Here is a 115343-nt window from a genome sequence, read left to right as displayed (position 1 = left end):
GGTCTCGTCGTGACCGACGAGGATGATGATGCGATCTACCTGCGTACCTATGAGGAATTCATCCATCACAACTTGGTGCTGCGGAAAGGTGAGCCGGCTGCGGTGGCAGTGTTTGCCTACCGTGTGCGCAGCCCAGAAGATCTTGACCTGGCGGAGGAATTCTATAAAGCACGTGGCTGTGAGGTGCGACGAAACAAAGATGGATTCGTCAAAGGTATTGGTGATTCCGTGCGCGTCCAGGATCCGCTGGGCTTTCCCTATGAATTCTTTTACGAAGTAGAGCACCGCGAGCGTCTTGCCTGGAGCTACGATGCACACATCCCAGGTGCAATCGTACGCCTGGATCACTTCAATCAGATCACCCCGGATGTACCGAGCGCAGTGGGCTACATGGAAGATCTCGGGTTCCGCATCACCGAAGACATCCGGGATTCCGAAGGCACGGTCTACGCAGCCTGGATGCGCCGGAAGCCTACCGTGCACGATACCGCTATGACCGGTGGCGATGGCCCGCGTATGCACCACATCGCATTTGCGACACACGAAAAGCACAACATCATCGCTATCTGCGACAAGCTGGGTGCATTGCGTGAATCGGACCGCATTGAACGAGGCCCAGGCCGACACGGCGTTTCCAACGCGTACTACCTGTACCTGCGCGACCCAGATGGACACCGCGTCGAGATCTACACCCAGGATTACTACACCGGAGACCCAGACAACCCAGCCGTGACCTGGGATGTTCACGATAATCAACGCCGCGACTGGTGGGGTACGCCAGTCGTTCCGTCCTGGTATAGCGAGGGATCACTCGTTCTGGATTTGGATGGCAACCCGGTTCCGCTGACCTCGCGTACGGATGCCTCTGAGATGGAACAGACCATTGGTGCCGACGGTTTCTCGTACACCCGCCCGGACGACGATAAAGACAAGCTTCCAGATTGGAAGAAGGGCGAATACAAGCTGGGAAATCAGCTGTAAACCTAGGCTGGGATCCAGGGTAGGAACCAGGCTAAAAGGAGGAACGTCATGTTGAGCAAACAGCAGCAGATAGCCATTGCCGACGAACTTGCACAGGCGGAAAAAGACCACAAACCAGTGGAGCTTTTGACCAAGCGCTTTCCAGAGATGACCGTGGAGGATTCCTACGCGGTGCAGGCAGAATGGGTTCGTCGCGGGATCGCCGACGGCCGTACGCTCGTCGGCAGGAAAATCGGGTTGACCTCGAAAGTGATGCAGGAAGCAACCGGCATCACTGAACCAGATTACGGGGCGATTTTCGCAGACCAGATTTTTGAAAACGGTTCCGTGATCGACCATGACCGATTCTCCAGCGTGCGTATCGAGGTCGAGCTGGCATTTGTTCTGAAAGACGATCTACACGGCCCGTCGGCAAGCATTTTTGATGTCTTGCGCGCTACCGAATACGTCGTTCCTGCTCTGGAAATCTTGGATTCCCGGATTGAAATGCAAGGCCGGACTATCGTCGACACGATCTCGGATAATGCTGCCCTGGGCGCGATGATTTATGGGGGAAACCCCGTGGCACCGGATGCTGTGGACCTGCGGTGGGTATCCGCGTTGTTGTACCGCAACGAAGCGATCGAAGACACTGGGGTCGCGGCAGCGGTGCTGAATCACCCGGCCATGGGTGTGGCGTGGCTGGCTAATAAACTACATGCGCACGATGAGCACCTGCGCGCCGGGGATATTATTTTGGCAGGATCATTCACCAAACCAATGTGGGTACATCCAGGAGATACTGTCCACGCCGATTATGGAAAGCTAGGAACCATCACATGCCGATTCCAGTAAAACTGCCCCGCACGTTTGCCCAGCAGCTGCAACAAGAATCCGGCCCGCAGGTCGGTGCGTGGATTTCTTCGGGCTCGCCGGTCGCGGCAGAAATCGTTGCTTCCGCAGGCTTTGATTGGCTGCTTGTCGACGGCGAGCACTCGCCGTATAGTTTGGAAACCGTCACTGATCTATTGCGTGCCACTGATGCGTATGGTGCGACCCGCGTGGTGCGCGTGCCGGTGGGCGATACCGCTTTGATCAAGCAGTACCTGGATCTCGGTGCGCAGAATCTCATGGTGCCGATGGTGGATACCGCTGAGCAAGCCCGCGATGCGGTGGCCGCTATGCACTACCCGCCGCGGGGCGTGCGCGGGGTCGGTGCTGCGTTGGCACGTTCGTCGCGGTGGAATGCCGTGGAAGATTACCTGCAAAATGCATCTGACCTGGTGAGCCTGACTATCCAGCTGGAATCGGCGACTGCCGTGGACAACGCGGCAGAGATTGCCGCCGTTGATGGCGTGGATCAGTTGTTCATTGGGCCTTCTGATTTGGCTGCCTCGATGGGTGTACTGGGCCAGCAGACTCACCCAGATGTGCTGGATGCCGTCTCCCGTGCGATGAAGGCATGCCAGGATGCGGGCAAACCCGTTGGCGTGAATGCTTTTAATTTGGAGCAGGCGCAAGCTTATTTGGACGCCGGCGCGTCATTTGTCCTGGTCGGCGCTGACGTGCAGCTGCTTGCTGGTGCGGCCCGGGGCTTAGTGGATAAGTTCGTGAAATAGGCAAGCGGTTGTCTTAGCGCTGCTGCCGCGCGTCGTATTTGGCGACTTTTGCGCGCAGCTGTTCGTGATGCACTGGCGCCAGGCAGCCGATCTTGACGACGTGCCGGGCCAGTTCCATATCGCCCATTTTCGCGCGGAAGGCCATGCCCATGGTCACGTCGTGGTCTGGCTTGCCGACGAATTCCATGTTGTCACCTGCGGTGATTGTTCCGGGCGTGATGATGCGGAAGTATGCGCCGCAGTCTCCGTGGTCTGTGAAGGATTTGAGAAAACCTTGTTCGTTGATCCAGCCGGCGAACGTGGCGCAAGGGCTGCGGGGGATAGAAACTTCTAAAAATGCGTCGCCAATTTTTATTTGTTGATTGATCAGCAGTTCTGCCAGCTTGATTCCGCTGGTGGTGAGGTTTTCGCCGAAGAATCCGTCACGGAATTCACGGTGCAGTTCGGTTTCCCAGTAGTCGAGTTCTTCGCGTGCGAAGGCGTAGACGGCCTTGTCGGCGCCGCCGTGGTGTTGGTGGTCGCCGATGGAATCGCCATGGATACCCGAGCCATCGCCATAATTCGGTCCGGGTATCTCGAGCGCAATCGTGGGTTGTGGTTGCTTGTCGATGCCCGTGTACTCATGACGCCCACTCGGATCGGCACGACGGACGGCGACGTTGGTGGAAAGTACCTTCATGCCAACCCATTATGGCTGGTTTTCTGGTTAGTTTCTCAGCTCTGCAATGATTTTGCGTGCTGTCGTCATTCCGCGCTCCAAAGCGCCATCCACGCAGACTCCGCGCCAGCCGTAGGCATAGTCAGAACCTGCGAAGTAGAGCCTGGTGCCAAAGTCCTCGAATTGACCCCAACCTTGCGTGAATTGGCCTTTTCGCAGAGTTCCCCACGCTTGGCCTGCCCATTTATCGGCAACCCAATCGTGGCCGGTTGCATCTACTACCTCGAGGTCGTCGCGCCACTGATTGATGATGGCTTGCGCATCTTCGACCGAATTCAGGTCAACATTCGTGCTGTCATAGCCGAAACCAACCATGATCGTCGTATCATCGTCCATAAAATATTCTGAACGGACGATCGACATTTTGGCAGGCTTTGGGGCATAACCCAAGAAGCGGTGCTTGCCTTTTACCTTGATCCAAATCTTCGCGCCCTGTGAATTCCAGCGAGCATTCACCACCTTTTGTACCTGTTCAGGCAGTGGCGGATCGAACGAGACATTGCTCAGTGCTCCAACAGGTACGGTGCAAATAACAGCATCGGCGGTCAGCGTTTCCCCATCCGTGAGTTTGACGGCCACGCTCGTGTCCTTGTGTTCGATGCTGTCGACGGGGCTGTTGAGGCGAATCGGGCCCTGTAGATCATTGGCGATCCCCTCGTAGAGCGAGCGCATACCGTTTTTGAGTTTCCATTTCAGGGTGATATCTTCCATCACCCGGTAGCGGTTGTCAGACAATGCGCCCCACTGTTTGGCCATGAGGGCGGAACCAGTGTACGGATCTCCAATATAACCAGCGCACCAGAAGGCTTCGGTGATGTCTCGAGTTTCCTGGTCAAACCCGGCCTCGGTCAGTAACTCGATGGGGTTTTTCTGGTCGTCGGCAAGAAATTTTTCACGCAGTTCCGGCGTTCCGTCAAAGGCATCGGAGAGCACCCATAACGGATCATATGGATTCTGGAAATACTCGTCGTTGTCTGAAAAAGTCGCTTCCATTGCCGCAGAAATCTTTTCATCGAGAGCATCTTCGGTGCCCTCGACTACTTTTCCATCGGTGACCCAATAGGCATCGTTGCCATGAGGCGAGGTTTCGATTTCGGTGCGCTGACCATAGCGCATGATTTCTGTCCAAATGTGGGCTTGGAACCAGTGTACCCAGGTGGCGCCTAGTTCCAGCGGGCGACCCATGCGTTCTTCGGTCCATGCCCGGCCACCGATACGGTCTTTGGCCTCCACGATTTCGTAGTCGATTCCCGCAGTCTGCAGTTCGCGCGCAGCTACTAATCCTGCGAAACCGGCTCCGATAATGATGACTTTCTGTGCTCCCATGATTTTCTACCTTTCTAGGAGAGACTCTGAGGTTGTCGGCTTGCCACTCAAGATGTGAGAAGCTGTCGATTTTTGATTGATAAGGATCTGTCCCCGGATCAGCCCCACCGCACCTGCAGCGAGGATGATCAGGGGCATTATCCAAACGGTGATGGCGTTGTCGGAATCCATCATGATGTCGAAATTTACGAGAATGAGGATTGTTACCACGGTCATTCCGACGCCAGCAAGAACAGGCGCTAATGTTCGGACAAAAAAGCTGTACTCTTTATGTTCGCGGTTGGCCCACACGCACACCGCAACGCTGGTTACTGCGATCATGAAGGTTAAGCCGAATGCCGCAGCATTGGTGAACCAGGTAAACAGTGTCATGACTGGAAATAGTTCACCCAGCTCGGAGCTCTGGCCGACGATTGCGAAGACTGCAACAACGGCGACTGAGAGGGCCGACTGCACAAGGGAACCAGCGATCGGTGCCCCAGTCTTTCCTGTTTTCGCTAGAGCTTCTGGCAACACGGTGGAGCGGCCCAAGGAGAAGAAATAGCGTGCTGCTGCATTATGAAACGCGATTAGTGCTGCCAACAGGCTGACCACGAATAGGATATGTGCCGCATTTGCTGCAGCTGGGCTGACCTCTGCTAGCCATACAAATACGAGGTCTGGGCCGAATTCTTGCGATTGGTCAATGATCGAGCTCGGCCCGATACCAATCTGTAGGGACCAGGCAGATACCGCATAGAACACCGCGATTGCTGCAATAGCTATATACGTGGCGCGTGGGACAGTACGCTCGGGTTGTTTCGCCTCTTCCGAATAGATTGCTCCAGACTCAAAGCCCATGAATGCCGCCATACTGAATGCGAGCAGGACTCCAATGCCCGGGGTGAAGAAATCTTGTGGTTGCCAGCCATCACTCGTTATGCCCTCTGGTGCTTGTACCAGCGCATAGATCGCGGCCGCAGTAACCACAAGAAATTCTGTGAGTACTACGATCCCTAGGACTTTTGCGGAGAGATCGATGTTTCTTATGCCAAGTATTGCAACCAACACCCATGCTGCTCCTCCACACAGCCACCACGGAAGGTGTACATCAAGCGTGGCTGCGAGTGCATGAGCAGCAGAGAATCCGAATAGCCCGTATAACCCAATTTGCATGAGGTTATAGGACACGAGTGCTACGATTGCGCCCCCGATTCCTTGGCGGAGTCCGAGTCCGCGAGAAATATAGACATAGAATGCTCCGGCGTTGTGGATTTGGCTTGCCATACGGCCGTAGCCGACGGCAAAGAACGCGAGAATTACACCTAATGCAACGTATGCCAGTGGGACCCCCAGAAGCGAGGAGACTGCGTAGTTGGTAGGCGTTCCGCCCGCAAACACTGTCAACGGTGCTGATGCAGCGATGATCATAAACACAAGCGGAAGGGTAGAGAGCTGTCCCCTCGGCAGGGCTTCGCCTTTTATTTGAGACATGAAATACAATCCTTCCGTTTGTGTGAGATGCAACATGTTTTTCATGACAATACCAGTTTGTGTCTACAGCTGTAGAAATAAACTAGTGATCTTAATCACATTATATTATTCGGTGTACAACCTGGTTGGATGCTAAACACATACGCATGCCAAAAAAGGTTGACCATGGGAAACGCAGACAAGAGCTCATTGAAAGTACGTGGACGGTGATTGCACGTCGTGGACTTGCCAACACCACGATGCGAGAAATCGCGAAGCAAGCTGGGTACGCAAATGGTGCGCTTAAGCCTTATTTTCCCAACAAAGCGGATCTGCTGGAGGCGACATACAGCTATGTGTATGCCCAGACGGAAGCAAGAATTGACGAGGCCACTCAAGGCACAAAGGGTGTCGCCGCCCTTCGCTCACTATGTCTAGAGGTGTTACCAATCAGTGAGCTGTTACTCGATGAAGCCTATGTCGTGGTGGCGTTTTGGGATGCTGCATCGAGAAATAAGCAGCAGTCGCAATTAATTTCCGATTCCCTAGTACAGTGGCGCGGTCGTATTGAAAAACTGCTGTGTGAGGGGAAGCAGGTAGGTGCAGTAAGGGCTGATCTCGACATCCCTGCTTTTACTGGCGTTTTCTTGAGCTTTCTTCATGGTGCTCAGGTGACCGCCATCAATGATCCAGAAAGCTTCAGTCCAGCTCGAATGAAAGACCAATTAGAAAGCTTGCTTAAGCTGTTGAGTCCATAGCGCCGCGACTCTATGTGTGGCGACCGCGGCGACGAAAAGAGCCCCAGGCTTGGGAATATGAGCCTGGGCTCTAGGTTTACAGTTTCGGGTTACTTGTTGAGCCGGATTAGGTGCCCAGTGGGTTTAGGTGTTGATTGCTTGTGGGTACGCCAAACCCTTCAACCCCTCAGTACCAAACTCCACGCCGTAACCGGAGGATTTAATACCACCGAACGGCACCCGCGGATCCACCGCACCATGCTTATTAATCCACACCGTGCCAGCCTGCAAACGACCAGCCACCTCGCGGGCTTTCTGCGCATCCGCCGACCACACCGAAGCACCCAACCCCACATCCAAGCTGTTGGCCCACCCGATGGCCTGCTCCAACTCAGAATAACGAATCAACGGCACCGCCGGACCGAACTGCTCTTGCGCAACCAATGGGTTATCCGGATCAATATCAGCCACGATCGTTACCGGATAGAAAAACCCCGGCGCATCATAATCCGGGTCACCACCAACGAGCACGCGCCCACCACCATCTTTTGCGGCTTTGACCAAACCGTCGACAATGTCGAACTGCGCTTTATTCTGCAGCGGGCCTAGCACGTTGTTCTCATCCAGACCATTGCCCATCGGCATCCGCTTGGCCACAGCTACCAGTGCTTCTGCCACCTCATCATAGATCGCATCCGGAACGTAGATACGCTTGGCTGCAGCACAGGTTTGCCCGGTGTTGATAAACGCACCCCAGAACAAGTCTTCGGCAATCGCTTGCGGGTCGACGTCGTCAAGCACTACGGCAGCATCGTTACCGCCAAGCTCCAGGGTCAGGCGGGTGACGTTGTTGGCAGAAGCCTCAATGATTTTCTTTCCGGTTTCAGTCGAACCAGTAAACATGATCTTGTCGACGTCCGGGTGCGTGGTCAGTGCTGCACCAACCCCACCATCACCGGTAACGATGTGCAGAACGTCCTGCGGCAACACAGTATTGGCAATAGCGACCAGCGCACTGACCGATAGCGGGGTATAACCGGATGGTTTGACGACGACGGTGTTTCCCATGCGTAGTGCTGGGGCGATTTGCCAGATGGTGATCATCATCGGCCAGTTCCATGGACCAATCGCGCCGACAACACCCAGCGGCCGGTAGTGCACGGTAGCGGTGATGTCATCATCAACGGCGGTGTAATCCGGTGATTCAAATGAGGCGGTTGCGCGCAACCACGCGGCACATGCGCCTACCTCGAAGCGGGCGTTGGGTCCGTTGAGTGGCTTGCCTTGTTCTTGTGAGAGCAGTGTGGCCAGTGGTTCGGCGGCTTGCTCGATGGCATCAGCGAATTTGTTCAGCAGCTCGCAGCGAGCGTGATCGCCTTTCGCTTCCCAGTTTGGTTGCGCGGCGCGGGCGGCAGCAACGGCATCGTTGAGGTGGTTTTCGTCGTGGACCTGGTAGGTGCCGACGAGTTCGCCGGTGGCGGGGTTGTGGATCTTGGTGCCACCGCCGCCATCATTGGTGGTGATGGTGTCCATAATGGCGTCGTAGGTGCTGAGGGTGTGGGTTTCGGACACGGGGAACTCCTTAGTTTCCGGAAAAGAAGCACGACTTATGTGAGGTCAATCATATCTGATTATGTTCATTATCACCAGAGCGCAACGGTTTCGATTACCTTTGTTATCAACAAGGTGAATGGTGCGTAAGCAGGGCGTGCAGAAATGGCAACGACCTGCCTAAGACTTGAGCCTTCAAGTTTAATTTGATGGAATTGGTATTCCTTGAATGACAAACCAGAAAAGGAGAGAAAGATGACGCAGCGTCGCCCTCATGCGCCGAGGCATGACGCTGACCAGCTAACGAGCCGACAACGTGAATTAGAAAATATAGAACGCACGCTCGTCTTCATGTCCGATGATCCGGGGTTAGAGGGCCGCATTAAAGTTTTCGTAGGGGCTCGAGACGCCGATAAGACTATGTTTCTTCGAGGCGTGCAAAAATTGGCGGAGAAACGGAACTTCTCAACAATCTGGGTATCTGCTGTTCATGGGGCATTTTTAGATTCCTTATTGCGGGAGTGCGGACGTATTAGTGGCACTTGGACAGAATCGGCGCGTCAGACATTCTCGGAATTGCTGGAACGAACTTCTAAAAGTTTCTGTGATCGCGACGTGGAAGCTGCCGGTATCGCCGAATCCCCGGCGCCTCGTTTTCGAGCTAGTCTGTCTCGACAGTTACAAGAAGTGATTTCGTTCGTTGGCGAACAAGAGCGAGTAGTTAATAGCGGAGCTATTCTGTTAATTGATGACGTGCAGGATGCCGATGCAGAAACTCTACGTGCCTTAAGCTATGCCTGGCAACAGATGCAGTCGGAGTCGCCTGATTTACCGTTGATGACAATATGCGCGGGATCCGCCAATGCGCAGGACATCATTACTGATGCTGTGAGTATTGGCGAACGCTTTGAATATACCTACTTGGGAAATTAATCGAATTTTGTCGTGCTTGCGAAAAAGAAAAGCTGCACTAGAGCTTCCTTCTAGTGCAGCGTGAAAGTTTGTGCCATTTAGCTATTCACCGGAGTGCTTGAATAGCTGGGCAGCATTAGTGTGCGTGGAGATCGCGATCCTGGATGCCGTTTGGCACTGTGCGAACGGCGATCAAGGAGATTACACAAACCACCGCGATATAGACGCCGATAGAAATCGAGGTTCCGGTAGCGTTAAAGACCATTTCCGAAATCATTGGAGCGAATGCGCCACCGATGATTGATCCGAGTGCGTAGCCGATGGATACGCCTGAAAGACGAACGCTGACGGGGAACATTTCTGCATACATCGCGGATTGTGGAGCATACGATGGCCCGAGCAGAAGACCCATGACAATAATCGCGAAGGCGTAGAGGAATAGCGATCCTGTGTCGATAAGCATGAACGTAGGAACTGCCCATAAAGCCAGCAGGATATAACCGATGGTGAAAAGCTTTTTCCGGCCCACCTGGTCAGACAGGCCACCTGAGATGTACATGCCGACGAGCCATGCGATAGCACCAAGCAATGCAACGAATAATGCGGAGGTGCGGCTGTGTCCAATAACTCCAGTTGCATACGAGGTGAAATAAGCGATGATCAAGTAACCAGCGGCATTGTTACCGGCGAAAATTAATGCCGCTTTGATGACGGTTGGCGTGTGATTCTTGAAAAGTACGCGGACAGGGGCTGAGGAACGTTGCTTCAGCTTTTGCATTTCAGCGAATACCGGGGACTCCGCAACCAATGCGCGAATCCAAAATGCAATTACGATAAGGACGATCGAAGAAATGAATGGGATACGCCAACCCCATTCAAAAAACTGTTCTTGGCTGAGGATAGACGAAAGGATTAACATAAAGATCGTCGCCAAGAGCATTCCTGCAGGTACACCGAATTGCGGGAACGATCCAAAATATCCGCGTCGGCCTTGAGGTGCGTGTTCAACAGCGAGCATTGCTGCGCCTCCCCATTCACCGCCAGCGGATAATCCTTGGAGGATGCGCAGCAGAACCAGGATGATTGGGGCAGCCATTCCTATTGAGCTGTATGTCGGTAGGAAGCCAATGGCAACAGTTGCTCCTCCCATTCCTGCGAGAGTAAGAACCAAGACAATCTTTCTGCCGAATCGATCGCCAAGGTACCCAGCCAAAACCGCGCCTAATGGACGAAAGAGGAATGAGATTCCGAGTGAGGCCCAGGAAATAATCTGAGCCAAAGATGGGTTGTTGTTACCGACTGGATCGAAGTACAAGGTGGCAAAAACCAGTCCTGCCGCTTGTGCGTAGATAAAGAAGTCGAACCATTCGATAGTGGTACCAGCTACGGAACCGGCGAGCACTTTCTTATGCTCTTTCGTGAGCTTCTTTGATGAAGCTGGGGCTTGTGTTGTCATGATGGTGCCTCATGGGGTTCGGGCGCTAGGCGCGGTAAAACTGGATTTTTGACTTAGCGATTGTCGACGATGCGTTTAGCTTTTCCTTCGCCGCAGTCAACGTGATCACGAATGTCGATCTTGACGGAAACACCGATGCGGTCCTTGATCTTTTTGCCAAGCCGGTCTCGTGCTGTGGTGATCTCGGATTCAGAAACGTTGGGCGCATGCTCGATGAGCAGGGTGAGTGCATCCATTCGGCCCTGCTTTTCGAGTACGCATTGATAGCGAGGACGCAGTGTTTTATCTTCGACGATGAGTTCTTCGAATTGTGAAGGGAAGCAGTTCACGCCGCGTAAAATGATCATATCGTCGTTCCGTGCGGAAATTCGGTCGATCCTGCGCATTGAGCGTGCAGTACCAGGCAGAAGCCGGGTTAGGTCGCGAGTCCGGTAGCGAATAATAGGGAATGCTTCTTTGGTGAGCGGGGTGATCACGAGTTCTCCCACTTCACCGTCAGGTACTGGCTGTAAAGTTTTTGGATCGACAATTTCTGGGTAGAAATGATCTTCCCATACGGTTAAACCGTCCTTGGTTTCTACACATTCTTGTGCGACGCCTGGACCCATCACTTCGGATAATCCGTAGATATCTGTGGCGTCGATGCCAAAACCTTCTTCCAGGTCACGACGCATTCCTTCGCTCCAGGGCTCTGCACCGCAGATCGCAACCCGCAGGCTGGATTCGCGCGGGTCCAAGCCTTTTGCGCGCATCTGGTCGAGAACGTTGAGGAGGTATGACGGCGTGCCTAAGATGGCGTCCGGTTGAAAATCTTGCATAATTTGGATTTGGCGGTCGGTCTGACCACCAGAAGTGGGGATAGCCGTGCATCCCAGCTCTTCTACGCCGTAATGAGCTCCTAAACCACCGGTAAAAAGACCGTAGCCAAAAGTGATCTGCACTTTATCTCGTGCGGAGATCCCGCCGGCTCGGAGAGAACGCGCCACCAATGAGGCCCATACACGGATGTCATTTTCGGTGTAGCCAACCACGGTGGGGCGGCCGGTGGTGCCGGAAGACGCGTGGATACGCGCGATATTTCTTTGCTCTACAGCGAACATGCCGAAGGGATAGTTACTGCGCAGTGTTTCCTTTTCGGTGAAAGGGAATGCGGCGAGATCTGATAGTTCTTTAAAATCATCCGGGTGAACACCTTGCTCGTTGAAAGCTTGGCGATAATGAGGCACGTTGTAGTAAGCATGGCGCAAGGTATTTTTTGCGCGCGCAGTTTGTAGCGCGATGATTTCGTCACGCGAGGCATATTCGATGCCCATCTGCGGACCGTGATGATCTGAATAGATGTCACTTGGTGTAGCAACTGTCATGAGATTTCCTTCACGCTGGGGAATAGTGCGATGTGCTCCATACGCCGAGTGAACAGCGGGAGCAAGCCGCCAACTGCATTAACTGACCTATCAATCAGTAAATTGGCCTGTGAGTCAGCTTACACATTTTGTTTGTGATTACAAACACTGTCCGGAAAAAATTTGCTTAGTGAAGGAAAATTGCTGGCAGTGCCCGTCGCGCGAGACGGAGACTTATGTCTGTGGGTGGGGGTTGCTGGTGGAAATTCCTGAAAAGACCACCGACTCAATGGTCTTCGCTAATTCATTTGCCGAGAGGGATCCGTTCGGGGCATACCATTCGGTTATCGAGTTGATCATGCCGAAGATCAGGCGTCCTACTGTTGCGGGTTCTAAAGACGGTGCGACGTCTCCGTTGTCCTGCGCTTCGCGGAGCATTGTCACTAATGTCTGGGTATAATTTCTGCGGCGTTGCAGGGCCTGATTTTCTACCGGCGAATTACCGCGTAGCCGGAGTAAGAGAGTTACTTCCTCGGGGTTGGCGCACAGTACCTCTGTGGAATGTCGGATGATTTGTCGTAAATTTTCGACGGGGTTGGCGCTTTCTGTGCCTGCTTGAAATGCGCCGTCTAATCCGTTCAGTGCGACATCGATTGCGTATTCCAAGATCTCTTCCTTGGAATTCACGTGATGATAAATCGCTGACTTGGTTAGGCCTAACGCTTTAGCGAGCTTGCCCATGCTGGTTGCTTCGTAGCCGTGCTGATTAAATTCCCGAACTCCAGCTTTGAGGATGTCGTCTTTGGAATTTCCGGGGCGGCCGCGAGTTGGTTGGGAGTTCCGTGAAGATGGGGTGGCGGCGGTTGAATGATTGGTCATCGGGGCTACTCCGGAAGCAATGTATTGTATGTAATCCAATCATTTAGGTTAGACCACGAGGCGATTCTGTGCAGGATTGGGTTTTCTGTCATGAGGCCTGGCAGCGGGGTGCTGTAGTGAAATAGTGATGCAGATCGCAAATTGTGGTAGGTTCCATTCCATAAAAAATTTAGCTAGCAAAAAGAATGGACTGGACCTCATGACATCTGGAATTATCGTGCAGGGAGTTGCAGAAACTGAAGAATTTCGCAATGTGAGGGAAATGTTTGCGAAAGACGCATGCAGCGCGATGATGGGAATGAAGCTGACGGGGATTACGGCTGAAACAGCTGCGGGCGAGATGCTGATTCGACCGGACATGTGTAATGGATTTGGATCCGCGCAGGGTGGGATGCTTTTTACTTTTGCGGATTCCATTTTTGCGGCCATGGCAAACGCGGCAGGAAGAACCGCAGTGGCTGCTTTTTGCTCGATCCATTATGCGCGGCCTGCATTTCAAGGTGAGATCGTTACGGCGACGGCGAAGCTGCAGGAAGCGTATGGCAAAAATGGAATCGTTGATGTGACGGTGAAAAACCCTGCAGGCAAAACAGTGGCGGAGTTCCGGGGAACTTTCCGGCAGATCGATTCCCGATAGCTCGCGCAATGTTGAGCTACGATAACGGCACTCTTTAGGGGCGCCACAGGCCGTGGAATAGCAGCTGTCTGTTTAATTTTGATCCAGGAATAGCTGGTCAAGAGTTTGTTTTCAAAGTAGAAGCAAAACACTTGACGTAGATCACACCTATCGCATATACTGACCGAACGATCAGTTAATATCCCATCGGTTTAGGAGCGAAACCATGACTGCAACTGACATCAACACGGCTACCTCATCCACGTTGGATCAACAGGGGCAAGAGCGTTTCGAGCAGATCATCGCTGACGATTCACGCATTGAGCCAACGGACTGGATGCCGGAGAAATATCGCAAGACCTTGGTGCGGCAAATGTCGCAGCATGCACACTCAGAAATCATCGGTATGCAGCCGGAGGCCAACTGGATTACCCGCGCGCCGTCGTTGAAGCGCAAAGCAATTCTGATGGCGAAAGTACAGGACGAAGCAGGTCATGGGCTGTATTTGTATTCGGCAGCCGAAACCCTTGGAACTTCCAGGGACGAAATGGTCGAGGCACTACTCGACGGCAGTGCAAAGTACTCTTCAATCTTCAATTATCCAGCACGCACCTGGGCAGATATTGGAGCAATTGGTTGGCTTGTCGACGGTGCAGCGATTTGCAATCAAGTTCCGCTTTGCCGTGCATCGTATGCACCGTATGGGCGTGCGATGGTGCGAATCTGTAAAGAAGAATCCTTCCATCAACGCCAAGGCTGGGAAATTTTGTATGAGCTGTCGCACGGCACTCCAGAGCAAAAGCAGATGGCGCAAGAAGCAATTAACCGGTTCTACGGGCCTGCGTTGCAGATGTTTGGTCCTACCGACGATAACTCACCAAATTCGCAACAGTCCATGGCATGGAAGATCAAGCGGCACTCGAATGATGAATTGCGCCAGCGCTTCGTCGACATGATTGTGCCCCAAGCTGAAGCACTGGGGCTGCACTTTGAAGATCCAGACCTGAAATGGAATGAAGAGCGTGGTCATTACGACTTCGGAGAGTTGGACTGGGACGAATTCTTCACGACGATCAAAGGTTCTGGTCCGTGCAACACGCAGCGCATGCAACGTCGTAGGCAAGCTCACCGTGACGGAGCATGGGTCCGAGAAGCAGCCGCTGCTTATGCCGAAAAATATCAGCACGTCGATATGGCTTTGAGCGCGTAATCGGACGTAGCGATGAGCTACTAACGTCATCGCATGAATTCTAAGGAGAACGCAAAACTCATGACTGAAAATAATACGAAGAACCAATGGCCGCTGTGGGAAGTTTTTGTTCGTTCCGGCCGTGGACTATCCCATGTGCATGCCGGGTCTTTACATGCCCCCGATGCCACGATGGCCCTGCGTAATGGACGTGACCTGTATACGCGACGGAATGAAGGGACCTCTGTCTGGGTGGTGCCCGCAGAAGCAATTACCTCTTCTGACCCAGATTCCAAAGGTGGATTTTTCGAATCAGCCTCTGGCAAGAACTACCGCCATGCAACGTACTACGAAAAATCTGAAGGAGTGGCCCACCTATGAGTTTCGCTAATACTGAATCCGCTACGAAGCAAAATCAAGGCGAAGGGATTACGGCCGAGTTCATTCAGCAATCCGATGCGCGTGCCGACGAGACCACCGCTCGATATGCACTCATGCTTGGCGACGATGCGCTGATGCTCGGACAACGGCTTGGGTGGTGGATTTCTCGTGCGCCTGAAATGGAAGAAGATGTCGCTTTGGCAAACATCGCGTTGGATTTGATCGGGCATGCGCGTTTTTTTCTGAGCTATGCCGGTACTGCCTGGGATAAAACCGAAGATGACCTCGCATATTTTCGTAGTGAAGAACAATTCCGTTCGGCCCGGCTCGTAGAACAGGAAAATGGGGACTTTGGGCAAACTATTGCGCGACAATTCTTGTTTAGCTATTACCAATTGGGCTTGTATGCGCGTTTAGTTAATAGCAGTGACAAGACTATTGCTGCTATCGCTGCGAAAGCTTTGAAGGAAGCGCAATATCACGTGGATCATGCGAATCAGTGGATTCTTCGGCTTGGTCTTGGCACAGAAGAATCTAAGCAGCGCATTGAAGACGGTCTTTATTATATGTGGCCGTACGTTGATGAGCTGTTTGAAAATCTTCCAATTCACGAAGAGCTCTCGCCATCAGGGGTTGCAGTTTTGCCCTCCAGTTTGCGAGAAGAATGGGATGAGCGCGTGCAGTATGTGCTGCGTGAAGCTGGTCTGGAAGTTCCGACTTCGAAACCAGCGATGAGCGGGCAGCGGACTGGTCGTTTTTCTGAGCAACGCGGTTATATCTTGGCCGAAATGCAATCACTTGCCCGGCAACATCCGGGTGCAACTTGGTAAATAGTACTGCGGTGCGGGCAAGGAGTTGAAGTCTATGTCTAGAAAGAAAACTGCACATCCACTACGGCCGCAGGATCAGGCGGACGCGAAAATATGGGACGCAGCAGCGCAAGTGACTGACCCGGAGATTCCCGTCATTTCCATTGCTGATCTGGGAATTCTGCGAGACGCGCAATTGTCCAACGGTACAGCTGTCGCCACAATCACTCCCACGTATTCCGGCTGTCCGGCAATGGAAACAATTACAGATGATGTCGTAGCCGCGTTGCATAATGCAGGGTATGACCAGGCAGAGGTCAACGTCGTGCTGCAACCAGCCTGGACCACCGATTGGATCACTGAGCAGGGTCGCAAAGACTTACGTGACTACGGGATCGCTCCTCCTACCGGTAAATCAGCCACGGTAAACAGTGGTCCAATTCTTCTGCAAATTGGTATGCCCTCTCCGGTGGCGTGTCCACATTGTGGCTCTACCAAGACACAAAAAATCAGCCATTTTGGTTCAACATCCTGCAAAGCGCTGTATAACTGCCAAGCATGTTTTGAGCCATTCGATTATTTCAAGGTGCACTAGCAATGAGTTCCACGCCAACAAACAAGTCAAGCAAAAAGAAAAAGGCCACGTTCAATACGTTGCAGGTATCCCAGGTGCGGCCGCTGACCGACGATTCGGTTGAGGTAAGTTTTGCCGTCCCCGAAGATTTACGCGATGACTACGATTATGTGCCCGGCCAATATGTGGCACTGCGTGCGACGATTGATGGAAAAGAAGTGCGCCGCTCGTATTCCATCTGTGATTCGCCAGGCGGCGGAGTAATCAGGGTCGGAATTAAGCGTGATTTCGGCGGCGTGTTTTCGACGTGGGCAAATACCGAGCTACAAGTCGGTGACGAGATTGATGTAATGAACCCACAGGGGGCTTTTACATCGCAAGTGCACGTCACCGGCCTGAATAATCCGCAACAAATTAGCGACGAAATTGAACAGATCACGAGCCCCCATCTCGTGGCAGTGGCTGCGGGATCAGGAATCACTCCCATCATGGCTATTGCCCAGTCGGTACTGCAGCAATCAAGCGACGCTACCTTTGAGTTGATTTACGGTAATAAAGGCGGTGACAGCGTCATGTTCGCTGAAGAAATCGGCGACCTGAAAGATAAGTACCCCACTCGTTTCTCAGTTCACCACATCCTGTCGCGCCAGCAACGACCGAACCCCATGTTTTCCGGGCGCATTGATGAGGAAAAGCTAAACGATCTCCTCGATCACGTCGTCCAGACAGAAGATGTGTCCGAATGGTTCCTGTGTGGCCCGTATGAGCTGGTGCAATTGGTGCGCTGTGAACTCGAAGAGCGTGAGGTGGCAGATAAAGCTATTCGCTACGAGCTTTTCAGCACCGGTAAGCCTACAGATGGTCCGCGGCCTGATGCTGGAGCTTCTGTGAAAGAAGACCCAGAAGGAAACAACATCACGGTGAAATTCACTCTTGATGGATCTTCGGATTCTGTACAGTCACCTGAATCGGCAAAAGAAACCGTCCTTAATGCGGCGTTGCGGCAGCGCTCCGATGTGCCATTTGCATGCGCGGGAGGCGTTTGCGGCACCTGTCGAGCGAAGGTTCTTGAGGGTGAATACGAGATGGAAGAAAATTTTGCTTTGGAAAAAGATGAAGTTGAGCAGGGCTATGTCCTTACTTGCCAAACCCGGCCCACCGGAAATTCCATCACTGTTGACTACGACGCATAACTAGCCACCTCAAATACAGAAACGCCTAGATAGCGAACTGCCCATTTACAGAACTAAGGACCCAGTATGATTGATCTCCACCTCGATCACGATGCCAATTTGGCCGAGGTTGTTCTCAACATTCCCAAAGCAATGAATTCTTTACAAGAAGCGGACATTGCTGAATTAAGCCGCGCGTACTCAGATGCAGCGGATGCAGGAGTGCGAGCGCTAATTCTCCGGGGCGAAGGCAAAGGATTTTGCGCAGGACGAAACATCAAGGGCATTGAACCGGAAAATGATGATGCCTATGAATATTTGGAACGCCAGCTAACACCAGTCTTGAAACAAATGAGCGAATTTCCTGCTCCCACATTCGCGGCGGTGCACGGTCCATGCCTGGGCGTGGGGCTGGGACTCGCGATTGCGACAGACGTGGTTTATGTCGCAGAGAATGCCAAAATCGGATCTCCTTTTGCCAAACTCGGCGCGACCCTCGATTCCGGGGGGCACGCACTTTTTGTCGAGAGATTGGGCGCGCACCGGACGATGGACTTAATTATTTCCGGTGATCTCATAAGCGGGGAAGAAGCGGTCAAACTTGGTTTGTTCTCACGGGCGCTGCCAGAAGAAGAATTGTTGGAGTTTACACGTCGGCAAGCGAAAACCGCAGCACAAGGGGCTACCCATGCTTTTATGACATCGCGTGAGCTTGTGTCTGATATCCGTGACCGACGAACGGGTTTGTGGGACAGCCTGCATAAAGAAAACAAGCTGCAGGCTCAATTGTGCGCATCAGCGGACTATAAGGAAGGATTTGCGGCCTTCAACGAGAAGCGTGAACCGAAATTTACAGGTCAGTAAAACCCTGCGTAGGCAGGCAATGAACGCATGAATAGATGAATATACGAATAAAGGAGCACTAAAGCATGGCTACTAACGACGCTTTCTTGGTATCTGCGAAACGCACCCCGGTTGGGCGCTACGGCGGAGCATTATCTGCGGTGCGCCCGGATGATCTCGCCGCATTGACTATCAAAGCTGTACTTGAGGACACCGGGCTTGAGACGACGGCGGTGGATGAAGTGGTCTACGGCAATGCCAACGGTGCAGGAGAAGAAAACCGGAACGTGGCCCGAATGGCGTGGTTGCTTGCCGGTGGTGATGAATCTGTTCCGGGCATGACGATCAATCGGCTGTGCGCATCTGGCATGTCCGCAATTTCGGTTGCCAGCGCCATGGTGCAATCAGGACAAGCCGACGTTGTCATTGCAGGCGGAGTGGAATCGATGTCCCGTGCGCCCTGGGTGATGGAAAAGCCGACCAAAGGTTTCGCCAAACCAGGTGAAGTATTTGATACTGCGATTGGATGGCGATTTGTCAACGAAAAATTCGCTGCGAAGGACAAAATGACTTATTCCATGCCGGAAACGGCTGAAGAAGTCGCACGGCAGCGAAATATTTCCCGGGAAGATGCTGATGAATTCGCTGTAAAATCACACGAACGTGCTTTGCAAGCGATTGCTGCCGGAAAATTCGATCGGGAAATAGTGCCAGTTAGCGTTGTTGGACGCAAAGGTGCGGTGACGGTTGTTGATACAGACGAAGGACCACGGCCGGGTACGTCGGCCGAAGTCTTATCCCGGTTATCTCCGGTTGTGGCAGGCGGAGAAGTCACAACGGCAGGTAATGCATCGTCCTTGAATGATGGCGCATCAGCGGTGGTTGTGGCTTCACAAGCAGCAATTGATAAATATGGTCTGCGCCCGCGCGCTCGTATAGCAGGCTCCACTGCTGTTGGCGTAGCACCGGAAATTATGGGAATTGGACCGGTGCCAGCAACAAAGAAACTCTTGAATGTCACCGGGTGGGAACTATCTTCGGTTGATGCAATCGAACTCAATGAGGCCTTTGCCTCGCAATCCCTTGCCTGCATCCGGGAGTTGGGCCTTGCTGAGGCGAAAGTCAATGCCTGGGGCGGGGCAATTGCTCTTGGACACCCACTCGGATCCTCTGGGTCACGGCTTGTCACTACTTTGCTGCACAGGTTGGAAGATGCCCAGGAACAACGAGGTATTGCCACGTTGTGCGTCGGTGTTGGGCAAGGCTGTGCGATTGCTATTGAACGAGTCTGATCAGCCAAAGTTCTGACCAGTACAAGTAAGGAAAGAAAAGATATGACTTTTCCAGAATTCCGGACCCTCCGAATCCAGCAGCACGACGATTACGTAGTTGCGCAGCTTGACCGGCCACAGGTGCGTAACGCCATAGACCAGGTCATGGTCGACGAGTTGCATGAGTTATGCGGAATTGTGGAAAAAGACCCGCAGACTTTGGTCATCACTGGTTGTACCGTGGAGACTTCCCGTGGGAAAAAAGCCATTTTTGCCTCAGGTGCAGATATCGCTCAATTGCGTGAACGACGCCGTGACGACGCGCTGCGCGGTATCAATTCCACGATTTTCCAACGGATCGCGCAGCTACCTGCTCCCGTCATTGCTGCCGTTGATGGTATTGCACTGGGTGGCGGCCTGGAATTGGCATTAGCTGCTGATTTCCGGATTGCGACCCCGGAAGCAAAATTTGGTCAGCCAGAAGCACAGCTCGGAATCATCGCTGCTGCTGGTGGGACGTACCGATTGAAAAATTTGGTGGGTGAAGCCGTCGCAAAGGAGATCCTGCTCGCCGGGCGAATTCTGGATGGGACCGAAGCAAAAGAGACCCATCTGGTTAACGAATTGTATTCAGCAGACGAATTAGTGGCAGGAGCACACGATCTCGCGGCACGAATCGCGAAGCAGGATCCTTTAGCAGTACGCATCACCAAGCGAGTATTGGATATGCCTGAGGCCGCTCATCCGCAGGTCGATAACTTGGCACAAGCAATTTTATTTGAATCCGATGCCAAATTTGAACGTATGCAGGAATTTTTAGACCGCAAGAATAAGCGATAAAAACTGGAGTCAGGAGAAAATACAATGAGTGGAACCTCAGAGTCACCAACCACAGCGAAGAGCTTCCCAGATCGGGTCGGTGTCATGGGAGGCGGACGAATGGGTGCAGGGATTGCGCATGCATTTTTGTCCGCGGGCGCAACCGTGACCGTCGTCGACATTAATGATGATGCTTTAGAAGCTGCACGCAAGCGCATCACCAAATCTGTTACCGGATCGATCGACCGTGGTGCTCCAGGAACCACTGACGAATGGATGCAGCGTGTACAGCTCAGTGCGGATGCCGGCGATTTTGCTAACTGCAGTCTGGTGGTCGAAGCAGTACCCGAGTCGATGGAGCTGAAAACTAAAGCCTTCAACGCGATTTCACAAGCAGCGCCTGAAGCCATGATTGCTACTAACACGTCGTCGCTGTCAGTCACAGAACTTGCCGACGTGGTCACGAACGATGTGATTGGCCTCCACTTTTTCAATCCGGTACCAGCGTCAAAACTGGTTGAGGTCGTCGTCGCCAAGAGCACTCCTGACGAACTAGTGAGTGATGCTCAAGAATGGGTAGAAGCCCTCGGTAAAACACCAGTGGTGGTCAAAGATGCACCGGGGTTTGCGTCCTCGCGGCTTGGTGTTGCTATCGCGTTGGAAGCTATCCGCATGGTGGAACAGGGTGTTGCGAGCCCGAAAGACATTGATAACGCGATGGTGCTCGGCTACAAATTCCCAGTAGGCCCACTAGAACTGACCGACATCGTCGGTTTGGATGTCCGATTGGGGATTGCGGAATATTTGGAAGAAACCCTGGGCGAACGGTTCGTTCCACCGAAACTCATGCGGGAAATGGTGGAACGTGGTGAGCTCGGTCGAAAAGCGGGCAAGGGGTTCTACGATTACAGCAGTGATTCGCAATGCTAATTTCGGGGATCAACGATGGCATTGCTGATGCGCGCAGTGCACAATCGCTTGCCGACGTCGTCCGTGATGATGACTTCGTGGCTGCACATTGTTTTGCCCAGTTTGATTGCCGTTGCCGTTGCCGTTGCCCAACCATTTCTTCCCGACGAATGATGGGTGGCATTGATATCTACTCCAACGGCGACTTTGCCAAACCGCGAGGCGTGGATAACTGCGGCCCAAGAACCGACCGCTTCTGCTAAACACACCATGGCTCCGCCGTGTAACAGGCCTAAAGACTGGCGGTTGCCGTCAATCGGCATCCGCGCAACGACGGTTTCTGGGGATTCTTCCAGAACTTCTACGCCCATCTTTTCATCTAATTCGCCAAGAACAATTTTCCATGTGGAATTTTCAGCCATCATAGGCTCCTTCAAAAATTCATAACAACGGTGGATCGTTACAACCACTATAGGGCTCTCACTAGAGAACGTTCCCCAGAATAGAAAGGATTACAAAATGACTACGACAACAGCAAATACCTCCATGCCGGAAGAAACGGCTCAGGTCGTACCAAGCTATCTCCGCGGCCAGTGGGTAACACCAGAAGACGTTTCTGATGCAACGCAAGTGCGAGATGCCGCGACCGGTGAGGTGGTCTGCCGGTTTAGTGCCAAAGGCTTGGATATTGCTTCCGCGGTGGATTATGCACGCGAAGTAGGCGCAAGTAACCTGCAAAAATACACGTTGCATGAGCGTGCAATGATGATTAAAGAGATGGGGCTTTACCTGAAAAAGCACCGGGATGAGTTAAACGCGCTCGCACATAAAACCGGTGCGAATAAGCGGGACAATTTTGTTGACGTTGATGGCGGTATTACCACCGCGCTGGTTATTTCGTCCAAAGCACGGAAAGAATTACCCAATTCTCAGGTCATAGTTGATGCAGCAGAACCGGAAGTGCTTTCGGCCGACGGCTCATTTTTGGGTACTCATATTTTCGTTCCGCAGCAGGGAATTGCCGTTCAGATCAACGCGTTTAACTTTCCGGTATGGGGGATGTTGGAAAAATTTGCTCCTGCTTTTATCGCTGGAGTTCCCACTATCGTCAAGCCGGGTACTCCTTCTGGGTACGTCACCCAGGCGTGTGTGAAGTTCATGGTTGAGTCCGGCATTTTGCCAGATGGTGCGATTCAATTGATTTCGGGTTCGGCGCGCGATTTGCTGGATTATTTGGATTACCGGGATCAAGTGGCATTCACAGGGTCTGCAGCGACAGCGCAGAAATTACGTGCTCATCGCAATGTTGCCGAAAACGGTGTGCAGTTTAGTTCTGAGGCTGACTCGTTGAACGCGGCTATTTTGGGCGCGGATGTAGCTCCGGAAGACCCTGAGTTCGAGATCTTTATCAAGGCGGTATTCGCCGAAATGACTGCAAAAGCCGGGCAGAAATGTACCGCCATCCGTCGTGTACTGGTGCCAAACCACCTGAAGGGTGCTGTTGCGCAGGCACTTCGGGAACGGTTAGCTACGAAGGTGGTTGCCGGAGACCCACGTGACGAGAACGCGACGATGGGGCCGTTGGTTTCTGTGGACCAGCGCGCTGATGTCGCTGCGGCAGTGACTCGCTTGGTAGATGCTGGTGGGCAGTTGGTCTGCGGTGGACCGGATGAATTAGGCGGTGCATACTTTGCCCCTACGGTGCTCACCTTCGATGACGCGTATGCACCGGCCGTTCATGACGTTGAGGCTTTTGGTCCCGTCGTTTCTATCGTTGGATATTTGGACACCGTGGAAGCGATTGAATTGGCTGCGCTTGGTCGAGGATCTTTGGTTGCCTCTGTGGTTACTCACGACCCAGAAATTGCTGCTGAGTTTGCTCGCGGGATCGGGGCACACCATGGTCGATTGCATTTCCTTGACCGGGATGACGCGAAAACCTCGACTGGACATGGTTCTCCTCTGCCGAATTTGATTCACGGAGGGCCCGGTCGTGCTGGCGGTGGCGAAGAATTAGGTGGCGTGCGTTCCATCAAGCACCATATGCAGCGGGTTGCGATCCAAGGAACGCCTGATCATCTGACTGCCATTACCGGGATTTGGCATCGGGGGGCGAAGACGAACACTGTGTCGCGGGAAGACGTAGAATCTGGTCGAGGGGTACACCCATTCCGGAAATCGATTGCGGAGTTAGAAATTGGTGACCAGTTTGTTTCCGATTTCCGTGAAGTGCGGCTGGAAGACATTATCGCGTTTGCAGAATCCACTGGTGATCAGTTCTATGCTCATACAGATGCGAAAGCGGCCGCAGCGAATCCGTTTTTCCCGAGCCAAGTAGCGCATGGCTACTTGCTGGTTTCTTGGGCAGCTGGATTGTTCGTGGAACCCGCGCCGGGCCCGGTACTGGCTAATATTGGCTTGGAAAACCTGAAGTTTTTGACCCCGGTTCCTGCTGGTGATTCCATCCAGGTGGTGCTGACTTGTAAACAGATTAAGCCCCGGGAGAACGAAATTTATGGCGATGTTTATTGGGATGCGCAGTTGTTGAACCAGGATGGCGAGTTGTGTGCTTCCTATGATGTGCTTACTGGTGTGGAAAAGGAACACACTACTTTTGTGAATTGGTCCGACTAGTTCCGTGATTTTGCGCCTGGTTATCTAAAACGGCGGCTCGGTATAAGACTTTTGCTGGGCAGCCGCCACCCAGGGGTCGCCTGCAACGTCGGGCTGGGTGACTGTGCACTCGTCTGTGCGATCCCGGGATTCAGCCCCTGGGTCGAGGTTCCGTATCTCAGTAATTGCTTCTTGGATTTTGTTGATGTGTTTCCGGCAGGCGGCAATTGTGATCGCGCGGAAACTATCGTGATTCAGCATGCTTTGCAGCTTTAAGACATCGCTATACCAGAGCTGGTGCTCTTCCGTCATTGTTTCCGATGTTCTTGATGTTTTCGGGGGCTGCGACGGTGTTGGCATCCCCGGTGTATCTGCTTGGTTGTTTTCCGCGGCCAAACGCTGCATCTTCTGCGCTTCTTCGCGCTGGGCATTACGGTAGCACGCAATTTTCTGTGCCACGGTTTGTACCCAGCGTCGGTTCCGCTTAGCCAGTGGACCTTCGGCATCGGTGGATTGCCAGGTGCCGTCGGCGAATAGCCACACAACGGTTCCGCTGGCTGGTTCGAAAATGGGGCGGGTGCGTTTGTCGGTTTTGATGTTGTGGTGGTGTTGGCATAGTGCGATGAGGTTGGCCGGGGTGGTGGGTCCGCCGTCGTCGTATTCGATGACGTGGTCCATTTGGCACATGGTCGCGGGTGTTTGTGCAGCCTGGGTAGCGGCAGTGTCCATCGCGGCCGGTCACGGCAGCGCGCATGGTTGGTGTGGTGGCATAGCCTGTGACTTCGTGGTTGGCTACGGCGTCCATGTCGTGGTGTTTGGCGGCTTGGTTGGCGAGGGCGTCGGCGGCCGCACCGAACAGTGTTTGTTCGCCAGCGCCGGTCGTGGTGGAGACGAACAGCGGGGCGTCGTCGACGTCATTCGCACGGTAGCAATTCAGGGTCACGGAAGTTTGTGCATTTCCCAAAAGTAGGTCGATGGTGGCGTCGCGAAGCGAAACGCCGGTTTGTTGTGCATGTTCGCGGATGTGCGCATCAATGGTTACGGCGGTGGCGGCGTCGGTATCGAAGCGAATTTCATGCGTATCGGTATCGTTGCGCTCAAAATCGGGAATATCGTTGACACCGTAGGTCTTCCTGGGCGATTCCTTCTTTTTATCCTTGCGCACCGAAGAATCAAGGGCATCAATTTCGCGGGTGATCCGGTTTCTGATGGTTCTTCTCGACGCCATCTGCTGGTTCGGTTTCGTTGGAGTGAGAAGCTCTACGAGCAGCTCATCAACGGCGGCAAACAGGTGGGCATTGACGGCGCCTGCTTTGTCTAGGGCGCGATCAATGGTGATCCAGTGGTCGATATCTAGTTGCCACATGGAGGTTGCCAGTGTGCGCAACTTCGGAAGATCCGACATGCGGTAAAACGCGCTGGCGATGTCACCGGCCTTGTGGTTGCCAACACCGCTGGCTGCAGTGATATCACGCAGCATGAGATCGAAATCATCACTGGCGAGATCAGTAATCCGTTTCCATGCACAATACGCGTGACGACGCAGCTCCAGCATCGCCATGGCATTTTTATTGTGTGGATTGCAGTGGGTGAAATATGCCTCCGGGGAGCCCGAAGAATGCTCGACGCCGTGACGGTTTCTGTGGTTGCTGTTTTGTGTCATGACGCCCTCCCCGAACGTTATTACTAATTAAGATAATTTCAGTCTAGTGGGGGATGTTCAAAAAGCAACGGTGTTCGAATGATGTAGTGCCCTAAAAATTTGGGGCAGCGCGTTATGGAACCTCATGACGTCAAGAGCGGTCGGATATAAGTGCAACATAAGCGCTAATAATGATGGGATTTTGTGTCCTGGTTCTGTAAGGTGTGGGAATTAACTTACGCTGCAGTAAGCCCAAAGGTATGGAAGAGGTGTTCGGATTCCAGAAGCATTCCAGCCAAGATAAAATTAATGAAAAATTATGTATGTTCGAATCGCTTTCGCTTGGTTTTTACCGGAGAAGCGTCGAGAGCAGGGAAGCATCGAGAGGGGTAAAACACATATGGGTCGCACCACAAATGCACTAATTGTGAAAACAAAATCGACCGGTTCCGAGACAATGGAAGCGCAGGCGTAACTGTAAACAGCTACAAATAAACGAAAGGGAGCATGGGCGTGGTTATTGTTCACATTGCTATCGTGCTCGGCGCCATCTTCCTCGGTGCACGAATCGGTTCCATCGGTATCGGTATGGCCGGTGGTTTAGGCGTCGTTCTGCTGGGCCTTTCTGGAATTCCCGTCACCCGGGAAGATATTCCTTTCGATGTCATCGCCATCATCATGACGGTCATCGCCGCCATCGCAGCGATGCAACGCGCTGGCGGCATGGACTACCTCGTGCACATCGCCGAACGTTTCCTGCGCAAACACCCCAAGCGCATTACCTTCTACGCGCCTGTCGTCACCTGGCTGATGACGGTCCTCGCAGGTACTGGTCACACGGCCTTTTCGACGCTTCCTGTCATCGTGGAAGTTGCAAAAGAAGGCAAAGTCCGCCCATCACGCCCCCTGTCGGTGGCCGTTGTCGCTTCGCAAATGGCCATCTGCGCCTCCCCGATCTCCGCCGCCGTCGTTTTGCTGGCTGGCCTGCTGGAACCGATGGGCGTTGGCTATCTGCAGGTGCTCGCGGTCGTCATCCCAGCAACTTTTATTTCAATCTTCCCGGCCGCCTGGTTAGCCAATAAATTCGGCAAAGAACTTGTCGACGACCCCGTCTATCTGGAGCGCAAAGCACAAGGCTTGGTGGCAGAACCACTCGGGGCAAAAAACTACCAGCCGGAAGCCGGTGCCAAAGCCTCCGTTTTGATTTTCCTCGCCGCCATCGTCATCGTCATGGCCTGGGCAACCATCACCTCCGATCAGATCGGCCTCATCGCCGAGCCAACCTTGCCGCGAAATGAAGCCATCATGACGGTCATGCTGACGGCGGCGACGATCATCGTCATGCTCACCAAAGTCCCTGCTGGCGACGTTCTCAATACCCCGGTTTTCAAATCAGGCATGTCTGCCTGCGTGTGCGTGTTGGGTGTTGCCTGGCTCGGAACCACGCTGATCAACCACTACCTGGACGATATTCAAAACCTCGCCGGTGGTGTTCTGGAATCTTCGCCATGGTTGCTTGCGGTGGTCCTCTTCTTCGGCGCGGCACTGCTGTACTCGCAGGCAGCGACGACGAAAGCGCTCATGCCCGCTGCGCTCGCCCTCGGCGTCAACCCAGTTACTGCCGTTGCTGCGTTTCCGGCAGTATCCGCGCTGTTCATCTTACCGACCTACCCGACGCTGCTGGCGGCCGTCGAAATGGATGACACCGGCACCACCCGTATCGGCAAGGCGGTATTCAACCACCCATTCCTGGTCCCTGGAGTGGTCAGCATCGCTAGCTCGGTGCTGCTCGGTTATGCGTTTGGAGCAGTGATTATCTAGCGAGTGGTCAGCGCGAACTAGCTCATCATGCCTAGCAGCATGAGCCAGGCGGTGCCGACGACGCCAAAGATCACGATGTTGATCACCGAGGCGATGAACGAGACACGGAACCATTCGGCCGTCTTGATAAAACCAGAACCGTAAATCAGCCCTGCTGGGCCGGAAGCATAATGCGTCAACGCGCCGATCAAGTTGCTTGCAAAACCCAGCATGAGTGCAGCAAACAACGGTGGTGCGCCGGCGGCCACAGCTGCACCCAAAAATACCGAATACAGCGCAATGATCTGCGCAGTGTTCGAGGCAAACAAATAGTGCACGTAGAAATACACCAACGCCAAGATCACAAAGGCCACAACCCAGTGCATTCCGCCGATCAGGCCGGCAACGCCCTCGCCGATCCAGTCGACGACGCCCAATTCGTTGAGCTGGCTAGCCATGCCCACCAGCACGGAAAAGAAAATCAACGTCGACCACGCACCATTATTCGCGGCCATCGTCTTCCACGTCAGCACCTTCGTCACCAACAAAATGGCGATGCCCAAAAACGCCGCCGAGGTAGCCGACACCCCAAGCTGCGAACCGAACATCCACAGGCCGAGCAGCAGTACAAACGTTGTCAACATGATCCACTCGGCAGTGGTCATCGGGCCGAGTTCCCGCAGCTCATCGCGGGCGTGCCCTGGTGCATTTGGTGTCTTCTTCAGCGTCGGCGGATACACCTTCGACATTGCCCACGGCATCACGAGCAACGCCACCAAACCGGGAGCCAAGCCAGCCAGTGCCCACGTACCCCAGCTGATGTCAATACCTTGGTCAGCGGCTAGGTTTACCGCGACGGGGTTACCAGCCATCGCGGTAATAAACATTGCCGAGGTGATCGTGTTGACCTGCAGTGCAGTCAACGACAGATAAGAACCTAGCCGTTTGCGGGATTCATCAGTATCCGGCCGGGAATCATTGACGTGCGCCAGCGATTTAATGATCGGGTAGACCACGCCACCAGCACGCGCGGTATTCGACGGCGTCGCCGGAGCCAACACCAAATCCGTCAAGGCCATGCCATAAGACAACCCGAGCGAACTCCGCCCCAGTGCAGACACAAACAACAGCGCGATGCGTCGGCCAAAACCGGTGATCAAAAACCCATCAGCGATGAAAAACGCGGCCACGATCAGCCAGATCGTGGAATTACCGAACCCTTGCAGTGCCTCTTCCTTGGCATCCATCGTGCCGGTGATCATGGCGACGGCCAGACCAATGAGGGCGACAGAAGCCGTCGGCAAGGGCTGCAAGATCAGCCCCAAAATTGTGCCGACGAAAATTCCCGCCATGTGCATGCCACGCGGGTCGACGCCCTCGGGCGCGGGCAGGAAATAAATGATCGCGGTGACAGCGATGATCACTGCGACTTGCAGAGTAGCTTTTGTGGAAAATTTCGAGCCGGTGGATTCTTGCGTCGGCTCGCCGGAGTTTGCTCCAGAGGTTGTTCCGGAATTTACTCCAGAGTTTGCGCTAGAGGTTGCTCCAGGATCTGATTCTGTGGTTGTGCTCATGCTGATCTTTCCGCGGTAATGAATGCGGGAATGCGACGGCGGTGCGCATGACCTTCGGGCCGGTGCGCGGTGCCGTCGTCTGGTGGACACAGTTATGGTACGTCTGCAGACCAGCGTCGTACAGGGGTTTTATTAGGAGTTGTCTCACTTTTCGGGCCACGGGCAGCAGCAAAACCGCAGGGTGATGCTTTCCCCTTACCGACGTTTATTCCGGGTGCCGCGGATTCAACAGCTCAGAGCCCTCGGGTGCGTGCGCCGGATCGCTACCGGCTTCGAGCTGCCTATTGTGCTCGTCGACGAAGATGACGCGCGAGCGATAATCCTGCAATTCCTCGTTGCTGTATTGCGCGTAGGCGATGATGATCACCAGGTCGCCGGGGTTTATCAGGCGCGCGGCTGCCCCGTTTATTCCGATGACGCCGGTGCCGCGTTCGCCGGTGATCGCGTAGGTGGTCAGGCGGTTGCCGTTGTTGATATCGACGATGTCGATCTGCTCACCCTCGAGGATATCTGCGGCTTCCATCAGGTCCGCGTCGATGGTGCACGAGCCTACATAGTGCAGGTCCGCCTGGGTGACGGTGGCGCGATGAATCTTGGATTTCAGCATGGTGCGTAACACGGCACATACCTTAGTCGGTGCGGTGGTGTGGTGATAAACGGTCGGTTGAAGGAATGATAAACGGCGTGCTAATGAGGTGTTAAATGGTCGGTTAGAACGGTGATAAATAGACTAGTAACTAAGTGATTAACGGTCGGTCAGGAAAGCGATAAACGGTCTATTTCAGTGCTAATATTGAGGTCATGGCTCTTAGTGGGTATCAATCAGATGGCCAGGAAAAATCAGGCAGCAATGCACAATCAAGTAACAAAGCAGAATTAAGCAGTAACGCGAAGAATTACCTGTGGCGCTACATCGATGACGAACTGGAAGCGCTGGATGGTCTCACAGCGATCGCGATCGATGGGGCAAAAGGCGTCGGCAAGTCCGAAACCAGCATCCGTCGGGCAGATGAAACCTGGTATCTAGACCGGGATAACGAGCGCGAATTGCTCTACGCGCAGATGGATAAAATCTTGCAGGGCCCGGGCACAATTTGTCTTGATGAGTGGCAACATGTCCCGCAGGTGTGGGATGCGGTGCGGCGCAACGTCGATAAGCACGTGGCTACCAGGTATTTGCTGACTGGTAGCGCTACCCCCACAAGTGGCGTCGACACGCACTCCGGTGCAGGTCGGATTCTGTCATTGCGCATGCGCCCGCTATCGGTGGCAGAACGTGACAACACGCAGCCTAGTGTCCGGATAGCGGAACTATTCGAGCAGAAAAATGATTCCCGCGTAGAAAATCCCTGCGTAGAAATTAGTGGTGCAACCGATTGGCAGTTGGCCGATTATGCCGAAGCAATTTGCTCGACCGGGCTGCCAGGCATCCGCACGCTGCCGCCGCGCGCCCGCAGGCAGCACGTAGCGTCTTATATCCATCGGGTTATTGACCGCGATATTCCGGAGCAAGGACTGTTGGTGCGCAAACCGGAATCCTTGCGCGCCTGGTGGCGTGCCTACGCTGAAGCATCGTCGACGCCGACGGCATACAACAAAATACTGGATGCGGCGACGGCAGGAGACAGCAACAAAACTGCCAAAGAAACAGCCCAGGGCTACCGTGATATGCTGCAAAAACTTTGGTTGCTTGATCCCGTCCCGGCGTGGCACCCGAACCGCACGCCGTTGAAACGCCTGACCACCGGGCCCAAACATCAGATTTTTGATCCGGGAATTGCAGCAGCCTTGCTGGGCGTCACGGCAGAAATGTTGGTCTCCCGTGATCCGGGCAGCTGGGAGCTGTTCGGTCAGCTGTTTGAATCTTTGGTTACCCTGACGGTGCGCGCAGCCGGCCAGGCAGCCGAGGCAGAGACAGCACATCTGCGGTTGCAAGGTGGAAGCAGAGAAGTCGATCTGATTCTGGAGCGTTACGACGGCAAGGTCATTGCTTTTGAGGTTAAACTCAACCCGGTTCCCACAGACCGCGACGTGCGGCATCTGAATTGGCTGGGAGAACAACTTGGCTCCCGGCTTGTCGACAAAATCGTGGTCACCACGGGAAGCCATGCGTATCGGCGTGCCGACGGATGCGCAGTTGTTCCTCTCGCATTATTGGGCTAGTACACGAGAGCCCCAGAAACCAGAACCTGCAGCTCGCGCTATGCTTCCCGACGCGCACCCGCCCCCGGAAGTGCCACCGCAAACTCGGGTTCGGCGAAACCGGCCTCGGCAAACGCCTGCGCGATCGCGGCCGCGGTCTCTTCAACCTTCTCAGCGGGCAGCAACGCGATCGACGAACCACCAAAACCACCGCCGGTCATGCGCGCACCGAGTGCGCCGTGCTCCATCGCGACGTCGACCGAAACGTCCAACTGCGCCACGCTCACCTCATAATCATCACGCAGCGAAGCGTGGCTGGCTTGCATGGATTCGCCGAACGCTGCCAGATCACCCGCCTGCAGCTGCTCGATTGCAGTCGCCGTCCGGGAGATCTCACTGACGATATGCCGCACCCGCTTGGCGACGGTTGCCTGCCACTCCGTGGCATCCACACCCTCGGGCGTGTTTGCCGCTGCCCAGCGCGCGGATGCAGCTTCCGCATCGTCGGCATAGCGCAAACTGCTTACGCCCAGGTCAGCGGTGACGCCATCGACGACGGCACGACGTGAGGCGTACTGGCCGTCGGCAAGCGTGTGCGGGGCATTCGTGTTGGTGATCAGCACGGCCAAACCGCGATCAGCGATGGCAAAAGGCACCTGCTGGGTGGAATCGGTGGCGAAATCGATCGCCAACGCGTGGCCCGGCTCAGCGAACAGTGCGATGCGCTGGTCCAAACCGCCAGTAGAGGCACCGACGACCTCATTTTCCGCGCGGATCGCCGCCTGCATGAGCGTAGTGCGAATGGACAACTGGGAAGCATCGGTGCGGGCATCGTCGTCAAGCCCGGCCAAATCCGCGGCAGCCAACGCCACCGAACATTCCAGGGCAGCAGAACTGGACAAGCCTGCGCCAACCGGCACATCCGAGATGATCGCGATGTTTAGCCCAGGCAAATCCAGGCCAGGCAAATCCAACCCAGACAGTTCCAGGCTTGCTGCCCACACGGTGCCGACGACGTACCCCGCCCAATCAGCCGGATAACCAGGGCATACCTGATCCATTGCGATCTCGGTGTGCATGGTCTCAGCTCCGAACTGCGAAACCACGCGGTAGACACCGTCGTTGTTCAGCGCCGCGGCAACATAGGTGCGCTGCGACAAAGCGAAGGGCAGGCAGATGCCGCCGGCATAGTCGACGTGCTCGCCGATCAGGTTTACGCGCCCCGGCGCCGACCACACGCCGGCGGGCCCAGTGTGCTCAGCGGGCTCGGTGGACTCAGCGGGCTTTGCAGCTCCGAAGTGTTCCCGATACAGCGCCGTGACATCGGCGACTGCCTGCTCAGGGGTGCGGGTGGAAAACCAATGAACCATCGTGATCAGCGACTTTCTAATTCTGCGCACTATTGCGCTGTATTGCGTTCTAATTCTGCGACTTCGCGGAAGCGCTCGGCAATGCGCTCCGGGGTGGTATCGGAAATCCAGGCGCCCTGGCCAGACTCGCTACCAGCCAAAAACTTCATGCGCCCTGGTGAACGCATCAAAGAAAACAGCTGCAGGTGCAAGCGGCCATCATCCGGCGCATTGACCGGCGCCTGATTCCACGATGCAATATACGGCGTGCGTTCGACGCCTGGGAAGAACCGATCCATGCGCCCGAGAAGATCCAGGTACAGCCGGGTCAGTTCGTGCTTTTCGACGTCGTCCAGCTCCGCGAAATTCGGCACAGCGCGGTGCGGCATGAGCATGATTTCCACTGGCCACTTCGCAGCCGCAGGAACGAAAGCCGTGAAGTGTTCGCCCTCGACGACGATGCGCTGGCCGTCGGCGCGTTCGTGGTCGAGGATGTGGTCGAAAAGATCCGGGCCGGTTTCAGCGCCAGCAGCGCCGGTGCCAGTCCCGCCTTGCGCTTGCCGGAATTCCTGCGCCCGGGCAGCGATCTGCGCGGCACGCTCCGGAACAAACGGGTAGGCATAAATCTGCCCATGCGGGTGCTGCAGCGTGACACCGATTTCCTCGCCCCGGTTTTCAAAAGGGTAGACGTACTCGATGCCCGCGAGTGCAGAAAGCTCTTTGGTGCGGTGCGCCCAGGCCTCGACGACGGTGCGAGCGCGGTGAAAAGACAAGTCACGAAACGAAGCCTGCGAATCCGAGGTAAAACACACCACCTCGCAGCGGCCGTGGCCAGGTGCGGTGGGAACGAAAGGAGCACCGGCAGAGCCAGAATCAGCATCCAAGCCAGCCTGCGATTCCGACTGCGCCAACGACGGGAAGCGGTTTTGAAAAACCACGACGTCGTAATCGTCGGCAGGAATCTCGGTCGGCAGCTGGCCGGGACGGGTCGGTGCCAGCGGGTTTTCATTCGCTGGCGGCAAAAACGTGCGGTTCATCCGGTGCGCTGCGTAGGTGTACCAGGCACCGGTCAGCGGATCCTGCCGCAGCTGAGAGGCGCTGCTGGTCGCTGGGAGCTCGCGTTCGTCGACAAGCGCCCGAGTGCGCTGCCCCGAGACATATTCTTCCGTGTCATCGAAATAGAGCAGCTCGCGACCGTCGGCAAGCTGGGTGCGGGTAATGCGCATCGGATGCTGCATGGGAAACTCCAGACTTAGCGGGTGGTGGGTTCGCAGGATTGTGGCTCAGCTGCAGCGCTAGCCTCAGTGGCAGCGCTAGTCTCAGCCTCGTCGATTTTGATCGGGTTCGCCTTCGTCCACCAGAAGAAAATTCCGGCGGCAACCAGCATCGCCACGCCCGTCCACAGGTTGTACGAAGAATCTTTCGCGGCGCCGGTCGCGGCATCGACGCCGGGGTCCAGGAAGAGGAAGCTGAGCAGCAAGATGAGGCCGTACAAGCCCAGCAATGCGCCGATGACGTTGCGGATATCGAATGCGCCGGCGGTGTGGGAGCGTTGCGAGTTCTGGCTCGCGGATGATTTCTTAGTCATGATCGTGCGTGCTCCTTAGCTAGATGAACATGATGTTGAGGATAACGACCAGCACCAGACACAGCACACCCAACGGGACGGTGCGGCGGTACCACGGCAGGCCGTCTTCGGCGGAATCGGTCAGGTTTTCCTTCGGGGTGACGGACTTGACGAAGCCCACCAGCTCCTTGTCTGGCTTCGGCTTGGTGACCAGCGAAACGACGACGGACACCAGGATGTCGACGCCGAAGGCCAGCGAGGCCGCGACGAACGCGGTGCCCTGCCCCGGCAGGTTGAACAAACCGACTTCGGCGCCGCTGAAGGTGGCGATCGCCCAGTACACAATCGCGGAACCAGTACCGGCAACCAGACCAGCCCAACCGGCGGTCGGGGTCATGCGCTTCCAGAACATACCCAGGATGAACGTGGCGAACAGTGGCGCGTTGAAGAAACCGAACAGCGTTTGCAGGTAATCCATGACGTTGCCGAAGTTCGAGGCCAGCAGCGCGGTGAACACGGCAATCGCGGTGGCACCGATCGTCGCCAAGCGGCCCACGCCGGTGTAGTAATCGTCGTTGCGATCCTTGACGACGTAGGTCTGCCACAAGTCATAGGAGAACACGGTGTTGAACGCCGAAATATTCGCGGCCATACCGGCCATGAAGGCAGCCAGCAGACCAGCCAAAGCAACACCAAGCAGGCCGTTGGGCAGCAAATCACGCATGAGGTACAGCATCGCGTCGTTCGGCTCAGCGGAGCCATCCATCAGCGGGGTGACGGTGGCGCCGGCGATCATGCCGGGGATCACGACGATGAACGGCACGAACATCTTCGGGAAAGCACCAATGATCGGGGTTTTGCGTGCCGAAGACAGTGAATCCGCAGCCATGGAACGCTGCACCTCAACGAAGTTGGTGGTCCAGTAACCGAACGAAAGCACGAAGCCGAGGCCGAAGACCAGGCCGATGGCGGAAACGATTGGGTGGTCGAAACCGGAGATTTCCGTACCTGGCCAAGCGCTGAAGTGTCCTGGGTCGGCGACCTTTTCCTTCAGGCCGCTCCAACCGCCGACGCTGTGCAAACCGATCAAGGTCAGTGGCAGCAGGGCGGCGATGATGACGAAGAACTGCAGCACCTCGTTGTAGATGGCGGCAGAAAGGCCACCCAAGGTGATGTAGGAAAGCACGATGACCGCGGCGATCACCAGGGTGACCCACAGTGGCCAGCCCAGCAGCGAGTTGACGACCTTGGCCAGCAGCAACAGGTTAATACCGGCGATCAGCAGCTGCGCCAGGGCAAAAGACAGTGCGTTGACCAGGTGTGCGCCGGTGCCGAAACGGCGACGCATGAACTCTGGAACCGAGCGCACCTTCGAGCCGTAGTAGAACGGCATCATCACGATACCCAGGAACACCATCGCCGGGATGGCGCCGATCCAGAAGTAGTGCATCGTCTCGAAGCCGTACTGCACACCGTTGGCGGACATGCCGACGATCTCGACGGCACCCAGGTTGGCGGAAATAAACGCCAGGCCCGTCACCCAGGCTGGTAGCGAGCGTCCGGACAAGAAGAAGTCGATGGAACTCGATACCTTCGACTTCGCTGCCCAGCCGATGCCCAGCACGAACAAGAAATAGATTGCCACCAGGGTGTAGTCCACCCAGGACGCATTCAAAAGCAGGCCATCTTCCTGCATAGCGGGAACCTCCCGGAATAAATAGGCCTTCCCCCAAAGCCGATGAAGGCCGGGATATTTGGCCTGCTCGGTCCCTGCGTGAAGGAGAGTGAATACGCGCCAACCAGCGAAAACCGCCTAACTTAGGTAATCATCACTTGGTCGGTGCGTTGTGGCGTAATCATCATAACTCTAAAGGGTTGGTTTAGGGTGAGGTGGGGTCTAGGAAGGGGAAGAAACTAGACCGCAACAATGCCGAAACAAAATTGCGTGGTTGTGCCCGCGGGAAGTTCCAGCAGGCTTTTCCCACTGCGCAGCGCATTCGGCGGGCAGGTCATCGGCTCGACTGCGAGTGCGCGGCCGATCGTTGGGGCGGATTCCGGGGAAGTATAAACCTGACACCAGCCGAAATGCTCATTCGCCCATAGCTGCGCACCGTGGCCGTCGGCGTTGCGCAGCTCGATCTGGTGCGCGGATCCGTCGTCGTTTTGGGGTTTCTCCAGCCGGAAGCAGTGGTCCAGTTCGATTCCTGCCATGTGTTGTTGCTTGTCGACGATTTCCGTCGCCGGAATTTCTGGCCCCGCCGGAAGCAGGCGGTCTGGGTCGAGCGGCAGGTTCGTGGCTGCTGGCATGGATAAGGTGCACTCATCCAGCGGTGCGCCCAATGCGCTGAGGTACGGGTGCCAGCCCACGCCGAAAGGGCTGGATGCTGTGCTGGGGTGGGCGGTGCCGGTTTCGGTGCCGGTATTGGTGCTGGTATCGGTGCCAGTATCGGTGCCAGTATTGGTGACAGTGAGTTCTGCGGACAGGCCATCGTCGGCAAGCGCCCAGGTGATGGAATAGACCAATGGCCACGGCCAGTCGGTGTGCGCCGGGCCCTGCCACTGCAAAGTCACGGCGCTGGGGGAGTGCTCGGTGATTTCCCACGTAGCTTCGGCAGCAAAGCCATGTAAGGCGTTGTTGCGGTCGGTTTCGTTGCAGCGTAGACGGTGGATGGTGCCGTGGTGGGAAAAGATGCCGTCGCCGGTGCGGTTCGGCCACGGTGCGAGGAGCGCTCCCGCGGTGAACGGACGCGCGTGCTGATAGCCCGCTACCAGCGGTTTTCCGTCGTAAAGCAAGGTGGCCAGGCCAGCACCATGTGGGTCGATCGTGGCGGTGTAATTGCCAGCGGAGATCTGTAGCGCGTGATTGTGCGGTGCTTGATGATTCAACTCAGCGTGAGAAGTCATGCCCAGCAGTTTAAGCCGTGTGGTGGCAAGCCCCGCGGTGGTGTGGCTCAAGCGAGCCGTAATTGCGCATTATTCGGAGAATTGGCGAAAATTGTTAATTTAGAGGGGGTGCTAATCTAACAATTTTGCGTCGCACGCGTATTTCACTGCGAAGTTTCAACCGGTTGACTTGAAAAGATCACCAATCCGAAACGTTAAAAATTGCTCGGGAACTTTTTCCACGCGCGGTGCGACTACTTTGTGTAGTTCGCGGCTGCAGACGAGAACTTCACCAAAACAAGTTTTAGTCCCCGAACCCGAAGGCTTTTGTCCATGACTCTACGCCAAGATCGCCCAGCGCAAGCATCTGCATCGATGCCTGCTGGCGCCGTCGACGAGACCTCTGCGCGCAATTCACGTGGAGCACGCAAACCCAATGCACTTGTAGCGCTGCTCCGACGCCTGCACTTTTACGCCGGCATGTTCATCGGACCGTTCCTGCTCATCGCAGCTATCAGCGGCGCGCTGTACGCAGTCGCACCCACCGCCGAAAAACTGGTGTACCAGGACGTTTTGACCGTCACCCCGCCACCCGGGGCAGAAGGCGTTACCAACACCACCTCGCTGGAAGAACAGGTGAATAAGGCCCACGAAGCCTTCCCGGATCTGGATATTGCCCAGGTCTGGCCATCCTCGGAACCCGGCGAGACCACCCGCGTTCTGCTGATCGACGAAACCATCGATGAGGCGGAACTGCGCAGCGTGTTCGTCAACCCGTACACCGGATCGGTAGTCGGCGATGAGCCATCTTATTCCGGTCTGGGCGAGCTGCCGTTGCGCCGGTGGATTTCCCACCTGCATGAAAGCATGCACTTGGGCCCGGTAGGCGAGCTGTACTCGGAGCTGGCAGCCAGCTGGTTGTGGTTCTTTGCCTTGGGCGGCCTGGTGTTGTGGGCTTCCCGCAACAAAAAGGTGCAGCAGCTATTCGGGTTCGGTAAAGCGCGTACCGGCAAAGAAGCGAAAAATGGTGCCGATAACGATGCCAAAGACGCCAAGGACGCCAAAAACAAAGGCAGCGGACGTCGTCGCCTGGTCAGCCTGCACGGCGTGACGGGTACCTGGATGCTCATCGGCATGCTGGCGCTCTCAGTCACCGGAATCACCTGGTCTACCTACGCCGGCGGAAACGTGAACCGCACCGTGGAAGCGCTGCAGTGGCGGGCGGACCCGATCACCACGGAACTCAGTGGGGAATCAGCAGCAGAGGCAGACCCGCACGCAGAACACGCTGGCCATGGTGGCGGCGCGGCGTCCGAGGCTGAAGCTCGCGCTTGGGCCCCGGAGGAAATCGCTGAACAGGCCGATCAGGTCTTGGCGACGGCCCGTGAAGAAGGCCTGACTGGTTCATTGCGCATGTACCCAGGCGAAAGCGTTGAGCACGGCTGGCAGGCCAGCGAGCGCTGGACCGAATGGCGCACCACCTCGGATGCTATTTCCGTCGATGGTGAAACCGGCGAAGTCATTGACCGCCTGCCATTCTCCGAACTGCCACTGTTTTCCAAGCTGACTTCCTGGGGTATTTACCTGCACATGGGAATCATGTTTGGCCTGCCGCTGCAGATCTTGCTGCTGGTCACCGCGCTGGCTATCGCGGGCCTGGTGGTGCTGGGCTACATGATGTGGTGGAAGCGCCGCCCAACTCTGGGCGCGACCGCAGGTATCCCAGGGCCACGCACCAAGCTGAGCACCAAACAGTGGATCATCGTGGCGGTATTCCTGGTTGCCGTGGGCGGCTTCTTGCCACTATTCGGAATTAGCTTGGCCGCGATGCTGCTTGCCGACGTGTTGCTGAGCAAGCGCGTCGGGCAAGCAGGTGGAGCAAAAATCTCAGCGCGCGCGGTGTGATGCCACGATCAGTGCACGTGCTTAATTAGGATCGGTTTTCATTACTCCCAGGAGCTAGGCGCCTCGACGTGGTCGCGGCGCTCTTCTCCTTCGGCATACAACGGCATGTCTTGACCGGCACGGTAGAACGGCGCGTTGTTTGCTGGCAACGGGTTTTTGCCCTTGATCAAATCGGCTGCCTTCTCGGCGACCATCATCGTCGGCGCGTAAATATTGCCGTTGGTGATCGACGGGAATACCGAAGAGTCGACGACGTACAAGCCTTCGGTGCCCCAGACCTGCATGGTATCCGGGTCCACGACGGCCATCGGATCGTCCTCGGCACCCATTTTCGCAGTACAAGATGGGTGCAAAGCGGTTTCACCGTCGTTGCGTACCCACTCCAGGATCTCCTCGTCGGTCTGCACGTCTGGGCCTGGGGAGAACTCGCGGGTGCCGTGCTCGGCCATCGCGTCGGTGGCCATCAACTCGCGTGCCTTGTGCACAGCCTCGACCCATTCGCGGCGATCCTGCTCGGTGCGTAGATAGTTAAACAGCATCTTTGGCTTGACGTGTGGGTCCGCCGACTGGATACGCACCCAGCCCTTGGTGTCGGAGAACATTGGGCCGACGTGCCACTGGAAACCATGCTTGACCTTGGCCGGGGTGCCGTCGTAACGCACTGCCATCGGCAGGAAGTGGAACATCAGGTTCGGGTATTCTTCGTCGTCATTGGAACGCACGAAGCCACCGGCCTCAAAGTGGGAGGTCGCCACCGGCCCCTTGTGGGTCAGCAGCCACTGCAAGCCCATAAACGGCCAACGCCACTTGCGCAGGTACGGCTGCGAGGAGTGCGGCGTGTCCACCTCATACTGGATGTAGACCTCGAGGTGATCCTGCAGGTTTTCACCCACGCCCGGCAGTTCCTTGACGACGTCAATGCCGTGCTCTTCCAGCAGCTCACGCGGTCCGACGCCGGAAAGCTGCAACAGCTGTGGCGTGTTGATCGCACCGGAAGCGAGAATGACCTTGTCCGCGTAGATGCGTCGGGTAGCGCCCTGCCATTCGTATTCCACGCCCTTGGCGGTGGTGCCGTCGAAAATTACGCGACGGGTGAAAGCCTGGGTGCGTACCTCCAGGTTCTCGCGCTGCAAGATCGGGTGCAGGTAGGCGCGTGCCGACGAGTGGCGGCGGCCTTTTTTAATATTGCGGTCGAAAGGCGCAAAGCCTTCCTGCCGGTAGCCGTTGACGTCGTTAGTCAGCTCATAGCCGGATTCCTGCACGGATTTAAACAGTGCCTGGAACAGCGGGCTGGTGGCCGGGCCGCGGGAAAGATACAGCGGGCCGTTGTGACCGCGGCGTGGATCGTCGGCGTCTGCGCCCTTGGCGGTTTCCATCTTGTTGAAGTACGGCAGGCAGTGCGCGTAATCCCAGTGCTCCAGGCCCGGGTTTTCTGCCCACTTTTCATAGTCCAGCGGGTTGCCGCGCTGGAAGATCATGCCGTTGATGGAACCGGAGCCACCCAGCACCTTGCCGCGGGCATGCGGCACGCGGCGGCCGTTCATCTCTGGCTCTGGCTCGGTTTCGTAGAGCCAGTCGTAGTCTTTATCCCCGATCGGGAAGGAGAAGCCGGATGGCATGTGGATGAACAAATCCCAAATGCTGTCTGGGCGTCCGGCTTCCAGGACGACGACGCGGGTATCAGGGTCTTCGGTCAAGCGGTTGGCGATGACCGAACCCGCGGAGCCTCCGCCGACGACAACGACGTCGCTGACCTCATCGGTGACTGGCGCCGATTTCTTGGCTGCTGTCGCGGAATTCAGGGTATTAAACAGTCGCGAAAAAATGCTCACGCTGCGTCCTTTCTACTGCTCATGCCCACGGCGGGAGCCGTGCGCGAATCGACAATCCAGCCTAGCGACGAAAAATAGACCTAGCCAATAAGTGTGGGATGGTATACAGTCAAAAAGCTTGGAATCTGAGAATTGGTTCAAAACTGAATCAAAAAATCCGCACAGCCACAACGGTCGTCGCAGCGACATAAACGGGGTTGGCGCAACGATACAACGAGACACAACAGCAGAACCTAAGGAGATGGTGGTGGCTGAACAAGCTGAACCGCAGTCGGCCGATAACAAAACCACGGATAATAAGGCCTCGCGCTTTATCCCGCGGGCGCTAGTGGGCACCTTCCGCGCCGAAACTGGTTATGACCACGGTGATGACGTACCAACGGCGAAACCGAACTGGGTCGTGTTTGGTTTTTCCAGCGTGATCATTTTGGCGATCGCGCTGTATACCTTCCTGGCGACGGAATCTGCCGAAAATAACCTGAACGCGATCACCAGCTGGATCGCCACCAACTTCGGCTGGTTTTATATTTTGACTGCCACCGCGGTGGTGATCTTCGTGCTGGTCGTCGCGTTTTCCCGCACCGGCAATATCCGCCTGGGGCCGGATCACTCGCGTCCGAAATACAGCCTGTACACCTGGGCGTCGATGCTGTTTGCCGCCGGCATCGGCGTCGACCTGATGTTCTTCGGCGTTGCGGAACCACTCACGCAGTACTTTGAGCCGCCAACAACGGACCCAGAAACCTATGCCGCGGCGAAAGAAGCCGTCGCCTGGGCGATGTTCCACTACGGCATCGTCGGCTGGGCCATGTACGCGCTGATGGGCATGGCTTTCGGCTACTTCGCCTACCGCCTGAATATGCCGTTGGCTATCCGTTCTGCTCTGTACCCGATCATCGGCAAGCGCATTCACGGCGCGGCCGGCCACACGGTGGAAATCGCGGCGATGCTGGGCACCGTTTTCGGTATTGCAGCCTCGCTGGGTATCGGCGTGGTGCAGCTGAGCTACGGCTTGCACATCATTTTCGACGTCGAGCTGACCATGGGGCTGCAGGCCACCCTGGTTGCCGTCGGCGTGATCGTGGCGACGATTTCTGCGATCTCGGGCGTCGACAAGGGTATTCGTCGCCTTTCGGAGCTCAACGTGGCCGTCGCCATCTTCCTGGGGCTCTACGTTTTGATCGCCGGCAAGACCGCATGGCTGCTCAACGCGCTGATCGATAACGTCGGCACGATGCTGGCGACTTTCCCGTCGTGGGTGATGGACACCTACGCCTATGCGGATGATCAGGAAGCCGTCGGCGCGTGGATGGAAGCCTGGACGCTGTTCTTCTGGGCATGGTGGATCGCGTGGGCAACCTTCGTCGGCTTGTTCCTGGCACGCATCTCTCGCGGACGCACCCTGCGCCAATTCGTCATCGGCACCTTGATGTTCCCATTCCTGTTCATCGTGCTGTGGATGTCTTTCTTCGGTAACTCCGCGCTCGATCTGGTTATGGGCGGCAACAATGAAGAATTCGCCGAAACCGCGATGGCACAGCCAGAATCTGGCTTCTACGAACTGCTGGGCACCTATCCGGGTGCATCGGCCCTGATTTTGCTGGCCACCCTGTGCGGTTTGCTGCTGTACATCACCTCGGCGGACTCCGGTGCGCTGGTGATGGCGAACTTCACCTCGCACATCGTGGACCACCGCCAGGATGGTGCGCCGTGGTTGCGCGTGTTCTGGTCGCTGACCGTTGGTGTGCTGACCCTGGGCATGCTGGGCATTGGTGGTGTGGCCGCGGTGCAGGCGGCGACAGTGATTATGGGCTTGCCGTTCGCGTTCGTGATGTGGATGGTGATGTTCTCGTTGTGGAAGTCGCTGCGGCAAGAAAATATCCAGCGTGACTCGCGCGCGGTGGCCTTGCACTCCGCGATCGCCGGTCGCGTCGGCGGGGCGCGGTGGAAATCCCGGATTGGCCGTGCCAACCGCTGGCCAAACGACGAGGAAATCACCGAGTACTTCGAGAACACCGCTACCCCTGCGCTGGAGAAGCTCTGTACCGAATTGCGCAGCGAAGGCCTGGATGCCCGTTTGCTGACCAGCCTGGTACCGGAGTGTCAGCTGCCGCAGCTGGACCTGGAAATTCAGCTGGGCGACGAGCGCGAGTTCCGTTATCAGCTGTACCCAATCCAGACTGAAAGCCCGGATTTCGTGGACGGAAATAGTGATTATTATCGCTTGGAGGTCTTTGATAACAACGGATCCATGGGCTTTGATGTCTATGGCTACGACGAGGATCAGCTGATCAATAACGTGCTTGACCTCTACGATCGCCACTTGGAGTACCTGCACATGCAGGCACCTCTGCGCGGTTCTTCGGACCTGTCGGATAATTCGAATCCGGTTCGTAGTTGGAAGGAAGACTTCTCCGAATAAAGTATTGTATTGCGCATGAGAATAAATAAGATTGCGCTATCTTTTGTTGCCGCCGCCACAATGGCGGTAAGCAGCATCGCCACCCCGTTCGCTCACGCGGTACAGGGTGGCACTCCGGTCTCGGATGACGATGCAAACGCGAAAAACGTCGTCATCGTCTCCGGATGCACCGGCACCGCCATCAGCCCACACTGGGTGCTGGCCGCACGACATTGCTTCGGTGACGGCACCACCGCAAAGCTGGTACGCACCGGAATTGAAAAGACCGGTACTAAAGGCTCCGAAGAGGTCTATCACGCACCAAGTGGCGATATTTCCTTGGTGCGCATGTCTACGCACTCCTCATTTGATTTTGACAGCTACCCAGAGCTGGCCACTGAAGAGCCGAAACCAGGCCAGGTTGGAACCTTCTACGGCTGGGATAACACCAAGCACGAGCGGCTGCCGCATTCGCAGGCTGAGGTGCAAGGTATGTACCAGGACGGTAGCTACGACAACGGCAAGATGTATACCGTGCACCACAAAGATGGTGCGTATTCGCAGCCTGGTGATTCCGGCGGGCCGTTCTTCATCAACGGCAAGCTCTCTGGTGTGGCTTCTGCAATTTCCGGTGACGGCGTGCCACTGAATTTGGCCGATATCTCGGCGCAGCTGGACTGGATCAAACAGACCATGGCGGAAAACGGTGACGAGCCGAACCTGGGCAACGGCGCGGTCAATGGTATGGACAAAATTTTGCAGGAGAAGGGGCTGAAGAAGCCGGGGGCGGAAAAAGATAAAGAGAGCGGGCAGCAAACTCAGGAGCAGGCACCAAATCCAGAGCAACCGAAACCTGGAAAGCAGCAGCCAGCGAAACCTGCGCGGCCAAACCAGGGCAGCCCGTTGCTGTCGTCGTCTAGCCTGTAAAACCCGCAAGCGTGAGCAAACTTGCACAGCGCGTGGCCACCTTTCGCAGTAAAATTGGGATTTTCAGAAACGATGAGACCCCAAGCGAAAGGTGCCATTTTGACCAACGCGAACAATCGCAGCATGTTGTTTGACCCCACCACCACGGATTTGCTTGCCGACGTCTACCGCGCCGGAAACGACGCACCGGCCAGCTTGTTTATCGGTGGCCAGTGGCGCCAGGCACAAGAAGGCGGCACTCGCACCATCAGCTGCCCAGCCGACGGCACCACGGTGGGTACGGTTTCGGAAGCCACGGATGAAGACACCATCGCGGCCATCAAAGTAGCGCGCGAGACTTTTGAATCCGGCGTGTGGTCGTCGGTTCCGGCCCGCGACCGTGGCCGGTTGGTTATCGGAATCGCAGATAAAATCCGCGAGCACAAAGAACTTTTTGCTGCCGCGGAATCCGCTGATACCGGCAAGCGCTTCGAAGATTCTCTGGTGGATATGGATGATATCGCCGCTGCCTTTGAACACTTCGGCACGTTGATCGGCCACCAGGCTGGCCGGGTGATTGACCCTGGTATGGACAATGTGCGCTCGCGCATTGATCACGAACCAGTCGGCGTCGTCGGCATGGTCACCCCATGGAACTACCCGCTGCTGCAGGTTGCTTACAAGGTTGCCCCGGCTATCGCTGCTGGTAACACCTTCGTGCTGAAGCAAGCAGAACTCACCCCGCACACCGCCATGCTGCTGATGGCGGTGCTGAAGGAACTCGGTCTGCCTGACGGCGTTGCGAACCTGATCACCGGTGCCGGCGCTGCCTGCGGCACCCCACTGTCGACGCACCCGGACGTCGACATGGTCTCGTTCACCGGTGGCCTGCAGACCGGCAAGCTGATTGCCCGCAACGCGGCAGAAACTGTCAAGCGCGTGGCCCTGGAGCTGGGCGGCAAGAACCCGAACATCATCTTCGCGGATGCTGACTTCGATGTGGCCGTCGACAATGCCCTCAACGGTGCGTTCTTCCACTCCGGCCAGGTATGTTCGGCGGGCTCGCGCATCTTGGTGGAAGAATCGCTGCACGATAAATTCGTTGCAGAATTCGCTAAGCGCGCCAACAACATCAAGCTCGGCGGCCCGACCGACGACAAGGCTGAAACCGGCCCGCTGATTTCCGCTGAACACCGCGAGAAAGTGGCGGGTTACGTCGACGAAGCCCGCGAGCATGGCGCGAAAATTCTGTCCGGTGGCCGCATCGCCACCAGCGAAGACACCAACGGCCAGCACGGAACCGGCCAGTCGGATCTGGGCGCAGGTTTTTATTATTTGCCGACGGTCATCGACGGCGTCGACCGCAATGCCGACATGGATTTCGTCTACGACGAAGCCTTTGGCCCAGTCGTGACCATCGAAACTTTCCGCGATGAAGACGAGGCTCTGGAGATCGCCAACGACACCATCTATGGTCTGACGGGCGCAGTGTTTACCACCGATGCGGGCAAAGCCGAACGCATTGTGCGCGGGCTGCGCCACTGCACCATCTGGATCAACGACTACCACCCATACCTGCCGCAGGCAGAATGGGGCGGCTACAAGCAATCCGGCAACGGTCGCGAGCTAGGTGAGGTCGGCCTGGCGGAATACCAGGAGCACAAGCACGTTTACCACAACCTGACTCCGACCGTGCACGGGCAGTTTGGCCAGCAGTAATTAGTGAGCCGGCTGCTTATTCGGTGACTCACTGCTTGGTAACTGGTTGCTTGGTAACTGGCTGACCGCCGTATACAACTCGTTCTGGGGTTTGGCCGCTTTGAACGCGGCCACCCAGACGTAGATAAACGCTGAATACAGCACCAGGCCGGTGACGATCTTGCTGCCGATCAGCAGCACGAGGTTGTCGCCAAGAATATTCCAGCCGAAGTGACAGGCGAACGCCACGGCAAACCAGCCCAGCGCGTGGGCCAGGCGCCACGGTAGCGACTTGCCCGTTGCAAACAGGGCCCAACCGATGCCCCAGCCTGCCAAACCGGTAAATGCGATGTGCAAAAACGGGCCGAGGAATACTCGCGCGCCCCAAATCTGCAGCACACCGATGATGTCCGAGGACGGATGAATCGGCGACATCACGATGCCGTAGAGCAGGTTTTCAAAAGATTCAAAACCTAACCCGACGAGCATGCCGATGACAAAACCGTGCCACGGGCGGTTGAGCTGCCGAAACGCCAATAAAATGAAAACCACGCCGGTGGCTTTCGCGATTTCTTCCGGGTAAGCCCCGCCCCAGGATGCAGCCGTTGTGGTTGCCCCGGTATACGCGGCAAGGTCAATAATCGACGGCGCACTCACCGACACCAATGCATAACTGGTGCCCGCGCCCCACAGCACCGCCAACAGCGCCGGGGCCCAGCCGCGATCCGGCCATAATCGGGTGCGACGCACCACCGCGATGAGCACGGCCAAATACGCCACGGTAAACACGGCGCTGATCGCAGCCGGGGTGGGCAAAGCGAGGGCATTCGGCAGCACAGGAAGCGCCATGAATGGCAGCCCCACCAGGATGAATAAGAACAGTGAATAGCGGAATAGTTTGCTCATGGTTATGCGTGCCGCCTGACTGTTTGGGTGGATACATTTGTGTGTCCGGACGCGTTATGTCCTGACGCGTCATGGACAGACGCGTTATGGACGGATTGCGGCAGCGGGTTTTCTGCAGCATCGCTGCCAGTACCGGAATAGCCTTGCAGCAGTTCGCGGACGATTTCTGGCAGTTCATTGCCGGAGATTTCGCGCCAAGAATTGCTAATGATATCTAAGTTTTCGCTGATGAGTCCACGGAAAACGATGACCTGGGATGCACCCACTGCGCTCGTCGACATGGCAATACCTCGACCATTCGGTTCGATGAGCAGGCGTTGTTCACCTTCCCGCAAAATATCTCCTTCGGGCAGGTCAGTGCCCGTGATAAACCGGAACATGCGGCGCATAGCCAGGTCTGGATCGCCCGCGTGCGGGGTGGTTATCGCCTCAATATGTAGCCCAGGGCAATTCCACCCCTGGCCGGTCAGCGCTAATGCGTCGACGGGGCATTCCCGGTCCGCCAGGTGTAATTCCGAACCCGCCAGTGGGTTGGATACCACCAGTGGGGCAGTGGCTTGGCGTGTCGACGGGGTCGCTTTGCTGAGTACCACGGGCGCGAGCATGGCGATGGCGACCACAACGACAAGCACCACCCACAGCAGCGTCGTGCGTTGCGGTTGTGTGCGGTAGAGGCGAAGTTGAGTTGAGCTTAGATCGGGCGGGGAAACAGGCGCGGGCATGTTAGCTAGCCTAGTAAACTTAGCGAACATGAAAGACCTATATACCTATGTCAACGGTCCGTGGCTGGAAAACCACGTGATCCCGGACGATCGCGCCGTGGATGGCACTTTTCACAATCTGCGTGATCAAGCCGAAGATGACGTCCGCGAGATCGTCAACGAGGACAACGGCCGCGCCGGTAACTTGTTCGCCTCTTTTATGGACACCGACGGCGTTAATGACGCTGGTTTGGCCCCGCTTGACGACGATTTCGCCTTGCTGTCTGTCCGCGATATCGAAGAATTCGTCGAAAACCTGGGCGCGCTGGAACGCGTCGGGGTGACCAGCCCGCTGACATTCTGGGTGGAAAAAGACTCCGGCAGCGAAGATTCGGTGGCTTACCTGGTGCAATCCGGTCTCGGACTGCCGGACGAGGCCTACTATCGCAGCGAAACCCACGCCGATACGCTGGCCGCCTACCGCGAACACGTCGCCACCATGCTCGGCTTCCTGGATTCTGCGAAGCTGTTCGGACTGGATGCTGAAATTGCCGCCGAGCGCATCGTCGCCCTGGAAACCGAGATCGCTTCCGGGCACTGGGACGTCGTTGCCAGCCGCGATGCCTTGAAGACGTACAACCCGACGGATTTCGACGAGCTTCCAGAAATCATCCAGACCCTGTTGCACGGCGGCAAACTGCCGGAGCACCGCCTGGTCAACATGATGCCGAGCTACGTCGAGCACCTGACTGAACTGCTGACCAACGACCGGCTGGCCGACTGGCAGCTGTGGGCAACGTGGCACATCCTGCTTTCCCGCGCCGGGGTGCTACCGGAAAAGGTCAGTGAAGCGAATTTCAATTTTTACGGGCGCCGACTCACCGGCTCCACCGAACAACGCGACCGCTGGAAGCGCGGCGTCGGAATCGTGGAATCAATGGTGGGCCAGGAGATCGGCAAGCTATTCGTCGACAAGCACTTCCCGGCCTCGTCCAAGAAAGACATGCTGGAGCTGGTGGATTACCTGATCCGCGCGTATCGCCAGCGCATCTCCAACCTGGAGTGGATGACGCAAGAAACCCGCGGACGTGCGCTGGAAAAACTCGAGCAATTTAAAGCGAAAATCGGTTACCCGGATAAGTGGCGGGATTATTCCGGTCTGGAGTTTTCCCCGCACGGTGCCGAACTGGTGGCGAATGTGCGCGCCGGGGCAGCGTTCAGCCACGACTATGAGCTGGGTAAAGTCGGCGAACCGGCGCGCCGCGACGAATGGGTGGCAAACCCACAGACCGTCAACGCGTTCTATAACCCGGTGGTCAATGACATTACTTTCCCGGCCGCGATTTTGCGTGCGCCGTTTTATAACCCGGATGCTGATGCCGCCGAAAACTTCGGCGCGATTGGTTCTGTGATCGGCCACGAGATCGGCCACGGTTTTGATGATCAGGGTTCGAATTACGACGGCCAGGGCAACCTGAACCAGTGGTGGTCAGATGAAGACCGCGCCGCCTTTGACGAGCTCACCGAGAAACTGGTGGGGCAGTTTGAGGGTCTGGTGCCGTCGGTATTGGCTGGCGAAGACGGCGCGCCTGGCGTTAATGGTGAATTCACCCTGGGCGAAAACATTGGTGACCTGGGCGGACTCGGCATTGCCGTGGTGGCTTATCAGCTCTACCTGTATGATCACGACATGAGCTATGACGATACCGCCGTCGAAGCCTTTGATGCCGAAGGTGCCCAGCCGGAGCTCTACGAGCGGAAGTTCAACGGTTTGCAGCGGTTGTTCCTGGCCTGGGGTCGGGTCTGGCGTACCGCCATCCGCCCGGAGATGGCGAAGCAGTACTTGGCCATTGACCCGCACTCGCCGGCGGAGTTCCGCTGCAACCAGATCGCGGCGAACATCGACGAATTTTACGAGGCCTTCGAAGAAGTCGGCCCGGATTCGCCGATGTACTTGCCGCCGGAGCAGCGCGTCAATATTTGGTAGTTATTGCTCAGTAGCTGGAGCTACTTCACCAGCTATTCCACCAACTACTTCACCGTGAGGCTGGCGAGGACGTATTCTTCGCCATTATCGCGGTGCACGCCCAGCAAGCCATAGGTGTCTTTTTCATCTTGCTCGCTGGGCGTGATTTCTGTGCGGAAGTGCAGCTCGAAGTTTTTCACTTCGCCGTCGACGTTGACGGTGCCTTCGGCGTAATCAGCGGCGGCTTTGTCCAAGTTCACGGCGTTGATGTGCGCATCCGGGGATTTACCGGTGCCGCGGATGGCGAAAATCGGGGTGATGCCGTTGGAAAACGCGGCACCCCGTTGCCCGGTCATCATGGTGCGCACCCACTGTTCAACGGCGACGGAATCGCACATGCCGTAGGCCACGGAGCGCTGCCCGAGCACGGAGTGCTGCATGGACACGATGGGGTTGTCTGCGGCGCGAGGGTCGAGGTTATCGGCGGCGCGATAGGTCAGTGACAGCTGGCGCAGCTGCTCAGAGCCGTCGGCGCCGTCAGAGCCGTCGGTGCCAACGTAGACTTCGATGCCGACCTCACCTGCCGGGTCCACGATGCGATAAAAACCCTGCAGATCGGTGATGTTGCCATAGCGCGCGGCGATTTCTTCTTTGCCAGGCTGCAATTTCGCGTCGAAAATTTCTGCGACTGCGGTCATGTGAGAGTCCTTTCTCTTGGCTTGCTCCCATCGTACCGAGCCATTTGGAGAAGCCACGTAAACTACAACGCATGACGGAAAACAGCGCGATCAACAAGAACGTCAGCAAGCAGCGCCCGAAAGGCATGAGCGCCGAAGAAGCGCGGATGTACGACGATTTTCAGATTGGCGGCCACGAGCGCGACATGCCTGAAACCGAGCGCCTGGCACAGCTGGCTTCTTTCATTGACGCGCATTATGACAAACCCGATGGCTGGGAAGCCGAGGCACAGCAGGTGGGGGCCGCGGAGCAGCGCGCGGAGCAGTTAGTGGAGCAGCGTGCGGAGTTGGAAAATTACCTCGCCCGGCTACCGGATCGCATCACGCATGCCGCGATGATCATGCTGGGCAGCGCGGTGGATCACTCGCTGCCGGTGACTGCCTTCGCCGGTGGTATCGACACGCGTGACGACGAGTTCGGCCGCTGGTATATCCCAGAAAACCCGCGCGGTGTGGCCGTCGCGGTGGTTGGTGGCTGGTGGTATGGCGGTGCCGCACGAGAGATGGCCTGGGAGCCGGAAATCGCCGGGCTCGCTGGGGTTTCGGGGCGGCAGATTCTGAGCGTGCACTTTCCGTTACAGCCAGAAGCCACCGTCGAGCAGGCGCGCGCGTTCGTGCGCCAGGCGTTGGAATCCGCCCGCGGTGATGGTGAGATTGTCGCCTGGGGCAAGTGGGCGGGTGCCGATTTGCTGCTGGATAATGCCGAGCTTGTTGACGCTGCCCTCGCGGTGACATTTCCTAGCAGCGATTCCGCACCAGCAACAGATGCACGAGTGTTGGTACAAGACCTTGTTGCTCAGCGGCATGTGGCCACCCCGATGGTTTCGCGCGAAGCTCTCCAGAACATCGCAGAGTTTTGGGACGCCCGCTGATGGAACACTGCACAGACCTCAGCGTAATCATGCCGGTGTATCACAAAGATAAACCCGCTGCGCTGCGCGCATGCCTGGACTCGTTGCTCCGGCAGACCCTGCAGGCAGAAAAAATCCTGGTGACCGCCGACGGTCCGTTAGGTGCGGAACTCGATGCCGTGCTCGCGGAATACTCCGAGTACATTACGCTATTCCGCCTGCCCGAAAACCGCGGTTCCGCGATCGCACGCCAACGTAGCCTGGATGAAGTGACCACCACTTATGTCGCGGTGATGGACGCCGATGATGTGTGCTTGCCGCAGCGTTTTGCCACTCAGCTCCAGGTGCTTGTCGACGAAAACCTGGATGTGGTGGGTGCTGCCATGTACGAGTTTAACGGCGACGGGCACGGTGCTCCGGAAGATCTCGTGATCGCTCGACGTGCCGGCACGAAGACTTCCGAGATCGCCACGCGAATTAAAACCGCCACGCCGTTTAATCACCCGACCGTCGTCATGCGCACTGAATGCGTCCGTGCAGCTGGCGGTTACCGGCCGGTGGACTTTTTAGAGGACTATGATCTCTTCGCGCGTATGCTGGCCAACGGAGCGCAGGCAGCGAATTTAGTGGAACCTTTGTTGTACTTTCGGGTCAACGACGCGATGTTTCAGCGTCGCCTGAACAAACGGGCTTTTCTTTCCGAATGGCGACTGCAGCGCAACCTGGTCAGCTATGGGCTGATTTCGTGGCCGCGTGCAGTGTTTAATTTCCTGCTGCGCAACTCTTTTCGTCTGTTACCAGGGCCGCTGCTGCGTTTGGTCTACCGAGTGCTGTTCCGTTCGGCAGCGCAGACTGCACGAACTGCACAGACAGCACAGCCTGGTGCGCCGAAACCTGATACCGAGTAGAAAGGCCAAAAAGTGCGTTGGATGACAGTGGCGATGGTCTTTGCTGCAGCCAGTGGCTATGTGGTCATGGTGTTGGCCGCAGCAGTCTTGGGCACCGATGGCGCTGATCGTTGGCTGGTGTTTTGGTCCTCGTTTTTCGCGGTCGCGGCCGTGGCCAACGGCATGTTGCAAGAAACCACCCGCGCGGTGGGCGAGGCGGCAACCGAGCCCACCACCCCCACGCCAAAAAAACAGGCCGACCCACTGCGCACCGGTGCTGCCGTCGGCATCGGGCTGGGCGCTTTCGCGGCGTTATCAGCGCTGTGGTGGGCGCCGTCGGTGGCCCCGCAACATTCCTGGTGGGCGGGTATTCTCATGGCCCTCGGCATCGCTAGCATTTTCGTGCAGCAGACGGTGGCGGGCTTGTTGTCTGGCACGCAACGGTGGAACCGCTACGCCGCACTATTGGGCATGGATGCTGCGCTGCGCTTAATCATCGCCGCGGTATTATCCCTGGACTATCTAACGGTGCAGATGATTCCGGATGCCGGCTATCAAATCGGCTTCATGGTCGCCACGGTCTGTGGTGCGATCTCTTGGATCATCATCATTGCCACTTCGCGCGATCGGGCGGGCTTTCTACATGCCGCGGTTGACGTGACTGGGCAGCAGTTTTGGCGCAATAGTCTGTCCGCGATGGCTGCCACCGCGGCGACCGCGCTGATGGTCACTGGTTTTCCGGCACTCGTCGACCTCAGCCTGGCGATCTCGCCGACCACCACCGCCGTGCCCATCGCCGCACTGCTGTATTGCGTGATGTTGACCCGCGCGCCATTGTTGGTCCCGCTGACGGCGTTCCAGTCTGCCGTCGTCATGTTCTTCCTACGGCGCCGCGAGCAACCACTCGGCGCCTTGCGCGCGCCAGCGGCCGGGCTCGTCGTGCTGGGTGTCGTCGGCGCGGGCCTGGCATGGGCGATCGGGCCGTGGCTGTTCGGGCTGTTTCTGGACGACGATTTCATTCTCTCCGGCCCAGTGCTGGCGATTTTGACCGCGGCCTCGGTGGGCACCGCGCTGCTGATGGTGACAGGTTCGGCGGTCTTGGCGCACCAGCGTCACCGCTCTTATACCCTCGGCTGGTGGGCTGCAGCGATTGCCTATATGTTGCTGTTGCTGGTGCCGCTGGATTTGGTGACGCGTTCCGCACTCGCGTTGGCGGTGGGCCCGTTGGCTGGAGTCGCCTGGCATATCGCCACGCTTGCGCGTATACCCACGAAAATCGCGTCTGATTAGGATATAGTAACGCTTGATGAAATATTCCGATGTGTGGCTGGTGATCCCGTGCTTCAACGAAGCAACGGTGATCCGCGACGTGATTGCAAATGCGCGGAAGACTTTTCCGAATATCGTTGCGGTCGATGATGGCTCGAAGGACGGCTCCCCAGAACAAATCCGCGCCGGTGGTGCACACCTGGTGCAGCACCCGGTGAACCTGGGGCAAGGCGCTGCGATCCAAACCGGGGTGGAATATGCCCGTGCGCAACCAGGAGCACGCATCTTCGTCACTTTCGATGCCGACGGCCAGCACCAAGTACACGACGTCGAAAAGATGGTCGCTAGACTGCGCAAAGACGAGCTGGACATCGTCGTCGGCACACGCTTCGGCGCTTATGAGCGCGAATCTTCCCAGGTGCCGCTGATCAAACGCATCGTGCTGCGCATCGTCGTTGCGTTGTCGCCGAAGCTGAAGCGGCTGGGTCTCAGCGACGCGCACAACGGTCTACGCGTGATGGGGCCGCGTTTCGGTAATGCACTGCAACTGCGCATGAACGGCATGAGCCACGCCAGCGAATTCGTCGACATCATGGCCAGCGGCGAGTGGAAAGTCGGCGAGGAACCCGTCGACGTGCTCTATACCGAATACTCCATGTCGAAGGGCCAGTCGCTGTTCAACGGTGTGAATATTCTTGCCGACGGGCTACTGGGAAAGAGGCTGGATTAAATGCTGATCATTCAAATTCTGCTGGTCATCGCCGTGGCCGCGTTGACCCTGTATTTCCTGAGCAATCGTCGTAAAGCACGCGCGAAAGCCGGCGTGAAAATCGGCTTCGTGGTGTTTTTGGTCGTCGCCATCCTCGCGGTGCTCTTCCCGGATGCGACCACCTGGGTGGCCCAGCTCGTCGGCGTGCAGCGCGGCACCGACCTGATGCTGTATGGGCTGATCGTGGCCTTTGTGTTCGTCACCATCAGCTCGTATCTGCGCTTCCGTGAGCAGGAATTGCGCTTCGCCCGCCTGGCGCGTGCGGTGGCCCTGAAAACCGCCGAAGCGCCGGACGATACCGCAACCAGCAACGAACGCCACGAGCGCCGCTAGCGGCCAGCAGCAGTAACGCTAGCGCCGGAAATACTCCACGGTCTTCGCCACACCCGCAGCGATATCGACCTGTGGGCGCCAACCCAGCAGGCGCTCTGCCTTTGCTGGGTTTAAACAACTGCGCGGAACGTCGCCGAGACGCGCCGGGGCATACTCCGGGGTATCGGCAGCACCGGCAGCTTCGGCAACCAAAGTGTGCAGCTGCCGGTCGGAGGTTTCCACGCCGGTACCGATGTTGAAGCGCTCCCCATCTCCGGCAGAACCCGAGGCAGCCAGGTAGGCCGCCACGACGTCGTCGACGAAAATATAATCGCGCGTGTTGCCGCCGGTGCCGAAGACTTTGGTGGGCTCGCCGGAAAGCAGGCGCTGCGCGAAAATCGCGACCACCCCGGCCTCGCCGTGCGGATCCTGCCGCGGACCGTACACGTTCGCCGGAGCAATGTGCGAACACTCCAGGCCATAGAGGTGCCGGTAGGTGTTCAAATAAATCTCGCCGGCCGCCTTGCTGGCCGCGTATGGCGAGTGCGGGTCAATCGGCGCCGTTTCATCGACGGGATAGTCATCCGGCACCCCATAAATTGAACCGCCCGATGGCGTGCCGACGATTTTGCGCACCCCGGTTTTGCGGGCGGCTTCGGCCAGGCGGATCGTGCCGATGATATTCGCTTGCGCATCATGCAGCGGATCAGTCACCGAGTGGCGCACGTCGATCTGCGCGGCCAGGTGGAAAATCACCTCTGGTTCGTGCTCAGCGCAGATCGCTTCGAGGTTTGCGGTGCTGATATCAGCCTCGACGAAGGTGAAGCCGTCGTGCTGGCGCGCCTGCTCCAGGTTGCTGCGCTTGCCCCGACTGAGGTTGTCGAGGGCGACGACCTCGTCGCCACGCGCCAAAAGCTGATCGACCAATGTAGAACCGATAAATCCGGCACCGCCGGTAACCAAAGCTTTCATGTTCCTAAGGTTACGCCCTTCGGCTTAGTGCGTCTGCGGCGGGTGCGGCGGGTGCGGACTGTCGCTGCGAATTTTATCCAATTCCGCATCCGTGAATCTCTCATCCACCGTATAAATGCTGACCTCGTGGTTGCGGTACACCTCCGTCAGCCCAGGGGCGTTATCCCGCAGGTTCAGCAGCATGTCGTTCGGCGGTTGCACCTCCGGGCCCCACCAATTCGGCGGGCTGATGAACACGTAGTTGATGCCCATGCGCTCGATGATCGTATCGACCTGCTCATCCGAGCCCGCCCGGTTCAAGCGCGTGGTCAAGACATTCAGCTCTGGTTCCACGCCACCGGTGTAATAGTAGTGGCGCGCGGTGCCGGCAAGCCGGTTATAGGCATACATCCAGCCGTTGCCTTCATCGGGATTCACGAAAACGCGTCCGTCGTAGGCATGAGGTTGTTGCGCCAACCAATCATAAGCCTGCAAATCGCGCTCGCTGACCACGCGGCCGCTGCGAGAATCCTGCGATAGCCGCTTGGCGGGTTCTTGCAAAGTCACTAGCGCGCCACCGGCGACGATGGCCATGACGACGCCGGTGGCCCCGACGGTGACAGGTAGCTTGCGGATCCGATCTTTGTTGATCGCCGCGGCGAACTTATGAACAATCCAGCCCAGCGGCATCGCGGCAGCCGCTGCCACCAGAATGGATACCCACACGTTGACCCGCCGCGGATCGGAATAAAACGGCCCCGCGAAATTTTGTAAGAAATCACCCACCGGGGTCTCAAAATACTGCAGGGTGTGCGCAGAAAGCACCACGCCAAACGCCCAGAGGACGAGCGGCCACACCACTTTGCGGGACAGCAGCAATAACGCGCCGATGCCGCCAATGACCAGCAAATGCGTGGTGGAGCCGAATTCGTCGGTGTGGCGGGTAAGCAGCCCGGCAGCCCGGCCCCAGCTTTCGGTGCGATCAATACCTTTGACCTCGAAGGCCCGGGCGAAATCACCGAAATCTTCTGCATCCTCGTTGCCAAACAGGAACACAGCAGCCGGGATCGCCGTAGCCACCGCGCCGGCACCGACTGCCGCCAAGGTAAGGAAATCGCCCAACCGCGAACGCGTCGGTGCGAACAAAGCGTGGAACACCCAGTAGAAAACCACGATGAACACCGCAACCAGCAATCCCTGCGGTTGGCTGCTCAGCGCGCCAAACAACGCCAGAATCGCGAATGGGATAGCCCGGCGATCGCGCAGACAATGGATCGTCAGCACCGCCGCCATCACGCCCAGCATCATCGACGTTGCTGCTGGGATGGCTGCTACCCGGATCTCAATCCACGGCAGTGCGGGGAAAAACGCGGTGCCCGCGCCGGCGATACCAGCCACGGCACGTCCACCCAGCAGACCAGCCAGTGTAGCCACCGCCCACGGGGTGACCAGTGCCAGCATGATCCCGGAGCCGAGGTTGTACTCGGCCATCGTCGTCAGGTCGACCCACCGCGCGGGGATGGAAACCACCGAATGCCAGGCGGTGGGGTAATACATCGGGGCATCGGTGAACTGGTGGTGCAGTGCCCCCATTTCGCCAGGCGCGGCAATACCCTCTTCGCTGATAAAAGCCAGCACGTTCGCGTGCCAGTGCGCATCCCAGCCCTGGAAGACGCTATCGATGCCGCGGTGTACATCCGCCAGGTAGTTCCAGTACATCCCCCCGATGGTCACCGTGCCTGCGGCCACGCCGGCGACCGGCAGCCAATCGTTTGCTTCCCAACGACGGGACGGCACTGGGGCGAAACGCCCCCAGATTTCTGCCAGCACGAGCGCGAGCAGCAGCGTGATCGCGGCCGTCGGCACGCTCCACCGAGCGCCAAAAACGTTGCTGATCTGCACGCCAGCAGCGACGATGCCGAAGGTTACCGCCGGGGCTGCCAGTAGTGCGACCGGTACTGATAACCGCGCGCGCCACCCGGCGAGAAAGCCGGGCAGAATTACCACGGCAAGCAGGCTGGCGGCGAAAATCGCTGCTGCCATTACTTAACTCCGTTCTTCGCGGATTTTCATATCCGAGCTGTGCCACAAACCGCTGCGGGTGTGTTCGGTGTACTCGATCGTAGCCTCATCTGGGGCTTGGCCCGCGGAATTGCGACGCAGCTCGTATTTGTGCACCGCGCCCCAGTCGCGGTTCCAGTCACCATCCAAGTAGCCCGGGATCTCATACGACCAGTTGACCGCCTCTGCAGTGGCCATCGCGCCACCGCCGTAGTAGTCCTGGAAACCGCCCAGCTGGGTTTGCGCATCCGAATCCGGCAGCACGCGGAATTCCGGAATCTCGGTGACACCAGCGTAGTGGTCGAATGGGCGCTGGCACGGGAATTGGAAGGCGGTGGACCAGTCCAGCAACGCCGGAGCATCGCCGTCGAAACGCTCACTCAGCGGTTGCAGCTCCGGATTGCGCGGTGGGGTCAGCGCGATCCAGTCTTCTGGGTCCAGCGAATAATCCTTGGCGACGACACGCACCACATTGGCCTCTTCCGGGATCTCGTCTATTGGCAAGCGCAGGTTGCGCCAATCGGGGCGCAGGCCGACGTCCATCATCTCCAACTTTTTGGTGTTAGTGACCTTGCCGTTCGACCCGCGGGTGCCGTATTCCAGCAACAGCTCTTCGCCTTCTTGCTCGATGCCGTTGATGTCGTGGTAGGCGATGCGCCCGGCAGCCGAAACCACCAGCAGCGGCGCAGATTCACGACGCTCCGGCAGCTCGTACCAGCCGGTAGTCAGCTCCGCAGCGTTTTGCGGTTCGGACTCATCCGCCCACGAACCCAGCACCGGAACCCGCGAATAATCCAGGTTGAACGGCAGGCGAATCGTGGAATCGTTCACGCCGACGTCGGCACGGTTACCGTCCTCGGTTTCTTCCGTCGATTCCGAACCCGCACCAGCGCTGGTGGGCGAACTTGCATCACCGATCACACCGACGGCAGCAGAATCGCCGCCGTCTGGTTCGATCTCGGAAGGAACACCATTCGGGCTAAACCCGCGCAATTCGCCCGCTTCCAGGGACTGCCCGAGCTCGCCGGAAACTGGGGTCAAAAACGATTCGTTGGTGTTGGTTTCCAGCAGAGCGTCGTCGGCAAGTGCACAGTGATTGCCGGTAAGCGCGCGCACATTGCCCTTGCCGACGGAATACGACGGGTATTGATCGGCAAAGGCTTTGGCAAACGATGCCACCGACAGCGCCACTGCCAGCGCAGCGACCACCGCGATCGGTGCGGCCATCACGCCAGCCCAACGGGTGTTGCGTTCTGGCTTCGGCGTGCGTAAGGAATAGATCACGCCGACCAACAACACCAGCAACGCCAGCAGCAAGACGATGTTCGTGGCCTCGATACCGCGCAGCTGGATCGTGCGGTCCCACCACGGGATACCGAACGACGACACGTACCACCAGGCATTCCAACCAGCCAGCGCGAAGGCCAACAAGAACAGCACTCCGGCGATGGCCAGGATGCGCGCGCGCCGGGAACGCACCGCCACTTGCGAGAGCACCACGGACCCCAGCGCTGCGATCGCTGCAGCGATTCCGGCGTAGATGCCGAAGTGGTGGGTCCACTTGGTTGGGGTGAACATCAGGAAGAACAGCGACAAGAACACGATCAGCACCAGGCGCAGTGCCGGGCCGTTGGCCATCTTCCGGTCACGCACGAACGCGTAGAGAATCAGCGCGATGCAAGCGAACATCACGACGGGGCCGAAACGGCGAGTAAACGAGCCGTCGACGGTTTGTTCAAACAGGGTTTGGTAGCGCACGAACTCGAAGAACCACTCCAGCGACGGGCCGACCTCGCCGCGCACACGGGTCGATTCCAGCACTGTCGCGATGGTCTGGTTGTTGAAGACCATCACCATGATCATCGTTCCGGCAGCCAAAAACGGCGCGATCATCGCGGCTGCGGCCAGCTTCCCGCCGTTGAGAAGCTCCACGCGATAGCGCAGAATCCGCACCAGATATGGCAGCGCGATCAAAAACGAGCCGACGGCGAACAGGCCGGTCGGGCCAGCGGCTAGGGTGACCGTCGCCAAGAAAGTGCCGATCGCGGCCGGCAGCAGGCGCTGGGTGGCAATCGCGCGCTCGAAAGAAACCCAGGTCAGTACTACACCCAAGGCGACGAAAGGCTCTGGGCGGATGCCGTTGTTGAACGGCAACCAGAACGCCAAGAACACCAGCGCGGCGGTCCAATGCGCCACGCGACGCTCGTTGACCATCTCTCCCAGGCGCGGCAGAATCTCGCGCGAGAGCACCCACCAGATCGCCAGACCACACAGCAGCGCGGGCAGGCGCATCCACAGCGAGTTGGTGGAGATCGCGGCAAACAGCGCCAACAGATCGTAATACGGGGTGCCGAACGGTGATTCCGGAACGCCATACCAGCGGTAATAATTCGCCATGTACTCAGCGTGCTCGGTCACCTGCGCCATGGTCAGGATGTAGCCGTCGTCCGAGGTATTAGCGCCAAAAACGTGCCAAAACGCCAGTACAGCCACCACCAGGCCATCCAGTGGGCGCAGCGTGAACCAGCGGGCCGGCAGCACGCGCAGATCCTTGCGGCCATCCAGCAGATCCATCCGCGCGAGCGCGATCAGCGAGAGCACCATGAAGAACACGCCCAGCCCCATGGCCAGCGATTTCACCAGCGTCGGGGTGGAAGTAAAACGCGAGTTGATCTCTACATCAACGTCCAGGCCCGCCGCGGTCAGCGCAGCATAATTGTCTGGATCGTCCACGAGCTCGGTGTAAATGCCGGTGACCTGCGGGCGCAGATCGTCCTCGGTTTTTTCCGAGTGCTTGCCGACGGCCACCTCAGCGCCATCGGCAGTCACCGAAATCTCTACCTGGGCGTCGTCGGCAAGCGCTGCTACCTGCGCCGGTTCCAGGCTGAGCAGCACCTCGTCGAGTGCGAAGACATCCAACCCGCCGTCGGTGGAACGCACGAAGAGCCCGCGGTTCGACGATTCCGTCGAATCCTGTGGGACGGTGCCCAGCACGAGGGTTTCGTCGTCACGCAAGCCATCCAGCGCCGCTACCGGAACCGTGGCATGAAACGATTCCGGCGCCACCGAGATCAGTGGCGCGTTGATCGAATTCAGCGACTCATTTTGTGGCCACGAAAACGACGACTGCGTCTGGTTTACCGGCAGCAGCGGGGTGGCAATAAACAGCAAAAAGCCCAGCACACCCGAGATGACCGCCAGAATATGCACGGCGTGGGCACGTGAGGCCGCGGTAGGATCAGAGGCCTGCTTAGCGCTTGCTGCCCGCTGCGCAGACTCCTCGGTTCCGACTGACTGAGGGTTGAGAGGTTGAGGTGACACAACGTGTCAGTCTAGTGCAGCCAGGCCGGAATTTCGCTCTAGACCCGGCTGGATTACTTGCGGCTAATCACCACGAACGGGCCCACTTGTTCGGTATCCCACAAATCTTCGTCCGCGAAAACCTCGGCGTTGAAGAACACGCTTTCGTAGGCGACGTTGGGGTTATTCGGGAAGAGATCGACCGCGATGTGCGTTTTGTATTCGTCGTCGTCGATATCGCCGCGGAAGACGAAGGCATCCGGGCCTTTCCACTCGGTATCTTCCAGCGCGGCGGCGAAATCTTGCGGGTCCGCCAATGCGTCGAAAGAGTCCTCCGCCCAGGCCTGGATGGTCTCGTTGCGCTCGGTGTACTGGCCCATCGGGTTGGCATAGTGCGAGGTAAAGCCGTTAAAACCATAGAACGGGTAGTAGGACAGCAGCGAGTTCTCATCGGTCAGCAGCACCGTCTGGGTCGGTGAATGACCCGAGGTGCCCAGCTTGGCGACGATGTCCTGGAAGTACTTCGCCGCACCCGGGGCGTAATGATCGGCGCGTTCGCCGTAACCATCGGTATCGGTATAGGCGTGGTCGATTTCATCTTCGTTGGTCGCGGAAATCTGCTGCGCGTAGCCGATGCTGGCTGCCAGCACCAGCACGGTAAACGCCCCGGACAGTTGCCGCGCGCTGAGATTTAGTTTGCGGGATTCGAAAAAGCGCACCACCTTCGTGCGGTCGGTATCGGCGAAGGCGAAAAAGCCTGCGGTGGACAAGATCAGCGCGATCGGTAGTTCGATGCGGAAGCCCAGTAGGGTAGAACCCAACAGCGTCAGCAGCATCGACGCCAGCACCCAGCCGTAGAGCACGATGATGGCGATCAGCAGCGGGCGGCGTGTGCTGCGCAGTACCAGGTAGAGCAGACCGATCAGGCAGAAAAAGCCCAGGGCAGACAGCTCGAAAAATGGCAGCGGAACCTGTGTACCTTCGGAAGGCAGGAAGTGCTGGGCTACTGAGGATGGCTTATAGCCCGCCGTGGCCACCAGGTAGAGGTAAGGCCCCCAGGAAATAGCGGCGATCGCCATTGATCCCAGCCCCATCACCGCCAGTCGGATAAACGGGCCGATGTTGCGTTGACCCGGTTGGCTGGTCCAGAAATAGTGGATGGTCAGCACAATGGTGATCAGCGCGGTCACGCCAACGAACAGCGTGTACATTGTTGCCGATACCCCGAGGTAGATCGCCACACCGGCCACAGCCAGCCAGGAGCCACGCACCGCACGGGCCGCCATCACGACGGCCGGGGCCATGCCCATGCCGACGATTGCGGCATAGGGCTCATCCGCCGCCATCGACAGCGTGACCGCGGTATTTGCCAGCGCCAGCGTCGTCGCCAAGGGAAGCGAGCCCGTTAATGCCTGCCATACCGGCACCAACAGCGCGGCCGCCGTCGCCAAGGACACCAACGCCCACGGCTGGTAGACCTCCCAGCCGGGCATATCCAGCAGGTTGGCCAGGCGCCCGCCGCCCCAGAACCAGCCCAGCGGGTAGTAGGTCGGCATATCCAGGTAGTTCATGTCCTGGTAGCCGAGGTTGGTGGCGGTGCGGGTGAGGAATTGCGTGCGGAACAGCTGATCAACCTGCAGCCCGTCGAGCCACAGGCGGGTGGCAGAAAGCGGGATTCCCAGCGTGGCGACGGTCAGCCCCGCAGGCGAGAGGTAGCTGACCAGGTAGGTCAGCGCGGTGCGCCATTGCGGGTGTGCGCGGTTGTCAGTTTTGCGCCATTGCCACAGCAACACGGCCACCAACACGAGCAAGCCCACCGACACGGCGGTGGCCAGCCCGCGGGTGACCATGGAGGTATTAAACGCCGGCAGGTTGGTGCGATCCAGGATGATCCAGGCCACCAGTGCGGCAACAAAACTGCCCAGCCCCGTGCAGGCTAGAGCGCTAAAAATCTGGGGCCGGGTGAGTTGGTCTTGTTTGTTCATTCAGGGTTTCTTGTTGGGCAGGAAGCTTAGAACGGCAGGCGGCGGAAAATCGGCTGCGGGATGAACTGGAACGCCAGCGAGACGTAGCGGAACAGTGGGTGGACGAAGATATTATCCTTGCCACTCTTGATCGCATCAACGGTGGCCTTGGCGACGTCTTCTACGTTCACCGTCAGCGGTGCTTTGCCAGCTTCCGCGGACATCTTGGTGCGTACCTGGCCTGGGCGCACGACCAGCACGTTCACACCGGAATCGCGCAAAGCCTCACCCAGGTTGACGAAGAAACCGTCGACGCCAGCCTTGGATGCGCCGTACACGAAATTGGAACGACGCACACGCATGCCGGCGACCGAGGACAGCGCGACGATGGTGCCGTGGCCCTGGGCGCGCATCTTCTGGCCCAAAGCAACGCCGACGGAGATCGCACCGGTGTAGTTCACCTGGGCCGAAGCCACCGCGGCTTCGTGGGATTGCCACAGCTCTTCTTGGTCGCCCAGGGTGCCGAAGCCGAGCACCGCGACATCCACATCGCCGGCGGCGAAGGCTTCGTCGAGCACGCCAGGGTGGGAATCGAAGTCGGTGGCATCGAAATCGATGACGTTGACCTCGCTGGCACCAGCGTCTTCCAGGGTGCGCTTGGAATCTGCCACGCGCGGGGAGTCTTTGCGCGCAGCCAGGGTGATTTTCGCGGGACCAGCGTGCAGCAGTTCGCGGGCGATGCCCACGCCGATCTCACTGGTTCCACCGAGCAATAAAATGTGCTGGGCTTGGCCTACAGCATTCAACATAAATAAAGTCCTTAAAAATCTTTTTTGGGGGCGGGGATTAGCGCAGTTCTAGTCGACGCGACATGTCAGAGGCGAAGACACCGGTCGGGTCGATCTCATTGCGGGTATCCAACCACGATTGCATCTGTGGATACATCTGGTGGAATTTCTCCGCCGAGGTGCGCGATTCTTTCGCCAAATACAGCCGGCCGCCGAAGTCGAGGACGCGCTTGTCCAGCTCGTCCAAGAAGTGGCCCAAGCCTGGCTTGATCGGGAAGTCGACGCAGATATTCCAGCCCGGCATCGGGAATGACAGCGGCGCCCGGTTGCCTTCGCCGAAGAGCTTGAAGACGTTGAGCGCACTGTAGTGGCCGGAAGCCTGGATGGAGCGCACGATTGATTTCAGCTCGCTGGTGGCCTCACGCGGAACCACGAACTGGTACTGCAAAAATCCGCGCGAACCATAGCCGCGGTTCCATTCGCCGATGAGATCCAGCGGCTGATAAAACTGCGTCAGGTTCTGTACCTGGTCACGGTATTCGCCGGATTTCAGCCACCACGCTTGGCCGACGGCCTTCATCGTCAGTTTGTTCATGGTGAAGTTCGGGAAAATATCCGGCACGGTAATCAGCTGCGGTGCACTGAACTTCAGCGGGTCTTTCGCCAGTTTCGGGGCGAGTTCTTTCAGCTGGTCTAACGTCGCCAAGCTGCCGCGTGAGACTGCTGCGCGGCCGAGTTTTGGCTCCGGGCTGATCGCGTCGAACCACGCCGAGGAATAGGTGTAGTTGTGCTCGGAACCGTCGGCATGGAACTCGATGGTCTCGTCGAAATCCCTGGTCAGATCACCATCAGCGATGAAAAACGCGGTTTCGGTTTTGGTCATGCGGATGGTTGCCTGCACGATGATGCCGGTCAAGCCCATCCCGCCGACCGTCGCCCAGAACAGCTCGCCGTCTGGGTCGTCCTCGGAACCGCCGGGGGTCAGCGTGAGGATCTCGCCGCTGGCAACCAGCAGATCCATGGAAACGACATGATTGCCAAAAGAACCAGCCGAGTGGTGGTTTTTCCCGTGAATGTCCGGGCCAATCGCACCACCGATGGTCACCTGCCGGGTACCCGGCAACACCGGAACCCACAGGCCATACGGCAAAGCAGCCTTCATCAACTGGTCCAGGGTGACACCACCATCGACGACGACCAAAGCGGTGTCCGGGTCGATGGAGTGGATCTTGTTGAAGGGCTGCATATCGATGACCAAACCACCAGCGTTTTGTGCCGGGTCCCCGTAGGAACGGCCCATGCCGCGGGCAATGACGCCACGCTTGAGGTGATCCGGCTTGTCGGCATTATCGTCGGCAATCTGCTTGACGGCCGCGACGATGGTGTCGAGGTCTTCCGTGCTGAGAACTTGCGCGCGGGTAGGGGCGGTGCGGCCCCAGCCGTGCAGGGTGGCTTCGCTGGTGTGTAATTCCATAGCTATTACTATAAGTCCATCAATTCGCGGATGGGGGCAGGCAACTCGTCCTGTGAGGTGATCGTGTCTCCGTCGTATTCGCGCAGCAGCCGGTACACCTCACGCCGGGAGGTGCTATCCAACATCGGCAGTTCCTCGGCGAACAGCCGCGTCATGAACTCATCCAGCGGCAGGTTGGTTTCCTGTGAGGCGACATACGAGCCGTTCAGGCGGTCATTTTCGGCGTCGTAGGAGTCTTTTTTCCGTTTTCCGAACATGATCTCAGCCTACGTGCTTAGGCCTGCTCGTCTACCCTGGGGCGCATGCGCACGCACAGCAACGTCGTCTTTTTGCGGGAGCGGACTGTCATCGTGCGCGCTTCCCTGGTGCGCGACGACTATGAGATTCATCGCCATATCGGCGTCTCGGAGTCGCTGACGCTGGCGGAGCTTGCCGACGTTCTCGTGACCTGCTTTGACCTACGCGACGAGCAAACCCCCTGGCACTTCACGACGACGGGCCGCTTGCCGACGACCTCGCGCGCAGAAACCTCCCGCGCAGAAACCTCCCGCGTTGATCCTCAGCACCTGGTTGGTGAATACCTGGGCAGCGAGCACGCCGGTGTGAATTTTCACTGGGGCTTGTGGGTCTTCCAACTGCAGACGGTGGAGACGTACCCGCGCGATAAGGAAACCCCGGTGGCGCTGTGTGTGGGCGGCTCGGGTTCTTTTCTGGGCAGCAAGTTTGATCTCACCGCGATTAATGCACAGCTGACCGGCCCTGATGCTATCGATCAGGTGTTGGCGGAGGTCAACCCGGAGGTCGGGGCGTTGATTCGCCGCTCTGGGGTGACGGATTTGGTGCCGTTGTTGCAGGCGATCGATGTGGGCCGGGAGTGCGCGGTGGATGCGCAGGTGCGCGCGCGGTTGGAACAGTTGCCGCTGGAAACCGAGCCGCGGCGGCGGGAAGCGTTTTGGGCATGTGTGCTGGGGCTTTCGTGCATGGGCGGGTCAGAAATGACCGACGATGTGGCTGGCGTGTTGTTCGAAGCACTTGGACATGCTGGGCGATCAGTCCAGACAGGCCAGAGCGCTAAGCCACGCCAGTTGTGTGCAGATTCGCTTTCTGTGTTGGCGCAGTGTGTGGCGTCGGTGGCGCCGGTGGATCGGTTGGATTTGTATCGCGTTTTGTTGCGGGGTGAATCGGCTGCCGGTTAGGTAGGATCTGTGCAGTTGTTGTTTGCCATTTCTGGTTTTGCCGTTGCTGGCAGAGTGTTTGCCGAGAAAGTCGAGTGAGTTTCATGCCTAAGTTTTCCGCGGTGCAGGCGCTGCGTTCGTCGTCGGTGGATGATTCGAAGAAGCTGCAGACGCAGTCGCTGAAATTCTTGCTCACGGGCATTGTCGCTGCGATCGTGGACTTTTCGTTGACGTGGATTCTGCAGATCGGCCTGGAAGCCTTGGCTCCGTTTTGGGCTCGTACCGTTGGTTTTATTTTTGGCACGCTGACGGCGTATTTGTTGAACCGCGCGTGGACGTTCCGGGCGCAGAAATCTTTCCGACGCTTCGCGGCGGTGGCGTTGCTGTACACGATGACGTATCTGATTAACGTCGGTGGTTCGCGTCTGCTTTTCGAGTTGTTTTCGGAAGTTTTTGGCTGGGCAGACTCGATTGCGCTGGCGGTTTCGTTCGTGATCGCGCAGGGTACTGCCACGGTCATCAACTTCTTCGTGCAGCGCCTGTTCATTTTTAAAAACGCTGAGCCGATTTAACGCGCAGCGAATTGAGAAATGGCGACGCATTGCCCAGGTAAATGTTGCGTAGTTCATGATTGTGAGGTTCCTTGATGGAGTCAAGGAAAAATACTGTGCAGTCTGCTCCACCTGACAAGGTTTTTCTCGCTTATGTAAACCGAAAGCCGCTGCATAAAATGGATATGAGGTGGGGTTTACAGGTTCTTGCTGGTGCCAGTTTTAGTGAAAATGAGGTTTTGGATTGGATAGAAAAAGGTAAACAAGTTGAGCACGAAATTCTGTATGAAGAATTAATCTTGGAAAATCCTCACGAAGTCTCCGGCACCCCAAAAGAGGTTTTTGTGTATTTCAGTAGTATTACTTGCGAGGGCTGGGAGGAAGACTTTGAGTGGATGGATCCGGTGGGGCGTAGAGCCACTATTCCCATGAATTATGTGGGGGTGCCACGGCCTTGGCCAGCCCAAGCTGAAACCGGAGAAGAATATGGTGACATAGTGTGGAATCGGCAGGATCTTCATCTTTGGAGGGTTCCGTGTCCTTGGATGAGTGCTTATCTTCTTGCCCAATTTCCTCATGCCAGTACCCCGGATATTAACTACGGCAAACCTTGGACAGTCTAAATTAATCATGCTCCCGGCCTGGGCAGCCGACAGCGGAGTCATAGCACCACCTGTAAAGCCCAGGTAACAGTTTTCTTAACCCTGAGGTCGACGGAAATCTTCCGTGCGTCCCCGATTATGCAGGCGCAACCAGTTTTTAAAACCAGCGAAATCACGCCGCTGGACCAAGAAGAACCACCCAAAGCGGGCGAATTCCTGCGGCAACAGCTTCTTCATTCCACGCTGCCACAAGATATAACCGCGGTTGCGGTAGGTGAAAAATCGCTTGCCTGGATTATCGGGAAATTGCGTGTGCATCTTGCCACCGAGAATCGGCTTGAACTCGTCGGCACCATCCGGGTGTAAATACGCCGCAGTCAGGGACGTGCCAAAACCTAAACCGGAATTGACCAGGCGACGGTGGTATTCCACCTCATCTCCACGGATAAACAGACGGTAATCCGGCACTCCGATCTGCTCCATGGCGGCAGCCGAAATCAGCGCGCCATTAAACAGCGAGGCGATGCCCGGCAAAAACTCGCCGTCCAACTCATCCACGCGTCGACGCCAAACTAGGCCCTGCCGCAGCGGGAAGGCCAGGCGCTGCGGATCGTTGATATTGCACACGACTGGGCTGACCTGGTGCAGCCCGTGGGATTCGGCTACGGAATACAGCTTGTCTAGCACGTGCTTATCGGCGGGGCGGCCGTCGTCGTCGGCACACCAAATGGCATCCGCGCCCAGCGCGAGGGCCGTGAGAAAACCATAAGCGAAACCACCGGCACCACCGAGGTTCGTGTGGCTCGGCAAATAGTGGCCACGCTCGCCGGCCAAGTCGTCGACAAGCGTTTCCACCGCCGATTCCGCTCCATTGTCGACGACGATGATCCAGTCAACCGGGTGCGTTTGCGCAACTACCTGCTCGAGCGAGGCGCGCAGCAGCTCGGCGCGGCGGTGGGTCACGATCACCGCGGCGGTGGTGCCAGTACGGCGCAGCGACGACGTAGAGGTTGGCTCTGGCGAAGCAGAAGAAGCTGTCATGGAATCCATCCTATTGCTGAGGTTGGGGGTAACTCTGGAAACGCTTAGTTCTGGAAGCGTCGTACCAGATCACGCACGTAATTACCGGCATCGACGCCTTCGTAGTCCTCGACGACGTCCTCCACACGGCCCACGGAACGGATCTCGCCCTTGTCCACCCATAACGCCGTGTTGCACAACTGCGCCAAGAAATCGTTGGAGTGCGAAGCAAACACCAAAATACCGGCGCGTTTGACCAGCTCTTGCAGGCGCACGCGGGCTTTGGCCATGAAGGCGGCATCCACGGCGCCGATGCCTTCGTCGAGAAGTAAAATTTCCGGCTCAATAGAGGTGACCACACCCAGCGCCAAGCGCACGCGCATACCGGTGGAATAGGTGCGCAGGGGCATACGCAGGTAGTCGCCGAGCTCGGAAAACTCCGCGATCTCGTCCATCTTCTTCGCCATCTGCTTGCGCGACTGGCCCAAAAAAAGCCCGCGGATGATGATGTTGTCGTAACCGGAAATCTCCGGGTCCATGCCCACACCCAGGTCAAACACCGGGGCAACGCGGCCGCGCACATCGGCGCTGCCACGAGTGGGTTCATAGATGCCGGACAGCAGGCGCAGCAAGGTAGATTTACCTGCGCCGTTGTGGCCGACCAGCCCAACACGGTCGCCTTCGCGCAGGTGCAAGTTGATGTCACGCAGCGCCTCGACGACGACGGTGTTACTGGCGTTTTTCCCCAACGCGCCGCCGGCGGTGGACAGCATTGCCTTTTTTAGTGAGCGTGACTTGGCATCGAAAATCGGGAAATCGACGCAGGCGTTGTAGGTATCGATTGAGACCATGGTGGAAACTCCTTAAACAATCCCGCAGGATGAAACCCAGCTAAATTAAACCCAGTAGCTAACGCGGAAACGCCAGCGCTTCATTGCCAGCAACGCCAGACCAAATCCGGCGACGGTGCAGCCCAGCACGACCCACCAGTGGTAGGCGTCGACAGGCTGGCCGATCAGTGGGCCACGAACGATTTCGAGGTAGTGGAATAGTGGATTCAACTCCACCAGGCGGGCAGGGCCTTCGATGCCGTCACCGCCTTGTTCTTCCAGCGTGCGCACCGTCCACACGATTGGGGTGACATAAAACAGCAACTGGGTCAGGGCTTCCAGCAGCGGGGCGACGTCGCGGAAACGGGTGGCGACGATACCGAAGAACATTGATACCCACGCGCCATTGAGCACCAACAACACCAGCCCGGGGATGGCTAGCAGTACCTCCCAGCCCAGGTGACGTGGGAAGATGATGATCAGCGCGACCCAAATGATCATATTGTGCGCCAGGAACAACAGCTGGCGCCACACCAGCCGGTAGACGTGCACAGAAATCGCGGCGGGGAGCTGTTTGATCAGCCCCTCGTTGTCGATGAAGATCAACGCGCCTTCTTTCAGGCAGCCCGAAATGAACGTCCACATGATCAAGCCCACAGTCACGTGTGGCAAGAATTCCGCGGTGGGGATGTCAAACAGCATGGAGTACAAAAAGCCCAGCGCAGTAGCCATAGCGCCGGTAGCAATGGTGATCCAAAACGGCCCTAACACCGAACGCCGGTAGCGCTGCTTCATATCTTGCAAACCTAGCAGCAGCCACAGTTCGTGCTGCTTGAGGCCGTGTGATAGATCGCGCCAGGCGGCCCCGAAGGTCATGGACTTAGACTGGGGTGCATCGCCGTCGGCGCCAGAGGTCATCCGGGCAATATCTTGGTCAAGCTGCGTATTGTTGTCCTGCACAAGGGCAAACCTTAGCAGTTGCGTGCTGCCTGGCGAGGCTACAACGCGCACCGCCCTGCCGTGATTCTTTGTGTGAGCTGGGAATTTCTTGGGGGATAGGCGTCGGCCAGGAGGATTGAATGCGCCGCAATTTTCGGTATACAGTATTAGCGGGCAAGGCAGAAGGGAGCTGAGACAGGCATGGCTTATGACGTCTACAGCGTGCGTGGTTTGTACACCACGCTATCTGAGGGCTGGACGTATCTGAATGCGCATGCCACTCCGCAGGTCCCGGAACGCGTGGCGGTGGGTGTCGCCCGCGCTTTCCGTAATGCCACTTCTGTGAGCACCGGCCCGACCGGGAGCCATTCGCAGCGTCAGCATGCCGGGCGGTTAGAAGGCGATGTGTACATCGAAAATGCCCGTGGCGCCGTGGCAGATTTGCTGGGGGTGCGCGCCGATCGCGTCGTCCTGGGGTCCAGCCTGCCGGTGCTGTATCAGTCTCTGGCGCGTGCGATGGAGCCGATGCTCGCGCGCCGTGGCACCTCGGTGGTGTTGTCGGGTTTGGACGCCCCGGAGGTTTCTGCGCCGTTTTCTGGGCTTGTCGACGACACCCGCTGGGCCTTGCCAGACTTAGCCACAGGCGAGTTGCCGGCGTTTCAGTATAAAGATCTGGTCGACGGCCACACGCGGTTCGTCGCACTGTCTGCGGCGCATGACCTGCTGGGCACCGTTGCGCCGGTCAGTGAGATCGTGGAGCATGTGCGTTCGCGTTCGCGGGCCTGGACGCTTGTCGACGTCTCCAGCATCGCGATGTACCGGCCGATTGTGGCTGATGACTGGGACTGCAATATCTTGGCTATCGACCTGGCGCAGATTGGTGGCCCGCAGCTAGCGGCGCTGGTCTTTCGCGATACCGCGATGTTTAAGCGCATCGCGCCGATCACGCCGACGCAAAATTGCGATACCTACGCGAAGTTAGAATCACCGTTTTCTGCTGGCCTGGCCGGTGGCGTCGGCCCGGCGGTGGACCATGTGGCTCGGCTGGGTGCTGCGGCTGCTGGATCACGGCGCAAGCGTGTGCAGCAGTCCATGGCGGAGTTGGATGCGTACATGGCGCGGCTGACCAACCAGATGTATACGTTTTTGGGCACGCTGCCCGCTGCCCACATCGTTGGTGTGACCGGTGAGGCCGCGGCTGGATCGACGGCGGACCGGCTGCCGCGTTTGTCTTTTGCCGTGCACGGAGTGCCGGCGGCGACGGTGCACCAGCGACTATTCGATAACGGGTTGGTGACGACCATCGCACCGAACACCCCACTGTTGGAAAACATGGGGGTCGGTGAGATCGGTGGCGCGGTGACGATTTCCGCCGCACCATTTAATACTGAGGCCGATATCGCGCATCTGACGCGCGTGGTGGCTTCGCTGGCTTAACTTTTCTCCCCGTAAACAGACGACAAATCACCCTCTGAAACGTCGACAAATCACCTCCTAAGCTGTCGACAAACCACCCCCTAAACCTTCGACAAATCACCCTCTTGGCGCTATGATCAGCAATTATGTACTTACCGAGGGTTGTTGATCAGATGCTGGCCGAGCGCTTGCCGTATTCCGGTGGTGTGCTTATTGAGGGGGTTCGGGCCTGCGGCAAAACCGAAACCGCTCGGGCACATTCCAGCTCTGAGGTGGCGCTGGATTCTGGGGTGCCGTCAGTACAGGTAGCTCTCGACAATGACCCGAACTTGCTGCTAGAAGGCGCGAATCCGCGACTTATTGATGAATGGCAGTTGGAACCGTCGTTATGGAATATCGTGCGGCGAGAGATTGATCGCCGTGGTGAAAAAGGGCAGTTTATTCTGACTGGTTCTTCGGCGCCAGCGGAAGATGCACAACGCCATTCCGGGGCACATCGCATCGCGCGGTTACGGATGCGTCCGATGACGCTTGCAGAACGCCGCATTGGTGATACGTCGGTGTCGCTGCAAAAATTATTCTCAGGTGCTGAGCTGCCGCCAATGTTGGACAACCCATTTACGGTTTCTGATGCGCTAGACCATCTTGCACACGGCGGCTGGCCGACTGATCTGGAACTGCCGACAAATCAGGCACTGGCGCATCTCACGGATTATGTCGATGATCTCATTAACCGCGATGTGGAGCGTCTCGATGGTGAATCGCGCCGGGATCCAGATCTGATGCTGGCGGTGTTGCGCAGCTTGGCGCGAAATGTGGCATCGGAAGTCTCATATGCCACGGTTGCGAAAGATATTTCTGGTACTCGCACGACAAAACCGGATACCGTAGCGGCGTATATCAACGCTTTACGACGCCTTTATGTCGTGGAAGAACAACCTGCGTGGGCACCACATTTGCGTTCGCGCGCGAAAGTTCGGCAGAGCCCGAAACTGCATTTCGTTGACCCCTCTTTGGCCCTGGCAATCCACGGTGCATCAGCGGATTCGCTACGCCGTGATCTGGAAACCGCCGGATTTTTGTTTGAGTCGCAGGTGGTACAACATCTGCGAGTGTTTGCCGAAGCCCACGGCGGCAAGGTGTATCACTACCGGGATTCGTCGAAACGCGAGGTCGATGCCATCGTGCAACTGCGTGACGGCCGGTGGGCAGCGGTAGAAATAAAACTTGGGCAGCGGCAGATCTCGAAAGCAGAGGAATCGTTGCACAGCTTCGCCGAGGTCATCGACACGAAAAAATCGGGCGCACCGGAATTCATGGCAATCATTACTTCCGATGGCCCGGTGCTGCAGCTACCAAGTGGAATTGTGACGTTTCCACTGCACGCGATGGGGGTCTAGCTGTCCTGCGTGAGCACCAGCGTGCCGGTGACTTCGCCAGAGTCGAGTGCTTGGTGGGCGGCGACGGCGTCGGCAAGTGGGTAGCTGGCGTGCCGGTGGTGGGTGATGGAGCCATCGGCAAGCCAAGGCCAGATGTTGGCGACGGTCTCGCGCACGATCTCGGATTTTGCCTCGGTATCGCGGGAACGCAGCGTGGTGCCGAAAATGCTCAGGCGATTAGCCAGCACCGCGCCCAGGTTGATCTCTTCTTTCGTGCCACCCTGCATGCCAATGATCACCAGCTTGCCGTCTTTGGCCAGCGATTTCAGGTTTTGTTTCAGGTATTTCGCGCCGATGATGTCCAGAATGACGTCGCAGGAGCCTTTCAGCTTGTCGACGAAATCCTCTTCTTTGTAGTTGATCAAGATATCCGCGCCGTATTTCTTGCAGTTTTCCAGCTTTTCCGCCGAGCCTGCGGTGACGGCGACTTTCGCGCCGAGTTTTTTCGCGACCTGGATGGCGAAGGTGCCGATGCCGCCACCGCCGCCGTGAATCAGGATCGTTTGGCCGGAGCGCAGGCCAGCAGTCATCACCAGGTTGGACCACACGGTGCAGGCTACCTCCACGACAGAAGCAGTGTCTTCCAGGGAATAGCCCTCGGGGATTGGGGTGAGTTGACCTTCGGGCACAGCGACGTATTCCGCATAACCACCACCGGCGAGCAACGCGCCGACTTCTTCGCCTACCGCGCGGCCGGTATCACCGGCATCAACGATGGTGCCGGCGGCTTCCAGGCCGATCAGTTCGGATGCCCCCGGTGGTGGCGGGTATGCGCCCTTGGCCTGGAGTAAGTCCGCACGGTTCACGCCAGATGCTGCCACTTTGACCAGCACTTCGCCCGCGCGCAGGGTTGGCACGTCCACTTGGGTGAGTTCTAGCGACTGTGGGTCGTCGGAATCGGTTTGCACGATGGCGTGCATGGTGGCCGGGATAGCTGTGTCTGTGGTGGCTTTTGCAGTGTCTGCGGTTACATTTTTCTGGGCCTTTTTCGGAGTCATAGAATTCCATGGTAGGTTAATGTCGCTGGAGGCGTGGCAGAGCGGCCGAATGCACTGGTCTTGAAAACCAGCGTGGGGAAACTCACCGCGGGTTCAAATCCCGCCGCCTCCGCCAGTGGACATACCGGTGGCGCCTGTTTTTGTATTAGGTGCCACCGGTTGTTTTTATTTGCAATGCCCTGGGCAAGAATTCTTTAGGATTTTGATTTTTTAGTGGCGATAAAGAACCAGATTGCTCCTACGAGCACTGCCACGACTGTGAATCCGATACCGATTTCTTTTGCTTTTTCTGCCGCGACATCGGCATAATTTTGCTCCGAAAAAGCTGGTGCTAGGACTAGGCAGTAGATCCAGCTACCGGCGATGACCGCAGCGAATGAGCGAACGATTTTTTGTGGATCAGTGAAACTCGACATGATGTTCTCCTTTCGGCCCTCAGCAAACCTTGATGAAGTCAATATTGTCCGCAAACCTTGATGAAGTCAATATTGTCCGCAAACCTTGATGAAGTCAATGCTGATAGTGGTTTCGGTGCCCTGGTGTGCTGCCTGTGCTGATGATAAGCCGGAGGGGCTTTGCCAGGGTAGAGCGGGTTGTGGCAAGAAGTTTTGGGTTAGGAAGTTGGGAAGTTTCCGGATAGGCATAATGCCTTGCGAAGCGCAGCGGAAATTTGGTAAATATAGACGGATCTGTCTGTATGATGTGTTGCAGATTGGTGGTTTGGTTTCCAGTAAACCTGCAGCTAAATATGCATTTAGTAGACCAATCGGTCTATTAAATCGTGTCGCGTGAATGTAATTTTGGCATCTTGTATAGACCGTGTGGTCTACTGTTTTTATGACTGATAATGAGATCACATTGCACTGGTACCTACCCACTTACGGCGATTCCCGACAGATCATCGGCGGCGGACATGGCGGGGGCATCTATCACGGCGAAAGAAAACCCACGCTGGATTACCTCACGCAAATTGCTCTCGCAGCTGAGGCCAATGGCTTCGAATCCTTGCTCACGCCCACTGGGCAGTGGTGCGCAGACGCCTGGGTTACCGATGCAGCTTTGTTGGCGCGAACTTCCCGTATCAAATTTCTGATTGCTTTCCGCCCAGGATTGGTGAGCACCCCACTATTTGCACAACAAACCCAAACGCTGCAAGAACTATCCGGCGGTCGGGTGCTGCTCAACGTTGTGGTTGGTGGTGAAGACATTGAACAGAGAGCGTATGGTGATTACTCCACCAAAGAGCAGCGCTATGCGCGGGCCGATGAAGCGCTGAGCCTAGCGCAGGATTTGTGGACCAGCCCTGAGCCGATCACACGGGAAGGTACCTACGAAAAGGTAGAAAATGCACAATTAGCGCAGCGCCCGGAGACCACCCCACGCATCTTTTTCGGTGGCTCTTCGCAGCCCGGTATTGAGGTTGCTGGACGACGCGCAGATGTGTACTTAACCTGGGGTGAAACCCCAGATAAAGTGGCGGAAAAACTGGATCGGGTGCGGCAATCCGCTGCCGAGGCAGGCCGCGATATTGAGTACGGCATCCGGCTGCATGTCATCTCCCGCGATACCTCCGAGCAGGCTTGGGCAGAAGCGCAGCGGCTATTAGACAGTGTAGACCCGCAAGAGGTGCACAAGATTCAACAAGACTTGGCTCGTTCGCAATCAGAAAGCCAGCGCTTACAAAGTGAACTGCATGGGCAGGGGCAGGATTTTGTGTCCGGCGCCGATGCCCGTGAACTGGAGATCGCCCCGAACTTGTGGGCAGGTGTTGGCCTGCTCCGCGGTGGGGCAGGCACTGCGTTGGTGGGCAGCCACCAGGAAGTGGCGCAGCGGCTGGCGGAATACCGAGAAGCGGGGATCAAGCATTTCATTTTGTCCGGGTACCCACACTTAGAAGAAACCTGGTCAGTCGGCGAAGGCGTCGTCCCGCAGCTCCAGCATTTGGGCTACCCGGTGACTAACCACTAACGGCCAGTCACTAACGGCCAGCAAGTAGCGTCGCCACCCTATCCCCGGGCACGTACCGGGGAAGTAATCATCGCGACGATGCTGCGTGCGAAAGCGAAAATTCCGGCACCGAAGGCAGCGGACCAGAAGCCGTCAATAGTAAAGGTAATACCCCAGATATTGACAGCATTGGTGATCACCGCAGCCAACCACAGGATCGCGATATTCACGAAGAAAGAAAACAGGCCCAGCGTCAGGCAATTGATCGGTGCGCCGACTGTGCGCACAATTGGGCCGACGGTGGAGTTGACCAGCATAAACGCGATTGCGACGACACCCAGCGCGATAGCAGGATCGAAAGATTCGTCGACAAGCAGTTTATTCGGGCCCGTGTAATTCACGCCCGGCACCAGCCACACAGTTACTGCGAGGGCCGCAGCAATGGTGATGATATTGAGTAACAGCGCGAGTGCACGCATTATGCACGCACCTTCTTCCACGCGGCAAGCAAGGCGTCGGTTTCTTCAGCAGTGGTGGCGGTGATACGCAGACCTTCGTCGAAAGCACGCACCAACACCCCAGATTCAGCCAACTGTGCAGCCACTTCTTGTGGGCTGTCGTGCAAAGATTCGGCCGGAATCCACACGAAATTCGCGAAAGAGGGCGTTAGGCCTAGTTCGTCGGCAAGCCGGTCACGCTGCTGATTAGTTTCGGTGACGCGTTTGTTGAGCTCATCGGTGGCAGCCGGTTCCAGTGCCGCTAGCGCTGCTGCCTGCGCTACTGCGGACACACCGAAGGGAATGGCGACTTTGCCCAGCGTCGCAATGATGTCCGGGTTGCCGAAGGCATAGCCGACGCGCACGCCGGCCAGCCCGTAGGCTTTCGAGAAGGTGCGCAAACCGATCACATTTGGGTACTGCTGCACGGCTTCGGTGGCCAGCGGGGTGTTATCGGCGGTGTTGTATTCCACATAAGCCTCGTCTAGCGCGACGACGACGTCGGCAGGCACCCGGTCCATGAACTCGCGGAATTCTTGGTCGGTGATGGTGGTTCCCGTCGGGTTGTTCGGGTTGCACACGAAAATCAGGCGAGTGCGTTCGGTGATGGCGTCGGCCATGGCGGGCAGGTCATTGCGCAGCTCGCGCAGTGGGACCGGCACGGCGGTGGCACCGGTGACCTGGGTGAAAATCGGGTAGGCCTCGAAGCTGCGCCACGGGAAGATGACTTCATCGCCCGGCTGGCAGGTGATGGTCACTAGCTGCTGGCACAGTGCAGAAGAACCAGTGCCGACGGTGACGCTGTTTTCGTCGGCAAGCCCCAGCTTGGCAGCGAGTTTTTGGCGCAGTTGCAACACCCCCATGTCTGGGTAGCGGTGGGATTGTGTGGCGGCTTGGCTGATGGCGCTGGTTACGCTCGGCAGCGGTGGGTGCGCAGATTCGTTAGACGAAAGCTTGACCGCATCTGGCATGCGCTTTCCGGGAACATAGGCGGGTAGTGTTTCCAGGTCTTGTCGCAACATGTGTGCAAGTCTAGTCGCATCTGATTGGCGCGAGGGCACACTAACGGTTATGCTAGATCGCGTTGGAGATGTGCCAGAGTGGCCGAATGGGACTCACTGCTAATGAGTTGCCTGCTTAACGGCGGGCCGGAGGTTCGAATCCTCTCATCTCCGCAGCTAGCCCCGGCAGGATTTTCTTGCCGGGGCTTTCGCATTGGCATGGGGTGCGAGATGCCCGGGCGCGGGGCACGGGCTACAGGGGTGCAAGGTTGCCGGGTTGCAATGCTGGCTGCCTGGTCTATGCTTAGCGCATGAAAACAGGTTTTCGTTTCGACGGTATCGACCTGGCCCGCGGCCTCGCCATCGTCGGCATGGTATTCGCGCACCTGGGCCCTACTGGCTTTGATGGCGGGGTTGTCGCGGATTACACGACCACCGCGTTTGCCGGTTATCCCTCCGCATTGTTTGCGGTGCTGGCTGGCGTGTCCCTCGGTCTTTTTACCGAGCGCGGTTCCGCAGACCCCGTGCGCACACGGCTGGCGACGCTGGTGCGTGGTGTGATTCTTTTGGTCGCGGGCACATTGATGTCGATGGTGCAGTCCACGATCGCGATTGTGCTGACGACCGTCGCCGCCATCTATCTGCTGCTGTTCTGGTTGCCGCGCTGTAAAACCTGGGTGGTCGCCGTGATAATTGCGGTGCTCGCGGCGGTTTCTTCGGTGGGGTTTGTGCTCGTCGAATTTGTGCCGTTCGGTTTTGAGCTGTTCATGCCGCCGTATCCGGTCTTGGCCTGGCTGACCTATGGTGCGGTCGGTGTTTTGGTGCACCGGTTCCTGGTGGGCAATTTGAAGGTCCAGGCTATTGCTCTGGTGCTCGCGGTGGTGCTCGCAGCTGTGGGCTTTGTTATCCGTGTGAATAATGCTGCCGTTTTACCGGACGAGCCGCTTGCCGACGCCAAAGCCCCGCAGATTGACAGTGACCCGAGTGTGCAATCATTGCTGATGCATAGCTTCGAGCCGCACACTGGAATGTTCGGTGATCTGCTGGCAAGTATCACTTTTGCCATCGCGGTGATCTGCTTGTGCTGCCTGTTGTGCCAGGTGCGTTGGGCGAATATTCTTGCCTACCCGCTGCGTGCGGTGGGTGCGATGGCCTTGACGACGTACGTCGCACACGTGTTTGTCGCGGGCTGGTTCATGTTCGGTGGCTTCCCGTTGGATGTTGCCAAGGCTATTAATATGGGCGGTACTGGCCCGGTGCAGTATTCGAGGCTTGAGCCCGCTCATGGCAGCGTGCATGAAAGTGCGGAATCCGAAAGTGCAGCCGAAACTGACAAAACTGCCAAACCCGACGAACCTGTCGAACCTGACCCGAGCTTTCAGCGCTACCAAGAAATTATTCAAGAAGCGGATACTTGGCAGGAGTATGACGAGCTGACCGCGGATTTCTGGGATGACAAGTCCAAAGGCTGGGTGCTGGGCGACGACGAGTTCGATCCGGATGAGCTGGATGGAAAAATTGCTGGTCAGCATAATAATTGGGCTACCGCCGCGTGGAATGCCCTGGGGCTGATTGCGTTCGCGGCGGTGTGGAAGGCATTTTTCCGGCGTGGTCCACTGGAATGGGTGGTGGCGAAGCTGATTAACAAGGCAGTGTTGCGCGATGAACCCAAGATGCAATAGGGTAGCCATACCTTAAAGCATGGAGGTTTTATGCTCACGCCTGAAGATTGTGCCCAAAGCCTGACCCGCCGCATCCTGGGCGGGGCGGGCGCGCTGTCGCTGGTTCCGCTGGATGTCGATGCCACCGTGTCCATCGCCGTCGTTGCTCATGGCTTCGATCACCACGGGCAGTTGGTCATCGCGTGCCACGTTGACGATGTTGCTTGTCTTGCCGACGGTCGTGTGCGCATCGATGGCATCAAAAAGGCGCTGGAATTCACCACCGACATCACGATCGCTAGCCTGCATGCCGTCGCAGAAGTGGAATGGCAAAACGAGTGGTACGCCGAGCAGGAATTCGTGGAAGAACCGTCCCCGTTTCTGCGTTTTGGCATCGTCACCTTGGACCACGCGCACCTTCACTGGCCTTGCGGAGCGACGTTGATTCGGATGGCGGAGCTTGCACAACCACAGGCGTCCACCGAGCGCCTCGACGAATTCGCTGCCCGCCAGGTGCTGGATGTCGTCGGTAAGCGTCGCCTGGCTACCCTGCACGAAGAAGTCATGGCTGGGGTGACCGACGGTTTGGTGCTGAGCGATCGTACACAACCGATGTGCCCGCACTGGAACGGGCAAGTCTGGGTCGCCGACGTGAATGAGTGTGGCTTCATGCTGATTGCTGCCGGGCAGGATCGGATGAGCGTGACCATGGTGGGATTTGCGAGCCCCGCTGCGACACTGGGTAATTTTGAAACCGCAGTGAAAGCGGTCGCCGGCTGAACGCGCTGCAGAATTTTTGATACGCGCCTAACGGGTATATTCTAGCCGGAGCTTACTGGGTAGCCCATCTGCCCAGGGGGTTAGTCCGGCCCAGTGGGGCAATCGATGGTCCTGTAAAGGAGGTGCGTTATGCACGATGCAGCAGTAGAAGCAATTGACGAACTAGAAGGTCTGCTGAGAAGTCATGATGACGTACCTCCCCGCGAAGCGCTGCGATTACGCAAGCTTCTCGACGACCCTCCGATCAAAGACATTGTTTCGCTGGTAGAACGCTCCAATGCCACCCGCGCTGCTGTCGTTTTACGTTTGCTTTCGCGGGAACGCTCCATCGCGGTTTTCGACGCCCTCGACGCTGCCCATCAGGCCGATGTCATTGGTGCGCTAGGCAACAAAGATGTTTATTCTTTCTTCGACGAGCTGGACCCGGACGACCGAGTTTCGCTGATCGACGAGCTGCCGGCCGAGATTGCCGACCGGCTGCTGAAAAACCTCGACAAAACTGAACGTGACGTCACTGGCGTCATCTTGGGGTATCCGAAGGGCTCGATCGGCCGTCGCATGTCGCCGGAGGTCCCGGAAATCCACGAGGACATGACGGTGAACGAAGCCATGACGCTGCTGCGCAAAGAGGCAGATGATCTGGAAACGCTGTATTCCGTGCCGGTCACGCGCCGGGACCGTCGTCTGGTTGGTGTGACCTCTCTGCGTGATCTGTTTTTGGCGCACGGCGACCGCAAGGTGAAGTCGGTGATGTCGGATCCGATCTTTGCGCACGCGAACGATGACGCTGAAGAGACCGCGCGTTGGTTCTTGCCGCTCGACTTGTTGGCGATGCCTATCGTCGATCACACCGAGCGCCTGGTGGGTATTCTGACCTTCGACGATGCGCAAGACATCGTGGAGGAAGAAGACAGCGAGGACTCCGCCCGTGCCGGTGGTGCCGAGCCGCTGCAACAGCCGTACATGTCGACGCCGCTGGTGAAGATCATGCGCTCGCGTATCGTCTGGTTGCTGGTGCTGGCGGTTTCTGCGCTGTTGACGGTGCAGGTGCTGGATGCCTTCGAAGGCACGCTGGAAAAAGCCGTGGTGCTCTCGCTGTTCATCCCGCTGCTGACTGGTACAGGTGGTAACACTGGTAACCAGGCGGCGACGACGGTGACCCGTGCGCTCGCGCTGGGCGATGTGCGCAAACGCGATATCGCGCAGGTGATGTGGCGTGAGCTGCGCGTCGGCCTGATGCTTGGGATTACCTTGGGCACGCTGGGATTGGTTTTGGCGACGCTGGTTTACGGCTCTGATATCGGCTTCGTGATCGGCCTGACCCTGTTGAGTGTGTGTGCGATGTCGGCGACCGTCGGTGGGGCAATGCCGATTGTCGCGAAGACTGTCGGCGCAGACCCTGCGGTATTTTCTAACCCGTTTATCTCGACTTTCTGTGACGCGACGGGCCTGATTATCTATTTCTTGATTGCCAAAACCATTTTGGGGATTTAGGCGCTACCTATGGGTTAGGATTTAGGGGCACTAACCCGTATGACGTAGAGCAAGAAATGGACTCATTATGAGGACGCCCCAATTACACGAGAGCACCTCGAAGGCCGAAGGCCAGGATTCTGAGGTCCGCGAACGTCGTGAAACCACCCGCCAGTACACCGGCTTGCTCGTCGGTATTGCCCTGGCGGTGTTGGTGTATCTGATTTTCCCATCGAATGCAGTGGAAACACTCAGCCAATCCGCTGGTGCTGACCCAGAAGCTGAGTATAGTGTGCAGTCGCTGCGGATTGTTGCCGCGATAACGGTGCTGATGGGCACCTGGTGGATGACTGAGGCCATCCCGCTGGCTGCCACGGCGATGGTGCCATTGGTGGTGTTCCCACTATTCCAAGTTGGCGAATTCTCTGACGTCGCTACGCCTTATGCTTCGGCCACAATTTTTCTTTTCCTGGGTGGCTTCCTGATTGCACTCGGTCTGCAACGTTGGAACGTGCACCGCCGCATCGCGCTCATGGTGGTGTTGTTGGTGGGCACCTCCCCGAAACGGTTGATTTTGGGCTTCATGATCGCGACCGGGTTTTTGTCCATGTGGGTTTCCAATACCGCCACGGCCGTCGTCATGCTGCCGATTGGTATGTCCGTGTTGCAGCTGACCGCAGAGGTGGTCGGCGGAATGCGTAAGCAAGCGAAGTTTGCCACCGGTCTGATGCTGGCTATTGCGTATTCGGCATCGATCGGTTCGCTGGGTACCTTGATCGGTACCCCGCCGAACGCGCTGCTGGCTGGTTATATGAGCGAGGCGCACGGCTACACCATCGGGTTTGCGCAGTGGATGATGGTCGGTATGCCGATCGCGGTGGTTTTCGTGTTCATCGCCTGGGCGGTACTGATCACGGTGTTCAAGCCGGAAATGACGGAAATCCCTGGTGGCCGTGAGCTGATCAAAAAAGAGCTGCACGAGATGGGCAAGTGGACCGGCCCGCAGATCGGCGTCAGCATCATCTTTGTGCTTGCTGCGTTGGCGTGGATTTTTGTGCCACTGATTCTGGATCAGTGGTTGGGCATTGAATCGGGCTACCAGGACGCCATCGTCGGTATCGCTGCGGGTCTGTTGATGTTTGCTCTCCCGGCAGATAAAAATGGCACTCGATTGATGGACTGGAAGACAGCCAACGAGCTGCCGTGGGACGTGCTGCTGCTTTTCGGTGGTGGCCTGGCGCTTTCTTCAATGTTTACGAAGACTGGTTTGTCGTTGTGGATCGGTGAGATCGCCAAGGGGCTGGGCTCGTTGCCGCTGTTCCTGTTGATTTTCGCGGTCGCTGGTCTGGTGCTGATCTTGACGGAATTTACTTCCAACACGGCAACCGCGGCGACGTTCCTGCCGATCATGGGCGGTGTCGCTGTAGGTATTGGTCTGACGGCGAATGCGGAACATAACGTGCTGGTGCTGGCCATTCCGGTGGCGCTTGCTGCAACCTGCGCGTTCATGCTGCCGGTGGCCACCCCGCCGAACGCAATCGCTTTTGGTTCCGGCTACGTGCGCATCGGTGACATGATCAAGGGTGGTGTCTGGCTCAACGTCGTTGCCGTGATCTTGACGACGCTGGTGGTCTACTTCGTGGCGATACCGGTCTTCGATATCGTGCTGTAGTTGCGCCTTAGCCGTGCTGTAGCCGGGCTCTAGTTGTGCGGTAGCGTTCGCGTTTATGCGCTCTGTACTGGGGATTTGGCAAAAACGGGGATGGTTAGTAAAGTATGTTCTCGTTGCACAGGAGAGCAATCGAAAGATTTTCTCAGAGTGTAGCGGGAAGCGCCCGTAGCTCAACGGATAGAGCATCTGACTACGGATCAGAAGGTTGGGGGTTCGAATCCCTCCGGGCGCACACAGAAAAACCCGGATTATCACTATAGCGTGGTGATAATCCGGGTTTTCGTCTGCCTCTCTTCAGGGGGGGGTAATTTTGAATTTTCGTTTAACTGTTGCGACGATAATCCGCAATAGAAGTGCGGGTTTTAGCGCGGGTTATTTATTTATGTTCTGTTGACTATCTCGCAAGGCTACGATAATTTGCTTTATGTCAGGTTAATCTAAGAAACCTGTGATGACATTATGATAATTTGCCGGAACTCGCAGTGAGAGTTCAGGAGGAGACCGATTAATGACTAAGACGACCGCGAAATTAGTGAAAACTATTGCGACTGTCTGTGCCGCCGGATTGGTAGTGGCAGGGTGCAGCAGCGCTGATGAGGCAAACACTACCGGTGAGTCCAATACGAGCGCTGATTCTGCTGCTTCTGCAGAAGGCAAATTTACCGTCACCGATAACAACGGTGAGGTAGAGCTGGACGCCATGCCAGAAAAAATTGTTGTCTTGGACTATTCCGTCCTGGACGCGATTGATTCTCTGGGCAAGGGCGATTCTGTCGTGCTCACTCCTACCAACAACAATCCACCAGCGTTTGCAGAAGAATATGCTGATACTGCAGAGGCCGGCGGAATGAGCGAGCCAGACTTGGAGGCTATCGCTTCTGCTGAGCCAGATGTCATTCTGATGGGTGCGCGTACTGCTCGCGAACCATCCCTGGTGGAAGAGCTGGGCAAGATTGCTCCCGCTTTGGACTACTCCACCGACTACACCGAGGGCAGCTTGGACCTGAACCTCGAGACCGCCCATAACTTGGCTGGTCTGTTCGGTAAGGACGTGCAGAAAGAAGCGGACGAAAAGATCGAGGCTATCCAGAAGCGAGCCGACGAACTGAAGGAGAAAGTTGAGGCTGAAGACCTGAACGCTCTGATCCTGATGACGAACGGTGGCGAGACCCACGCTTTCGCTCCGGGTTCCCGTTTCGGCGCGATTCACAATGCATTCGGCTTCAAAGAAGCTGCAGAAGTAAAGATGGATGGTCGCTACGGTGAGGTCGTCTCCTTCGAATACATTGCGGACGCTGACCCGGACTACATCTTCGTCATCGACCGTGACGCAGCCCGTGGTTCTGATGAAGCTACCGCCGAGGCAACCCTGGATAACCCACTGGTTCAGGGCACCAAGGCAGCGGAGAACGACAATATCGTCTACCTGTCGCCTGAACTGTGGTACTTGATGGGCGGTGGCATCAACAACGTTGACGCCATGATCGACGAAGTCGAAGCAGCGCTCTAGTATTTCCTGATGAAACTTTTGCACCGTTGGTGGGCTATGCCCCTGGCCATAGGCATTCTCATTGCCTTGTCAGGGGCTAGTATCATGATTGGCGCTGCTGACTTTGACTGGGAGCTACTACGCCAATCACGCTTGCCTCGCACAGCCGCAGTCCTGCTGGCTGGGTCTGCGCTAGCGATGGCTGGTTTGCTAATGCAACTGCTGACACAAAACCGCTTTGTGGAACCATCGACTGTCGGTACCACAGAATCAGCCGCGCTTGGTTTGCTGTTGATCACTATCTTTGCGCCAACCGCGCCTATTTTTGTCAAAATGGCGGTCGCTTGTGTGGCTGCTATCGCCGGTACAGCGTTGTTCATTTTCACAATCGGTCGCCTGCGTCACCGCAAGGGCTTCATCGTGCCGTTGGTCGGCATCATGATCGGTACCGTTATCGGTGCGATCTCGACGTTTATTGCCCTGGACGTGGATCTCATTCAGTCTCTTAATGCCTGGCAATTAGGCTCTTTCGCCGGCGCAATCGTCGGGCGTTGGGAGCTGCTGATGTTGGTCGCGGTGATGCTGGTGATCTCTTATTTCGTCGCCGATCGGTTCACCTTGTTGGGGCTGGGTAAAAGCTACGCCATTAACGCTGGCATTAACTTCAAACGCACAGAAACCCTCGGGCTGGTTATTGTGGCGATTACCGCGGCGATCGTTGTTACGGTAATTGGTTCGTTGCCATTTTTGGGTTTGGTGGTGCCCAACATAGTCTCACTGTATTTCGGGGATAATGCGCGACGCTCCCTGCCATGGGTGATGATCCTTGGCGCCGGTTTTACTTTGGTCTGTGATCTAGCCGGACGCCTGCTGCGCTATCCATTTGAAATTCCGGTGGGTACGGTCGTCGGCGTCGTCGGTGGTGCGATCTTCTTGGTCATTTTGCTCCGGAGGCATCAGCATGCACGCTAACCACAAACGCACACTGACGTTGTCTATCCTGCTCGTTCTAGCGCTGGTGAGCTTGGGGCTGTTCCTGGCTTGGGATTTGCCAAAAGCGTGGCAGTGGGCCCTGGAACGCCGCGCCTACATCGCTGGTGGGCTCATTGTCGTCGCTACATCCATCGGCTTGTCGACGGTGTTGTTTCAGACTATTACCGCCAACCGAATTTTAACCCCGTCACTGATGGGCTTTGATGCCCTTTATATCCTGCTGCAAACCGCGTTGGTGTATTTCTTTGGGCTCAGCGCGCTTTCGCCGTGGGAAGCACGGGGGCTATTCGCGGTGGAAGTTGGCATCATGGTTGGCTTTGCCATCCTGCTGTATGCACTGATGTTCCGCGGCGGTCGTACCAGCTTGGATCTGTTGTTACTGGTGGGTATCGTTTTCGGAGTCTTTTTCCGTAGCGTGTCCTCGCTGCTGCAGCGTCTGATTGACCCCGGCTTACACGCTGCGCTGCAAGATAGATTTTTCGCGAATTTTAGCTACGTCGACAAGAATTTGTTGTGGGTGACCACCGCGCTGACGCTGGGCTGCGCAGCGGTGATGTGGAAGAAGCGCCGCATTTATGACACTTTGCTGCTGGGCCGGGATATTTCGGTGAATCTGGGAATCAATTACCGACGCGAAGTCATTATCACTTTGGTGTTGATCGCGGTGCTGGTGTCTAGTTCAACGGCGCTCGTCGGCCCGGTGTTATTTTTCGGTTTGTTGGTTGCGCACCTGTCGTACCAGCTGATGCGCACTGATCGTCATGCGTGGACGCTTCCTGGCGCCGTGCTGATTGGTATCACCGCGTTACTGGCCGGCCAGTTTATCTTGGGCCAAGTCTTTGCGTTTAACACCGCGCTGTCAATTATCATCGAACTCCTCGGTGGGCTGGCCTTCTTGTACTTGTTGCTCCGGAAAGGTGGAATCAACAAATGATCCGCATCGAAGAAGTCACCAAACGCTATGACGAGCACACCGTCGTCGATAATATTTCCACCACGATCCCGCGTGGTAAATTCACCTCGGTAATTGGGCCGAATGGTGCGGGTAAGTCCACTCTGCTGCAGATGATCGCTCGCCTGGAATCAATTACCGAAGGTGCGGTGCTGGTTGATGATCTGGACGTATCCACCACTCCAGGCCCAGAGCTGGCACGCACTATGGCGATCCTGCGGCAGGAAAACCACCTGGTGGTACGCCTGACGGTACGGGAGCTGGTGGAATTCGGGCGTTTCCCTCACACGCAAGGCCGACTGACTGCAGACGATAAAAAATACGTCGATGACGCCATTGAACAGATGGGCCTGGAGCACATGGCCGATCATGCGTTGGATGAGTTATCCGGTGGACAGCGGCAACGGGCTTTCGTCGCCATGGTGTTAGCACAGGATACTGACTATATTTTGTTGGATGAGCCGCTGAACAACCTGGATATGCGTTATGCAGTGTCCATGATGAAAATGCTGCGTAAAGCTTGCGATGAGCAGGGGAAAACCATCGTGGTGGTGATCCATGACATTAATTTTGCGGCGGCGTATTCGGACCACATTATTGCACTGAAGCATGGCCAACTTGTGCATGCGGGATCGCCTGGTGAGATCATGAATAAAGAAGTCATGCGCTCTATTTACGACATGGATATGCAAATCGAACTGTTTAACCAGAACCCGGTGGCTATCTATTTCCGCTAAGCTTGGGGAGGAGTCACGAGTAAAACCGGCTGTGAGGAGCTCGCATGTTATCCAAGCAAGACGCAGGCATCATCATCGATGAAAAGCGCCAAGAGAAAGGCTTGAGCTGGTCAGAGCTTGCCGAGCGCGCCCAGCGCCCGAATGTCTGGCTGGTTTCTGCTGTGTTGGGCATGCACCCAGTGCCAGAAGACGTTGCGGAGTTTTTACAAAATGAACTCGAGCTTGACGACGAGCTGGTCAAGGCTTTGCGCCGCCAACCAACTCGCGTTCCGGAGCGCGAAATCGCCACGGACCCCACCATTTATCGCTTTCATGAACTCATCGACGTCTACGGCCCGGCCCTGAAGGCGTTGATTCATGATGAATTCGGCGACGGAATCATGAGCGCGATCAACTGCAGCCTTGATTTCAAGCGCGTGGAACACCCTGGTGGAGACCGCGTACACATCACTATCGACGGCAAGTACCTGCCGTATGACTGGGTACAGTCGGATAAACAGTAACCAAGCAGCGGCAAGCAACAGGCGCTAACTAGCCAGCTGCAACCATCCAGCTGCAACCAGCCAGCGATGGGTTTCATTTTTGCGGGCGGGAGGGTGTTTTTACCAGCCCCGCCCGCAAACCGTTGAGTATCACGATGACTTCGGCTACTTCGTGGATCAACACCACGGCGGCTAGGCCGAGCACACCAATCAGTGCCAACGGTAGCAGCACGGTGATGATGGCGAGAGAAAGCGCGATATTTTGGTTGATGATCGCCCGCCCGCGTCGCGCGTGGCGTAATGCTCGTGGTAGAAGCGTCAAGTTATCGCTGCCGAGCGCGGCATCGGCTGATTCCACTGCGACATCTGAGCCTGTCGCACCCATAGCGATACCCACATCTGCCGCGGCTAATGCCGGGGCATCGTTAATGCCATCTCCGAGCATCACCACGCGCCGCTGACGTGCAAGTTCAGTGACCGCAGCCGCCTTATCCCGTGGCGACAAGCCAGCGCGCACATCGCCAATACCTGCCGCGGCTCCCACCGCCTTAGCGGTACGCACGTTATCCCCGGTCAGCATCGTGATGCCGTAACCGTCGTTGGCAAGCTGCTTGACGACGTCCGGGGCCTCCGCGCGTAACTCGTCGTGGAGAGCCACCGCGCCGATGGTTTTCTTTGAGTGTTGGACGATAATGACCGTCTTGCCGGCAGATTCCAGCTCTGTGACCTGCGGTTGCAGCGCTCCCGGATCCAGCCAACGCGGATTTCCTACCGCTACCAGAGTGCCGTCGATGATGCCGCTGATGCCAGAACCTGCGTGTTCGGTGATCTCGGAGGCAGCGCCCAGCTTTGTCTCGTCTGGCTGACCAGCGTGGGTGATCGCCGCGGCCAACGGGTGCGTGGAGTGGGATTCGAGTGCGGCTGCTAGCTGCAGCACCGCCTCAGGGCTGCTGGCGTCGGTGGCCGCAATATCGGTAACAGCGGTGCGGTTTCGCGTCAGCGTGCCCGTCTTGTCGACGGCAATCTGGTTGATCGCGCCGAGCTGTTCAAAGGCAGCGCCAGATTTAATAATCACTCCCATACGGCTGGCTGCACCGATCGCGGAAACCACGGTAACCGGCACAGAAATCGCCAATGCGCACGGTGAGGCTGCTACCAACACCACCAGGGCACGCTCGATCCACACGGCGGGGTCGCCAAAAATCGATCCCACTAGCGCGACCGCCAGCGCCAAGATGAGCACCCCCGGAACCAGCGGGCGGGCCAGACGGTCAGCGATGCGTGCACGCTGTCCCTTTTTCTCGTTAGCGTTTTCTACGAGACTGACCACGGTGGTCAGAGAATTATCCGTGCCAGCTGCAGTGGCCTCGACCTGCAAGGTGGAATCCACCGCGATGGAACCAGCCAAGACTTCGTCGCCGGGGCCGACCTGTACCGGCATGGATTCGCCGGTGATTGCAGAAACGTCCAGATTGGCAGACCCAGAACGCACGATGCCGTCGGTAGCTAAGCGCTGGCCGGCTGCCACGAGCAAGAGCTGGCCGGGTTGCAGGGTGGAGACCTCGACGTCGATGGCGCGCGGGGTGTTGTGTTCAGGTTCATGAGTGTGGTCGCTGACGAGCACGGTGGCGGTTGTCGGGATCAGCGATAATAGCGAGCGCAGCCCGGAGTGGGCTTTATCCATCGCGCGGTCTTCCAAGGCTTCCACGATGGAATATAAAAACGCCAGGGCAGCGGCTTCTTCTACATGCCCCAGAATGACGGCGCCGGTGGCGCTGATGGTCATCAACAAACCGATGCCAAGTCGCCCGTGGCGTAGGAGTCCGCGTAAGGCCCCGGGCGCGAATTGCGAGGTGCCTGCTAGCAACGATGCCCAGAACAGTGCCGGGGCTAGCGCGTCGGCACCGGCGCCGTCGGCAAGCCAAGAGACCAACAGCCCGGAAAGTAAAAGAATGCCCGCGCTCACAGGGATGAGTAGGCTGCGATCACGCCACCACGGGTGGTCGGTGTCTTCTGTGCTCGCAGAGGTTGTGCTCGCGGAATGCTCGCAGCCGCAGGCCTGGGTCATCGGTAAAATTCTCCTAGAGGTATTCGTGCGAAAGGACTCTGCAATGCACACTGACAACGCACATATTGATAACGCACATATTGGCAGGGCACACACTAGTAGCGCACACACTGGCGCTTATCACCACAACGACGATAACGCGACAGAAGGAAAAGCGCTTGCTGATAACGCGCCCGGTGGCTCCGAGGATGCCAACCAGCATGCCGCGACAGCCGCGGCGATGGAGGAGCGTTATTCCAGCAATGAGCGCGTATGGTCGGGGGACCCTAATGCGGCTCTGCTTCATGCGCTCGCGAAAATGGGCCCGGATGCACAGGTGCAGCCAAGCGCGACCAGCCCGCGCACCGCGTTGGATATTGGCTGTGGCGAGGGAGCAGACGCCGTGTGGTTGGCGCAGCAGGGCTGGAAGGTGACTGCCATTGATCATGCGCCCACCGCTGTGCGCCGCGCGCAGGAATTGGCGGCGGAAAACGACGTGCAGATCAACGCGCGAGTAGTGAGTTTCCAGGACTTCGACCGGGCCATGTTTGACTTGGTCATCTGTTTTTTCGGGCAGCTTAGCGACGAGGATGTGCCGAAGCTGGAATCGCTGGTGGCCCCGGGCGGCTGGCTGATTTTCGTGCATCACGATATGGAATCCGAGAAGTACCTGATGCCGGCGCGCCTGAAAGAGCAGCTGACGGAGTTGGAGCTTGTCGACGACTACGTGTTTGAAAAGAACCTCGAACGTGGCGGCGGGGCGCACCATCACCGCGATCTGGTGTTGCGCGCCCGGCGTCGTTAATCAGTACGGCGTTAAGTAACACGGCGCTAAAACGTGAAGCAGGATACACTGCAGAGCATGCGCATATTATCCCAACCTGAACGGCTGTTGTTTGCTACAAGCTCGACGATTGCTACCGCTGCCGCGGCTACTGAGCGGCACCGGTTGCTGCGGGTGTTTAAACCGTTAATCGGGGTTTCGCTAGCGGGTACGGTTGCGCGCGGTTGGAGGCGTCGGCAAGCAATGGATAATGCGTTATTGCTGGGTGCTGCGGCGGGGTCTACCTGCGGTGATGTGATTCTGCAGAGCCCGCAGGCGTTGGGCGAGGATGCGAAGGCCTCTGGGAAAAGTCTGAACGCTGCGGCGGTGGCTTTTGGGGTGGCGCACGCGTGTTACCAAGCCACAGCGTGGCGGCAGGGGGCTCGTGTGCACCCGGGGGTGCTGGCCGTTCATGGCGCCGGGCTGGTGGGGTTGGCGAGCCAGGCTGCCCGGCATGATCCACGCGTGCTGCCTGCAGCTGCCGGGTACGGTGGCTTGGTTGCGATGACCTCAGTGTTGGGCACGTCCGGGGTGTTGGCGGCGCGAAATAAAAATTCCCGCTTTGCCGCTGGCTCTGTGCTGTTTTTAGTGAGTGATGCGCTGATTCTGCTGCGGCGTATGTACCTGCGCGGAGCGTTGCCGCGCGCGGTGGCGGAGGCCGGAGTGATGACTACTTATACGATTGCCCAGCGCTTGCTTATCGACGGCCTCGATTCGAGCCAATAAAACGTCAAGTTGGTCGAGTAAATCAGCTTTGTCCTCAATAGGCATGGCCTCCTGTTGAAATTCATCGAGAAGGTCTCTGCCTGAATTGGAACGGTAATAAGCTGCGAACGGGTCTAGATACGATGCAAGGTTTTTGAAACGAACTCCCTCCTTTCTTAAAGCATCCGTAGCTAGTGTGGCTAAGTAGGATCGCTCGATTTTGTTTGCCGCAAGATCGGCAACGGTACGTTCTACTGAGGTGATTGGAAGTCCAGCGAGGTTAGAAATTTCTGCTTCTGAGATTTTTCGGTTGATAAAGATGCGGATGTCATCTTGGTTAGTTTGTTTACGAGTTGCAACAGAAAAAGTGTGCTCCTGGGGAATGAGGTCGCCGATTTGATGCAAAAGTGCAGCAGATTCATGAGAGACAACAATCGGTGAAGGGCTGTCCCAGCGTTCGGTGATATAGGTACCAGGCTCAAGACTAATCCATGCTGTGCGGATTTCTAGATCAGCGTTAAATTGTGTGGAGGGAAGAAGATAGACACCACGACGAACCCGCTGAATTACGCCTTGTTCTGCAAGGCGTCCTAATTGTAGTCGTGTAATACCTTCTCGGTGGGCTTGTGCTGTAGTGATGATTCCCCATTGATCGGAAGCAGCGGTCTCAAGAATTTCGAGAACTTCAGCGCGCATCATCGTCTTAGCAATTCCTTCACTTGTATCGCCACAATGCTTCAATTGTATCGGTCAAGATGATACAAGACAAGATATAGTGTGAGAATATTTGATACAAGTGGAGATGAACCCTTACGCCACCACCGATCTGTTCTCAATGGTTAAATAGAACACAAACATATCGCGTACAAGGAGACTGCCATGCCGTTGCCACACAGCACCACTACTCCCGAGAACGGCGCATTCTCCGAGGTCGGTACGCTGCGCGAGGTCATGGTGTGCGCGCCAGGGTTGGCGCATAAGCGGCTGACTCCACGAAACTGCCAAGAGCTGCTTTTCGACGACGTCATGTGGGTCGATAAAGCCCGTGAGCATCACCAGGAATTTTGCGATCTGATGCGGGATCGTGGAATCGCAGTGTTGGAAATGCATCAGCTATTGGCAGAAACGCTGGATACTGCTGCTGGCCGCGAGTTCATCCTGGATTTTAAATTGGCCGGCAAGATGGTGGGATCCGGTATTGCGTTGGATTTGCAAGACTGGTTTGCTGAGCTCAGATCGCAAGAATTAGCGGAATATCTCATTGGTGGTCTGCCGTATGCGGAGATCCCCACCGGGCTGGGCCACGGTGAAATTGATGCTTTGCGGGCGGCGCACCGTCCGGAAGAATTCGTGTTTTCGCCGCTGCCAAATACCTTGTTTAGCCGTGATAATTCGGCGTGGATTTATGGCGGGGTTTCGCTGAACCCGATGTATTCGCCAGCACGGCATCAGGAAACCGCGTTGACGCGAGCGATTTATCGTTTTCATCCACGTTTTGCGCACGCAGATTTTCAATTTTGGTACGGCGATAGCGATATGGACCCAGGCCTGGCTTCATTGGAAGGCGGCGACATCATGCCCGTGGGTGCTGGCGTGGTGCTGGTGGGGATGGGCGAGCGGACTTCCTGGCAAGCAGTGAGCGAATTAGCGGCGAACTTGTTTGCCGAGCAGGCGGCAGACAAGGTGATCGTGGCTGCGATGCCGGCCGATCGCGCGTCGATGCACTTGGATACAGTTTTTACTTTTTTGGATGTCGATAAGGTGACCGCGTATCCACCGGTCGTCGATAAGATCCGCCCAATTGTGCTGCGCCCGGGGGATGCTCCGACGGGGCTGGATGTGGAAGTCGTCGACAAGAATTTTATCGAGGTCGTACGTGATGCGCTGGGACTTTCCTCGCTGCTGGTAGTAGAAACCGGCGGAGATTTTTATGGGGCGGCCCGTGAGCAGTGGGACGATGCCAATAATGTGGTCGCGCTAGAGCCTGGAGTGGTGGTTGGCTATGACCGAAATACCTATACCAACAAGTTGATTCGGGAGGCAGGTGCGGAACTTCTGGAGATCGGCTCGGCAGAACTGGGGCGTGGCCGCGGTGGTGGGCACTGCATGACGTGCCCGATCACGCGCGACCCGGTGGGGTATTAGGTTCTGGGAATGCTATTCCCGCACAAGCCTCGACCGCAGCCTAACCCAGTGCTTTGCTGTATTCCAGGGCCTGCGGGAATAGCTGGTTGTTCTCCTTGTGCACGTGTAGGTGCAGGTCGCGGCGGAATTTCGCCAGGCGCTCATTCATCATCTGATACGACGGGCAGGCGTCGTCGGGCGAGGTGAAATCGTCGGTGAGTTCCGCGATGGTGCGCATGAGCATCCCGGCGGCGTCATGTTCGGACATAAGTGCGCGTAGTTCGTGGTCCAGGTTGGTGGCCGCGGTGCCGGTGCGTTCCATGGCGGAAATCGCGGGGAAGACGAAGCGTTCTTCGCGGCTGAGGTGCTCGGACATTTCCTCGACGACGGTGTCGAAGAATTCTTTTACTTTTGCCAGTTCCGGGTGTGCATCGCCGTGCACACGGGCGACTTTGTGCACGAGTTCCTGCAATTCCGGCATCTCGAGCCAGCAATAGGAGTGGTGGATGTCGACGATGTCGTGCGCTTGTGCAGACAACACCCGGGCGTTGGCACGCTGTGTAGCCTCATCGCTGTGCTTGTCGACGCTTGCTGCTGTGGCTGCTGCCTCCGGGTTGGCGTCGGCATGAGCCTGCTGGTTGGTTGGTAACTGGGCATCCTGCAGTGTGCTGATGAGGTGCTCGACGGGGATTTCTGCATCTTGGGCTGCTTGCTGCAGGGTGCGGTGGCCGTTGCAGCAGAAATCGATGCGGAATTTTTCGAAAATCTGCGAGTAGCCATAGTCGGTGTTGACGATCTCGCGCAGGGTGGTCTCGGGGTGAAATTCCAGCGTGTTCATAGTTTCAATTTTACTCTGGTGGCTCGGAGTCGTCGCTGTGATTTTATGCGGCTAGCGGCTGTGGCTAAAGGCCGCTTAATTGTCGTGAGCCGGGCCAGGCCGTCGTGCTGGCGCTGTAATGTTGGGTGCAGTCCAAACCTTGAATTGCAAGCTCGTTTTCTTAATTATTCGTTCTTTCTCGGCGGAGCTCGTCACTATATCTTCTACGAATTTGACGACCTCTTCATCGTTGTTTGGTGAGAGATTAATTCCGTAAGCATCAAGATAAGTGAGTGCGAGATGTAGTCCTGTGCGCTTGTTACCATCGGCGAATGCGTGTCCTTTCGCTATATTCACGAGTAACGCTGCTGCACGGTCATAAAAGGATGGATACAAAGACTGCCCGTAGACAACTTGGAACACTGATGCGACGGCTGATTCTAATCGATCGTTATTAACCGAATAGCCGGAATATTCTTGCAACGATCCGTCGTCTTTTTGGCGAGTGCCACATTCTTTGTTGATTTCTCGGGCGAGATCAATGAAGAATGCGGCTTCGATTTCTTCACGGCTTTGTGAGGGAGCGGGCATTGCGTTTTACCGTGTAGCGAGCAGCTCGAAAACGGAATTCCACTCTTTGCTAATTTTTGCGGCAGACTTTCGGAAGTCGGCTAGGGATGGTGCAGGGTCGCGAGATCCCTGAGCCGGCATTTGCGGGGAAGGTTTCCCAGATTGAATATGGTTGGCGAACTCATCATGAATCGTTTGTATGCTCATCACTTTGTTACCTGGCTCCTCACGGTTCAGTGTCACCCTTGTATCCTTCCAAGCTGCGCCATGGCTCAACTCTGACAAGTCGGTGGATTTCTGGTTACCGTAAAATTCCACGGTGCGCGCGACGACGGCAGCTTCGTATGCAGAAAGGCGCGCCGATTCCCCGCCCGGAACCTCAGCTACCGTGTAACCCTTGGCCACTGCCTCGGTGTGGTGGCGCAGCAGTTGGCAGACAGGGCCGTGGCGCCAGCCTTCGAATTCATCGGAAAACAGGGGCTTGCCAGTCCATGCCAAATGCCAGCCTTGGGAGAAATAGCACAGCTTGTACAGCTTCATCTTGTCGACGCCAGGAAGCAGTTCGGTGATGCATTGACCTACATCGAGGATTGTCGCCATCGTCGCCTCCTTGTCTGCCGTTACTGCGGCTTCCGCGTCTTCTGGACCTTCTAGGGTTGTTGGTTTGTGCCCTTGCGTGTCGTTTCGGCGTGGGCGTTGCGAAACCATTACTAACCATTACTTAGGTACTTAGGTCAAACGCTAGCAAAGATCCAGAATGGGAGTGCTGGAATGTGCTTAATATCGAAAAGTCATTCGTTTGATTCTTCGCCGTCATATAGTGACCATTACGGCGCAGTATGGAAAATAAGTAGCGTAGAACGGGTAAAATAAGTAGCGTAAGTCGCGGAAAATTCGACCGATAAAATACGGAAAATAAGTAGGATTAAACAGTGGATTATTTATTTCGAGCGATTGACCAGCAATTAGATACCTTATTGCCGTTTGCGTCAGCGGTGGCGATTGATGGCCCGAAGGGTGTGGGGAAAACGGAGACTGCACGTCGTCGCGCAGAAACAGAAATTCGATTAGATACGACGACTGGCCGTGAGCGCCTCAGGGCAGATCCAGGGTTCCACTCATTCGATGAAGGCACGATTCTGCTTGATGAGTGGCAAAAGCATCCCGAAAGCTGGGATTATGTCCGCCGCGCGGTCGATGATGGGGCTGGGGCCGGAAGGTTTTTATTGACGGGGTCGGCGACGCCGCAAATAGGAGTTGATACGCACAGCGGGGCAGGGCGGATTTTGAGCGTACGCATGCGCCCGCTTGCGCTCTTCGAACGGGAGGGCATAAACCCGTCTGTGAGATTATCCGAACTCTTCGAATCCCGCGCGCAAATATCGGGGGACAGCACGCTTTCGCTGAACGATTACATCGAGCACATCGCCTGTAGTGGGTTTCCCGGAATTTATCGTGCGCCAGAAATTGTGCGTAATGAATACTTGGATTCTTATATTGAGCGAATTGTTGACCGTGATCTTCCCGATCAGGGTTATACAGCGCGAAACCGCGATGGTTTGTTGCGGTGGTTGACGGCGTATGCCGCTGCGAGTTCTACTACCACTGGGTATTCAGAAATTCTTGATGCAGCTACGCCGGGTGAAGGGAAGAAACCGGCTAAGTCCACGACCATGACTTACCGGGAAAAGCTTTCGGAGATCTGGATGCTTGATCCAGTCAAAGCCTGGTCGCCGCAGCGGGGGGCTTTCGCAGGATTGGCACGAGCGCCAAAACATCAGCTTGCAGACCCAGCCTTGGCGATGCGGCTGTTGCGGATACCGCGCGCGAAGCTGAATACTTCGCGGTTTGCACATTTTTTGGGGCCTTTGTTTGAATCTTTGGCCACGTTATCCGTTCGGGTTGCTGCCGAATCGCTATTTGGAAGCGTTGCGCACTGTCGTACGGCAAAAGGTGATCACGAAGTAGACCTGATCGTGCAAAACCAGGATGGTGATGTCATCGCCATTGAGGTGAAACTAGCTGCGCATATCAATGACGATGATGTGGAGCACCTGCATTGGCTCAAGGAGAAACTAGGTGAAGACCTGGTGGATATGGTCGTAGTAAACACCGGTGAGCATGCTTATCGACGTGATGATGGGGTTGCTGTCATCCCATTAGATCTGTTTGGCGCATAAAAATCCTCACTAGCCTCAGCACGGGCCCCAGCACCAGCACCAGCCGGTGCGGCGGAATCGTAGTTCCGAGCGTCGTCATCCAGTGAAACATTGTCTAGCGAGTCATCATCCTGCGCGTCGTCATTCAGCAGGTCGTTGACACCGTTTTCGGCAGCATCCCATACATCCATGTCTTGGATGCCGGCGCGCTTGGCGACGACGGTTGCAGCCAGAATCTGACCGGTGACGTTCAGCGCGGTACGGCCCATGTCGACGATGGGTTCGACGGCCAGCAGCAAGCCCACGCCAGCCAGTGGCAGACCCAGCGTCGACAAGGTCAGCGTCAGCATGACGGTGGCGCCGGTGGTGCCCGCGGTGGCTGCGGAACCAATGACGGAAACAAAGATGATCAGCAGGTACTGGGTGAAGTCCAGGTCTATGCCGTAGAACTGGGCGACGAAGATTGCGGCGACGGCAGGGTAGACCGAGGCGCAGCCGTCCATCTTGGTGGTTGCGCCCAGCGGAATGGCGAAGGAGGCGTACTCGCGGGGAACGCCCACGGCGCGTTCGCTGAAGCGTTGCGTTGCTGGCATGACGCCCATCGAGGAACGGGTGACAAAGCCCAAGGAAATAACTGGCCAGATTCGCTTGTAAAAACCAAAGACTGGGATGTTGTGTGCCTTCATGACGGCCGGGTAGACCACCAGGAAAACCAGGGCCAGGCCGATGTAGACTGCGAGCACGAATTTGCCTAGTGAGCCCATTGCGTCCCAGCCGTAGGTGGCGACGGCTTTACCAATCAGTGCGGCGGTGCCGATAGGCGCCAGGCGGATGATCCACCACAGCACTACCTGGATGACCTTCAAGAAGGATTCGGTAAACCGCAGGAATGGATCCGCGGCCTTGCCTGCTTTCACCGCGGCGATGCCAATGGCCAGGGAAATGACCAGCAGCTGTAGGGCGCCGAAGCTCAGTGAAACTTCGCCGTCGCTGACCGACGCATTCAGCCCGAAGAAGTTCTGCGGCAGCAATTGCTCGAAGAAGGCCGTCCACGAACCCATGCTGGATGGGTCTTGGGCCTGCGAGGCATCCACGCTGGTGCCGACGCCCGGCTTCAGCACCAGGGCGACGACGATGCCGACGATAACGGAGAAAAACGCGGTGATCGCGAACCACAGCAGCGTGGAAAATGCGAGCGATGCGGCGTTGGTGACCTTGCGCAGGTTCGCCACAGAGGTAACCACTGCGGCGAAGATCAGCGGTGGCACCATGACTTTCAGCAACTGCACGTAGGCGCTGCCGACGTTGCTAAGAATGCTGGTCAGCCAGCCCGGGTTTTCCGGGTCGGTGTCCATGGTGGAGGCAACTAATCCTAAGATCACGCCGATGATTAAGCCGGCGATCACTTGTGCGCCGAAGCCGGTGGCCCAGCCGGGGAGCTTGTGCTTGGTTTCTGTGTGCTCGGGCGTGCTTGTCGACGCCTGCGCGGAGTTTTTGTGTGCCATAAGTGTCCTTAGCGCGTGAGTTTAGAGGGCTAAATTTCGTTCGTTGTGAACAGATCGGTCTATTCTTTGTGAACCATTCTGTTCAACAGTGTTTCCTTGACTGTACTCCCCCTAGTTTTCGGGGCGCAACACGACACGAAAATATATTCTTATGTAAAAACAGAAGTGTCCGTGACCTGCTGTGATGGCCCACACAATAGTCTCGGGGTGTGATACTCGGCAGAGCTTCGCGGCTGGATCTAATTTTCTAATGCCAAGGCTTGCCTTGCTGGATTTTTGGCCCTGCGCGGAATACATTAAATGCATGTCTCGTTTTAGCCCCCTCAACTGGCCCGTTGTGCGCCAGATCCGCGGCAGAGACCCTTTTGGTAGGGACGTCAACACGCAGTCGCAAAAAAGCAAAGACACGCGTGGTCGCATCGAGGAGGCAGACCGGGTGGTCCAATCCGTCTGTCCGTATTGCGCGGTGGGCTGTTCGCAGCGCATTTACGTCAAAGACGATCGGGTCATCCAGGTGGAAGGCGACCCAGACTCGCCGATTTCCCGTGGCCGGTTGTGCCCGAAGGGCTCGGCTTCTGAGCAGCTGATTAACTCTGCGTCGCGGTTAACCACGATCAAATACCGCGCGCCCTATTCCACCGAATGGCAGGAATTGGATGAAGATACCGCGATGGACATGATCGCTGATCGTTACCTGGAAGCCCGTCGTAACGGCTGGCAGGATACTGACGACGAAGGTCGCAGGCTCAACCGCACCATGGGCATCGCCGGGCTGGGCGGTGCGACGCTGGATAACGAGGAAAATTACCTGATTAAAAAGCTGTTTACCGCTACTGGCGCGATCCAGGTAGAAAACCAGGCGCGCATATGACACTCCGCCACAGTTCCTAGTTTAGGAACTTCCTTTGGCCGCGGCGGTGCCACGCAACCGCTGCAGGATATGGCGAACGCCGATTGCATTGTCATCGAGGGTTCGAACATGGCGGAATGCCACCCGGTGGGTTTCCAGTGGGTAGTGGAAGCGAAAAAGCGGGGCGCCCGCATCATTCACGTCGACCCGCGCTACACGCGCACCTCGGCTTTTGCGAACCGCCACATTGGTATTCGCGGCGGCACTGACGTTGTGCTGTTGGGTGCATTGATCAAGTACATGCTGGATAATGACCTGTACTTCCACGACTACGTCGTTGCTTATACCAATGCGCCGATGCTGGTTTCTGAGGACTACCAGGACACTGAGGATCTCGACGGACTGTTTTCTGGTTTTGATCCACAAACCGGCAAATACGTCACCGATACCTGGCAGTACGAGAGCAAAGACGACGGCTCGTCCTGGAACGTGGAACGCGATGACAGCCTGCAGCACCCGCGCAGTGTGTTCCAAATTCTGAAGCGCCATTTCGCGCGCTATACCCCGGAGTTGGTGGAAGAAACCTGTGGCATCTCGCAGGAAGATTTCTACTACCTGGCTAATTCGATCGCGGATAACTCCAAGCCGGATCGCACCACGTGTTTTGCCTACGCGTTGGGCTTTACCCAGCACACGTTGGGCGCGCAGTTCATCCGCACTGCCGCGATTTTGCAGTTGCTGATGGGTAACGTGGGCCGCCCGGGCTCTGGCATCATGGCGTTGCGCGGGCACGCCTCGATCCAGGGCTCGACAGACATTCCGACGTTGTTCCATTCCCTGCCGGGTTACTTGCCGATGCCCAGCGTCGACAAGCAAAGCTGGCAGGAATACTGTGACGAGATTCGGGAGGACTCGCAGAAAGGCTTCTGGCAGCTCGGTGAGAGCTACGCGGTCTCATTGATGAAGTCCTACTGGGGCGATGCGGCGACGGCGGAGAACAACTGGGGCTATGATCTGATGCCGCGGATTTCCGGTGCGCATTCCACCTACCAGACGTTGGAGGCGATGCTGGAAGGTGCTGTGGAAGGTTACCTGGTCTTTGGGCAGAACCCGGCGGTGGCGCAATCCAACGGTGGTATGCAGCGCCGTGGTTTGGCCGCGCTGAAGTGGCTGGTCGTGCGCGATTTCCAAGAGATTGAAACGGCGTCATTCTGGAAGGATGCGCCAGAGATCAAAACTGGCGAGCTGAAAACCGAGGAGATCGGCACGGAGGTCTTCTTGCTGCCTGCGGCCACGCACGCGGAAAAAGCCGGTACGTTCACGCAAACCCAGCGCATGCTGCAATGGCGTTTCAAAGCCGCGCCTTCGCCGGGCGATGCCAAGAGCGATTTGTGGTTCTTCTACCAGTTGGGCAAGAAGATCAAGCAGCGCCTGGCGGATTCGACGGATCCACGAGATCTGCCGGTGCAGAAACTCACCTGGGATTACGTGGAAACCGAGGAAGGCGAGCCGAACCCGGAGGATGTGCTCAAAGAGATCAACGGCTACTACCTGGATGGGCCGCACAAGGGTGAGTTGTTGCCGAGCTACACGGAGATGAAAGCCGACGGCACCACCTCGGGCGGCTGCTGGATTTATACCGGCGTGTACAAAGACGGCATCAACCATTCGCAAAAGAAGGTCCCGGGCCGTGAGCAAAACGAGGTCGCGCTGGATTGGGGCTGGGTCTGGCCGTCGAACCGCCGCATCTTGTATAACCGTGCCTCGGCCCGCCCAGACGGAACCCCCTGGTCAGAGCGCAAGAAGTACGTGTGGTGGGACAAGGACGCTGGCAAATGGGTTGGCGACGACGTGCCGGATTTCCCCGTGGACAAAGCCCCGGACTACAAGGCGCCTGCCGACGCCGTGGGCCCGGACGCACTGGATGGCACCGACGCTTTCATCATGCAGGCCGACGGGCGCGGTTGGTTGTTCGCGCCTAGCGGTCTGTCGGATGGGCCCTTGCCGACGCACTACGAACCGCACGAATCGCCGGTGGGAAATATCCTGTATACCCAGCAACAATCGCCGACGCGCATGCCGATCAAACGGGAGGATAACCTCTCGCGTCCGGAGCCGGGCAAGCCAGGATCCGAGGTCTTCCCATTCGTCTTCTCTACCTACCGGTTGACGGAGATGTATACCTCGGGTGCCATGACGCGACGCCTGCCGTACCTCGCAGAGCTGCAACCGGGCTTGTTCTGTGAAGTGGATAAGGATCTAGCCGCCAAGCGCGGGCTGGAAAACGGCGAGTGGGCGACGATCATTTCTCCGCGTGGCGTGATCGAAGCGCAGGTGCTGGTCACTGACCGCATACAGATGATGCAGATCAACGGCGAGGAATTCCACCAGATTGGCTTGCCGTTCCACTATGGTGACTCGGATACCACAGCAGTTGCTGGTGACGGTGCTAATGATCTGCTGGGGCTGACGCTGGAGCCGAACGTGTTCATCCAGAATTCGAAGATCGGTGCCTGCGATATTCAGCCGGGCCGACGCCCCCGCGGGCAGGCGCGCCGGGATTTGCTGGTGGAATATCAGCGGCGTGCGCAGCTGACCGTGGACAGTGGTAACGAGTTGCTTACCGGCGAGGACGGCGGTGTGTCCGATGCTGCTTCGGAGCAACAACGCCTGGATGCCGTCGGCAAGTCTGAGTATGGGCCGGAGAATCGCGCTGACCAGCACAACCCCGATGAGAGCGAAGAAGGGAAGTAAAGGACTATGCTTCTGACCGAAAACGCCTCCTCGAATGGTTATGACGACTATCAGCGCATGGCGTTTTTCACGGATACATCGGTCTGCATTGGCTGCAAGGCCTGCGAGGTCGCCTGCAAAGAGTGGAACCGCAACCCCGTGGAAGGCTACGAGGTTACGGGTGATTCCTACGACAACACCGGCGCGCTGGGGGCGAATACCTGGCGGCACGTGGCGTTTGTGGAGCAGAACAACGACCGCATTGAGCAGTCCCGTGCAGAGGGCAAGAAACTGATTTCGTTGGGCATGCCGACGATCGGTGGGCAAGGCGGGAACGCTGGCCAGACTGGCTTGAGCGCGGGCTCGGAAACCGGTAGCCCCGCTGGCGCTGCAACAGAGACCACCAACACCACCCCGCCGGATACGGATTCTTTCCGCTGGTTGATGTCCTCGGACGTATGCAAGCACTGCACCAACGCCGGCTGCCTGGACGTGTGCCCGACGGGCGCGCTGTTTCGCACGGAGTTCGGCACCGTCGTCGTGCAAGATGATGTGTGCAATGGTTGCGGCACGTGTGTGGCTGGGTGCCCGTTTGGTGTTATTGAGCGTCGTGACGACGGCGGGGTGACGCTGAAGCAGGACAAAACCGCCACCGTGGAGCACCACGACAACTCGCACGCCGGGGTGAACGTGCTGGCGAAGTTGAAGCAGCGCGGGCTGCAGGGCCCGAACAAAATTGACCACACCCCGGGTAAGTCCATGCCGATTAAAAATATTGGCGTCGCCCAGAAATGCACTATGTGCTATGACCGGCTGAAAGTCGGCGAGCAACCAGCGTGTTCGAAGACCTGCCCGACGGATTCTATTCAGTTCGGCACTTACGAGGACATGCTGGCCGCGGCGAAACAACGCGTGCGCGTGTTGCATGAACAGGGGCTGACCGAGGCCCGTCTGTACGGCGCGAACAACCAGGACGGCGTGGGCGGCACGGGTTCGATTTTCTTGCTGCTGGATTCGCCCGAGGTCTATGGTTTGCCGCCAGACCCGCGCGTGCCGACGGCCGATTTGCCGCAGATGTATAAGACCGCTGTGAAGGCCATCGGTGGCATGGCATTGGCGGTGGCTGGTGCGTTTGTTATGGGAGGCCGGAAGTGAGCAACTTCGACGAATACCGCCCACCGCAGGGCGAGCGCCCCAACCGCTACCGAAAATTCGATGGCACGAAGCCGAAGAAGAAGCGCAAACGCCCAGGTGCGGGTGCGCAGGATGGTTCCAAAGAAGAGCGGATGGCAGAAGACTTCGAGTTTTCTTCCTACTACGGCAAACCCGTCGTCAAAGCTCCGCCGTGGGAGTGGCCAATTGGCGTTTATTTGTTCCTCGGCGGTGTCAGCGGCGGCTCCGGCATGCTGGCCGCGGGCGCGCAGGCCACCGGTAACAAGCCGTTGCTGCGCACAACTCGCTTGACGACGCTTTCTGCTGCCTCGCTCGGCTCCGTGTTTTTGATTCTGGACTTGGGCCGGCCGGAACGCGCGTTGAATATGTTCCGCGTGTTCAAGGTGACCTCGCCGATGTCTGTGGGCTCGTGGATTTTGATGAGCTTCGCCAGTGCTTCGGCGATTCCGGCCGTCGTGGAAATTGATGAGCTTGCAGGCCGTTCTGGTCTTCCGTTGCCGAAGTTCGCGCGCACTGCGCTGCGGAAACTCGCCGGGCCAGCCGGTGCGGTCACCGGTTTCTTGGGTGGCCCGCTAGCTGGTTATACGGCGGTGCTGTTGTCGAATACCTCGAACCCGGTGTGGAATGACATGAAAAACCACCTGCCGTATGTGTTTGTGTCCTCGGCGGCGGCGGCGTCGTCGGGGTGTGCGATGGTTACCACGCCAGTGGATAGTGCAGGCCCAGCCCGCGCGTTGGCCATGGGTGCGGCTGTGAGTGATCTGGTGGCCACGAAAGTACTGGAAAATGGCATGGAGCCGGAACCGCGCGAGGCTTTACACCACGGCAAGTCCGGCAAGCTCATGAAGGCCTCGGAATACCTCATTGCCGCTGGTGGTGTGGGTGCTGTGGTGTCGGCGCTGACGAAATCCCGTGCGGTCTCGGTGCTTTCGGGCCTGTCATTGTTGGCTGGTTCTGCTTGCACGCGCTTCGGGGTGTTGGACGCCGGGCTGGAGGCAGTGAAAGATCCGGCCACCACCATTGAGCCGCAGAAGCGTCGTGCGCAGCGCCGCCGCGAGCAGCAAGGCTTAGCTGGCGACGTGGTGACGCCGGATTAGCGTGCCCGTGGTGTCGCCGGATTAGAGGTGGTGGCACCGGACTAAAGCAGCGCTAGCGCACCGAGATATACGCGGTGTTCTCGCCGGTGCCGCTACCACCGTTGCCTTCCCCAGTGGGTTCCATGGCGCGTTCTACAGTGCGGCCGATAACCGGGTAACCAGGTACTTCGCCGATGACCAGCAAGCCGCCGGAGGTTTGGGCGTCGGCCAGGAAGATCAAGTCTTCTTCCGAAATCGCCTCCGATTCCACCGACAAGCGCGGGCGCACCCAGTCCAGGTTGCGGCGTGAACCGCCGGGGATGAAGCCGTCGGCAAGCGCTTCCTTGGCGCCGTCGATGGCGGGGACTGCGGAAAAGTCCAGCTCCGCGGCCACCCCGGATGCCCGGCACATTTTGTACAAATGGCCTAGCAAACCGAAGCCGGTGACATCGGTGGCCGCCTTTGCGCCCGCCGCCAGCGCGGCCTGCGAAGCTTCGCGGTTGAGGGCGGTCATGGAATCAACAGCTGCCTGGGAAACCTCCCCGGTGGCTTTGTGCTTGTTATTCAGAATTCCCACGCCGATCGGCTTGGTCAGCGTGATGGGCAAACCGGGCTGGGCGGCGTCGTTACGCATGAGTTTTTCTGGTGCGACAATGCCGGTGGCAGCCATGCCGTACATCGGTTCCGGAGCGGTGATCGAGTGCCCACCGGTGACAGAAATGCCTGCTTGGGTGGCCACATCCATACCGCCGCGTAGGACCTCGCGCAGCACGTCCAGGCCGAGTATGTCGTTGGGCCAGCCCACCAGGTTGATCGCGGTCACCGGGGTGCCGCCCATGGCGTAGACGTCGGAAAGCGCGTTCGCGGCAGCTACTCGGCCCCAGTCATACGGGTCGTTGAGCATGGGAGTGAAAAAGTCCGCGGTGGAGATCACCGCCAGCCCGTCCTGGATTTTCACGGCCGCGGCATCGTCGCCGTCGTCCAGCCCGACCAGCACGTTGGGGTCGGCTTTGCCGATCAGGCCCTCGACGGCCGATTCCAACTCCCCGGCTGGGATCTTGCAAGCGCAACCACCGCCGGCGGCAAACGAGGTGAGGTTGATGTTATTGCTTCCAGCTTCGTCACTCATAGGCCTATGCTACCTGTGTGCCGTCGCTGCATCGGTGTACTCATTATTCTGCTGCCTACTCCCTCACCGTGCACCGGCGCCCTAGTAAACTGACGCGATGGAGGCGTATGCGTTCCTGGTGGGCGCCCCGGTCTTCAAAACCGGTGAGGCCGAGCATCTCGGTCTGGCAGGTTCGATTCCTGTCCGTCTCCGCCACAAATTTTGCCACAACGCAGGCAAGCTTCCCGCCCCGCAAGGAGGTCGCCACGGTGCCTGATCCTTTAACGCCTGATAACGATCCCCGCCGGAATATTCCGAAGATGGATCAACTGTTGCAGCTTCCCGCCGTCGAAGCGGCACGTGAGAAGCTCGCAGAGCACACCATCCGTGCGGCCATAAAAAACGTTCTTGCCGACGCCCGCCGCGGGGCCATTGCCGTCGATTCCATTGCAGAGCGCATTGCTGAGAACCTGCGCGCGCAGCAGCCGTTTGCTCTGCGCCCGGTCATTAACGCCACCGGGGTGATCATCCACACCAACCTGGGCCGCGCCCCGCTGCCACCGGCTGCCGTGGAAGCACTGCAGGCGGCGGCTTCGTATACGGACGTGGAAATGGATCTGGCCAGCGGTAAGCGATCGAAAAACCGCGGGGCGGGAGCTACCCAGGCGTTGCTGGATGCGTGCCCGGCGGCGGAGGACGCGCTGATTGTTAACAACGGGGCTTCCGCGTTGTTGCTGGCCACGGCGGCGCTGGCACCGAACCAAGAAGTGATTATTTCCCGCGGTGAGCTGATTGAGATTGGTGCTGGTTTCCGCTTGCCGGAGCTCATCGAATCCACCGCGACGCGCCTGCGCGAGATCGGCGCGACCAACCGCACGCACCTGGCGGATTATGAAAACGCGATCACCGCGGATACTGGCGCGATTTTGAAAGTGCACCCGTCGAATTTCCGGATGGAAGGATTCACGGCTGCGGTGGGCGTCGACAAGCTGCGCCAGCTCTCGCGCACCCACGGCAAGTACTTGCTGGTGGATCTGGGTTCGGGTCTGCTCACGCATGATCCCGCGTTGCCGGAGGAGCCAGATATTCATAGTCAGCTGGTTGCGGGGGCGGATGTGGTGATTGCTAGTGGCGATAAGCTGCTTGGCGGCCCGCAGGCGGGCATTGTGCTGGGGAGTGCCGAGGCGATTGCGAAAATGAAAAAGCATCCGTTGGCGCGGGCGGTGCGCATTGATAAGTTGCGGCTGAATGCCTTGCAAGCAGCGGTAACGACGCCGTCGAATGCCGTGCAGGATGCGTTGCATATTGATCCGCAGCGTTATCGTGAGCGCACGCAGGCTCTTGCCGACGTCACTGGTGGCCGCGTGCTGGCCCATGAAGGGCGTGTCGGCGGCGGGGGAGCGCCGGAGTATCCGTTGCCTGGTGTGGCGGTGGCTCTGCCGGAGTCGCTGGCTGCGCCGTTGCGGCAGGCCAGCCCGCCGGTGCTCGCGCGGGTGCATGATGGCCAGTGTGTGGTGGATGTGCGCTGCGTACCGGAAGAACAGGATGAACTGCTGGCCCAGACCATCTGGGGCGTGCAAGCGCGGCAGGCCCAGCACACTCAGCCCGCGCGACAGGCCCAGCGCACCCAACAGCCCAGTCAGGAGGCGAACTAAATGCACGTCGTTGCCACCGCCGGGCACGTTGACCACGGTAAATCCGCTTTGGTGCGCGCCCTGACGGATATGGACCCGGACCGCTGGGCGGAAGAAAAGCGCCGCGGGCTGACCATTGATCTGGGCTTTGTGTGGACTACCTTGCCGTCGGGCACAGATCTGGCGTTTGTGGATGTGCCGGGGCACGAGAAGTTTTTGGGCAATATGCTCGCTGGTGTGGGCCCGGCGCCGGTGGTCATTTTCGTGGTCGCTGCCGATGAAGGTTGGCAGGAGCAGTCTACGGATCACCGCGATGCCGTGCGCGCGCTGGACATCCAGCATGGGCTGATCGCCCTGACCCGTGCTGATCGCGCCGATGCCACCCGTCGCGCCGAGGTCACCGCCCAAGTCCGCCATGAGCTGGCGGGCACCGCGCTTGCCGACGCACCCCTGGTAGAAGTTTCCGCCCATACCGGTGAGGGCATCGCGCAGATGCGGCAGGTTTTGGACGAGGTGCTGGCCCAGGTGCCTGCCCCGGACCCGCAGGCGCGGTTGCGCGTGTGGATCGACCGCGCGTTTTCCGTGAAAGGCGCTGGCACCGTGGTCACGGGTACGTTGGCGGCGGGCACGCTGCGGGTGGGTGATACCTTGCAGCTGGCCAGCCCGGACGGCACCCGCGTGGTGGAAGTACGCGGCTTGCACAGTGAAAACACCGCCCACCAGGTGCTGGAGCCGACTTCGCGGGTGGCGGTGAATCTGCGCGGGATCAGTGCGGATGCCATCCACCGCGGCCACAGCTTGCTCAGCTCGGGTGCGTGGGAGTTGGTGGAACAGATCGATGTGCGCCGCACCTTTGGCCAGGGGTTTTATGAGTTGCCACAGAATATCGTCGTTCACATTGGCACTGCTGGGCTGGAGGCGCACGTGCGGCCGTTGTCCGCGGATTATGCGCGCTTGAGTTTGGCGCATCCGTTGCCGCTGCAGTTGTTGGATCGCTTCGTGGTGCGCAGCCCGGGTGGGCGGCACGTGAGTGCCGGGGTGCAGGTTATTGATGTGTACCCGCCGGAGCTGAACCGCCGTGGTGCGGCGTGTCGGCGTGCAGAGGAGTTGGCCTTGCTTGCCGACGTCAGCCCCAGCCATGCCACAACTACTGCCGAGGCCAGCCCGAGTCCGTTCACCGATCCCACCGCCTATGTGCAGCGCGTCGGTTACGTGCCCGTGGCCAAGCTGCAGCGTGCCGGGTTTGCCGTGGATGATCCAGCCGCCCCACCGCAGGGCATTATTGCTTTCCGGCAGTGGTGGATCGCCGCCCGGCAGATCACGCGCTGGAAAAATCAGCTTCTGGTCGCGCTGGGCAAGCATGCGCAGGATAATCCGCTGGCCGCAGGTATGCCGCGTAAGGCTGCGATGGATACGCTGGACGTGCAGGAGGATGCCCTGTTGGGCATCGCGGTGGCCGCCGCCAAGGTGGAACCAGCCGATGGCGTGCTGCGTCTGCCGGGGCACAAGGTGGATCTGGGCGAGGCGGAGGCATCCGTCGTCAAGCTGGAAACCTGGCTTGCCGACGACCCCTTCGCCGCACTGGAGGCGGATGAGCTGCAGGAACTCCGGTTGGGGGCCAAGCAGTTGGCTGCGGCGGAAAAAGCCGGGCGATTGCTGCGGCTTGGCCAGGGGATCGTTTTGTTGCCGAGTGCGCCGCAGGAGGCGAAAAAGCGTATCGCGCAGTTAGAGCAACCGTTTACACTCTCGGCTGCTCGGAAAGCGATGGGCACTACGCGTCGGGTAGCGATTCCGCTGCTGGAGTATCTCGATGAACAGGGTATTACCCGCCGCCTGGATGGTGGCTTGCGGGAGCTGCGGTAGTGTGGGGTGCTTTGAATTCCGTGGGCACGGTGAAAATGGGCCCAATGAAAATAATGAAAGGGACCGGCACTGGGCTTCCACCAAGAGTGGAGAGCGGAACCGGTCGTGTTGTTATTTATGATAGCGCACTTTTGCAATTGATTAAGCTGACAGCGCGATCAGAGCTCAGCGGTGAGACCTACTGTAAAGCTACTCTAAAGTACTCTAACACCAGACGTTAGAGTAGAAAATCCCCATGAACAGCCAAAACAGCCTACTATTAAATCTACTCTAAAGTTACTCTAACAATGTTAGAGTAGAAATCATGACAGCAGTAGAGGTGGATCGAGCCTTATCGCTTCCGGCGGAGCAAGCAGTATCGGCACTTCTGAAACTTCCAGAGTCGCAGTGGTATGAACGCAAATCGGGTGCGGTGAAGCCAAGTGATTTCGCGAAACCCTTAATCGCTATGGCAAATGCTGAAGGCGGCGTAGTGGTTGCTGGTTTGCATGGTGGCAAAGTTTCTCCAGTCAGCGACAAACAGGAAAACGAGTTACGTCGTGTAGCTCATAACTTCATTGACCCACCTGTGCGGTTATCGGTAGAAGAGCTGTCTACGGCCGACGGTAAAGTCTTGGTGTTTCGGGTTGGTATGTCAGAGTATGTGCACCAAGATAACCGTGGGGATTGCTACCAGCGTATGGGCGATTCCACTCTGAAGTTGTCGTTTGCTCAGCGGCAAGAGCTTGAATGGGATCGGGGAGCATCACGGTTTGAGTCGACGCCAGTGCCTGGTGGAGGCAGCTTCGACGAGGTTTTGGATCCGGAAAAAGTAGAAGAATTCCGGGCGTTGCTGACATCATCAAGCCCGCAATTAGCGTTGCAAGCACGGGATTTATTAACTCGAAAAGGCGAGGTCACAGTTGCAGCAGCGCTATTGTTTGCGCACCGGCCGCAGATTTTTTATCCCAATGCGCATGTAAGAATTTTGCGCTACGACGATAATGATCGTGGTGCTGGACGCCGACAAAATCTTGTTCACGGGGGAGATATACGCGCTGAAGGCTCGATCCCTGAGCAGCTGTCGGCAGCGACAGAAGCAATTGAACAGCTCATGCCAAAGCGGCAAGCATTAGGGGATGCTGGCCGGTTTGTTCCGCATGCAATTGTTCCGAAGGATGCTTGGCTTGAAGGTTTAGTAAATGCGTTGGTTCACCGTTCGTACAGCATGGGCGGGGATCATATTCGGGTAGAAATCTTTCCTAACCGTATAGAGATTACTAATCCTGGTAGGTTCCTCGGTCTGAATCGAATTGATAATCCAGAGCAGATTAGCCGGAATGCGCGTAACCCTCGCATCGCCAGGGTGTGCGCGGATCTCGGGATTACTCAGGAATTAGGTGAAGGTATTCGTCGTATATTCCAGGAGATGCGCACATCGGGGCTAGTGGATCCAGTGTATGAGCAGGTCAACGAGTCAGTGAAGCTGACTTTGCATGCAAGTAATGCTATTCCAGCAGATTTAACGCGAGATTTGGGCCGGGCAGCATTGGAAATTCTCAAAGTGCTTCGGCAGTCCCAAAAGCAATTAGGGACTGGGGAAATCACCGAGTTAGTAAGTCTTGCGCGCCCTACTGTGCTGCGCCATTTGAAAGAGTTGCATTCGCGTGGCTTGGTTGTGTGGCATAAACAGAGTCCGAATGATCCCCGTGCTACGTGGTCACTCGAATAACCGATGGAGAAACTTGACCTGGTGTTGTCGGCGAAGCGCTGCCTACTGTAAAGCTACTCTAAAGTACTCTAACACTAGATGTTAGAGTAGAAAATCCCCGTGACCAGCCGAAACGGTCTACTATTAAATCTACTCTAAAGTTACTCTAACATTGTTAGAGTAGAGCCATCCTGGCTATCTCCGCTGCCCTAGCCATTGTGCTAGTCGGTGTCGAAGAGCTCCCGGAGGACATCGGCGTTTAATTCGACACCACCGGTCTGGCCAGACTGGCCGGGTTCTAAGAAGTTTTCCATGAGCTCGCGCTTGGAATCCTGCAAGGCGACAACCTGATCTTCGATGGTATCCATGGACACCAGACGGAATACAGTCACTGGAACTTTTTGGCCAATGCGGTGAGCACGGTCAATGGCTTGTTGCTCTGCTGCCGGGTTCCACCACGGATCAAGCAGAATCACGTAATTAGCAGAGGTCAGGTTGAGCCCCACTCCGCCTGCTTTCAAGCTAATCAAAAAGACTTGGTTATCACCATTGCTGAACTCGTCGATGACGTCCTGGCGGTTTTTGGTTTGGCCATCGAGATAGCTCGTAGGAATGTCAGCTGCATCCAAATGCTCACGGACTTTACGCAAAAAGGTGGTGAATTGGCTGAAAATTAGCACGCGGTGGCCTTCTTGCACGATGCTTTCTAAAAGCTCATCCAAGCCCCTCAACTTGGATGAGGTTGCCGTGGAATCGGGGATAGCCAGCTGCGGATCAATGGCTAATTGCCGCAGCCGCGTAATGGCAGCGAGTACCTCGATGCGGTTGCGATCTGGATCGTCGGCAAGCAGCCCCAGAATGCGCTGCCGCTCCCGAGCAAAATGCAGGTCGTAGAGCTTGCGGTGGTTAGTAGCTAATTCCACCGGAACCACCTGGGTTTGGATTGGCGGAAGATCAAGTGCCACATCGGCTTTTCGCCGCCGCAGTAAAAATGGGGACGTGCGTTGGCGCAGCACCTCCATTTTTGCGTCGTCGCCACGGGAAATTGGCCGTTCGAAGTGCTCGCGGAATTGTTTCACGTTGCCGAGCAATCCCGGGGTGGTCAGGGAAAACATGGACCACGCATCGGATAGGGAGTTTTCGATTGGGGTGCCGGTGATGGCGAATTTTTTGGCGACCCGCAAGTCGCGGATTGTGCTGAAGATCTTCGAGGCAGGGTTTTTCGCGTGCTGTGCTTCGTCGAGAATTACCCCGGCCCAGTCGATGTCCTGGTACTGGGCAGCTTCGAGGCGCAACAAGGTATATGAGGTAATGACAATGTCGTTATCGTCAGCAAGCTGGGAAAGGGATTTTTCACGACGCTTGCTGGTCGCATTCACCGTAGCCGCTTTCAGGTGTGGGGCGAATTTTGCTACCTCACGTGCCCAGTTACTCACTACAGACGTTGGTGCGACCACCAGCCAGGGGCGCTCCGGGGAATCGACGATCATTGATAACACCTGCAGGGTCTTGCCCAGGCCCATGTCGTCGGCAAGCACACCACCAAAACCACGCCGATTGAGCCCCGCTAACCAGCGAAAACCAGTTTCTTGGTAGGGCCGTAACTCCGCCTGCAGCTCAGCTGGCACGGCGAGTTCTCCCACTGGTTCGTGCACTGCATCGAGGGCGCTGCGTAGCCATTCATCCGGGGTGAAATTGATGGATTCGAGTGCTTCCAACTCATCCCAAAACGACGTGCGCACGCGGGGAACCTGCGGGCGGGAAGAACGAGTATCGCCCAGGGCGCGTGCTTCTTCCAACAACCTGGCGAAGGCGTCGTATTCCTCATTGTTCAAATCAGCATAGGTGCCGTTGTCGAGGATGAGCAGCCGGTGCGGATCGTTCAACGCTGCGATCAGTTGCGCTATAGGAACAGGCTGTTGATCCACCATAACCTGCACGTCCAGGCCAAACCAGTCATTAGCTCCGCGTTGGGCAGCAACTGCGACATCGACGGCGGACGCCGGGGTCAGTGCCGCTGTGCGTTGGGCGGCATCATCAATGTGCACGTCGACGCCCAGTTGTTCTAGCCGTGGCAGCCCGGTGTGGAAGAAATCTAGTAATTCTGCACCGCGGAGGGTGCCGTTGCGTGGCGTGAACCAGAGTAATCCCAACAGTTCCTGTTCGGCATCGGCGTTGCGACGTGGATTAGCGGAAGCGTGCCCGGCATCTGGCAGGGAGATTGTGCGCCTGCCATATACGAAATACCAGGTGAATTCCGCTGCTAAGGGGTGGTTGGCTTGCCTGTCTGTCGAAATATCGAGCCGCAGATGCGGGGCCGGTGGCGGGCCTGGGGTAAAAGATTTATCTGGGCTGATCCACGGAGTGTTGTTGTCCAGGAGGTCTAAAAAATCTTCTTCGAATTCATCTTTATCCTCGTCCGGGATGCGCACCGTGTGTTCCACTTCGTGGAGCCTTCGCCATTGCTCACTGGCTGGTTCTGTAAAACGCGCAATGTGGAGCGTTTCGGTTTCATCGCGCCACACCGCCCCAAAGCCGGGGTATCCGAGCACTAATTCTGGTTCGATAAAGCCTGCAGCGTGCAGGTGCAGTGTTGCGGTTAACTGAATATCGCCATCTTCGTGCTGGTGAAGGGCTAGGTAGGGGCGTACCAGGCCGTCGTGGAAGATGGTGCGGCCATTGCTGGTGGCATCGACCAATTCGATGCCTTCTGCTGCGGTACTGGCGATGGCTTTGAGGGGTTCTGCATTGTCAATATGCGTTAAAGGTGCCAGCGTGTGCTGGCTATCGAAATAAATTTCGTGGTTGATAAACGCATCCGTTAATCTCTGTGCTGCCTGTTCATGAGCAGGCAAAATTGTGGGCGCATAGGTCTGATTAAGGAAGCGGTGAAAGCTCACGTCGGTTTTGGCCCAGCTACGTTTGTTGATCTGGTTTTTCGTAGGGCGAACCAATTCCACAGACAGGCTTGCCGGTGCGTTGATTGGACCCCAGTGGGTTTCGCGTACACCGGCCGGAGAATAATCAAACAAGAGTGCAAGCCGGGTAGAACGCTCAGCCTGCGTCGTCTGGGGTTGGGATGGCTGTCTCTGGTACCGCTGGGGTAGGCCGCCTGGCCTGGCAGGGGAGAAAATATTGTCTAAGTCACGCTTCCACCCTGGCTGCACAGGATCATCGGCCTGCTTGTGCTTCGCTGCCATGTAGGTCAAATACAGTGCGGCAGTATGCTTGCAATTAATCCCGTAGGGGCAGGAACAATGCCCGATGAATGCTCGGAGCACACCGTCGGGTGAAATATGCATAGCCACATGCGGGTGGTATAAATCGCCCTGCGAGCCCAGGCAGTTGCCAATGACTTCCGTCACATTAAAAGTACGTTGGATGTCGGTGAGCTCAGCTGCGTTTCTGTGGAAAAGCTCGTGGCCGCGATCAATAACGGCAGGCTCCAGATAGGGCAGCAACGGCGCAGTATTCATGCCTTCAGAATAGTTGGTTTTACCTATTCCTCAATTGCGGCGAAGAATTCATTTTCTGTCATCACGGTCAATTTCGCGCCTTTTTCCACGAGCGCTCGGGCTTTCACCATTTTGCTGGAGCTTTGACCATTTTCTGGAGCCATCCATGCCTGGCCGCCACGTGGTTGGCGAGGGCACCCCGACTACCAGCTGAGTTGTCTTCTTCGTCACTGATTTATCAACCTTGCCGCGGTGCTTGCGTGAGTGCGAAGGTCTTTACGAGTTGTCCCAGGGACATCTCCAGGTGTCGCAGCATCGCGAGGAATAGCTCGCCGGTAACCCGCGCGTCCTCGGAGGCGTCATGGTGTGTGAATGCCAGGCCAGGGCAGTAGTCGTGGATAAGGCTTTCCAGCCCGTTCGTTCCGGTAGGGCGTTGCAGCAGGTATCGAGCCATGCGCAGCGTGCAAAGCCGGGGATTTATAAAATCGGGCAGGTTCCCCAGCTCGGTGTGCGCTCGCCAGACGGAATAATCAAAGGCCATGTTGTGTGCAACGATGGGGCTCGTGCCGACGAATTCCTGGATGTCGCTGGCCAGCTCCCGCATGGTTGGGGCATCTGCGACGTCGGTTTCTCTAATGCCGTGTACCGAGATGTTGATTGGCTGGAAGTGCTCGTATCCAGGGTCTGGTTTGATGAGTGAGCTGTAGCGCTCAAGTGTTTCGCCGTGGTCGTTCATTCGCACGAGGCCGATCTGGCATGCGGACGCACGCATCTCGTTGGCGGTTTCAAAATCGAGGACAGTGAACTCAGTAGGAAGCGGCATGCATCTATTATGCGTAGATAATCGGCTAAGAAGCTGTTTAGCTCCGAGAATGTAGAAAACCGCTTGTTGACCCTTTCGTTTATTTCGTTTATCTGTTAGTTTGAGATTATGAAAGGCCTGCAACAAACGAATAACTCCCACAGTCGGTCAACTGCCCGCCAAGCTCTTCAACAATTTAGAAAAGTTCTTGAAAACACGCCTGGGGCCGAGGACCTCCATGTAACAGTTGATAGAACAAACGAGTTGATTTGCCTTCCCCGTAGTGTTGCCGACTTGCTTTGCGAAATTTTGAGCAAAACTGCCGCTGGACAAACTGTTGGCATAATCCCAACGAATGCAGAGCTAACCACTCAGCAGGCAGCAGACCTGCTTAATGTTTCACGCCCCCATGTCGTCAAACTTATTGATGAAGGCACTCTCAAGGGGTATAAAGTCGGAAAACACCGACGGTTGCATGCTATCGACGTGCAAAATTATAAGCACCAACGAGATGTAGAACAACGTGACGCCGCAGATGAACTCACTGCTCTCTCCGATGAGCTGGGACTATATGAATGAGCAACTTCACTGTGGTCTATGACGCGAACGGATGTCGCTACTCAGCGCGACAAAGCTCGTGACCGTGCGGGGGTTATACGACAAAAGGGGATGCGGACATTTTTTAGGAATATTCAGAGTAACAGCTTGCGCCGACGCTGATTAATACTTAATCCACCGAACTCAAGCTTGATTCTTCGTTCGTTATAGAAC

At 57.2% G+C, this 115343-nt stretch carries 96 protein-coding genes, 4 tRNA genes and 2 pseudogenes (1 of these 102 running past the window's edge); 58 read left to right on the top strand and 44 right to left on the bottom strand.

Annotation, left to right across the window (positions count from 1 at the left end; genetic code table 11):
* The 3 genes in view from hpaD to U1140_RS05235 are tightly spaced (at most 48 nt apart) and all read left to right on the top strand, a layout consistent with a single transcriptional unit that may run on beyond the window.
* Positions 1–981, top strand: the 3' portion of a protein-coding gene (gene hpaD, locus U1140_RS05245) for a 3,4-dihydroxyphenylacetate 2,3-dioxygenase (protein ID WP_369846483.1). 114 nt of this gene lie to the left of the window's left edge; 981 of the gene's 1095 nt are visible here — the last part of the coding sequence; the start codon falls outside the window, past its left edge; its stop codon occupies positions 979–981.
* 48 nt (positions 982–1029) lie between these two features.
* Entirely contained in the window at positions 1030–1815 is a 786-nt protein-coding gene (gene hpaH, locus U1140_RS05240; protein WP_369846482.1) for a 2-oxo-hept-4-ene-1,7-dioate hydratase, read from the top strand.
* A complete protein-coding gene (locus tag U1140_RS05235; protein ID WP_369846481.1) occupies positions 1800–2579 on the top strand; it encodes an HpcH/HpaI aldolase family protein in 780 nt (259 codons plus the stop codon). The genes hpaH and U1140_RS05235 overlap by 16 nt, the downstream gene beginning before the upstream one ends.
* A 13-nt stretch (positions 2580–2592) precedes the next feature.
* Here the strand turns inward: U1140_RS05235 and U1140_RS05230 are convergent, their stop codons facing one another.
* The 3 genes from U1140_RS05230 to U1140_RS05220 are packed head-to-tail and all read right to left on the bottom strand — an operon-like array spanning position 2593 to position 6141.
* Positions 2593–3258 carry an MOSC domain-containing protein gene (locus U1140_RS05230; protein WP_369846480.1) on the bottom strand — a complete coding sequence of 222 codons (666 nt, stop codon included), beginning with the start codon at positions 3256–3258 and terminating at the stop codon, positions 2593–2595.
* Positions 3259–3285: 27 nt separating this feature from the next.
* Positions 3286–4623, bottom strand: a complete 1338-nt coding sequence (locus tag U1140_RS05225) for a flavin monoamine oxidase family protein (RefSeq protein ID WP_369846479.1) — start codon at positions 4621–4623, stop codon at positions 3286–3288.
* Between the two features lie 6 nt (positions 4624–4629).
* Positions 4630–6141, bottom strand: a complete 1512-nt coding sequence (locus U1140_RS05220; protein ID WP_369846478.1) for an APC family permease — start codon at positions 6139–6141, stop codon at positions 4630–4632.
* Positions 6142–6242: 101 nt separating this feature from the next.
* Between U1140_RS05220 and U1140_RS05215 the strand changes: the two genes are divergently transcribed.
* Entirely contained in the window at positions 6243–6833 is a 591-nt protein-coding gene (locus U1140_RS05215; protein WP_369846477.1) for a TetR/AcrR family transcriptional regulator, read from the top strand.
* A gap of 123 nt (positions 6834–6956) precedes the next feature.
* Here the strand turns inward: U1140_RS05215 and U1140_RS05210 are convergent, their stop codons facing one another.
* Positions 6957–8345, bottom strand: a complete 1389-nt coding sequence (locus U1140_RS05210) for an aldehyde dehydrogenase family protein (RefSeq protein WP_369846498.1) — start codon at positions 8343–8345, stop codon at positions 6957–6959.
* 273 nt (positions 8346–8618) lie between these two features.
* On the opposite strand from U1140_RS05210, the gene U1140_RS05205 reads away from it, so the two are divergent.
* Entirely contained in the window at positions 8619–9296 is a 678-nt protein-coding gene (locus tag U1140_RS05205) for a P-loop NTPase family protein (protein ID WP_369846476.1), read from the top strand.
* Between the two features lie 115 nt (positions 9297–9411).
* Here the strand turns inward: U1140_RS05205 and U1140_RS05200 are convergent, their stop codons facing one another.
* The 3 genes from U1140_RS05200 to U1140_RS05190 form a co-directional block, all read right to left on the bottom strand.
* On the bottom strand, positions 9412–10731 hold the full coding sequence (locus U1140_RS05200) for an MFS transporter (protein ID WP_369846475.1): 1320 nt from the start codon (positions 10729–10731) through the stop codon (positions 9412–9414).
* A gap of 53 nt (positions 10732–10784) precedes the next feature.
* Complete coding sequence (locus tag U1140_RS05195) at positions 10785–12095, bottom strand: AMP-binding protein (RefSeq protein ID WP_369846474.1); 1311 nt, start codon at positions 12093–12095, stop codon at positions 10785–10787.
* A 213-nt stretch (positions 12096–12308) separates the two neighbouring features.
* Positions 12309–12953 (bottom strand): TetR/AcrR family transcriptional regulator, encoded by a 645-nt coding sequence (locus U1140_RS05190; RefSeq protein WP_369846473.1) that lies wholly within the window; start codon positions 12951–12953, stop codon positions 12309–12311.
* Between the two features lie 199 nt (positions 12954–13152).
* Between U1140_RS05190 and paaI the strand changes: the two genes are divergently transcribed.
* From paaI to U1140_RS05140, 10 genes are all read left to right on the top strand, one after another.
* Positions 13153–13590, top strand: a complete 438-nt coding sequence (paaI, locus tag U1140_RS05185; RefSeq protein WP_369846472.1) for a hydroxyphenylacetyl-CoA thioesterase PaaI — start codon at positions 13153–13155, stop codon at positions 13588–13590.
* A gap of 205 nt (positions 13591–13795) precedes the next feature.
* Positions 13796–14779, top strand: a complete 984-nt coding sequence (gene paaA / locus U1140_RS05180) for a 1,2-phenylacetyl-CoA epoxidase subunit PaaA (RefSeq protein WP_369846471.1) — start codon at positions 13796–13798, stop codon at positions 14777–14779.
* Between the two features lie 60 nt (positions 14780–14839).
* Positions 14840–15139: a 1,2-phenylacetyl-CoA epoxidase subunit PaaB gene (gene paaB, locus U1140_RS05175; RefSeq protein ID WP_369846469.1), complete on the top strand. Its 300-nt coding sequence runs from the start codon at positions 14840–14842 to the stop codon at positions 15137–15139.
* Positions 15136–15969 carry a 1,2-phenylacetyl-CoA epoxidase subunit PaaC gene (gene paaC / locus U1140_RS05170; RefSeq protein ID WP_369846468.1) on the top strand — a complete coding sequence of 278 codons (834 nt, stop codon included), beginning with the start codon at positions 15136–15138 and terminating at the stop codon, positions 15967–15969. The genes paaB and paaC overlap by 4 nt, the downstream gene beginning before the upstream one ends.
* A gap of 34 nt (positions 15970–16003) precedes the next feature.
* Positions 16004–16543 carry a 1,2-phenylacetyl-CoA epoxidase subunit PaaD gene (gene paaD, locus U1140_RS05165; protein ID WP_369846467.1) on the top strand — a complete coding sequence of 180 codons (540 nt, stop codon included), beginning with the start codon at positions 16004–16006 and terminating at the stop codon, positions 16541–16543.
* Between the two features lie 2 nt (positions 16544–16545).
* Positions 16546–17715, top strand: coding sequence for a 1,2-phenylacetyl-CoA epoxidase subunit PaaE (gene paaE, locus U1140_RS05160; RefSeq protein WP_369846466.1), 1170 nt, complete (start codon positions 16546–16548; stop codon positions 17713–17715).
* A 66-nt stretch (positions 17716–17781) separates the two neighbouring features.
* Positions 17782–18558 (top strand): enoyl-CoA hydratase/isomerase family protein, encoded by a 777-nt coding sequence (locus U1140_RS05155; protein WP_369846465.1) that lies wholly within the window; start codon positions 17782–17784, stop codon positions 18556–18558.
* A gap of 65 nt (positions 18559–18623) precedes the next feature.
* Positions 18624–19829, top strand: a complete 1206-nt coding sequence (locus tag U1140_RS05150) for an acetyl-CoA C-acyltransferase (RefSeq protein ID WP_369846464.1) — start codon at positions 18624–18626, stop codon at positions 19827–19829.
* A 42-nt stretch (positions 19830–19871) separates the two neighbouring features.
* On the top strand, positions 19872–20648 hold the full coding sequence (locus U1140_RS05145) for an enoyl-CoA hydratase/isomerase family protein (protein ID WP_369846463.1): 777 nt from the start codon (positions 19872–19874) through the stop codon (positions 20646–20648).
* A gap of 24 nt (positions 20649–20672) precedes the next feature.
* Entirely contained in the window at positions 20673–21557 is an 885-nt protein-coding gene (locus U1140_RS05140; protein WP_369846462.1) for a 3-hydroxyacyl-CoA dehydrogenase family protein, read from the top strand.
* On the opposite strand, the gene U1140_RS05135 is transcribed toward U1140_RS05140, so the two are convergent.
* On the bottom strand, positions 21554–21961 hold the full coding sequence (locus tag U1140_RS05135; protein ID WP_369846461.1) for a PaaI family thioesterase: 408 nt from the start codon (positions 21959–21961) through the stop codon (positions 21554–21556). The genes U1140_RS05140 and U1140_RS05135 overlap by 4 nt on opposite strands.
* 94 nt (positions 21962–22055) lie before the next feature.
* Here U1140_RS05135 and paaZ point away from each other — a divergent pair, with 94 nt between their 5' ends.
* Positions 22056–24170 (top strand): phenylacetic acid degradation bifunctional protein PaaZ, encoded by a 2115-nt coding sequence (gene paaZ / locus U1140_RS05130; protein ID WP_369846460.1) that lies wholly within the window; start codon positions 22056–22058, stop codon positions 24168–24170.
* Between the two features lie 24 nt (positions 24171–24194).
* Here the strand turns inward: paaZ and U1140_RS05125 are convergent, their stop codons facing one another.
* Together U1140_RS05125 and U1140_RS05120 are read right to left on the bottom strand one after the other, a co-directional pair.
* The gene (locus U1140_RS05125) at positions 24195–24608 is read right to left on the bottom strand and encodes a hypothetical protein (protein WP_369846499.1); all 414 of its coding nucleotides are present in this window, start codon (positions 24606–24608) and stop codon (positions 24195–24197) included.
* 174 nt (positions 24609–24782) lie between these two features.
* Positions 24783–24827, bottom strand: a pseudogene (locus tag U1140_RS05120) (hypothetical protein); the annotation flags it as partial.
* 1471 nt (positions 24828–26298) lie between these two features.
* Between U1140_RS05120 and U1140_RS05115 the strand changes: the two are divergent.
* Positions 26299–27612: an anaerobic C4-dicarboxylate transporter gene (locus U1140_RS05115; RefSeq protein WP_369846459.1), complete on the top strand. Its 1314-nt coding sequence runs from the start codon at positions 26299–26301 to the stop codon at positions 27610–27612.
* Between the two features lie 17 nt (positions 27613–27629).
* On the opposite strand, the gene U1140_RS05110 is transcribed toward U1140_RS05115, so the two are convergent.
* Complete coding sequence (locus U1140_RS05110) at positions 27630–29165, bottom strand: anion permease (RefSeq protein ID WP_369846458.1); 1536 nt, start codon at positions 29163–29165, stop codon at positions 27630–27632.
* Positions 29166–29370: 205 nt separating this feature from the next.
* Positions 29371–29784 carry an aspartate 1-decarboxylase gene (panD, locus tag U1140_RS05105; RefSeq protein WP_369846457.1) on the bottom strand — a complete coding sequence of 138 codons (414 nt, stop codon included), beginning with the start codon at positions 29782–29784 and terminating at the stop codon, positions 29371–29373.
* Between the two features lie 182 nt (positions 29785–29966).
* On the opposite strand from panD, the gene U1140_RS05100 reads away from it, so the two are divergent.
* Complete coding sequence (locus tag U1140_RS05100) at positions 29967–31328, top strand: ATP-binding protein (RefSeq protein ID WP_369846456.1); 1362 nt, start codon at positions 29967–29969, stop codon at positions 31326–31328.
* Between the two features lie 38 nt (positions 31329–31366).
* Here the strand turns inward: U1140_RS05100 and galK are convergent, their stop codons facing one another.
* The 5 genes from galK to U1140_RS05075 all read right to left on the bottom strand — a co-directional run bounded on the left by galK (position 31367) and on the right by U1140_RS05075 (position 37127).
* Entirely contained in the window at positions 31367–32677 is a 1311-nt protein-coding gene (gene galK, locus U1140_RS05095) for a galactokinase (RefSeq protein ID WP_369846454.1), read from the bottom strand.
* Between the two features lie 29 nt (positions 32678–32706).
* Entirely contained in the window at positions 32707–33894 is a 1188-nt protein-coding gene (gene galT, locus U1140_RS05090) for a galactose-1-phosphate uridylyltransferase (RefSeq protein ID WP_369846453.1), read from the bottom strand.
* A 14-nt stretch (positions 33895–33908) separates the two neighbouring features.
* The gene (locus U1140_RS05085; RefSeq protein ID WP_369846451.1) at positions 33909–34244 is read right to left on the bottom strand and encodes a hypothetical protein; all 336 of its coding nucleotides are present in this window, start codon (positions 34242–34244) and stop codon (positions 33909–33911) included.
* 19 nt (positions 34245–34263) lie between these two features.
* Positions 34264–35919 carry a sodium:solute symporter family protein gene (locus tag U1140_RS05080; protein ID WP_369846449.1) on the bottom strand — a complete coding sequence of 552 codons (1656 nt, stop codon included), beginning with the start codon at positions 35917–35919 and terminating at the stop codon, positions 34264–34266.
* Between the two features lie 218 nt (positions 35920–36137).
* A complete protein-coding gene (locus U1140_RS05075) occupies positions 36138–37127 on the bottom strand; it encodes an aldose epimerase family protein (protein WP_369846447.1) in 990 nt (329 codons plus the stop codon).
* 312 nt (positions 37128–37439) lie between these two features.
* Between U1140_RS05075 and U1140_RS05070 the strand changes: the two genes are divergently transcribed.
* Complete coding sequence (locus U1140_RS05070) at positions 37440–39011, top strand: PepSY-associated TM helix domain-containing protein (RefSeq protein WP_369846445.1); 1572 nt, start codon at positions 37440–37442, stop codon at positions 39009–39011.
* A 41-nt stretch (positions 39012–39052) separates the two neighbouring features.
* Here the strand turns inward: U1140_RS05070 and betA are convergent, their stop codons facing one another.
* Entirely contained in the window at positions 39053–40813 is a 1761-nt protein-coding gene (gene betA / locus U1140_RS05065) for a choline dehydrogenase (protein ID WP_369846497.1), read from the bottom strand.
* Positions 40814–41084: 271 nt separating this feature from the next.
* Between betA and betT the strand changes: the two genes are divergently transcribed.
* The 3 genes from betT to U1140_RS05050 all read left to right on the top strand — a co-directional run bounded on the left by betT (position 41085) and on the right by U1140_RS05050 (position 45869).
* Entirely contained in the window at positions 41085–43265 is a 2181-nt protein-coding gene (gene betT / locus U1140_RS05060) for a choline BCCT transporter BetT (protein WP_369846443.1), read from the top strand.
* Between the two features lie 15 nt (positions 43266–43280).
* Positions 43281–44171: a trypsin-like serine protease gene (locus tag U1140_RS05055; RefSeq protein WP_369846441.1), complete on the top strand. Its 891-nt coding sequence runs from the start codon at positions 43281–43283 to the stop codon at positions 44169–44171.
* 123 nt (positions 44172–44294) lie between these two features.
* A complete protein-coding gene (locus U1140_RS05050) occupies positions 44295–45869 on the top strand; it encodes an aldehyde dehydrogenase family protein (protein WP_369846440.1) in 1575 nt (524 codons plus the stop codon).
* On the opposite strand, the gene U1140_RS05045 is transcribed toward U1140_RS05050, so the two are convergent.
* Entirely contained in the window at positions 45870–46754 is an 885-nt protein-coding gene (locus tag U1140_RS05045; protein ID WP_369846438.1) for a PrsW family intramembrane metalloprotease, read from the bottom strand.
* Positions 46755–46756: 2 nt separating this feature from the next.
* Positions 46757–47476: a hypothetical protein gene (locus U1140_RS05040; RefSeq protein ID WP_369846436.1), complete on the bottom strand. Its 720-nt coding sequence runs from the start codon at positions 47474–47476 to the stop codon at positions 46757–46759.
* A 28-nt stretch (positions 47477–47504) separates the two neighbouring features.
* Here U1140_RS05040 and U1140_RS05035 point away from each other — a divergent pair, with 28 nt between their 5' ends.
* On the top strand, positions 47505–49442 hold the full coding sequence (locus U1140_RS05035; protein WP_369846435.1) for a M13 family metallopeptidase: 1938 nt from the start codon (positions 47505–47507) through the stop codon (positions 49440–49442).
* A gap of 44 nt (positions 49443–49486) precedes the next feature.
* Here U1140_RS05035 and U1140_RS05030 read toward each other — a convergent pair whose 3' ends face one another.
* Complete coding sequence (locus U1140_RS05030; protein WP_369846434.1) at positions 49487–50119, bottom strand: CG0192 family protein; 633 nt, start codon at positions 50117–50119, stop codon at positions 49487–49489.
* A 71-nt stretch (positions 50120–50190) separates the two neighbouring features.
* On the opposite strand from U1140_RS05030, the gene U1140_RS05025 reads away from it, so the two are divergent.
* Genes U1140_RS05025 through U1140_RS05005 form a run of 5 tightly spaced genes read left to right on the top strand, consistent with a single transcriptional unit; the run spans position 50191 to position 54267 of the window.
* Positions 50191–51030: an alpha/beta hydrolase family protein gene (locus U1140_RS05025; RefSeq protein ID WP_369846433.1), complete on the top strand. Its 840-nt coding sequence runs from the start codon at positions 50191–50193 to the stop codon at positions 51028–51030.
* A complete protein-coding gene (locus tag U1140_RS05020) occupies positions 51030–51917 on the top strand; it encodes a glycosyltransferase (protein ID WP_369846432.1) in 888 nt (295 codons plus the stop codon). Before U1140_RS05025 ends, U1140_RS05020 begins: the two co-directional genes overlap by 1 nt.
* A gap of 12 nt (positions 51918–51929) precedes the next feature.
* Entirely contained in the window at positions 51930–53186 is a 1257-nt protein-coding gene (locus U1140_RS05015; RefSeq protein ID WP_369846431.1) for a polysaccharide biosynthesis protein, read from the top strand.
* Positions 53187–53202: 16 nt separating this feature from the next.
* On the top strand, positions 53203–53895 hold the full coding sequence (locus U1140_RS05010) for a glycosyltransferase family 2 protein (RefSeq protein ID WP_369846430.1): 693 nt from the start codon (positions 53203–53205) through the stop codon (positions 53893–53895).
* Positions 53896–54267, top strand: a complete 372-nt coding sequence (locus U1140_RS05005) for a DUF2304 domain-containing protein (RefSeq protein ID WP_369846429.1) — start codon at positions 53896–53898, stop codon at positions 54265–54267. It begins immediately after the preceding gene.
* A gap of 18 nt (positions 54268–54285) precedes the next feature.
* On the opposite strand, the gene U1140_RS05000 is transcribed toward U1140_RS05005, so the two are convergent.
* Genes U1140_RS05000 through U1140_RS04970 form a run of 7 tightly spaced genes read right to left on the bottom strand, consistent with a single transcriptional unit; the run spans position 54286 to position 65041 of the window.
* Positions 54286–55218, bottom strand: coding sequence for an NAD-dependent epimerase/dehydratase family protein (locus U1140_RS05000; protein ID WP_369846428.1), 933 nt, complete (start codon positions 55216–55218; stop codon positions 54286–54288).
* Between the two features lie 24 nt (positions 55219–55242).
* Complete coding sequence (locus U1140_RS04995; protein WP_369846427.1) at positions 55243–57240, bottom strand: DUF6541 family protein; 1998 nt, start codon at positions 57238–57240, stop codon at positions 55243–55245.
* Between the two features lie 3 nt (positions 57241–57243).
* On the bottom strand, positions 57244–60579 hold the full coding sequence (locus tag U1140_RS04990; RefSeq protein WP_369846426.1) for an arabinosyltransferase domain-containing protein: 3336 nt from the start codon (positions 60577–60579) through the stop codon (positions 57244–57246).
* A gap of 53 nt (positions 60580–60632) precedes the next feature.
* Entirely contained in the window at positions 60633–62543 is a 1911-nt protein-coding gene (locus U1140_RS04985) for a galactan 5-O-arabinofuranosyltransferase (protein ID WP_369846425.1), read from the bottom strand.
* A 26-nt stretch (positions 62544–62569) separates the two neighbouring features.
* The gene (locus U1140_RS04980) at positions 62570–63331 is read right to left on the bottom strand and encodes a decaprenylphospho-beta-D-erythro-pentofuranosid-2-ulose 2-reductase (RefSeq protein WP_369846424.1); all 762 of its coding nucleotides are present in this window, start codon (positions 63329–63331) and stop codon (positions 62570–62572) included.
* Positions 63332–63368: 37 nt separating this feature from the next.
* Positions 63369–64784, bottom strand: coding sequence for a decaprenylphosphoryl-beta-D-ribose oxidase (locus U1140_RS04975; protein ID WP_369846423.1), 1416 nt, complete (start codon positions 64782–64784; stop codon positions 63369–63371).
* A gap of 8 nt (positions 64785–64792) precedes the next feature.
* Positions 64793–65041 carry a hypothetical protein gene (locus U1140_RS04970; RefSeq protein WP_144737470.1) on the bottom strand — a complete coding sequence of 83 codons (249 nt, stop codon included), beginning with the start codon at positions 65039–65041 and terminating at the stop codon, positions 64793–64795.
* A gap of 45 nt (positions 65042–65086) precedes the next feature.
* Here U1140_RS04970 and U1140_RS04965 point away from each other — a divergent pair, with 45 nt between their 5' ends.
* The 3 genes from U1140_RS04965 (at position 65087) to U1140_RS04955 (ending at position 67133) form a co-directional block, all read left to right on the top strand.
* Positions 65087–65980 (top strand): hypothetical protein, encoded by an 894-nt coding sequence (locus U1140_RS04965; protein ID WP_369846422.1) that lies wholly within the window; start codon positions 65087–65089, stop codon positions 65978–65980.
* An 83-nt stretch (positions 65981–66063) separates the two neighbouring features.
* On the top strand, positions 66064–66531 hold the full coding sequence (locus U1140_RS04960; RefSeq protein ID WP_023018545.1) for a GtrA family protein: 468 nt from the start codon (positions 66064–66066) through the stop codon (positions 66529–66531).
* A gap of 95 nt (positions 66532–66626) precedes the next feature.
* Entirely contained in the window at positions 66627–67133 is a 507-nt protein-coding gene (locus U1140_RS04955) for a hypothetical protein (RefSeq protein ID WP_369846421.1), read from the top strand.
* A gap of 75 nt (positions 67134–67208) precedes the next feature.
* Here the strand turns inward: U1140_RS04955 and glfT1 are convergent, their stop codons facing one another.
* From glfT1 to wzm, 3 genes are read right to left on the bottom strand one after another with little or no spacing between them, the layout of a single operon-like run.
* Positions 67209–68153 carry a galactofuranosyltransferase GlfT1 gene (gene glfT1, locus U1140_RS04950; protein ID WP_147579048.1) on the bottom strand — a complete coding sequence of 315 codons (945 nt, stop codon included), beginning with the start codon at positions 68151–68153 and terminating at the stop codon, positions 67209–67211.
* Between the two features lie 44 nt (positions 68154–68197).
* Positions 68198–68983, bottom strand: coding sequence for a galactan export ABC transporter ATP-binding subunit Wzt/RfbE (wzt, locus tag U1140_RS04945; protein ID WP_147579049.1), 786 nt, complete (start codon positions 68981–68983; stop codon positions 68198–68200).
* A 45-nt stretch (positions 68984–69028) separates the two neighbouring features.
* Positions 69029–69880, bottom strand: a complete 852-nt coding sequence (gene wzm, locus U1140_RS04940) for a galactan export ABC transporter permease subunit Wzm/RfbD (protein WP_144737585.1) — start codon at positions 69878–69880, stop codon at positions 69029–69031.
* A gap of 222 nt (positions 69881–70102) precedes the next feature.
* Between wzm and U1140_RS04935 the strand changes: the two genes are divergently transcribed.
* Both U1140_RS04935 and U1140_RS04930 read left to right on the top strand, forming a co-directional pair.
* Entirely contained in the window at positions 70103–71338 is a 1236-nt protein-coding gene (locus tag U1140_RS04935) for an aminotransferase class V-fold PLP-dependent enzyme (RefSeq protein WP_369846420.1), read from the top strand.
* Between the two features lie 125 nt (positions 71339–71463).
* Positions 71464–72717, top strand: coding sequence for an ATP-binding protein (locus tag U1140_RS04930; RefSeq protein WP_369846419.1), 1254 nt, complete (start codon positions 71464–71466; stop codon positions 72715–72717).
* Here U1140_RS04930 and U1140_RS04925 read toward each other — a convergent pair.
* Positions 72714–73676, bottom strand: coding sequence for an NAD(P)H-quinone oxidoreductase (locus U1140_RS04925; RefSeq protein ID WP_369846496.1), 963 nt, complete (start codon positions 73674–73676; stop codon positions 72714–72716). The genes U1140_RS04930 and U1140_RS04925 overlap by 4 nt on opposite strands.
* Before the next feature lie 105 nt (positions 73677–73781).
* Here U1140_RS04925 and U1140_RS04920 point away from each other — a divergent pair.
* Positions 73782–73869 (top strand) — tRNA-Ser (locus U1140_RS04920).
* 79 nt (positions 73870–73948) lie between these two features.
* Here U1140_RS04920 and U1140_RS04915 read toward each other — a convergent pair.
* Positions 73949–74170 carry a hypothetical protein gene (locus tag U1140_RS04915; RefSeq protein ID WP_147579053.1) on the bottom strand — a complete coding sequence of 74 codons (222 nt, stop codon included), beginning with the start codon at positions 74168–74170 and terminating at the stop codon, positions 73949–73951.
* Between the two features lie 421 nt (positions 74171–74591).
* On the opposite strand from U1140_RS04915, the gene U1140_RS04910 reads away from it, so the two are divergent.
* A complete protein-coding gene (locus tag U1140_RS04910) occupies positions 74592–75722 on the top strand; it encodes an LLM class flavin-dependent oxidoreductase (RefSeq protein ID WP_369846418.1) in 1131 nt (376 codons plus the stop codon).
* 38 nt (positions 75723–75760) lie between these two features.
* Here the strand turns inward: U1140_RS04910 and U1140_RS04905 are convergent, their stop codons facing one another.
* Both U1140_RS04905 and hisC read right to left on the bottom strand, forming a co-directional pair.
* Entirely contained in the window at positions 75761–76180 is a 420-nt protein-coding gene (locus U1140_RS04905; RefSeq protein ID WP_147579055.1) for a phage holin family protein, read from the bottom strand.
* Positions 76180–77220, bottom strand: coding sequence for a histidinol-phosphate transaminase (hisC, locus tag U1140_RS04900; RefSeq protein WP_369846417.1), 1041 nt, complete (start codon positions 77218–77220; stop codon positions 76180–76182). Before hisC ends, U1140_RS04905 begins: the two co-directional genes overlap by 1 nt.
* A gap of 64 nt (positions 77221–77284) precedes the next feature.
* On the opposite strand from hisC, the gene U1140_RS04895 reads away from it, so the two are divergent.
* The 11 genes from U1140_RS04895 (at position 77285) to cynS (ending at position 87459) form a co-directional block, all read left to right on the top strand.
* Positions 77285–77373, top strand: a tRNA-Ser gene (locus U1140_RS04895).
* Positions 77374–77510: 137 nt separating this feature from the next.
* Positions 77511–78881 (top strand): DUF418 domain-containing protein, encoded by a 1371-nt coding sequence (locus U1140_RS04890; protein WP_369846416.1) that lies wholly within the window; start codon positions 77511–77513, stop codon positions 78879–78881.
* 30 nt (positions 78882–78911) lie between these two features.
* On the top strand, positions 78912–79640 hold the full coding sequence (locus U1140_RS04885) for a hypothetical protein (RefSeq protein WP_369846415.1): 729 nt from the start codon (positions 78912–78914) through the stop codon (positions 79638–79640).
* Positions 79641–79769: 129 nt separating this feature from the next.
* Complete coding sequence (gene mgtE / locus U1140_RS04880; RefSeq protein ID WP_306516404.1) at positions 79770–81134, top strand: magnesium transporter; 1365 nt, start codon at positions 79770–79772, stop codon at positions 81132–81134.
* 67 nt (positions 81135–81201) lie between these two features.
* The gene (locus tag U1140_RS04875) at positions 81202–82785 is read left to right on the top strand and encodes an SLC13 family permease (RefSeq protein ID WP_369846414.1); all 1584 of its coding nucleotides are present in this window, start codon (positions 81202–81204) and stop codon (positions 82783–82785) included.
* Positions 82786–82944: 159 nt separating this feature from the next.
* Positions 82945–83017: transfer RNA gene (locus U1140_RS04870), tRNA-Arg, on the top strand.
* A 276-nt stretch (positions 83018–83293) separates the two neighbouring features.
* Positions 83294–84295 (top strand): siderophore ABC transporter substrate-binding protein, encoded by a 1002-nt coding sequence (locus U1140_RS04865; RefSeq protein WP_369846413.1) that lies wholly within the window; start codon positions 83294–83296, stop codon positions 84293–84295.
* A 9-nt stretch (positions 84296–84304) separates the two neighbouring features.
* Positions 84305–85246 (top strand): ABC transporter permease, encoded by a 942-nt coding sequence (locus U1140_RS04860; protein WP_369846412.1) that lies wholly within the window; start codon positions 84305–84307, stop codon positions 85244–85246.
* Positions 85236–86201, top strand: coding sequence for an iron chelate uptake ABC transporter family permease subunit (locus tag U1140_RS04855; protein ID WP_369846411.1), 966 nt, complete (start codon positions 85236–85238; stop codon positions 86199–86201). Before U1140_RS04860 ends, U1140_RS04855 begins: the two co-directional genes overlap by 11 nt.
* Complete coding sequence (locus U1140_RS04850; RefSeq protein ID WP_369846410.1) at positions 86198–86956, top strand: iron ABC transporter ATP-binding protein; 759 nt, start codon at positions 86198–86200, stop codon at positions 86954–86956. The genes U1140_RS04855 and U1140_RS04850 overlap by 4 nt, the downstream gene beginning before the upstream one ends.
* A 44-nt stretch (positions 86957–87000) precedes the next feature.
* Positions 87001–87459 (top strand): cyanase, encoded by a 459-nt coding sequence (gene cynS / locus U1140_RS04845; protein ID WP_369846409.1) that lies wholly within the window; start codon positions 87001–87003, stop codon positions 87457–87459.
* A 73-nt stretch (positions 87460–87532) separates the two neighbouring features.
* Here cynS and U1140_RS04840 read toward each other — a convergent pair whose 3' ends face one another.
* Positions 87533–89506, bottom strand: coding sequence for a heavy metal translocating P-type ATPase (locus U1140_RS04840; RefSeq protein WP_369846408.1), 1974 nt, complete (start codon positions 89504–89506; stop codon positions 87533–87535).
* A 43-nt stretch (positions 89507–89549) separates the two neighbouring features.
* Here U1140_RS04840 and U1140_RS04835 point away from each other — a divergent pair, with 43 nt between their 5' ends.
* The gene (locus U1140_RS04835; protein ID WP_369846407.1) at positions 89550–90290 is read left to right on the top strand and encodes a class I SAM-dependent methyltransferase; all 741 of its coding nucleotides are present in this window, start codon (positions 89550–89552) and stop codon (positions 90288–90290) included.
* Between the two features lie 57 nt (positions 90291–90347).
* On the top strand, positions 90348–91034 hold the full coding sequence (locus U1140_RS04830; RefSeq protein ID WP_369846406.1) for a lysoplasmalogenase family protein: 687 nt from the start codon (positions 90348–90350) through the stop codon (positions 91032–91034).
* A 522-nt stretch (positions 91035–91556) separates the two neighbouring features.
* Here the strand turns inward: U1140_RS04830 and U1140_RS04825 are convergent.
* Positions 91557–91709, bottom strand: a pseudogene (locus tag U1140_RS04825) (type IV toxin-antitoxin system AbiEi family antitoxin domain-containing protein); the annotation flags it as partial.
* 183 nt (positions 91710–91892) lie between these two features.
* On the opposite strand from U1140_RS04825, the gene U1140_RS04820 reads away from it, so the two are divergent.
* Positions 91893–93158: an arginine deiminase gene (locus tag U1140_RS04820; RefSeq protein WP_369846405.1), complete on the top strand. Its 1266-nt coding sequence runs from the start codon at positions 91893–91895 to the stop codon at positions 93156–93158.
* 40 nt (positions 93159–93198) lie between these two features.
* Here U1140_RS04820 and U1140_RS04815 read toward each other — a convergent pair whose 3' ends face one another.
* The 3 genes from U1140_RS04815 to U1140_RS04805 all read right to left on the bottom strand — a co-directional run bounded on the left by U1140_RS04815 (position 93199) and on the right by U1140_RS04805 (position 95232).
* Positions 93199–93975, bottom strand: coding sequence for a DUF542 domain-containing protein (locus U1140_RS04815; protein WP_369846404.1), 777 nt, complete (start codon positions 93973–93975; stop codon positions 93199–93201).
* Between the two features lie 75 nt (positions 93976–94050).
* Positions 94051–94545, bottom strand: coding sequence for a type II toxin-antitoxin system death-on-curing family toxin (locus U1140_RS04810; RefSeq protein ID WP_369846403.1), 495 nt, complete (start codon positions 94543–94545; stop codon positions 94051–94053).
* Positions 94546–94551: 6 nt separating this feature from the next.
* Positions 94552–95232, bottom strand: coding sequence for a Panacea domain-containing protein (locus U1140_RS04805; protein WP_369846402.1), 681 nt, complete (start codon positions 95230–95232; stop codon positions 94552–94554).
* 224 nt (positions 95233–95456) lie between these two features.
* Between U1140_RS04805 and U1140_RS04800 the strand changes: the two genes are divergently transcribed.
* Entirely contained in the window at positions 95457–96704 is a 1248-nt protein-coding gene (locus tag U1140_RS04800; protein ID WP_369846401.1) for an ATP-binding protein, read from the top strand.
* Here U1140_RS04800 and U1140_RS04795 read toward each other — a convergent pair.
* Positions 96650–98188 (bottom strand): dicarboxylate/amino acid:cation symporter, encoded by a 1539-nt coding sequence (locus U1140_RS04795; protein WP_369846400.1) that lies wholly within the window; start codon positions 98186–98188, stop codon positions 96650–96652. The two genes, U1140_RS04800 and U1140_RS04795, sit on opposite strands and share 55 nt — an antisense overlap.
* 304 nt (positions 98189–98492) lie before the next feature.
* Here U1140_RS04795 and fdnG point away from each other — a divergent pair, with 304 nt between their 5' ends.
* Genes fdnG through nrfD form a run of 3 tightly spaced genes read left to right on the top strand, consistent with a single transcriptional unit; the run spans position 98493 to position 104041 of the window.
* Positions 98493–101792: a formate dehydrogenase-N subunit alpha gene (gene fdnG / locus U1140_RS04790; RefSeq protein ID WP_369846399.1), complete on the top strand. Its 3300-nt coding sequence runs from the start codon at positions 98493–98495 to the stop codon at positions 101790–101792.
* Between the two features lie 6 nt (positions 101793–101798).
* Positions 101799–102926 carry a 4Fe-4S dicluster domain-containing protein gene (locus U1140_RS04785; RefSeq protein ID WP_369846398.1) on the top strand — a complete coding sequence of 376 codons (1128 nt, stop codon included), beginning with the start codon at positions 101799–101801 and terminating at the stop codon, positions 102924–102926.
* Positions 102923–104041: an NrfD/PsrC family molybdoenzyme membrane anchor subunit gene (gene nrfD, locus U1140_RS04780; RefSeq protein ID WP_369846397.1), complete on the top strand. Its 1119-nt coding sequence runs from the start codon at positions 102923–102925 to the stop codon at positions 104039–104041. Before U1140_RS04785 ends, nrfD begins: the two co-directional genes overlap by 4 nt.
* A 52-nt stretch (positions 104042–104093) precedes the next feature.
* Here nrfD and selD read toward each other — a convergent pair whose 3' ends face one another.
* Entirely contained in the window at positions 104094–105149 is a 1056-nt protein-coding gene (selD, locus tag U1140_RS04775) for a selenide, water dikinase SelD (RefSeq protein ID WP_369846396.1), read from the bottom strand.
* 99 nt (positions 105150–105248) lie between these two features.
* On the opposite strand from selD, the gene U1140_RS04770 reads away from it, so the two are divergent.
* From U1140_RS04770 to U1140_RS04755, 4 genes are all read left to right on the top strand, one after another.
* Positions 105249–105344 (top strand) — tRNA-Sec (locus U1140_RS04770).
* Between the two features lie 53 nt (positions 105345–105397).
* Complete coding sequence (gene selA, locus U1140_RS04765; protein ID WP_369846395.1) at positions 105398–106783, top strand: L-seryl-tRNA(Sec) selenium transferase; 1386 nt, start codon at positions 105398–105400, stop codon at positions 106781–106783.
* Positions 106784–108625 carry a selenocysteine-specific translation elongation factor gene (selB, locus tag U1140_RS04760; protein ID WP_369846394.1) on the top strand — a complete coding sequence of 614 codons (1842 nt, stop codon included), beginning with the start codon at positions 106784–106786 and terminating at the stop codon, positions 108623–108625.
* 304 nt (positions 108626–108929) lie between these two features.
* Complete coding sequence (locus U1140_RS04755; RefSeq protein WP_369846393.1) at positions 108930–110336, top strand: ATP-binding protein; 1407 nt, start codon at positions 108930–108932, stop codon at positions 110334–110336.
* 200 nt (positions 110337–110536) lie between these two features.
* Here U1140_RS04755 and U1140_RS04750 read toward each other — a convergent pair whose 3' ends face one another.
* Both U1140_RS04750 and U1140_RS04745 read right to left on the bottom strand, forming a co-directional pair.
* Positions 110537–113791, bottom strand: coding sequence for an SNF2-related protein (locus U1140_RS04750; protein ID WP_369846392.1), 3255 nt, complete (start codon positions 113789–113791; stop codon positions 110537–110539).
* Positions 113792–114008: 217 nt separating this feature from the next.
* Positions 114009–114593, bottom strand: coding sequence for an exonuclease domain-containing protein (locus tag U1140_RS04745; RefSeq protein WP_369846391.1), 585 nt, complete (start codon positions 114591–114593; stop codon positions 114009–114011).
* 108 nt (positions 114594–114701) lie between these two features.
* Between U1140_RS04745 and U1140_RS04740 the strand changes: the two genes are divergently transcribed.
* Positions 114702–115151: a helix-turn-helix domain-containing protein gene (locus U1140_RS04740; protein WP_369846390.1), complete on the top strand. Its 450-nt coding sequence runs from the start codon at positions 114702–114704 to the stop codon at positions 115149–115151.
* Positions 115152–115343: the final 192 nt, after the last annotated feature.

The sequence above is a fragment of the Corynebacterium drakensteinense genome (assembly GCF_041224285.1).
Taxonomy (GTDB): Bacteria; Actinomycetota; Actinomycetes; order Mycobacteriales; family Mycobacteriaceae; genus Corynebacterium.
Note: the sequence above shows the minus strand (reverse complement) of the source record. Positions and strands in the feature narration are given on the sequence as shown.

Coding starts and splice junctions, on each gene's coding strand:
- hpaH (WP_369846482.1), top strand. CDS start 1,030: ATGTTGAGCAAACAGCAGCAGATAGCCATTGCCGACGAACTTGCACAG.
- U1140_RS05235 (WP_369846481.1), top strand. CDS start 1,800: ATGCCGATTCCAGTAAAACTGCCCCGCACGTTTGCCCAGCAGCTGCAA.
- U1140_RS05230 (WP_369846480.1), bottom strand. CDS start 3,258: ATGAAGGTACTTTCCACCAACGTCGCCGTCCGTCGTGCCGATCCGAGT.
- U1140_RS05225 (WP_369846479.1), bottom strand. CDS start 4,623: ATGGGAGCACAGAAAGTCATCATTATCGGAGCCGGTTTCGCAGGATTA.
- U1140_RS05220 (WP_369846478.1), bottom strand. CDS start 6,141: ATGAAAAACATGTTGCATCTCACACAAACGGAAGGATTGTATTTCATG.
- U1140_RS05215 (WP_369846477.1), top strand. CDS start 6,243: ATGCCAAAAAAGGTTGACCATGGGAAACGCAGACAAGAGCTCATTGAA.
- U1140_RS05210 (WP_369846498.1), bottom strand. CDS start 8,345: ATGGACACCATCACCACCAATGATGGCGGCGGTGGCACCAAGATCCAC.
- U1140_RS05205 (WP_369846476.1), top strand. CDS start 8,619: ATGACGCAGCGTCGCCCTCATGCGCCGAGGCATGACGCTGACCAGCTA.
- U1140_RS05200 (WP_369846475.1), bottom strand. CDS start 10,731: ATGACAACACAAGCCCCAGCTTCATCAAAGAAGCTCACGAAAGAGCAT.
- U1140_RS05195 (WP_369846474.1), bottom strand. CDS start 12,095: ATGACAGTTGCTACACCAAGTGACATCTATTCAGATCATCACGGTCCG.
- U1140_RS05190 (WP_369846473.1), bottom strand. CDS start 12,953: ATGACCAATCATTCAACCGCCGCCACCCCATCTTCACGGAACTCCCAA.
- paaI (WP_369846472.1), top strand. CDS start 13,153: ATGACATCTGGAATTATCGTGCAGGGAGTTGCAGAAACTGAAGAATTT.
- paaA (WP_369846471.1), top strand. CDS start 13,796: ATGACTGCAACTGACATCAACACGGCTACCTCATCCACGTTGGATCAA.
- paaB (WP_369846469.1), top strand. CDS start 14,840: ATGACTGAAAATAATACGAAGAACCAATGGCCGCTGTGGGAAGTTTTT.
- paaC (WP_369846468.1), top strand. CDS start 15,136: ATGAGTTTCGCTAATACTGAATCCGCTACGAAGCAAAATCAAGGCGAA.
- paaD (WP_369846467.1), top strand. CDS start 16,004: ATGTCTAGAAAGAAAACTGCACATCCACTACGGCCGCAGGATCAGGCG.
- paaE (WP_369846466.1), top strand. CDS start 16,546: ATGAGTTCCACGCCAACAAACAAGTCAAGCAAAAAGAAAAAGGCCACG.
- U1140_RS05155 (WP_369846465.1), top strand. CDS start 17,782: ATGATTGATCTCCACCTCGATCACGATGCCAATTTGGCCGAGGTTGTT.
- U1140_RS05150 (WP_369846464.1), top strand. CDS start 18,624: ATGGCTACTAACGACGCTTTCTTGGTATCTGCGAAACGCACCCCGGTT.
- U1140_RS05145 (WP_369846463.1), top strand. CDS start 19,872: ATGACTTTTCCAGAATTCCGGACCCTCCGAATCCAGCAGCACGACGAT.
- U1140_RS05140 (WP_369846462.1), top strand. CDS start 20,673: ATGAGTGGAACCTCAGAGTCACCAACCACAGCGAAGAGCTTCCCAGAT.
- U1140_RS05135 (WP_369846461.1), bottom strand. CDS start 21,961: ATGATGGCTGAAAATTCCACATGGAAAATTGTTCTTGGCGAATTAGAT.
- paaZ (WP_369846460.1), top strand. CDS start 22,056: ATGACTACGACAACAGCAAATACCTCCATGCCGGAAGAAACGGCTCAG.
- U1140_RS05115 (WP_369846459.1), top strand. CDS start 26,299: ATGGGCGTGGTTATTGTTCACATTGCTATCGTGCTCGGCGCCATCTTC.
- U1140_RS05110 (WP_369846458.1), bottom strand. CDS start 29,165: ATGAGCACAACCACAGAATCAGATCCTGGAGCAACCTCTAGCGCAAAC.
- U1140_RS05100 (WP_369846456.1), top strand. CDS start 29,967: ATGGCTCTTAGTGGGTATCAATCAGATGGCCAGGAAAAATCAGGCAGC.
- galK (WP_369846454.1), bottom strand. CDS start 32,677: ATGGTTCATTGGTTTTCCACCCGCACCCCTGAGCAGGCAGTCGCCGAT.
- galT (WP_369846453.1), bottom strand. CDS start 33,894: ATGCAGCATCCGATGCGCATTACCCGCACCCAGCTTGCCGACGGTCGC.
- U1140_RS05085 (WP_369846451.1), bottom strand. CDS start 34,244: ATGACTAAGAAATCATCCGCGAGCCAGAACTCGCAACGCTCCCACACC.
- U1140_RS05080 (WP_369846449.1), bottom strand. CDS start 35,919: ATGCAGGAAGATGGCCTGCTTTTGAATGCGTCCTGGGTGGACTACACC.
- U1140_RS05075 (WP_369846447.1), bottom strand. CDS start 37,127: ATGACTTCTCACGCTGAGTTGAATCATCAAGCACCGCACAATCACGCG.
- U1140_RS05070 (WP_369846445.1), top strand. CDS start 37,440: ATGACTCTACGCCAAGATCGCCCAGCGCAAGCATCTGCATCGATGCCT.
- betT (WP_369846443.1), top strand. CDS start 41,085: ATGGTGGTGGCTGAACAAGCTGAACCGCAGTCGGCCGATAACAAAACC.
- U1140_RS05055 (WP_369846441.1), top strand. CDS start 43,281: ATGAGAATAAATAAGATTGCGCTATCTTTTGTTGCCGCCGCCACAATG.
- U1140_RS05050 (WP_369846440.1), top strand. CDS start 44,295: ATGTTGTTTGACCCCACCACCACGGATTTGCTTGCCGACGTCTACCGC.
- U1140_RS05045 (WP_369846438.1), bottom strand. CDS start 46,754: ATGAGCAAACTATTCCGCTATTCACTGTTCTTATTCATCCTGGTGGGG.
- U1140_RS05040 (WP_369846436.1), bottom strand. CDS start 47,476: ATGCCCGCGCCTGTTTCCCCGCCCGATCTAAGCTCAACTCAACTTCGC.
- U1140_RS05035 (WP_369846435.1), top strand. CDS start 47,505: ATGAAAGACCTATATACCTATGTCAACGGTCCGTGGCTGGAAAACCAC.
- U1140_RS05030 (WP_369846434.1), bottom strand. CDS start 50,119: ATGACCGCAGTCGCAGAAATTTTCGACGCGAAATTGCAGCCTGGCAAA.
- U1140_RS05025 (WP_369846433.1), top strand. CDS start 50,191: ATGACGGAAAACAGCGCGATCAACAAGAACGTCAGCAAGCAGCGCCCG.
- U1140_RS05020 (WP_369846432.1), top strand. CDS start 51,030: ATGGAACACTGCACAGACCTCAGCGTAATCATGCCGGTGTATCACAAA.
- U1140_RS05010 (WP_369846430.1), top strand. CDS start 53,203: ATGAAATATTCCGATGTGTGGCTGGTGATCCCGTGCTTCAACGAAGCA.
- U1140_RS05005 (WP_369846429.1), top strand. CDS start 53,896: ATGCTGATCATTCAAATTCTGCTGGTCATCGCCGTGGCCGCGTTGACC.
- U1140_RS05000 (WP_369846428.1), bottom strand. CDS start 55,218: ATGAAAGCTTTGGTTACCGGCGGTGCCGGATTTATCGGTTCTACATTG.
- U1140_RS04995 (WP_369846427.1), bottom strand. CDS start 57,240: ATGGCAGCAGCGATTTTCGCCGCCAGCCTGCTTGCCGTGGTAATTCTG.
- U1140_RS04985 (WP_369846425.1), bottom strand. CDS start 62,543: ATGAACAAACAAGACCAACTCACCCGGCCCCAGATTTTTAGCGCTCTA.
- U1140_RS04980 (WP_369846424.1), bottom strand. CDS start 63,331: ATGTTGAATGCTGTAGGCCAAGCCCAGCACATTTTATTGCTCGGTGGA.
- U1140_RS04975 (WP_369846423.1), bottom strand. CDS start 64,784: ATGGAATTACACACCAGCGAAGCCACCCTGCACGGCTGGGGCCGCACC.
- U1140_RS04970 (WP_144737470.1), bottom strand. CDS start 65,041: ATGTTCGGAAAACGGAAAAAAGACTCCTACGACGCCGAAAATGACCGC.
- U1140_RS04965 (WP_369846422.1), top strand. CDS start 65,087: ATGCGCACGCACAGCAACGTCGTCTTTTTGCGGGAGCGGACTGTCATC.
- U1140_RS04960 (WP_023018545.1), top strand. CDS start 66,064: ATGCCTAAGTTTTCCGCGGTGCAGGCGCTGCGTTCGTCGTCGGTGGAT.
- glfT1 (WP_147579048.1), bottom strand. CDS start 68,153: ATGACAGCTTCTTCTGCTTCGCCAGAGCCAACCTCTACGTCGTCGCTG.
- wzt (WP_147579049.1), bottom strand. CDS start 68,983: ATGGTCTCAATCGATACCTACAACGCCTGCGTCGATTTCCCGATTTTC.
- wzm (WP_144737585.1), bottom strand. CDS start 69,880: ATGACCTCTGGCGCCGACGGCGATGCACCCCAGTCTAAGTCCATGACC.
- U1140_RS04935 (WP_369846420.1), top strand. CDS start 70,103: ATGGCTTATGACGTCTACAGCGTGCGTGGTTTGTACACCACGCTATCT.
- U1140_RS04930 (WP_369846419.1), top strand. CDS start 71,464: ATGTACTTACCGAGGGTTGTTGATCAGATGCTGGCCGAGCGCTTGCCG.
- U1140_RS04925 (WP_369846496.1), bottom strand. CDS start 73,676: ATGCACGCCATCGTGCAAACCGATTCCGACGACCCACAGTCGCTAGAA.
- U1140_RS04915 (WP_147579053.1), bottom strand. CDS start 74,170: ATGTCGAGTTTCACTGATCCACAAAAAATCGTTCGCTCATTCGCTGCG.
- U1140_RS04910 (WP_369846418.1), top strand. CDS start 74,592: ATGACTGATAATGAGATCACATTGCACTGGTACCTACCCACTTACGGC.
- U1140_RS04905 (WP_147579055.1), bottom strand. CDS start 76,180: ATGCGTGCACTCGCGCTGTTACTCAATATCATCACCATTGCTGCGGCC.
- hisC (WP_369846417.1), bottom strand. CDS start 77,220: ATGTTGCGACAAGACCTGGAAACACTACCCGCCTATGTTCCCGGAAAG.
- U1140_RS04890 (WP_369846416.1), top strand. CDS start 77,511: ATGAAAACAGGTTTTCGTTTCGACGGTATCGACCTGGCCCGCGGCCTC.
- U1140_RS04885 (WP_369846415.1), top strand. CDS start 78,912: ATGCTCACGCCTGAAGATTGTGCCCAAAGCCTGACCCGCCGCATCCTG.
- mgtE (WP_306516404.1), top strand. CDS start 79,770: ATGCACGATGCAGCAGTAGAAGCAATTGACGAACTAGAAGGTCTGCTG.
- U1140_RS04875 (WP_369846414.1), top strand. CDS start 81,202: ATGAGGACGCCCCAATTACACGAGAGCACCTCGAAGGCCGAAGGCCAG.
- U1140_RS04865 (WP_369846413.1), top strand. CDS start 83,294: ATGACTAAGACGACCGCGAAATTAGTGAAAACTATTGCGACTGTCTGT.
- U1140_RS04860 (WP_369846412.1), top strand. CDS start 84,305: ATGAAACTTTTGCACCGTTGGTGGGCTATGCCCCTGGCCATAGGCATT.
- U1140_RS04855 (WP_369846411.1), top strand. CDS start 85,236: ATGCACGCTAACCACAAACGCACACTGACGTTGTCTATCCTGCTCGTT.
- U1140_RS04850 (WP_369846410.1), top strand. CDS start 86,198: ATGATCCGCATCGAAGAAGTCACCAAACGCTATGACGAGCACACCGTC.
- cynS (WP_369846409.1), top strand. CDS start 87,001: ATGTTATCCAAGCAAGACGCAGGCATCATCATCGATGAAAAGCGCCAA.
- U1140_RS04840 (WP_369846408.1), bottom strand. CDS start 89,506: ATGACCCAGGCCTGCGGCTGCGAGCATTCCGCGAGCACAACCTCTGCG.
- U1140_RS04835 (WP_369846407.1), top strand. CDS start 89,550: ATGCACACTGACAACGCACATATTGATAACGCACATATTGGCAGGGCA.
- U1140_RS04830 (WP_369846406.1), top strand. CDS start 90,348: ATGCGCATATTATCCCAACCTGAACGGCTGTTGTTTGCTACAAGCTCG.
- U1140_RS04820 (WP_369846405.1), top strand. CDS start 91,893: ATGCCGTTGCCACACAGCACCACTACTCCCGAGAACGGCGCATTCTCC.
- U1140_RS04815 (WP_369846404.1), bottom strand. CDS start 93,975: ATGAACACGCTGGAATTTCACCCCGAGACCACCCTGCGCGAGATCGTC.
- U1140_RS04810 (WP_369846403.1), bottom strand. CDS start 94,545: ATGCCCGCTCCCTCACAAAGCCGTGAAGAAATCGAAGCCGCATTCTTC.
- U1140_RS04805 (WP_369846402.1), bottom strand. CDS start 95,232: ATGGTTTCGCAACGCCCACGCCGAAACGACACGCAAGGGCACAAACCA.
- U1140_RS04795 (WP_369846400.1), bottom strand. CDS start 98,188: ATGGCACACAAAAACTCCGCGCAGGCGTCGACAAGCACGCCCGAGCAC.
- U1140_RS04785 (WP_369846398.1), top strand. CDS start 101,799: ATGCTTCTGACCGAAAACGCCTCCTCGAATGGTTATGACGACTATCAG.
- selD (WP_369846396.1), bottom strand. CDS start 105,149: ATGAGTGACGAAGCTGGAAGCAATAACATCAACCTCACCTCGTTTGCC.
- selB (WP_369846394.1), top strand. CDS start 106,784: ATGCACGTCGTTGCCACCGCCGGGCACGTTGACCACGGTAAATCCGCT.
- U1140_RS04755 (WP_369846393.1), top strand. CDS start 108,930: ATGACAGCAGTAGAGGTGGATCGAGCCTTATCGCTTCCGGCGGAGCAA.
- U1140_RS04750 (WP_369846392.1), bottom strand. CDS start 113,791: ATGAATACTGCGCCGTTGCTGCCCTATCTGGAGCCTGCCGTTATTGAT.
- U1140_RS04745 (WP_369846391.1), bottom strand. CDS start 114,593: ATGCCGCTTCCTACTGAGTTCACTGTCCTCGATTTTGAAACCGCCAAC.
- U1140_RS04740 (WP_369846390.1), top strand. CDS start 114,702: ATGAAAGGCCTGCAACAAACGAATAACTCCCACAGTCGGTCAACTGCC.